Source organism: Butyrivibrio sp. YAB3001 (genome assembly GCF_900112195.1).
Taxonomy (GTDB): Bacteria; Bacillota; Clostridia; order Lachnospirales; family Lachnospiraceae; genus Butyrivibrio.
Genome location: NZ_FOKR01000002.1, coordinates 129,967 through 217,609 on the forward strand (window position 1 = coordinate 129,967; position 87,643 = coordinate 217,609).

The 87,643-nt window shown below is 37.1% G+C and carries 74 protein-coding genes and 1 pseudogene (1 of these 75 cut by a window edge); 12 read left to right on the forward strand and 63 right to left on the reverse strand.

Features of this window, described 5'->3' with window-relative positions; genetic code table 11:
• Positions 1 to 575, forward strand: the 3' portion of a protein-coding gene (gene lexA / locus BM086_RS00580; protein WP_092321850.1) for a transcriptional repressor LexA. It extends 43 nt beyond the left edge of the window; the window shows 575 of its 618 coding nt (coding positions 44-618); the start codon falls outside the window, past its left edge; its stop codon occupies positions 573 to 575.
• Positions 576 to 678: 103 nt separating this feature from the next.
• On the opposite strand, the gene rsfS is transcribed toward lexA, so the two are convergent.
• The 30 genes from rsfS to BM086_RS00730 form a co-directional block, all read right to left on the reverse strand.
• The gene (gene rsfS / locus BM086_RS00585; RefSeq protein WP_175560044.1) at positions 679 to 1,038 is read right to left on the reverse strand and encodes a ribosome silencing factor; all 360 of its coding nucleotides are present in this window, start codon (positions 1,036 to 1,038) and stop codon (positions 679 to 681) included.
• A gap of 70 nt (positions 1,039 to 1,108) precedes the next feature.
• Positions 1,109 to 1,696, reverse strand: a complete 588-nt coding sequence (gene yqeK / locus BM086_RS00590; RefSeq protein ID WP_092321853.1) for a bis(5'-nucleosyl)-tetraphosphatase (symmetrical) YqeK — start codon at positions 1,694 to 1,696, stop codon at positions 1,109 to 1,111.
• On the reverse strand, positions 1,693 to 2,301 hold the full coding sequence (nadD, locus tag BM086_RS00595) for a nicotinate-nucleotide adenylyltransferase (RefSeq protein ID WP_092321856.1): 609 nt from the start codon (positions 2,299 to 2,301) through the stop codon (positions 1,693 to 1,695). The genes yqeK and nadD overlap by 4 nt, the downstream gene beginning before the upstream one ends.
• 40 nt (positions 2,302 to 2,341) lie before the next feature.
• The gene (gene yhbY / locus BM086_RS00600; RefSeq protein ID WP_092321859.1) at positions 2,342 to 2,653 is read right to left on the reverse strand and encodes a ribosome assembly RNA-binding protein YhbY; all 312 of its coding nucleotides are present in this window, start codon (positions 2,651 to 2,653) and stop codon (positions 2,342 to 2,344) included.
• Entirely contained in the window at positions 2,650 to 3,993 is a 1,344-nt protein-coding gene (gene obgE / locus BM086_RS00605; RefSeq protein WP_092321862.1) for a GTPase ObgE, read from the reverse strand. Before obgE ends, yhbY begins: the two co-directional genes overlap by 4 nt.
• Before the next feature lie 85 nt (positions 3,994 to 4,078).
• A complete protein-coding gene (gene rpmA / locus BM086_RS00610) occupies positions 4,079 to 4,366 on the reverse strand; it encodes a 50S ribosomal protein L27 (RefSeq protein ID WP_022774002.1) in 288 nt (95 codons plus the stop codon).
• 3 nt (positions 4,367 to 4,369) lie between these two features.
• Positions 4,370 to 4,699, reverse strand: coding sequence for a ribosomal-processing cysteine protease Prp (locus BM086_RS00615; RefSeq protein ID WP_092321865.1), 330 nt, complete (start codon positions 4,697 to 4,699; stop codon positions 4,370 to 4,372).
• A gap of 17 nt (positions 4,700 to 4,716) precedes the next feature.
• Entirely contained in the window at positions 4,717 to 5,025 is a 309-nt protein-coding gene (gene rplU / locus BM086_RS00620) for a 50S ribosomal protein L21 (protein WP_092321868.1), read from the reverse strand.
• Positions 5,026 to 5,116: 91 nt separating this feature from the next.
• Entirely contained in the window at positions 5,117 to 6,277 is a 1,161-nt protein-coding gene (locus BM086_RS00625) for a ribonuclease E/G (protein ID WP_092321870.1), read from the reverse strand.
• Positions 6,270 to 6,998 (reverse strand): TIGR03936 family radical SAM-associated protein, encoded by a 729-nt coding sequence (locus tag BM086_RS00630; protein WP_092321873.1) that lies wholly within the window; start codon positions 6,996 to 6,998, stop codon positions 6,270 to 6,272. Before BM086_RS00630 ends, BM086_RS00625 begins: the two co-directional genes overlap by 8 nt.
• Positions 6,999 to 7,006: 8 nt before the next feature.
• Positions 7,007 to 8,878, reverse strand: coding sequence for a TIGR03960 family B12-binding radical SAM protein (locus tag BM086_RS00635; protein WP_092321876.1), 1,872 nt, complete (start codon positions 8,876 to 8,878; stop codon positions 7,007 to 7,009).
• 9 nt (positions 8,879 to 8,887) lie between these two features.
• Entirely contained in the window at positions 8,888 to 10,186 is a 1,299-nt protein-coding gene (gene hisIE / locus BM086_RS00640; RefSeq protein WP_092321879.1) for a bifunctional phosphoribosyl-AMP cyclohydrolase/phosphoribosyl-ATP diphosphatase HisIE, read from the reverse strand.
• Between the two features lies 1 nt (position 10,187).
• On the reverse strand, positions 10,188 to 10,778 hold the full coding sequence (hisB, locus tag BM086_RS00645) for an imidazoleglycerol-phosphate dehydratase HisB (protein WP_092321882.1): 591 nt from the start codon (positions 10,776 to 10,778) through the stop codon (positions 10,188 to 10,190).
• Positions 10,779 to 10,935: 157 nt separating this feature from the next.
• Positions 10,936 to 12,228 carry a histidinol dehydrogenase gene (hisD, locus tag BM086_RS00650; protein ID WP_092321884.1) on the reverse strand — a complete coding sequence of 431 codons (1,293 nt, stop codon included), beginning with the start codon at positions 12,226 to 12,228 and terminating at the stop codon, positions 10,936 to 10,938.
• A 3-nt stretch (positions 12,229 to 12,231) separates the two neighbouring features.
• Positions 12,232 to 12,867 (reverse strand): ATP phosphoribosyltransferase, encoded by a 636-nt coding sequence (gene hisG, locus BM086_RS00655; protein ID WP_092321886.1) that lies wholly within the window; start codon positions 12,865 to 12,867, stop codon positions 12,232 to 12,234.
• A gap of 10 nt (positions 12,868 to 12,877) precedes the next feature.
• On the reverse strand, positions 12,878 to 13,987 hold the full coding sequence (hisZ, locus tag BM086_RS00660; RefSeq protein ID WP_092321888.1) for an ATP phosphoribosyltransferase regulatory subunit: 1,110 nt from the start codon (positions 13,985 to 13,987) through the stop codon (positions 12,878 to 12,880).
• 92 nt (positions 13,988 to 14,079) lie between these two features.
• On the reverse strand, positions 14,080 to 14,619 hold the full coding sequence (locus BM086_RS00665) for a Holliday junction resolvase RecU (RefSeq protein ID WP_092321890.1): 540 nt from the start codon (positions 14,617 to 14,619) through the stop codon (positions 14,080 to 14,082).
• Positions 14,620 to 14,621: 2 nt separating this feature from the next.
• Positions 14,622 to 15,605, reverse strand: coding sequence for an RluA family pseudouridine synthase (locus tag BM086_RS00670; RefSeq protein WP_092321892.1), 984 nt, complete (start codon positions 15,603 to 15,605; stop codon positions 14,622 to 14,624).
• A gap of 9 nt (positions 15,606 to 15,614) precedes the next feature.
• Entirely contained in the window at positions 15,615 to 16,217 is a 603-nt protein-coding gene (locus tag BM086_RS00675) for a hypothetical protein (protein WP_092321894.1), read from the reverse strand.
• A gap of 15 nt (positions 16,218 to 16,232) precedes the next feature.
• Positions 16,233 to 16,961, reverse strand: coding sequence for a pseudouridine synthase (locus tag BM086_RS00680; RefSeq protein WP_092321896.1), 729 nt, complete (start codon positions 16,959 to 16,961; stop codon positions 16,233 to 16,235).
• Positions 16,948 to 17,994, reverse strand: a complete 1,047-nt coding sequence (locus BM086_RS00685; RefSeq protein WP_092321898.1) for an N-acetylmuramoyl-L-alanine amidase family protein — start codon at positions 17,992 to 17,994, stop codon at positions 16,948 to 16,950. The genes BM086_RS00680 and BM086_RS00685 overlap by 14 nt, the downstream gene beginning before the upstream one ends.
• Positions 17,995 to 18,303: 309 nt before the next feature.
• The gene (locus BM086_RS00690; RefSeq protein ID WP_092321900.1) at positions 18,304 to 18,999 is read right to left on the reverse strand and encodes an ATPase; all 696 of its coding nucleotides are present in this window, start codon (positions 18,997 to 18,999) and stop codon (positions 18,304 to 18,306) included.
• A gap of 24 nt (positions 19,000 to 19,023) precedes the next feature.
• Positions 19,024 to 19,515, reverse strand: a complete 492-nt coding sequence (coaD, locus tag BM086_RS00695; protein ID WP_092321902.1) for a pantetheine-phosphate adenylyltransferase — start codon at positions 19,513 to 19,515, stop codon at positions 19,024 to 19,026.
• Positions 19,512 to 20,069 carry a 16S rRNA (guanine(966)-N(2))-methyltransferase RsmD gene (gene rsmD, locus BM086_RS00700; protein WP_092321904.1) on the reverse strand — a complete coding sequence of 186 codons (558 nt, stop codon included), beginning with the start codon at positions 20,067 to 20,069 and terminating at the stop codon, positions 19,512 to 19,514. The genes coaD and rsmD overlap by 4 nt, the downstream gene beginning before the upstream one ends.
• Complete coding sequence (locus BM086_RS00705) at positions 20,066 to 22,303, reverse strand: DNA gyrase/topoisomerase IV subunit A (protein WP_092321906.1); 2,238 nt, start codon at positions 22,301 to 22,303, stop codon at positions 20,066 to 20,068. The genes rsmD and BM086_RS00705 overlap by 4 nt, the downstream gene beginning before the upstream one ends.
• A 33-nt stretch (positions 22,304 to 22,336) precedes the next feature.
• Entirely contained in the window at positions 22,337 to 24,259 is a 1,923-nt protein-coding gene (locus BM086_RS00710; protein WP_092321908.1) for a DNA gyrase/topoisomerase IV subunit B, read from the reverse strand.
• Between the two features lie 36 nt (positions 24,260 to 24,295).
• Entirely contained in the window at positions 24,296 to 25,165 is an 870-nt protein-coding gene (locus BM086_RS00715) for a DegV family protein (protein WP_092321910.1), read from the reverse strand.
• Between the two features lie 69 nt (positions 25,166 to 25,234).
• Positions 25,235 to 27,304 (reverse strand): ATP-dependent DNA helicase RecG, encoded by a 2,070-nt coding sequence (gene recG, locus BM086_RS00720; protein ID WP_092321912.1) that lies wholly within the window; start codon positions 27,302 to 27,304, stop codon positions 25,235 to 25,237.
• Between the two features lie 126 nt (positions 27,305 to 27,430).
• Entirely contained in the window at positions 27,431 to 29,206 is a 1,776-nt protein-coding gene (locus tag BM086_RS00725; protein WP_092321914.1) for a DAK2 domain-containing protein, read from the reverse strand.
• A gap of 35 nt (positions 29,207 to 29,241) precedes the next feature.
• A complete protein-coding gene (locus BM086_RS00730) occupies positions 29,242 to 29,604 on the reverse strand; it encodes an Asp23/Gls24 family envelope stress response protein (RefSeq protein ID WP_092321916.1) in 363 nt (120 codons plus the stop codon).
• Positions 29,605 to 29,817: 213 nt separating this feature from the next.
• Between BM086_RS00730 and rpmB the strand changes: the two genes are divergently transcribed.
• Positions 29,818 to 30,003 (forward strand): 50S ribosomal protein L28, encoded by a 186-nt coding sequence (rpmB, locus tag BM086_RS00735; protein WP_092321918.1) that lies wholly within the window; start codon positions 29,818 to 29,820, stop codon positions 30,001 to 30,003.
• Between the two features lie 125 nt (positions 30,004 to 30,128).
• Here rpmB and BM086_RS00740 read toward each other — a convergent pair whose 3' ends face one another.
• Genes BM086_RS00740 through BM086_RS00750 form a run of 3 tightly spaced genes read right to left on the reverse strand, consistent with a single transcriptional unit; the run spans position 30,129 to position 32,192 of the window.
• Positions 30,129 to 30,587 carry a hypothetical protein gene (locus tag BM086_RS00740; protein ID WP_141107679.1) on the reverse strand — a complete coding sequence of 153 codons (459 nt, stop codon included), beginning with the start codon at positions 30,585 to 30,587 and terminating at the stop codon, positions 30,129 to 30,131.
• Positions 30,538 to 31,314 carry a hypothetical protein gene (locus BM086_RS00745; RefSeq protein ID WP_092321924.1) on the reverse strand — a complete coding sequence of 259 codons (777 nt, stop codon included), beginning with the start codon at positions 31,312 to 31,314 and terminating at the stop codon, positions 30,538 to 30,540. Before BM086_RS00745 ends, BM086_RS00740 begins: the two co-directional genes overlap by 50 nt.
• Positions 31,315 to 31,322: 8 nt before the next feature.
• Positions 31,323 to 32,192, reverse strand: coding sequence for a hypothetical protein (locus tag BM086_RS00750; protein ID WP_092321927.1), 870 nt, complete (start codon positions 32,190 to 32,192; stop codon positions 31,323 to 31,325).
• Between the two features lie 239 nt (positions 32,193 to 32,431).
• Here BM086_RS00750 and BM086_RS00755 point away from each other — a divergent pair, with 239 nt between their 5' ends.
• On the forward strand, positions 32,432 to 36,682 hold the full coding sequence (locus BM086_RS00755) for a 2-hydroxyacyl-CoA dehydratase (protein WP_092321930.1): 4,251 nt from the start codon (positions 32,432 to 32,434) through the stop codon (positions 36,680 to 36,682).
• 71 nt (positions 36,683 to 36,753) lie between these two features.
• Here BM086_RS00755 and BM086_RS00760 read toward each other — a convergent pair whose 3' ends face one another.
• The 24 genes from BM086_RS00760 to BM086_RS00875 form a co-directional block, all read right to left on the reverse strand.
• The gene (locus tag BM086_RS00760; RefSeq protein WP_092321933.1) at positions 36,754 to 37,341 is read right to left on the reverse strand and encodes a DUF6033 family protein; all 588 of its coding nucleotides are present in this window, start codon (positions 37,339 to 37,341) and stop codon (positions 36,754 to 36,756) included.
• A 211-nt stretch (positions 37,342 to 37,552) separates the two neighbouring features.
• Entirely contained in the window at positions 37,553 to 38,188 is a 636-nt protein-coding gene (locus BM086_RS00765) for a cytidylate kinase-like family protein (protein WP_092321936.1), read from the reverse strand.
• Positions 38,189 to 38,237: 49 nt separating this feature from the next.
• Positions 38,238 to 39,164: an RluA family pseudouridine synthase gene (locus BM086_RS00770; protein ID WP_092321940.1), complete on the reverse strand. Its 927-nt coding sequence runs from the start codon at positions 39,162 to 39,164 to the stop codon at positions 38,238 to 38,240.
• Entirely contained in the window at positions 39,164 to 39,700 is a 537-nt protein-coding gene (gene lspA / locus BM086_RS00775; RefSeq protein ID WP_092321943.1) for a signal peptidase II, read from the reverse strand. The genes BM086_RS00770 and lspA overlap by 1 nt, the downstream gene beginning before the upstream one ends.
• 15 nt (positions 39,701 to 39,715) lie before the next feature.
• Positions 39,716 to 40,819, reverse strand: a complete 1,104-nt coding sequence (gene aroB / locus BM086_RS00780) for a 3-dehydroquinate synthase (protein WP_092321946.1) — start codon at positions 40,817 to 40,819, stop codon at positions 39,716 to 39,718.
• Positions 40,820 to 40,891: 72 nt separating this feature from the next.
• The gene (locus BM086_RS00785) at positions 40,892 to 41,425 is read right to left on the reverse strand and encodes a cell division protein SepF (protein WP_092321949.1); all 534 of its coding nucleotides are present in this window, start codon (positions 41,423 to 41,425) and stop codon (positions 40,892 to 40,894) included.
• A gap of 96 nt (positions 41,426 to 41,521) precedes the next feature.
• Entirely contained in the window at positions 41,522 to 42,919 is a 1,398-nt protein-coding gene (locus tag BM086_RS00790; RefSeq protein WP_092321952.1) for an HlyD family efflux transporter periplasmic adaptor subunit, read from the reverse strand.
• Between the two features lie 144 nt (positions 42,920 to 43,063).
• Positions 43,064 to 43,483, reverse strand: coding sequence for a twitching motility protein PilT (locus BM086_RS00795; protein ID WP_092321958.1), 420 nt, complete (start codon positions 43,481 to 43,483; stop codon positions 43,064 to 43,066).
• 71 nt (positions 43,484 to 43,554) lie between these two features.
• Complete coding sequence (locus BM086_RS00800) at positions 43,555 to 44,517, reverse strand: D-alanyl-D-alanine carboxypeptidase family protein (protein ID WP_242952100.1); 963 nt, start codon at positions 44,515 to 44,517, stop codon at positions 43,555 to 43,557.
• The gene (gene mgsA / locus BM086_RS00805) at positions 44,501 to 44,896 is read right to left on the reverse strand and encodes a methylglyoxal synthase (RefSeq protein WP_092321964.1); all 396 of its coding nucleotides are present in this window, start codon (positions 44,894 to 44,896) and stop codon (positions 44,501 to 44,503) included. The genes BM086_RS00800 and mgsA overlap by 17 nt, the downstream gene beginning before the upstream one ends.
• A 4-nt stretch (positions 44,897 to 44,900) precedes the next feature.
• Positions 44,901 to 46,025 carry an FtsW/RodA/SpoVE family cell cycle protein gene (locus tag BM086_RS00810; protein ID WP_092321967.1) on the reverse strand — a complete coding sequence of 375 codons (1,125 nt, stop codon included), beginning with the start codon at positions 46,023 to 46,025 and terminating at the stop codon, positions 44,901 to 44,903.
• 15 nt (positions 46,026 to 46,040) lie between these two features.
• Positions 46,041 to 48,899, reverse strand: a complete 2,859-nt coding sequence (locus tag BM086_RS00815; protein ID WP_092321970.1) for a penicillin-binding transpeptidase domain-containing protein — start codon at positions 48,897 to 48,899, stop codon at positions 46,041 to 46,043.
• On the reverse strand, positions 48,892 to 49,416 hold the full coding sequence (mreD, locus tag BM086_RS00820) for a rod shape-determining protein MreD (protein WP_092321973.1): 525 nt from the start codon (positions 49,414 to 49,416) through the stop codon (positions 48,892 to 48,894). The genes BM086_RS00815 and mreD overlap by 8 nt, the downstream gene beginning before the upstream one ends.
• 11 nt (positions 49,417 to 49,427) lie before the next feature.
• Positions 49,428 to 50,297, reverse strand: coding sequence for a rod shape-determining protein MreC (mreC, locus tag BM086_RS00825; RefSeq protein ID WP_092321976.1), 870 nt, complete (start codon positions 50,295 to 50,297; stop codon positions 49,428 to 49,430).
• On the reverse strand, positions 50,297 to 51,301 hold the full coding sequence (gene mreB, locus BM086_RS00830; RefSeq protein ID WP_092321979.1) for a rod shape-determining protein: 1,005 nt from the start codon (positions 51,299 to 51,301) through the stop codon (positions 50,297 to 50,299). The genes mreC and mreB overlap by 1 nt, the downstream gene beginning before the upstream one ends.
• Before the next feature lie 10 nt (positions 51,302 to 51,311).
• Positions 51,312 to 52,025 carry a RadC family protein gene (radC, locus tag BM086_RS00835; RefSeq protein WP_092321982.1) on the reverse strand — a complete coding sequence of 238 codons (714 nt, stop codon included), beginning with the start codon at positions 52,023 to 52,025 and terminating at the stop codon, positions 51,312 to 51,314.
• Between the two features lie 83 nt (positions 52,026 to 52,108).
• Entirely contained in the window at positions 52,109 to 53,401 is a 1,293-nt protein-coding gene (locus tag BM086_RS00840; protein WP_092321985.1) for a methionine gamma-lyase family protein, read from the reverse strand.
• Entirely contained in the window at positions 53,382 to 54,320 is a 939-nt protein-coding gene (gene miaA / locus BM086_RS00845) for a tRNA (adenosine(37)-N6)-dimethylallyltransferase MiaA (RefSeq protein WP_092321988.1), read from the reverse strand. The genes BM086_RS00840 and miaA overlap by 20 nt, the downstream gene beginning before the upstream one ends.
• Position 54,321: 1 nt before the next feature.
• A complete protein-coding gene (gene mutL / locus BM086_RS00850; protein WP_092321991.1) occupies positions 54,322 to 56,421 on the reverse strand; it encodes a DNA mismatch repair endonuclease MutL in 2,100 nt (699 codons plus the stop codon).
• Positions 56,422 to 59,064, reverse strand: coding sequence for a DNA mismatch repair protein MutS (gene mutS / locus BM086_RS00855; RefSeq protein WP_092323478.1), 2,643 nt, complete (start codon positions 59,062 to 59,064; stop codon positions 56,422 to 56,424).
• Positions 59,065 to 59,166: 102 nt separating this feature from the next.
• Positions 59,167 to 60,621 carry a tRNA (N6-isopentenyl adenosine(37)-C2)-methylthiotransferase MiaB gene (gene miaB / locus BM086_RS00860; RefSeq protein WP_092321994.1) on the reverse strand — a complete coding sequence of 485 codons (1,455 nt, stop codon included), beginning with the start codon at positions 60,619 to 60,621 and terminating at the stop codon, positions 59,167 to 59,169.
• A gap of 33 nt (positions 60,622 to 60,654) precedes the next feature.
• Positions 60,655 to 61,893: a peptidase T gene (pepT, locus tag BM086_RS00865; RefSeq protein WP_092323481.1), complete on the reverse strand. Its 1,239-nt coding sequence runs from the start codon at positions 61,891 to 61,893 to the stop codon at positions 60,655 to 60,657.
• On the reverse strand, positions 61,880 to 63,850 hold the full coding sequence (locus tag BM086_RS00870; protein ID WP_092321997.1) for an alpha-amylase family glycosyl hydrolase: 1,971 nt from the start codon (positions 63,848 to 63,850) through the stop codon (positions 61,880 to 61,882). The genes pepT and BM086_RS00870 overlap by 14 nt, the downstream gene beginning before the upstream one ends.
• A gap of 209 nt (positions 63,851 to 64,059) precedes the next feature.
• Positions 64,060 to 65,367 carry a GGDEF domain-containing response regulator gene (locus BM086_RS00875; RefSeq protein ID WP_092322000.1) on the reverse strand — a complete coding sequence of 436 codons (1,308 nt, stop codon included), beginning with the start codon at positions 65,365 to 65,367 and terminating at the stop codon, positions 64,060 to 64,062.
• Positions 65,368 to 65,750: 383 nt separating this feature from the next.
• Here BM086_RS00875 and BM086_RS00880 point away from each other — a divergent pair, with 383 nt between their 5' ends.
• Positions 65,751 to 66,116 (forward strand): DUF1292 domain-containing protein, encoded by a 366-nt coding sequence (locus BM086_RS00880; protein WP_092322004.1) that lies wholly within the window; start codon positions 65,751 to 65,753, stop codon positions 66,114 to 66,116.
• Here the strand turns inward: BM086_RS00880 and BM086_RS00885 are convergent.
• From BM086_RS00885 to BM086_RS00900, 4 genes are all read right to left on the reverse strand, one after another.
• Complete coding sequence (locus BM086_RS00885; protein ID WP_092322007.1) at positions 66,044 to 67,978, reverse strand: ATP-dependent helicase; 1,935 nt, start codon at positions 67,976 to 67,978, stop codon at positions 66,044 to 66,046. The genes BM086_RS00880 and BM086_RS00885 overlap by 73 nt on opposite strands.
• Positions 67,968 to 69,452, reverse strand: coding sequence for a glutamate--tRNA ligase (gene gltX / locus BM086_RS00890; protein ID WP_092322010.1), 1,485 nt, complete (start codon positions 69,450 to 69,452; stop codon positions 67,968 to 67,970). The genes BM086_RS00885 and gltX overlap by 11 nt, the downstream gene beginning before the upstream one ends.
• A 249-nt stretch (positions 69,453 to 69,701) precedes the next feature.
• Entirely contained in the window at positions 69,702 to 70,139 is a 438-nt protein-coding gene (locus BM086_RS00895; RefSeq protein WP_092322013.1) for a dUTP diphosphatase, read from the reverse strand.
• A gap of 140 nt (positions 70,140 to 70,279) precedes the next feature.
• Positions 70,280 to 71,914: a class I adenylate-forming enzyme family protein gene (locus BM086_RS00900; protein WP_092322016.1), complete on the reverse strand. Its 1,635-nt coding sequence runs from the start codon at positions 71,912 to 71,914 to the stop codon at positions 70,280 to 70,282.
• Between the two features lie 184 nt (positions 71,915 to 72,098).
• Here BM086_RS00900 and iorA point away from each other — a divergent pair, with 184 nt between their 5' ends.
• From iorA to BM086_RS00935, 7 genes are all read left to right on the forward strand, one after another.
• Entirely contained in the window at positions 72,099 to 73,853 is a 1,755-nt protein-coding gene (gene iorA, locus BM086_RS00905) for an indolepyruvate ferredoxin oxidoreductase subunit alpha (protein ID WP_092322019.1), read from the forward strand.
• Positions 73,854 to 73,858: 5 nt separating this feature from the next.
• Positions 73,859 to 74,434, forward strand: a complete 576-nt coding sequence (locus BM086_RS00910) for an indolepyruvate oxidoreductase subunit beta (protein ID WP_092322022.1) — start codon at positions 73,859 to 73,861, stop codon at positions 74,432 to 74,434.
• Positions 74,435 to 74,518: 84 nt separating this feature from the next.
• Positions 74,519 to 75,820, forward strand: coding sequence for a phenylacetate--CoA ligase family protein (locus BM086_RS00915; protein ID WP_092322026.1), 1,302 nt, complete (start codon positions 74,519 to 74,521; stop codon positions 75,818 to 75,820).
• Positions 75,821 to 75,908: 88 nt separating this feature from the next.
• Entirely contained in the window at positions 75,909 to 76,343 is a 435-nt protein-coding gene (locus BM086_RS00920; protein ID WP_092322029.1) for an acetolactate synthase, read from the forward strand.
• A gap of 331 nt (positions 76,344 to 76,674) precedes the next feature.
• Entirely contained in the window at positions 76,675 to 77,442 is a 768-nt protein-coding gene (locus tag BM086_RS00925) for a basic amino acid ABC transporter substrate-binding protein (RefSeq protein WP_092322032.1), read from the forward strand.
• Between the two features lie 9 nt (positions 77,443 to 77,451).
• A complete protein-coding gene (locus BM086_RS00930; RefSeq protein WP_092322035.1) occupies positions 77,452 to 78,138 on the forward strand; it encodes an amino acid ABC transporter permease in 687 nt (228 codons plus the stop codon).
• Entirely contained in the window at positions 78,125 to 78,862 is a 738-nt protein-coding gene (locus BM086_RS00935; protein WP_092322043.1) for an amino acid ABC transporter ATP-binding protein, read from the forward strand. Before BM086_RS00930 ends, BM086_RS00935 begins: the two co-directional genes overlap by 14 nt.
• 369 nt (positions 78,863 to 79,231) lie before the next feature.
• Here the strand turns inward: BM086_RS00935 and BM086_RS00940 are convergent, their stop codons facing one another.
• A complete protein-coding gene (locus BM086_RS00940; RefSeq protein WP_092322045.1) occupies positions 79,232 to 81,100 on the reverse strand; it encodes a glycoside hydrolase family 3 protein in 1,869 nt (622 codons plus the stop codon).
• A 304-nt stretch (positions 81,101 to 81,404) separates the two neighbouring features.
• Between BM086_RS00940 and BM086_RS00945 the strand changes: the two genes are divergently transcribed.
• On the forward strand, positions 81,405 to 82,220 hold the full coding sequence (locus BM086_RS00945; RefSeq protein ID WP_175560045.1) for an MBL fold metallo-hydrolase: 816 nt from the start codon (positions 81,405 to 81,407) through the stop codon (positions 82,218 to 82,220).
• Positions 82,221 to 82,747: 527 nt separating this feature from the next.
• Here the strand turns inward: BM086_RS00945 and BM086_RS20705 are convergent.
• Positions 82,748 to 87,643: pseudogene (locus BM086_RS20705) on the reverse strand (hypothetical protein); the annotation flags it as partial.

Consider the following 87,643-nt stretch of genomic DNA (forward strand, 5'->3'; position numbering starts at 1 on the left):
ACTACATCAAGCAGCAGACTCTTCAGAGAGGATTTCCGCCTTCAGTAAGGGATATATGTCAGGCTGTAAATCTCAAATCAACTTCATCCGTTCATTCTCACTTGGAGACACTGGAGAAGAACGGTTATATTAGACGTGATCCTACCAAGCCACGTGCTATAGAGGTATGCGACGATGGTTTTAATATGGTTAGAACAGAAATCGTAAGCATTCCTGTAATCGGTCAGGTTGCAGCAGGTGTTCCTATTCTGGCTGAGGAGAATATTGATTCTTATATTCCTATTCCTGCCAGTATGTGTCCTAAGGGAACTGATGCTTTTATCCTTAAAGTTAAGGGAGATTCCATGATCAATGCCGGAATCTTTAATGGAGATCAGATTTTTGTTCAGCAGTGTGATTCTGCCAAGAATGGGGACCAGGTAGTTGCTCTTATTGACGATTCTGCAACTGTTAAGACTTTCTACAAAGAAAAAGGACATATCAGACTTCAGCCCGAGAATGATACAATGGACCCTATCATTGTTGATGATTGCAAGATTCTTGGTAAAGTATTTGGAGTAATGAGATTTTATTGATTCTAATAAAAAAAGACGTTCCGATTTGCTAAAAGCATTATCAGAACGTCTTTTTTTATTCTAAACAAGTTGCAATAATTATTTATTTAATAATGTATAGCAATCACAGGTCTTCTTTACTGATAGATTTTCCGTCTCTCCAGATTCTCTCAAGATCATAGAATAATCTGTTTTCTTTATCGAAAACATGAACAATGATATCTTCAAAATCAAGTAAAATCCAGTTTCCTGACTCGTAGCCTTCGCTGCTCTTCATATGATATCCGGCTCTTCCAAAAGTTTCTTCTACATTATCAGCAAGTGCCTGAACCTGATTGATGTTAGTACCTGCAGCAATGATAAAATAATCAGCAAGTGTAGAGATTTCACTGATATCAATGATTCTAATATCTTCGCCTTTACGATCTTCCAGTGCATCTACAGCTAATGCAGCCATTTTCTTTGAAATACTAATATCTGCCATATTTACCTCGTCAATTTACAAAAACTAATAGGCAAACAATTGATGTTTGACCTAAATCTTAAATGTTACATCATTTCTTTATATAGAACTTTTTATAATATTCATATGCATCCATTGTAGCATCATCGCATTCTTTACCGATGGTTTTAAGATAGACCACAGAATTATGAAGAATATGCGCAAGACATAAATCTATATCTGTGAATGCTTCTTTTCTGATCAAATCCATGTCTTCAAGCTGTCTTCTGTTAGGCTCTATAAAATCGGCAATATACACTATTTTTTCAAGCAGCGACATATCTTCTCTGCCTGTAGTGTGCCATCTTATTGCATCAAGAATTTCTGTATCGTAGATATCATATTTTGTTCTGGCTATATAGACACCTACTTTTGCATGAAGCAAAGAATGATTTCTGCGTTCAACATCAGTCATATCTATTTTATTTTTTTCGCAAATCTTAACATGTTCTTCATGAGTCATGCATTTAGCACAGTCATGAAGCATTCCTGCAATTAGTGCCTTCTGAACATCTGCACCATGTACAAACGCCATACTTGCTGCAGTATATGCAACTCCTAAAGTATGATCGAATCTATCGGGCTTTAATTCTTTTTGTAATTCCTTACGTAGCTTTTGCGAAATTTCAATAGTTCTCATTTATATAACCCCTTGATACAAATGTATTCAATGCATTCGTCAGGAAGCATATATCTGACTGATCTGCCTATTCTAATCTTTTGTCTGATGTCTGTTGATGAAATATCAATTCTGTTAAAATTCAGTAATCTAACATCTGCATCATACATCATTTTAAGCTCGCGTCTCTTCTTATCCAGAGCTGCAACATCATCCTCATGTCGGATTGCTGCAAGTATGACACATGACTTTATCAGGTCTTTTGCTCTATACCAGGTATCAATTCCTATTACAGAATCTGCTCCAAGAATCAGATATAATTCATCTCCGGGATACATTCTCTTTAAATCTTCAATAGTATCGATAGTGTATGACCCTTGAGGTTTATCTATTTCCAGTCTGGAGCAGGTAAAAAATGGATTTTCGGAAATAGCCATTTTTACCATCTGATATCTCTCTTCACAACCTGATATTTCCGTACGATTCTTAAAATGAGCAAGATTATTAGGAATATAGATTACTCTGTCTAAGCCAAACTGTTCTCTTGCAGCTTCACCAAGCATTAAATGCGCATTATGAATAGGGTCAAATGTTCCTCCAAGTATACCAATCTTTCTGCATTCCATAATTAAGCCTCCTAATGGTATAAATAGGTTTATGAATCATTTAAGCTTTCTTGTTTGCTTTAGGTAAAATAATCTTCGGTTCATCTTTAAAAGGTTTATATAAAACAAATCTTCTTCCGATAACCTGAACAAGTTCTGAACGAGTACGCTCTGAAATTGTTATAGCTACTTCTTTTACGTCTTCTTCGCAGTTCTTAAGCACTGTGATCTTCACAAGTTCATGTGTATTGAAAGTCTCAGCAATAGCAGCTGTTATCTCTGGACTTACACATGATTTACCAATCTGAAAAACAGGTTCAAGATCAGCTGCAAGGCTCTTTAAATAAGCACGTTGTTTACTAGTTAATGTCATTCTTCTTCATCCTCTTCAAATGTTCCGGGTACTGTATCAGCATTTCTGTAATATTCAAAACTAAAGCCATACATTCTGACTGTATCACCTTCCTGAATATGAAGCTTTTCAAGGTCATCAAGAATACCATTGTCAGCCATAAATTTCTGGAAGAATACAAATCCTTTTTCAGATTCAAGATTGGTGTACCCAAGCATTTTTTCAATCTTAGGTCCTTCAACGACATATTCGTGCTTATCTGAATCATATGTTACAGTAAATGCATCATCTTCAACTCTAGCCATAGTCTCAGGGAAGTATTCCTGCTCAAATACTATTGGCTTATCCTGCATTTCAGAAATAGTTCTACTTACATAGTATAACAGTTCCTGTATGCCTTTTCCAGTTAGGGTAGATGTTGCAAACACCTTAACTCCTAATGGTTCATATTTTTCTTTTAATTTAAGAATAATTTCAGATTCTTCTCCATCAGGCAGCATGTCTATCTTGTTGGCAGCTATTACCTGTGGCTTATTTGTTATATCAGCGTTATAGTTCTTAAGCTCGTTGTTGATAGCTTCAATATCCTCAAAAGGATCACGACCTTCAGTTGAAGCAGCATCAACGATATGGATCATCATTCTTGTACGCTCTATGTGACGCAAAAATTCATGTCCAAGTCCTGCTCCTTCAGATGCTCCTTCAATAAGTCCGGGAATATCTGCCACAACAAAGCCCTTTGCATCCTGAAGATCTACAACACCGAGCATTGGTGAAAGTGTTGTGAAATGGTAGTTTGCAATCTTAGGCTTGGCATTAGATACTTTTGATAAAAATGTTGATTTACCAACATTTGGAAATCCAACTAAGCCAACATCAGCTATTACTTTAAGCTCCAACAAAACTTCAAGCTCAATAGCAGGCTGACCAGGCTGAGCATATTTAGGAGCCTGCATGGTAGATGTAGCATAATGCATGTTTCCATTTCCACCTCTACCGCCTTTTAAAACGACAACTTCTCTGTTGTCGCGGCTCATATCTGCAATAACCTTTCCGGTTTGAGCTTCTTTTACAACAGTTCCTTCCGGAACTCTGATTATAAGGTCAGAACCATTTTTTCCATGGCAACGTCTTTTGTTTCCATCCTGGCCATTTTCCGCTTTGTATTTACCGCCATAATGGAAATCAGATAGTGTATTGATTCCTTCATCAATTTTAAATATTATATCGCCACCTTTACCGCCGTCACCTCCATCGGGACCGCCGTTAGGTACGTATTTCTCTCTTCTGAATGAAACGTGACCGTCGCCACCTTTTCCACTTTGGATAAATATTCTTGCTTTATCTACAAATACAGGCATATTTACTCCTTTATAAATAACAACCTTGTGGTTGTAAAAAGGGCTTCAAACAATCTTGTTTGAAGCCCGATTAAACATAAAAAAATTACTTATTCTCTACAGGATGAACGCTGGCCTGTTTCTTATCTCTGCCCTTACGCTCAAATCTAAGAACACCATCAACAAGTGCATATAATGTATCATCGCTACCAATGCCTACATTTACACCAGGATGAATGTGTGTGCCACGCTGTCTGTATAAAATATTACCGGCCTTTACGAATTGTCCGTCAGCTCTTTTTGCTCCGAGTCTCTTGGATTCAGAATCTCTACCGTTCTTTGTAGATCCAACACCCTTCTTATGAGCAAAAAATTGAAGGTTCATATTCATCATGACTTATTCCCTCCTAAATTTAATGTTCAAATACTTCTTACCATATTGTTGGAATATACTCTCTACGCCTAGTTCATAAGATTTAATTAAAAGATCCGCATCATGTGATGGTTCTTCCAAAAATCGAATTACTATCAAACCTTTTTTCTCATCCTGTTCTGTAGCATACTTATCAGTTGTAAAAGAATCAATTGAATTGATCAAATTGATAGTAAGAACAGAGATTGCTGAACACACTATATCATTGCCATATTCAGCATAACCCGCATGCCCCTTGCATTCTATACTCGAATAAGAGTCATTGGAATTCTTGGTTATCGTGATTGTAGTCATATTATTCCACTGCAAAATTACATTGTGATCTTGTTAATCTTAACAAGTGTGAAAGGCTGTCTGTGACCATTCTTCTTGTGATAGCCAGTCTTTCTCTTGTACTTGTAAACGATAACCTTCTTAGCACGGCCCTGCTCAACAACTGTAGCATCAACCTTAGCTGAGCTAACATCGCCAGCAACCTTGAGTGAAGATCCGTCATTTACAGCTATAACATTGTCAAATGTTACATCTTTTCCAGGCTCAACTTCGAGCTTCTCTACTCTGATTTCGTCGCCTTCGGAAACTTTGTACTGCTTTCCACCAGTTACAATAATTGCGTACATAAGTTACCTCCTTCTTCAAAAAACTCGCTAACTTTGGCGGAGCATAAGCTCTCTTCTGCCTAGTTAAGCGGCATACTATGAAATAATAACACTAAGAGTTCAGACTGTCAACAACTTTTTCAACTTCTGACAAAATTTCTTTTAATGATTTATCGTTTTTATTCCTGGTAAGTTCCATTATACCAAGTCCGGTTATATCAATAAAATTAGTATGTACCGGATCTTTTCTGCATAAATTCTTCATATGAGCAATCAGTTTTTCATTCTTATCATCACTCATATTGATAAAATCTATCAATATCATTCCGGTAAGATTTCGAAGCCTTACCTGTCTCATTATTTCATCGGCAGCTTCAAAATTTACTTTTTCGGTTATATCATCTTTTCCCTTAATTGCTTTTCCTGTATTAACATCGATCGCATTAAAGCTTTCAAGCTGTTCGATAATAAGAAATGCTCCACTTTTTAACCAGATCTTATTTTGCCTAAGGCTGTCAATCCTGGAAATTATACCATGTATCCCGGAATCTTCTATAACCTTTGGATCATGAATATCTCTCGAGTTTAAGAAAGCTTTTGCCTTATCAAGAGTTTGAGTTTCAGATGAATGTAAAAGAGAATAAATAGTTCTCATTCTTCCTTCATCAAGTATCTTAATCAGTTTATTTATACAGCTTTCTATATCAAGTAATAATTCGCTGACAATAGCTTCCTTTGGTATTGATGAAGCATTTGTTCGTATTATAACGCCAATGCTGTCGCCGTATAGTTTATCCGAATAACTATCTGATAATCTGTTGAACTCATCTCTGATTGATTCAATAAGAAAATGTCTGATATCATCATTTAATTTAACTGACGCGCCAACACCTTTTCTTCCAAGGGTTACAACAGAATACTTACCGGATATCGATAATGACGTTGTTAATTTGGCTTTTTTTAGCTTGATTGCTTCTGCCTCTACCTGAACTATTACTTCGTCGCCATTTTTAATTGTATTTCCTTGCGTATAATTTTTATTACATACACAAGCTGGTACAATCTTTCCAAGGGGAAGATATCCAATCTCATCCTTATCATATTTGATAAATGCAGCATTTAAATTCTTTACAATATGGTCTACTTTGCCAAGGTAAATATTCTGGAGATCGCTTTTTCTTTCAAAAGCAAGAAATTCCATCTTATTATCAATAAACGCAGTTACAACAGGAACATTTTTGTAACTTGATAAAATTATTTCTCCATCAGACATTTAAATAAAACCTTTCATTAGTACCATTTGTTATAAATGGCTCAATATACTCTTTGCCATCATCTGAACAAAGTCTGTAAATGTCTATTCTATGGATATCAAGCGCATTGGCAGGAATTTCTTTATCCATACTCTTAAAAAAGTAATCAAACAGTAAAGCTGGCTTTAATGTGCTTGCGCTGCTCATACTTAAAAGCAGTGTCACAGACTCATCTTCTTCAGAAAAAGAATAGTCATAGATCATGGGCTTCATATCTATTTCTTTTTCACCACTCTTTGTCTTTTTCATTGCAGGAAGAGTTTCTTTTAAAAGATAAGCTTTGAATTCAGAAATCCAGTCAAAATCAGGCTTAAGGCTCTCTCTGAATCTGATTTTATACTTCGCAGCATATGCAGCGGTCATTGCCTTCTCAGATGAATCTGAAAGTTCCTCAATCGCGAGAATTTCTATACCTTCATTCATTACACTGTTAAGCCTGTCCATTACATCGTTTGCGCTCGTCATTGAATTTACGGTTATATCCATATATTCGCCATCACTCGTAGCGCCGACACTAAGAGGCTGAGCAAAAGAAATAACCTGATGAGGGCTAAAACCTTCGGAATACTTTATATCTATTTCAGCTCGTCTGATAGCTTTTTGAAAATATCTCATTACATCAAGATGACCGATAAATTTGATCGGGCCATTCTTTGAAAATTTAAGTCGCAATTTATTCATTCTCTAATTCACTTTCCTTCAAAGCATACACCTACGCCGTAAGTTCCGGCTCCACAGCCAAGACATCCACTTCTACAGTTGGAGGATGGTTTTCCGGCAAGAGCATTTTTCCATTCTCTTAAAAGAAACTTCTTGGATACTCCACAATTCAAAATATCCCATGGGAATATCTCATCATCTTTTCTTTCTCTTGTTGTGTAGAAGAATGGATCAACACCACATTCTTTAAAGCATTCCATCCATACATCAAACTTGAAGTATTCGCCCCATGCGTCAAAAATGCATCCTTTTTCATATGCCTTTAAAATAACCTGGTTAAGACGTCTGTCGCCTCTTGCAAGAACACCTTCCATCATGCTTGCGTCAGCCTCATGCCAGTTATATTTGATATGTTTCTGGTTCAGCTGAGACATGATTCCCTTTCGGGTCTTATTTGCCTTATCAAGAAACTCCTCTTTGGTGTTCATTGGAGCCCACTGGAATGGTGTAAATGGTTTAGGAACAAAGAAAGAAGTGCTTGCAACTATGTCTATCGTTCTTCCGTTTCTTTTTTCCTTAGGTACAGTCTCAAAATATTCAACAGCTACTTTATTTGCTATATCTCCGATTCCTAAAATATCTTCATCTGTCTCTGTAGGAAGTCCAAGCATGAAATAAAGCTTAACTTTATTCCAGCCACCAAGGAAAGCCTCATGAGAGCCGTGTAAAATATCTTCTTCGGTAAGACCTTTATTTATTACATCTCTCATCCTCTGAGTTCCTGCTTCAGGTGCAAAGGTAAGGGAACTCTTTTTTACATCCTGGACCTTACTCATTACATCAAGTGAGAATGCATCAATTCTAAGTGAAGGAAGTGAAATATTTACCTTCTTGCTGTTGCAGCTCTCAATCAAAAAGTCCAGAAGCTCAGGTAGCTGAGTATAATCACTGGAACTTAAAGAACTAAGTGATATTTCTTCGTAGCCTGTGTTCTTAAGAGATTCAATTGCAAGTTTCTTGAGATGCTCAACATCTTTTTCTCTTAATGGTTTATAAAGCTGACCTGCCTGACAGAATCTGCAGCCTCTGATGCATCCTCGCATTACTTCAAGAACAACTCTGTCCTGAGTAACTTTAATGTATGGCACAACAGGTTTGGTCGGATAAAAAGCATCTGAAAGCTCTGTGCAAAGTTCTTTATCAATCTGTCTTGGAACATCGTCAAAAACAGGCTCCATAGCTTTTATTGTTCCGTCTTCTTTATATGTAACCTCATAAAGTGATGGAACATATATACCGGGAACCTTAGCTAAAATATGTAAAAATTCCTGCCTTGATATACCATCTTTTTTGGCCTGCTTATAAAGATCAAAAATATGTCTGTACTGCGTTTCTCCCTCACCAATATAAAAAACATCAAAGAAATCGGTGATTGGTTCCGGATTGTAGGTGCAAGGGCCACCGCCTATAACAATAGGATCATCCCATGTTCTGTCTTTGGAAAAAAGAGGAATGCCTGAAAGGTCAAGAACCTGCAAAATATTCGTATAGCACATCTCATACTGGATCGTAAATCCAAGAAAATCAAAGTTCTTGACAGGGTCCTGAGATTCAAGCGCAAAAAGAGGAATGTTCTTCTCTCTAAGGACTTTATCCATATCAAGCCAGGGCGAGTAGACTCTCTCGCACCATACATCCTCATAAGAGTTAAACATTCCGTAAAGAATTTGTATTCCCAGATGAGACATTCCTATTTCGTATACATCAGGAAAACAAAAAGCAAATCTGATATCAATTTTGGATTTATCCTTGACCACAGAATTTACTTCGTTTCCTATGTATCTCTCAGGCTTTTCAATACTAAGTAATGTCTCATCATTTAAAGCTAAATTGTAATTCATATCATTTCCTTATCGTCTGGATAGTTCGTCGGTTACATCTTCCCAACTGACATTTTTTTCTGCCATCAGGACCATCATATGATACAGGAAATCAGACATTTCGTAAACTATTTCATTAGAATCCGGATTTTTGGCGGCTATAACCATTTCTGTCGCTTCTTCACCAACTTTTTTCAGAATCTTATCAAGTCCTTTATCAAAAAGATAATTAGTATATGAGCCTTGCCTTGGATTAACCTTTCTGTCTTTTATGACTTCAAATACACTGTCAAGCACTTTCTGCGGATTTTTTTCATTGAAGTCTTTTGCGGCAATTTCATTGAAAAAGCAGGAATAGCTTCCTGTGTGACAGGCGGCACCAATCTGTTTGACTCTTGCTAAAATAGTATCAAGATCGCAGTCACAAGTTAATGACATCACATATTGATAATGCGAACTTGTTTCTCCCTTGATCCAAAGCTCATTTCTGCTACGGCTGAAGTACGTCATCTTCCCTGTTCTCAATGTAATATTATATGACTCTTCATTCATGTATGCCAGCATTAAAACTTTATCAGTCCGGTAATCCTGGACAATAACAGGTACCATTCCATCAGAGTTTTTCTTGAGGTCAGCCCATGAAAAAGCAGGTTCCAACTGGTATATTTTGATATCATGCGATATACATTCTTCTTTATATTCACTAATATTTGATATTTGTGAATTTATTATGTCGCCGGTAACACCTGACACAAATTCGTATTTTTCAAAAATACTGCAGGGGGAAATATCAGTATCATTTACCAGAAGAACAATATTTAAATCCGTTTGGGTTTTATTATAGGAATTAATATTTTCAGTATTGATAAAAATAAGTTCTGATGCATATTTATTAACTAAATCCTTATTTTCGTCAACACTACTGTAATCATCAAAACAAATAGATATCTTTTCTTTTCCAAACTTTTCAGATACTTCTTCAAGAATTTCAATATTTCCGGACTTTGAAAAATTAAGACAAGCCTTCTTGCAACCTGCATAAAGAAGCTTTTTGATATCCTCCATACGTTTTATATTGCCGGCTCCGACCACAGGAACATCAACTTCCTTACATATATTCTTTATTACATTTAAAGAGAGTTCATGTGCCTTATCATCTCCTGAAGGAGAAAGGTCAAAAGTAATAATCTCATCAACATTTGCATCAGAATATTTTACTGCAAGTTCCACAGGATTATCTGAAATGACTTCTTTTTTATCAAAACTACTAAATGCTTTTCCATCGAATAAATAAATTGATGCAACAAATTTTCTTTTTAAACTTGACATGTTATAGCGCTCCCTTTGTACTTAATACGTCGGTAATCCTATTATCTATCATGGTTGCCTCATCCAAAGCCTTAGCAAATGCTTTAAAAAGAGCCTCGATCTTGTGATGGTCATTTATACCGGTAATGATTCTGAGATGAAGGTTCATGGATGCTGAATACGAAACTGCATAGAAGAATTCTCTGACCATCTGGGTATCAAAATCACCAACCATTGGCGCTGTAAAATCTCCGTCAAAAACAAAATATGGTCTGCCACATAGGTCAACCGCACTCATTACCAATGTCTCATCCATTGGCAGGATCATACTTCCATAACGCTTTATTCCTTTTTTATCACCACATGCTTTAGCTATGGCCTGCCCGATGACAATTCCTGTATCTTCAACCGTGTGGTGACAATCAACCTCAAGGTCTCCTTTAACATCAACAGTCAGGTCAAACAGTCCGTGGCGGGCAAAACCTGTAAGCATATGATCAAAAAAGCCGATACCTGTGTTTATATTGCTCTTGCCACTTCCATCCAGATTGAACGAAACATGAATATCTGTCTCATTTGTCTTTCTTGCAACTTCAGAAGTTCTTGCCTCCATAAATAGTAGCTCCTTACTATCATACAACCAAATATTGTTGCTTTATCTTATAAAAAAAATATAACTTGCAATTTATAATCAGTTTAGAAAGTTAACTTGCAATTTTGACAATATTTCATAAAATTGCGTTCGTAATTCTATTCTTTTACCAAATTGGTCATTGCTCAAATCTTACAGCGATTGAATTGGCGTGTGCAGTCAATCCTTCTTCTTTTGCAAAAAGTTCAATATCATTGTGGACTTTTTCAAGCGCATCATAGGAATATGAAATAATGCTTGATTTTTTTAAGAAATCATCCACGTTAAGAGGTGAGAAGAATCTTGCAGTTCTGTTTGTAGGAAGAATGTGGTTAGGACCTGCAAAATAATCGCCAAGTGGTTCAGATGAATACTGTCCAAGGAAAATAGCGCCTGCATTTTTAATCTTGGTCATTGTTTCAAACGGATTTGCTGTTATGATTTCCAAGTGTTCAGATGCCACAGCATTTGTAGCATCGATTGCATCCTTCATGGAATCTGCAACGAATATATATCCATAATTATCCAAAGATTTTTTAATAATATCTGCTCTTTCAAGTAGCTGAAGGAATCCATAAATTTCAGTCGTTACTTTTTCTGCAAGTTCCTGTGATGTTGTTATCAAAATTGCGCTTGCAAGTTCATCATGCTCAGCTTGGGATAAAAGATCCGCTGCAACATATCTTGCATTTGCAGTCTCATCTGCAAGTACCAAAATCTCACTTGGTCCTGCGATAGAATCAATAGATACATACCCAAAGCATGCTTTTTTTGCAAGTGCAACAAAAATATTTCCGGGGCCTGTGATTTTATCTACTTTAGGAACGCAAGCTGTTCCAAATGCCATTGCTGCTATAGCCTGAGCTCCGCCTACTTTGTAGATTTCATCAACTCCTGCGATATCTGCAGCTACTAAAGTTCCGGGATTTACACTTCCATCTTTCTGAGGTGGGGTGCACATGATTATTCTTTCTACTCCTGCAACTTTTGCCGGAACTACATTCATAAGTACGCTTGATGGATAAGCTGCTTTTCCTCCGGGAACATAGACACCTGAGATTTCAATAGGAAGGATTCTCTGACCGAGGATGCTTCCATCTTCCTTTGTTTCAATCCAGCTGTTACGCTTTTGTTTCTCGTGGAAAATTCGGATATTTTCACAGCTTTTTTTCATGACTTCAATAAATTCAGGGCTTAGCTGTGAATACGCACTCTTTATCTCTTCTTTAGTAACTTTTATTGTATCAGCGGTGATTTTGCAGCCATCGAATTTCATCGTGTATTCAAATAAAGCATCATCACCATTTTTCTTGACGTTTTCTATGATTTCATTAACAGTATTTTCATAATTGGTATAACTTCCGGGATTTCTGTTAAGAAGATTCCCAAGAAGGTCATTCATTGTTTCTTCATTAAGCTTATATGTTCTCATTTATTACAAATTCTCCTTCATATCACTGATAAGTTTCCTGATTCTTTCTGTCTCCATCTGCATGCTTACCTGATTGACGATCATTCTTGCAGATAAAGGACAAATCTCTTCCAATACTTCAAGTCCGTTTTCTCTTAGAGTTGAACCGGTCTCTACAATATCTACAATTACATCTGAAAGGTTGACAATAGGCCCAAGTTCAACAGATCCATTTAATTTAATAATATCTACGGTCTGATGTTTCTGGTTAAAAAAATAGTCTTTGGCTATATTAGGATATTTACTGGCAACGCGGATCATTTCACGATGCTCTAACAGCTTTTTTGCTTCTTTTGGTCCGCATACACACATTCTGCATTTTCCAAAGCCAAGATCTAAAACTTCATAGACGCGTCTTTTTTCTTCTAATATTGTATCAGCACCAACAATTCCTATGTCTGCTGCTCCATACTCAACATATGTAGGAACATCAGGTCCCTTAGCCAAGAAGAATTTTAATTTTAATTCTTCATTTGTAAAAATGAGCTTTCTGGTCTTCTTATCTAATATCTCATTACATTCAATTCCACATTTATTTAAAAGCTCCATTGTGGAATCCACAAGTCTTCCTTTTCCAAGTGCAAAGGTTAAATATCTCATATATCCTCCATCAAATTGCTTTTAAAGTTACATTTATGCCCTGAGAGCGAAGTTCTTTAGCTTTTTCTAAAGATTCTTTAAAATTGTCAGGGGTATATTCAATAGTCTCATTTGACTGTTCATATGTAATTTCCAGATTCTGTCTGTATAATGCCGACATCAGTCCATCGAGAACAATTGAAAAGCCGATTGAGGGAGCATCCTTGCCATATTTGCCAAGAAGATTGTCATATCGTCCGCCTTTGGCAATAGCATCACCAACGCCATAGGTATATGCGCTGAATATGACTCCGGTATAATAATTGAATTTGCTCAGAATTCCCAGGTCAAAGGATACATATTTTTCTACGCCATACATAGAAAGAACTTCATAAAGGCTCTTTAACCTTTTTATCGCTTCTATAGATCTTTCGTTTTTAACTTCGCCAATGGCCTTATCGAGGGCATCAGATGAACCTATAAATTCGGATACCTTAACAATTAAATTACGGTATTTTTCTGAGATTCCCTTTTCAACCATTATTGCTTCAGCAGCGAAATAGTTTTTACCTGTTATCTGCTCTCGTATCTGCTCTTCGGTATCAGGAGAAATGCCTGCTTCTTCACAAATTCCTTTATAATAGTCTGCATCTCCTACACTGATCTGGAAATTCTCAAGTCCTGTAGTTCTTAATGATTCTATCAAAAGAGCTATTGCCTCAGCATCAGCATATACTGAAGGATCATTCATAAGTTCTATTCCGATGTTGTAATTTTCCTTGAGTTTTCCCTGAAGTTCGGTTGTGTTAAGGAAAGTATTGCCTTCATAGACAACTCTTACAGGATTGCCATTCTCAAGCATGACCTTAGAAGCGCACCTGGCAATTGAAGGAGTAAAGTCTGGTCTAAGCACCAGTGTATTTCCTTCTTTATCAAAAAATTTGTACAGTTCCTTGGCATCGGAAGCATTTATCTCTTCTGAAAAGACATCAAAGAATTCAAATGTTGGAGTATCAATATCTTCATAGCCAAAACTTTTCATCTTTGAATGTATCTTCTCGCAGATAATCTTTCTGTCACAGCATTCATTTCCATAGATATCTCTTACACCATCAGGTGTATGAACAAGAACTTTACTCATATAAACCTCACAAATAATACTTTATTACTTCACAGTGCTACCATAGTAAATTGATATCATAGTAAAAAGTTTATATTAAAAAACAGACTATGTCAAACTCTTTCGTCCAAATCTTTTTGAATAAGATCCAGATAGGGAATCAGAACTCCCTGTTCTCCCGGTGAAAAGATAACATAATCATCAGATAGTTCGTCTCTTCTAAAGCTCTTTCTTCCGCCACTTTCTGCTCTTTCCCAAAACTTTTTGAGCACTCTGAATGGCAGATAATAATATTCATTTCTTGTTGTATAGTAGATAAGGAAAAAGGCTATTCCATCCTGCTTCTCAAAGTCTTCCATAAATCTGACCTGATGTGGATGTATATTTTCGAGAGCAAATGTATTCACAGCGCATTCTTTAGCGTCAAAACAGATTGGAATACCCTGCACAGCGCCAATATAGTCAACAGTACTTTTTTGGTCAAAATATGCAAGGGTAATATGTCTTGTTTTTTTATCAATATTTATTGGGGTAATTGGAGTTGGGATTTTTTGAATTAAAGCAAGGCCTAACTCAAGATACCTCTCGTTAGACCTGTTTATCAGTTCTTCTAAGGTTGACCCCCTTAGGCCTCTTGATTTCCAAGTAGGCATGTTTATCCCCTCCTGAAGATTTTATCAAATATTTCCGGACACTCAGCGATATACTCTTTTCCTGCAATATCGCTAAATTCTATAGACATTTCTTTTGGAAATCTTACTCTGTAACAATGAAGCAGCTGAAAATTCTGGCCTGCAATTACTTTTCCGCCATATTTAACGTCACCGATTATAGGCGTTTTTTGATCAGCTAAATGAGCTCTTATCTGATGAGGCTTACCTGTTATCAGCTTCACTTCCAATAAAGTAAGATTATTTTTGCTTGAATATTCAAGTGGAACAAATTCGGTTTCAATATATGAATATCTTGTATCGTGAGGATCTTCCTGGCTTATAAAGACTTTGTTTTTCTTTTCATCCTTAAAAAGAAATCCTGAAAGTTTCGATGATTTCCCAATCTTGCCGGATACTATAGTCCTATAATATTTATCAACTGTTCTATCCTTGAGAAGCTCACTCATTGTACGGGCGCCCAAAAGAGATTTGGCGCAGATTACAATTCCACTTGTATTCCTGTCAAGTCGATTACAGATTGATGGCTTGAAAGTTCCAAGCTCATCAGTTGAAATATCACCTTTTTTTACAAGATAATCAATAAGCCAGTCATTAAGACTGATATCAGAAGGCTTAGATTTTTGTGACAGGACACCTGCAGGCTTATTTACAAGCAGGATATTGCTATCTTCATAGATTATTTCTAAAGGTCCTAACGCTTTAAGTGCCTTGAAATTTCCTTCTTCTACAGAATGTGAACTCTGTTTGCCATGAAATTTATCAAATGTTTCATCTGAAAAGAAAATCTTTATGCTGTCGCCTTTACTTAGTTTCTCTTTTCCATCAGCCTTTTTGTCATTTAAGGTAATGCTTTTTTTTCGGAGCATTTTGTATAAAAAGCCGGAAGATGCATTAGGCAAATATGATTTTAAGAAACTATCAAGTCGTTTGTTTTCTTCATTTTTTCCTATAACTATTTCTTTCATATTGCATCCTTATAATGAGATTGAAAGAAGAATTGATGCAGGAGTCTGTACTGTCCCCGGAACCCATGAATCTTCAATCCGGAAAGGATCTATACCCTTTTCTGATCTTAGATTTTCCAATTGTTCTAGCCTGTTGCAGAATTTATCCAGATCATTAAAAACTTTTATGCTATAACTTGAATATCCATTTTGGACAAGCATCTTTTTTATGTGCTTCTCACAATCGATTGCATCAAGGTCTTTATCTGCTGAATAACATGCTACATTTTTATCAAGAACAGTTGAAGCGTTTATATAAAAGTTTTTATCATAGGATGTAATGATGTGGTCATAATGTATTAAAAGACCGCCTTTTACAGCTTCAATCCTGTTATGATCAGAAGTTTTGCATGCTTTTGCTTTTATGAACATTATCATATTTACTGCACTCCAGCCGGTAGGAAGGCATCCAAGCGCTGCTACGATACTAAATATACTCTTTTGGCTTTTATATATGAGTAGACCTGTGACAAAAAGTCCAATTGTTATTGCAAGGCATATAGCAGTTCTTATTATTGTTCTTTTTTTGGTGTGCTCAATATATCCAAAATCACCTTTATAAATTTTTGCCATTAAAAAAGTCTCCCATCATGCCTTTAATTCTTTTATCTCGTCCTCAGAAAGCGGTCTATACTCACCGGGGGTTAGTGTTTCATCAAGAACAAGACTTCCCATAGAAAGCCTTTTTAGAAATAAAACATTATTATCAACTGCTTCCATCATTCGTTTTACCTGATGAAAACGCCCTTCATGAATAACAAGATGAATTACAGGTCTTCCAGATTCATCAATGCCTTTTTCCAATACTATTGCAGGCATTGTATAAAAAGGCGTGCCGTCATCGTTCTTATCCCCGATATCTACACCTTTCTCAAGATTTTGTATATCTTTATCAGAAAGTTCATGTTCCAAATGAACCTCGTAAACTTTATCTACATGCTTTTTGGGAGAAAGAAGCTTATGAATAAGCTGGCCGTCATCTGTCAGCAGAAGAAGTCCTTCAGTATCAATATCAAGTCTGCCACAGGGACTTAAGTCTTTTACATTCTCAGCTTTTAAAATATCTATTACAGTTTTATTCCTGCCATCAGTAACAGCTGAAACAACACCTTGCGGTTTATATAGCATGAAGTAATGATATTTACTGTAATTAAGAACGTTTCCGTCAAAAGAAATCTCATCACTATTTTCATTTATGTGAGCATCAGCTTTCGTTGCAACAACGCCGTTTACTGAGCATCTCCCGTTTTTAATATATTCTTTTATCTGTTTTCTTGTACCAATATTCTGGTCGCCTAAAAATTTATCTAGTCTCAATGTTTACCTCATTACTTTGTTTATACAATTCGAAATTGTTGTAAGCTCTGCAAACTATATTTGCATTACTTACTCCGTTAGGAATTTTAATATTAAAGGATTGCGTCTTTTCTTCCCTGTTCCACATTTGAAGAGGGCTGAATGTTGCACCACCATCATAGCTGTAGGAAAAGTAAATAATTGGGCTTCCGGAATCTTTGGCTGTCATCTCAACAAGTACATTTCTGCTTTCCGGATCGTATGCAAGGGTTTTGATATCACATATTTCAGGTTCGGATGAATCCTGATGCACTTTGCCTGAAGGCTTCTTTACTGAAACATAAGAAAAAGTGCTATAATCTGTTCCTGTTTTTGAAGATTTCAATTTAAAATACTTTGCAACAGCTGTTGCGTCACAAACACCAAGTTTCTGTAAAAAATCAGTCTCATTTATTTTCTGAACATCTACTATATGATCAAGATAACAATGTTCTATTATGTCACATGGAATGCTTCTCGCTACGCAATGGCGAATGATGCCATAATAATCATCACCTGTTTTGCCTACTTTTGATTTAACACCTTTTTGATAAAGCCCAAGCGATGCAAGTTCGTCGCTTTCTATAATTCCAAAATCATAGCCCTGCTGATAATATTTGCCTGTGCATGAAGTCCATACTTCAGAGCCATAAAAGTCATGTTCTGCAGAAGCGTTGAAATGTATGCTGTAACAAAAATCAGCATTTACACTCTTGGCAAATTTTGCTCTGTCTTCCAATGATAAAAATGTGTCTGCTGACCTTGTAAGATATACCGTTACATTATCATATTTTTCAAGTTCATCCTTCATTGCTACTGCAACTTTATAAGTAAGATCTTTTTCAGTAAATCCGTTGTAAACTGCGCCAAGATTTCTATCGCCGGTGCCGCCATGTCCCGGATCTATAACAATAACAACATTATCCTTCGCAGCATAGCTTGTAACATTATATGAAAACAAACTACAGAAAATAATAGCAATTAGTATGCAAACAGAAAATAATTTTTTTCTCATTTTGATAAATCCCCCCAAAAAACAATATACTTATAATCCCATACATTCTTGAATCAGAGATTCAAGAATGCCGCAAATAGGCCATTAAAAGTCGACTTCGTCGAAGGACCTATTTGCCTCTCGTATCATGTTCTCACGAAATCCGCAGCTAGTGCGGATTTCTGTAATTTCATCTAAGAAGTCATACATACTTGTGAAAAAACAGCAGTAAATGCGCTTTTCTGATATTTTATTTTATAATATACAATAAAAATCAATAACCTCATAAAGAATATAAAGCTGCCGCTAGATAACGACAGCTTTATGTGATCAACTAATTATATCAAGATTAATAGGCTCAGGACTATCTGATGAATCTGTTGTGTCTGAAAATACACCTGCGGACACATTTTTTTCAACTTCCGGTGGTCTAAGGTCGGATCTGTTTGAGCGAATTATCTCACTGTACTGTGTAAGCGCAGAAAGAATATTATCGTTGTTTTTGGAAACTGAATTAATAACCTTCTCACTGTTTTGCTTTACAGAAGCGATTATCTCATCGCTATTTTTGCTTGTTGCATCGATGGACTGTGAAATGATATCTTCCACACCTGCAAGAAGCTGATCCGTATATTGAACTGCAGCTGCCTTCATTGCATTTGCTTCATTAACCGCCTTATCAAGAATTTCCTTAGCCTGATTAGCAGCCTGAGATATTACCTCGTTAGCCTGAGCATAAGCCTGCTGCATAATTTCATGCTCGTTTATAAGCTCATTGGTGTGCTCTGTTGCCTCGTCAATAAGCTGCTGAGCTTTTTGTCTTGCATCATTTAATATAGCTTCTTTGTTGCTGATAATTTTCTGGTATCTCTTAATCTCTTCAGGTGTCTTACTTCTAAGTTCTCTTAAAAGGTCATCAATTTCTTCTTTATTGACAATAATCTTTGTTTGAGAGAGTGGTTGTGGTTTACAGTTGTCAATGTATGTCTCAATCTCATCAATCAACTGCTCAATCCTGCTTGACATCAATTGTATCCCCCTAACTTTTCATCATGTTCTGGTATATCCGAATTTTTTGTACAGCTTGTCTGCTATAGAAGGAGGAACGCAAGGTGTAATATCCCCATTATAACTTGCAATCTCTTTTACAACAGAACTGCTAAGGTATGAATATTTCAAATTCGTAGTTAGAAAAACAGTATCAACTTCGTTATGTGATAATTCTTTATTGGTCTGAGCTATCTGAAGTTCATACTCAAAATCCGTAATCGCTCTAAGTCCTCTTATAACGATATGGATATTTTTTTCTTTACAATAATTGATCAAAAGTCCATCAAAAGACTCAATGATAACATTATCAAGGTCTTTCACAGACTCCTCTAACATTTTAACACGTTCATCCAGTGTAAACAATGGAGTTTTAGCGGAATTACACATTACAGCGACGATAACCTTATCAAACATCAGGGATGCACGCTTTATTATATCCAAATGCCCGTAAGTTACTGGGTCAAAGCTTCCGGGATAAAGAGCTGTCTTCATTTTTCCGCCTTCCTATAAATAAAAACATGTTTATTTGTCTTGTAATCTTTTACCCTTCTGACTTCCAAACCGAGTTCATCTGTAAAAGAAAAATCCATTTCCTTAGGGCTTTCAACGATTATCATCGTATTCTCTGTCACATAATCCATTGCAGCAAGCTGAGACAGAGTTCTTTCATATAGTTCACCGTGATAAGGAGGATCGATGAAAATAATATCAGCTTCTTTTTCATGGATATTTCTAAGCCCTATAACAACATCCTGCTTAATTACAGTTGAAACCTCTTCAAAATGAGTGGTCTTAATATTCTCCATTATGCACTTAAATGCATTTGAAGCATTTTCGATAAAATAAGCCTTTTTAGCACCTCTTGATAATGCTTCTATTCCAATTCCGCCACTGCCTGCAAAAAGGTCGATGAACACAGCTCCGGGTACCTGGAGCTGTATCATATTAAATAAGGTTTCCTTAATTCTGTCCTGAGTAGGTCTTGTATCATTGCCCTCAGGTGTTACAAGATGCAGTCTGCGAGCACTGCCAGCTATTACTCTCATAATCTCACCTTTGTTCCCTTTGTATCTCTGCTTGTTACCTTTAAGTGTCCAAGCTCTAACTTCTTGTCGTTGTGTTCTATTGCTTTATCTTCCATATCATTAAGATAAAAAACATCTCTGATAAAGTCATTTTTTGTAAGTCTCATACCTCTTACGCCAACTGCAGCTTTTTTCTTCTCAGGAATAGTATCTACATAGAAGCGTAAAAAGAATCCATCGTTTGAACGCAAAATAACAGTTTTCTGTTCATGAAGAACTTCTACATTTACAACTTCATCATCATCCATTAGCTTAGTAGCAGCTACGGTTCTCTTTGAAACATCAAATTCACCGCCATCTACAACCTTCATCATCGCCATCTTTGTAGTAAACACAAGTCTGTAGAGATTTAAATCTGACTGACTTGCTGCAAGAATAATGGTTTCTTTTGAAGTATCAAAATTACTTACATTATCAATAGGGACACCCTTATCTCTCATTTTTCCCTGAGGAAGATCCATAGCTTTTACAGTATGAAGATTACCTGTATTTGTAAAGAAACATACGCGTCCTGTATTCTTCATGATAAATGAGAATTTGAACTCATTTTCAATTGTTTCCTTGTTCTTTTCATAGGTATTGGCATCAATGGTCTTGGCATATCCAAATTTATCCATTATGAACGCAACATCTATCTCTTCAACAGGCTTTTCTTCATAGACTGCTGTTTCTCTGTTTTCAATCAATGTCTTTCTGGGACTTTGAAACTCTTTTTTAATCTTCTTGAGATCATTCTGGATTACTAAAGACATAGATGCATGACTTTCAAGTATGTCTTCATATTTGAAAATGTTTGCAACAGTTTCCTCATGGTCTTTAATGAGTGCTTCAAGCTCCAATCCAATTAACTTGTATAATCTCATTTCAAGGATTGCATCAGCCTGTGCCTCAGTAAACATAAGCTGAGAAGCCATTGCCTTGGATTCGCGTGACTTAAAGTTTATTCCATCCGTAACTCCATTAACAAGACATTCCTTTGCCATTGCTCTGTCTTTGGAACCACGTAAGATTTCAATAACAAGATCAATCACATTGCAAGCCTTTATGAGCCCTTCCTGAATCTCTTTCTTATCCTGTTCCTTTTTAAGAAGAGTTGTATATTTTCTTGTGGCAGTCTCAAACTGGAAATCTGCGCAGGCACGCATTATTTCTTTTAGAGACATTGTCTCCGGTCTGCCATTATCAATAGCAAGCATGTTGACACCAAATGTGTCCTCAAGCTTTGTCTTTTTGTAAAGGAGATTTGTAAAGTTTTCTACATCAGTATCTTTTTTTAACTCAATTACGATTCTGATGCCTTCCTTTGAAGACTGATTGGAAATATCAATAATATCATTTGTAACCTTCTTTTCAGCAAGTTCAGCAACATCTGACATAAACTTGCCAATTCCCATACCGATCATGGTATAAGGGATTTCAGTGATTACAAGATTGATATGTCCGTTTTTACCCTTTTCTGTTTCAACCTTACCACGAAGTCTGATCTTGCCAACACCTGTCTCATAAATACTTAATAGTTCATCTTTATTGATAACAACGCCGCCTGTTGGAAAATCGGGACCTTTAATGTATTTCATAAGGTCTTTTGTTGTAAGTGTATCATCCTGAATATAGGCAATTTCCGCATCAATTACTTCTGCAAGATTGTGAGGCGGAGTGCTTGTTGCCATACCTACAGCGATACCTTCAGAACCATTTATAAGAAAATTGGGTATCTTTACAGGTAAAACGGATGGTTCACGTTCATTCTCATCAAAGTTAGGGACAAAATCAACTACATTTTTATCTAAGTCTTCAAGAAAACTTTCCTGTGTGATCTTGGCAAGCCTTGCCTCTGTATAACGCATGGCAGCCTGAGTATCACCCTCGATGTTTCCAAAATTTCCATGACCATCAACAAGTGGTATAGTTTTCTTAAAATCCTGTGTCATTACAACAAGACAATCATAAATTGAACTGTCGCCGTGAGGATGATATTTACCCATCGTATCACCGACAATTCTCGCACTTTTTCTATAGGGCCTGTCATATCTTATTCCCAGCTCATACATATCATATAATGTTCTTCGCTGAACAGGCTTAAGACCGTCTCTGATATCAGGAAGCGCACGAGCAACAATAACACTCATGGCATAATCTATAAAAGACTTCTGCATGATATCAGAATATTCGGTTTTTATAATTCTATCTTCCATGTCAAATCCTTTGTTTACAAGCTTTTAAAATAATTAGATATCAAGTGCTGCATCCGTAGCATGCTGATGAATAAACTCTCTTCTTGGCGGTACATCAACGCCCATAAGAAGTTCAGTCATCTGAGAAGCCATTTTGGCATCCTCAATCTCAACCGCTTTTAAAAGACGACGTTCAGGATCAAGAGTTGTCTCCCAAAGCTGCTGAGGATCCATTTCACCCAAACCTTTGTATCTCTGAAGAGTGAAATTACCTTTGTGACTTGCTCTGTACTTGGCAAGCGCAGAATCATCATATAGATATTCTTCTTTTCCCCTTGCAGGCATAGCCTTATAAAGAGGCGGCATAGCAACATATACATGCCCCTGGAAAATCAGTTCCGGCATAAATCTGTAAAACAATGTCAACAAAAGTGTTGAAATATGTTCACCATCAACGTCGGCATCGGCCATAATAATTATCTTGTCATATCGCAGTTTGCTAATATCAAAATCATTGCCATATCCTTCAGAAAAACCACATCCAAAGGCATTTATCATAGTCTTGATCTCAGCATTTGCAAGCACTTTGTCAATGCTGGCTTTCTCTACGTTAAGAATTTTACCTCGAATCGGAAGAATAGCCTGATAATTTCTATCTCTGGCCATCTTTGCACTACCGCCGGCAGAATCACCCTCAACGATGAATATTTCACATTTGGATGCATCCTTACTGATGCAGTTAGCAAGCTTGCCATTGGAGTCAAATGAATACTTAGGCTTGGCAAGCATGTTTGTCTTTGCTTTTTCTTCAGTTTTTCTTATCTTGGCTGCCTTCTCAGCGCATCCGATGATAGATTTCAAAACTTCAAGATTTCTATCAAAAAATCTTGTCATTTCATCGTTTGTAACTTTTGAAACAACCTTCGATGCATCCTGATTGTCAAGTTTGGTCTTGGTCTGACCTTCAAATCTTGGATCAGGGTGCTTGATTGATATAACGGCAGTCATACCGTTTCTGACATCAGTACCGGTAAAATTAGCATCTTTTTCTTTGAGAATATTAAGTTCCCTTGCGTACTGATTGATTATATTCGTAAACATTGTCTTAAAGCCGGTAAGATGGGTACCACCTTCAGCATTGTAGATATTATTACAAAAACCAAGCACTTCTTCGTGGAATTCATTTACGTACTGGAAAGCAACCTCTACTTCTACGCCTTCGCTCTCACCGCTAAAAGATACGACATCATGAACAGCTTCTTTTGACTTGTTCATGTCTTTTATAAAGCCGGTTATACCATCAGGCTCATGAAACTCAATGTATTCTTCAACACCCGGTCTTTTATCCTGGTAAACAATTGTGAGTTCAGGATTAAGATAAGCTGTCTCATGGAGTCTGGATTTAATATCATCCTCTTTGAATCTTGTTTTTTCAAAGATGGTATCATCCGGTAAAAAGTTAATTGTAGTACCGGTTTCTTTTGTCGGTCCCAAAGGAACCAAGAGACCATCTACAAGTTTTGTTGTTGGAATGCCACGCTCATAAGTATCCTGATAAATAAAACCATCCTTTTTTATGCGAACGGTCATATGTGTGGAAAGCGCGTTAACAACTGATGAACCTACACCATGAAGTCCACCACTTGTCTTATAAGCATTATTATCAAATTTACCACCTGCATGAAGCGTTGTAAGTACTACTCGCTCAGCAGTCATTCCCTTGGCATGCATACCAACGGGAATACCTCTTCCGTTATCCTCTACAGTTGCAGAACCATCTGCCTCTAAAGTAACCAAAATGCGTGAACAAAAGCCCGCAAGATGTTCATCAACAGCATTGTCCACAATTTCATAAACCAGATGATTTAGTCCTCTGGTAGTGACACTTCCTATGTACATACCGGGACGTTTTCTTACAGCCTCAAGTCCCTCTAAAACGGTAATACTGGAAGCATCATATTGATCAAATGAAGACATTTAATAACCCCTTTAAAACTTTTTCTAAATAATATCTTAAAAATGAAATTTTTTTGTGACTGTAACAGCCAATGCACCTGGACCGATGTGGCAGGCTACAGACAATGAAAGTGGATCCATGTTTATATCTATTCCCGGAAAAGCAGCTTCAACTTCTTTCTTCCACTCTTCAGCAGTTTCTTTATCCTTGGTATATGCACATGAAATCCAGAAATCTTTGGCATCAAAACCACCAAAACGATTTTCAATGTCAGCCTTAATGGCATTTATCATTATATTTTTACCCTGAGATGAGGTTCTTGCCTTAGCAAAGGCATCAAGTTTCTCACCCTGAATCTGTAAAACAGGCTTAAGTCTCAAAAGAGTTCCAAGCGCTGCAGCAGCAGGTGTGATTCTTCCACCCTTTTTAAGATAATAAAGAGTATCAAGCATAATGTAGATGCTTGATTCAAACTTATTTTCCATAAGCTTTTTGACAATTTCTTCTGCAGCTAATCCTGCATCAGCCATTTCTTTTGCGTCAAGAGCTGATTGTCTCTGAGTTACAGAGATTCGCTGATTATCAACTACGAATACTTTTCCTTCATATTCCTCAGAAGCTATCATCATTGCGCTTTGACATGAACCTGAAAGTCCACTACTCATAGGAATATATATAATCTGGTCATATTCTTTTAAAACCTTATCCCATAAAGTCATGAGAGAATCCGGAGATGGCTGGCTGGTAGATACATTAGCATCCTCAGCAAGCTTATCGTAGAATTGTTCCTGAGAAAGATTTATATCTTCAAAAAAATCTTCGTTATTGATGGTAAATGGCATAGGAACAACAAAAATTCCCAATTCCTTTGATTGTGACTGCGTTATTCCACTATTACTATCTGTTATTACTGCTATATTAGACATAATTTCCCCTGACTCGGCAATTTTGCCGATAATATACCTATTTTCATAATCACTAAAGATATCTTACTTTTATAAAGATGCAAAGTCAACTAAATTTGCCGATTTGGTGTCCATGATACCCTTTAATACACGATGTTGTGGAAGTGATAGATCAGGATCCTCAAACAGGATTTTATCAGCATCAACAGCGGATTCTCTTACCAGATCCGAATCATGATAAATGTCACCTATTCTGAAATTAAGATCACCGCTTTGTCTTATTCCGAATAAATCTCCGGGACCACGCTGCTGCAGATCCTCTTCCGCAATCTTAAATCCATCATTAGTTTTATTCATTATATCGAGTCTTTTCTTTGCATCCTCGCCCTCGGAAGTATTTATAAAAATGCAGTAGGATTGATATTTACCTCTTCCAACGCGGCCTCTTAGCTGATGCAATTGTGAAAGCCCAAATCTTTCTGAATTCTCTATCATCATTACCGTTGCGTTCGGAACATTTATACCAACTTCAATAACGGTTGTCGACACAAGTACATCTATCTCTTTTCTTGCAAAGGCTTCCATTATTTCATCCTTTTGGGCAGGCTTCATCTTGCCATGGAGCATCTCTATGCGAATATCATGAGAAAGATTCTCTCTAAGTATTTCAACATAATCCGTTACATTTGTGAGGCCATCTACTTCGCCTTCTTCTATCATTGGGCATATCACATAAGCCTGTCTTCCTGCATTGACTTGATCCTGAATAAATTTGTAAGCCTTAGGCCTGTACTCAGTTCCAACAACGCAGTTTTTTATAGGAAGCCTTCCTCCGGGAAGTTCATTTATAATTGAAATATGCAGATCGCCATATAGAATTATTGCAAGTGTCCTGGGAATAGGTGTTGCACTCATAGCAAGAATGTGTGTATTTACACCCTTTCCTGCAAGAGCTTCTCTCTGCCTGACTCCAAATCTGTGTTGTTCATCTGTGACAACCAGTGCAAGATTTTTATAATTCACTTTGGCCTGAATAAGCGCATTTGTTCCAATTATGCAGTTAACTTCACCTTCGCTTATCTGTCTCTGCGCTTCTTTCTTTTCCTTCGCAGAAAGAGATCCTGTCAAAAGCACAGGCTTTAATGTATTTAGATCATACTTTTCTATGAACTCTTTAAAACTTTCATAATGCTGCGCTGCCAGGACTTCTGTTGGGGCCATAAGTGCTCCCTGGAATCCATTTCCTGCAACTGTAAGAAGTGAAAGTAAAGCCAGAATGGTTTTGCCTGAACCAACATCACCCTGAATAAGTCTGTTCATAACATGCGTGCCAATGAGATCATTTTTTATATCTTCAAAAGCCTGCATCTGCGCATTAGTCAATCTATAAGGGAGATTTTCAAGTAGCCTTTTTACTTCTTTTTCTTCTTTCATAGGAAAAGAATTCAGGATTTCTTCTGAGTTTTGCTTTAATAACCTAAGTCTTATCACAAAAATAAGAAATTCGTTATATGCAAGTCTTCTCCTTGCTTTTTCAAGCATGTCGGCATTCTTTGGAAAATGAATATTTCTTAAAGCTTCTGCATAACCAATAAGATTTAATCTGTTTAAAATATCTTCCGGTACAAATTCTTCGATTTTCCCAACATTTATAAAAGCCTGTTCCATGGTCTTAATAACAATGTTATTTGAAAGACCTTTTATTAGAGGATACCTTGGCTGGAGCTTTCCTGTAATAGCTGCATATTCCTCGATTTTATACATCTTAGGCTGATCCATATTCAAAAAAGATCCTTTTCTTTGGACCATTCCCCTAAAAATATGTGTTGTTCCACTTTTTAAAGAATTTGCGAGGTAAGGAGCATTAAAATATGTGATCTTGATCTTACCCGTCTGATCAGCAGCTTCAAATGAAACGATAGAAAGATTTCTCACTCGTTTACGTGCGATATTTCCAATAATAGTAAGCTTTAGAGCATTTACCTGTCCGGGAATTACATCACTTACGTTAACAAATTTGTCGTAGCTGTCATAACACCTGGGATAATATATCAGGAGATTCCCAATATTTTTCACACCACATTTTTCAAATAATTTAGATGTTTTTTCGCCTATTCCTTTTAGATTGATTACAAGTTCATCAAAATTATTGTTACTCAACGTCTACCTCACTTGAATTTTCGAATGGGTAAAAAGACGGTTCTTCCCGTCTCATTATTTAAAATGAGTCAGAAAGAACCGTCCCTAATTACTCATTTTTACAGTTCCTTAAGTAAATTCATAATATTATTCAGCAGAAACAATATAATAATAAATTGGCTGACCACCAAATTGAAGCTCTACATCACAACTAGGGAATTTCTCAGAAACTCTTGCTCTGAATGCATCTGCATCTTTCTCGTCAACGTCACTACCATAGTAAATACTGATAAGTTCAAGGCCATCATTCATCATCTTATCAAGCATTTCAACTGTGACATCATCGATTTCACTACCGACAGAAAGAATTCCAGAATCTCCGATTCCCATGTAATCACCCTGTTTGATCTGAACATCATCAATAGTGGTATCACGCACAGCATAAGTTACCTCTCCGGTACTAACTGTTGAGAGTGACTCTGTCATTGCTGCCACAACATCATCAACAGGTGTCTCAGGAACGTAGTTGATGATTGCTGTAATACCCTGAGGTATAGTCTTGGATGGAACTACAACGATTCTCTTTCCGTCTTCATTATCTTCAGACATAATAGCTGCCTGATTTGCAGCAAGAATTATATTCTTATTGTTTGGTAAAACAATGACTGTATCAGCATTTACCTTATCAACTGCATCAAGGATATCTGCTGTGCTTGGATTCATTGTCTGACCGCCTTCTATAACATAATCAACGCCAAGACCTCTGAAAATTTCAGCAAGACCTGAACCCGCACAGACAGTAACAAAACCGATTTCTTTTTTAGGTTCATTAGTTACCGCTTCTGTCTTATTGCCAGCATCAACCTTATCTCCGAGAGGAATATCATCGCCAGGCAGATAAGTAGGAGTAAGCTCTGCTGCTCCGTTTATTTCAGTCTTAATCTCAGCCCATGTACCATCATTGTTTTCATGGAAAAGCTTCTCACGATGTTCCATTCTCATGTTATCTATTTTCATATTAGATAACTGTCCGTACATCAAAGCTCTCTGAATTGCAAGACCCGGATCATTTGAGTGAACATGAACCTTGCAGATCTCATCATCTGCAACCATAACAATGCTGTCACCAATTGATTCAAGGAATCCCTTGAAGTCGATTTCCTGTTTTACATTTAAAGGCTTGTTAAGAAGAACTATAAATTCTGTACAATATCCAAATTTAATGTCTTCTTCCTTAGCTTCCACACCTGCTCTTGCCCCTGGAGTAACATGCTCTTCTTTAATGGAAAGATCTATTTCTTTTCCAAGGAAACCATCAAATGCGCCCTTGAGAACTTGTACAAGTCCCTGTCCGCCTGAATCTACAACGCCTGCCTGCTTAAGAACAGGAAGCATATCCGGAGTCTTGGCAAGAACTTCTTCAGCATATTTAATAACTTCTGCGCCAAATATTTCAATATCATCAATTCCCTGAAGTGCAATCTCACGTGCTTTGTCACTTGCTCCCTTGGCAACAGTAAGGATTGTTCCTTCCTTGGGCTTCATAACAGCCTTATATGCAGTCTCGACAGCCTTTTCAAACGCATCAGCCAAAACTTTAACATTTACCTCTTCTGAAGCTTTTACAACCTTTGTGAATCCTCTTAAAAGCTGTGAAAGAATAACGCCTGAATTACCTCTTGCTCCACGTAATGAACCGGATGAAATGGCTTTACAGATATCTTCCATGGAAGCTTTGTCGCCCAATTTGCTCACTTCCTTGGCAGCAGACATAATAGTCATTGTCATGTTGGTTCCTGTGTCTCCATCAGGTACAGGGAAAACATTAAGTTCATTTATCCACTCTTTTTTTGCTTCAAGATTTTTGGCACCAGTTAAAAACATTTTAGCCAATAACTTGGCGTCAATTACATTGTTACTCAAAATTAAATCCTCCTAGACTTGCGTTTCCTGTATATTTAGTCTATAACACGGACGCCTTCAATATAGATATTGATCTTTTCGATTTCAAGCCCCGTAAACTCTTCAACCTTATATTTAACAGTATCTATAAGGTTATCTGATACTGCAGAAATACTAACACCATAAGCTACTATAACATGGAAGTCAAGTTTAAGCTTATTATCATCATCTAAAGTAACATTGATTCCTCTAGTCATGGAATCAAGTTTAAGCAGGCTTACCAGACCATCCTTGACATTAACATTTGCCATTCCCACGATACCAAAACATTCCATGGCAACAGCTCCAGCATACTGGGCAATTACTTCATTATCAATTGAAATACTTCCCATGTGCGTATTCACTACAGAAGCCTTCATATAATTCCTCCTTAATGCGTGAAATTACGATTGTAAAACAACCTACTTTATCGCATACATATAGTATTATAATAGCAGTTTAATAAAAAATAAACCATATTTTTTGAAAGAATTACTTGCATTTCTATTTTGTATCTGCTAAGATATCAATGTTGCGGAAATTTTTGCCGTTAAATTTATTGTAAATTATATGGCTTATAAGGAGGTGTCAAAATGGCTAAATGTGATATTTGTGGCAAGGGCGTTCATTTCGGAAACAACGTAAGCCATTCTCATAGAAGATCTAACAGAGTTTGGAAGTCAAATGTTCAGCACGTTGCTTGCAAGATTAATGGCGCTACAAAGAGATTGCATGTATGTGCAAGCTGCCTTAGATCTAACAAAGTAGAAAGAGCATAATGATGCTACAAAAAGCCACCTGTTTATCAGGTGGTTTTTTATTACCTATAAAGAATGCTCAGCAATAACGACTACACAATAAATACTTCGCTAAGGATTCATACTCGAAAACTCTTTTTCATCAATTATATCGAGAATCCAAACAGAGCAAGTTTAGATATTATCACTTCTCTTATTATCATGCCTTTCTGTGTCTTCTCTTCTACACTTAGCTTCACCAATTGATCTACGGTATATACTTTTTCTTTAAATCCCTTTTGAATATTTGACGGATCTTTGTACTGCGATACCCTGATTCTTGTTTTTAATTGTCTGAAAATCCTGTAATCGAAAGATTCATCTGTCAAATAATAAAAATGACTCTCTAATGTAGTGTCAAGATCAATATCATCTTTTAAATATTTTGAAATAATTGTCTTGTATTTAAATGGAACCATTTCATTATTTAAGAGCTCATTATAATTATAACGAGCTCCAAAATAATATCTTTCTATATCCTGCATATAATACTTAAAATCATTTTCATTTACAATATTATTCATCATCTGATCTGTTATTATTCTCTCCGCTGTCAATGTCTTCAATGTTGTCGCCACTAAATTTAATGGCATCTCTTATCTTATCTTCATCCCAGCCTGTTTCAAAGGCAAGTTCTTTTACAGTAACTTTTCTCCTTAGATCATCAGAAAGTTCTTTTGCCTTATCAGCAACTTCCTGAACAAGTTTTAATACCTTCTGATTGCCTGCATCCTCAGCCAGATTTTCTTCAATGATAGCTTCCATTGCATCAAGCATCATTTTATAAAGAAATGCTTCTACTTCTTTTGGCTCGCCGACTGCATCAAGCATTGTAACTCCCTTAGCTAGAGCAAAATTTCCCTCACCAATCAGATCTTCAAGGTATACGCCCTGCTCAGTGTACATTTTAGCGACATCTACAACCAATGAAAGATAACATTCGATGAGCTTGCTCTGAGCATCCTTATCACCTGAAATGGCAGCCATTGATAAAGCCATTTTCTCTCCTTCTGAATAAACAGGCAGAGATTTTAGACTCTCAAGGTAGTCATTTAAATAGTTTGTTTCTTCGTCAGTAAGATCAAAACTTGTGTCAATGGCTTCATCTACACCAATCTTATGATTACGAAGATAATCGTATACCATTTCCAACTGTTTTTCATCAAGTTCAAGCTCTTCAAAGGCTTCTTTCACCTGATCTTTACTGATAAAATTTTTGTTTTCTCTTGCAGTTCTGGTTACAATTTTAAGTGTTTCCGCAAATTCTTTTTCTTTATTATCAATATTTCCCATTTTTAGCCTCATTTAACATGTTGATGTGTAAAAAGATGATCCTGGCAGTATTCATAATTGCCATTACATTTTGAGCAAAATCTAAATTCAAGTTCCGGATGATCAACTTCTGTCCTGCCACAAACTGCGCATTTATGCCTTGTTACGCCCTTAGGAGTCATTTTGGTACCACGCTGAAAATCATTTCTGCGTTTAACTTCTTTTGGTCTGAAATGTGATAATTTGCCAGTCTGGAGCCAGAAAAGTATCAGGTTAAGAAGCTGAGATCCTATAGCAAAGAATATGCAATAATTTTGTGATATAAATCCAACAAAGCATTCATATACCATTATCGCGCCATATAATATTCCAAGATATTTCACTTTTATCGGAATAATAAACATAAGAAGAACCTGCATTTGAGGATAAAGAATCGCAAACGCAAGAAAAACTGTCTGCTGCAAATAATAAGTACTAAAATAGGATGAATAATAGAACATAATTGCATAGGCAGTATCAGGAGCAATGACATTATAAATCGCATAAGCAAGAAAAGCTCCTATTATCATAAAAATCATTCCGCCAAAAATAAAAAGATTGTATCGGAATGTTCCCAAGGTTCGTTCCATTGTATTTCCTATAAAATAATAGAAAATCAAAGTTATAAAAATCAAAAGACTAAATCCTGATGGGGGAATTAAAATCCAAGAGAAAATTCGCCATATCTGTCCCTGAAGTATCAGTGCCGGATTTAATGTGAGAAAAGCTGTAATATTAACGCTTGATGGTGCAAGTTGAAGAACATAGCCCACCACATAAAGACCTATTATATAGATCGTAAGATTTGGAATAGCAAATTTTCCAATTTTTCTTTCAAGTTCATTTATAAAATTGTTCATTTTATCAACTCCGTTTTTCTGATTATTCTAAATATCTTCCATCTTTTTATACTGATATATCAACCATGATACCACAAATAAGCTAAAGATATCTTTAATTTTTGGACACAATTTAAATTTTATACAATTCATTCCGGTTGATTTTTAATTACCCCTGCATTATAATCATAGGGATTGTCTTCTGCAACATGTATTTTGCAGAAAACATCTTTATTTATTAGAAATTATGAGGTATTGAAATGATTTCCAAAGATTACACATTAGGTATTGATATCGGTTCCACGACTGTTAAGATTGCACTCTTAGATAATAAACATAACATTATCTTTTCTGATTATAAGAGGCATTTTGCAAACATACAGGAAACTCTCGCTTCACTTTTGCAGGAAGCAAGCAAGGTAAGTGGCAACGTTGTGCTTCACCCTGTAATTACAGGTTCCGGCGGTCTTACTCTTGCCAAGCATCTTGATGTGCCTTTTGTGCAGGAAGTTATTGCAGTTTCTACTTCATTAAAAGAACTTGCACCTAAAACTGATGTAGCTATAGAACTTGGCGGCGAAGATGCCAAGATTATATATTTTGAAGGTGGCAATGTTGAACAGCGTATGAATGGTATCTGTGCCGGTGGTACAGGTTCTTTCATAGACCAGATGGCATCTTTGTTACAGACAGATGCATCAGGTCTTAATGAATATGCCAAAAATTATAATTCACTATATACTATTGCCGCCCGTTGCGGAGTTTTTGCAAAGTCCGATATTCAGCCTCTTATCAATGAGGGCGCTACAAAAGAAGATCTTGCAGCCTCTATATTCCAGGCGGTGGTAAATCAGACTATTTCTGGTCTTGCCTGTGGTAAGCCAATAAGAGGTCATGTTGCTTTCCTTGGCGGGCCACTGCACTTCTTAGATCAGCTTAAAGCTGCTTTTATCCGTACTCTTAAACTTGATGAGGAACACACAATAGATACAGCAAATTCGCATCTTTTTGCTGCTATAGGTTCTGCCTTGAATGCAAAAGAAGAAAACCATTATTCTATGGATGAAATGGTTGGAAAACTTTCCCATAAAATAGTAATGGATGCAGAAGTATCCAGATTGGACCCTCTTTTCAAAAATGAGAGTGATTACAAAGAATTCAGAAACAGACAGGATCAATACAGAGTCAAGACAAGAAAGCTTGATGATTATAAAGGTAATGCTTTCCTTGGAATTGATGCCGGTTCTACAACAACTAAGTGCGCTCTTATAAGTGAAGGCGGCGATCTTCTTTATTCATTTTATTCAAGCAACAACGGAAGCCCTTTAAAGACTGCTATATCTTCCATTCAGGAAATATATAAGCTTATGCCAAAGGGTGTGAGAATTGCGCGTGCATGCTCAACCGGTTATGGTGAAGCTTTGCTTAAGTCTGCACTTCTTCTTGACGACGGTGAAGTTGAAACAATTGCCCATTACAATGCTGCTGCATTTTTTGACCCCGAAGTTGACTGCATCCTTGATATAGGCGGTCAGGATATGAAATGTATTCATATCAAGAATCAGTCTGTTGATTCTGTGCAGTTAAATGAAGCATGCTCTTCAGGTTGCGGCTCATTTATTGAGACATTTGCTAAATCTCTAGATTACAGTGTTCAGGATTTTGCTCATGTAGCTCTTTTTGCAAAGTCACCGGTAGATCTTGGCACTAGATGTACTGTATTCATGAATTCAAGAGTTAAGCAGGCTCAAAAAGAAGGAGCTGATGTTGCAGATATATCTTCAGGACTTGCTTATTCTGTTATCAAAAATGCTTTATTTAAAGTTATTAAAGTGTCAGATGCCAAAGATTTAGGAAATCATATAGTTGTTCAGGGCGGAACTTTCTATAACGATGCTGTTCTTAGAGCATTTGAGATCATCTCCGGTGCGGAGGCAATTCGTCCTGATATTGCCGGAATCATGGGTGCTTTTGGTGCTGCTCTTATTGCAAGAGACAGATATTCAGAGACCTGTGACTACAAAACTACTATGCTTTCAATCGAACAGATAAATAACCTGGAATATTCTACAAGCATGACAACCTGCCAGGGATGCACCAACCATTGCAGACTTACAATCAACAAGTTTACCGGTGGCCGTCAACATATTTCGGGAAACAGATGTGAAAGAGGTATCGGTAAAGTTAAAAATGCTGATAATATTCCTAATCTTTTTGACTATAAATATAAGAGACTATTTAAATATGAACCACTCTCACCGGATAAAGCAACTCGTGGAACTGTTGGTATTCCAAGAGTACTAAACTTCTACGAAAACTATCCTTTCTGGTTCACATTTTTTACAAAACTTGGATATAGAGTTGTACTGTCCCCTCGCTCCACACATCAGATCTACGAGCTTGGTATCGAATCAATCCCAAGTGAATCTGAATGTTATCCTGCCAAGATAAGTCACGGACATATCGAATGGCTTATCAAACAAAAGGTTGATTTTATATTCTATCCCGGATTATTTTATGAACGTGAGGAAGTTGAAGGTGCAACCAACCACTACAACTGCCCTATTGTTACGTCTTACTCAGAAAACATTAAAAATAACGTTGAGTCAATAACAAGCGGACAGGTTAAATTAAGAAATCCTTTCATGGCATTTACTTCATTAGAGACTGCAACCAGTTCTCTTGTAAAAGAGTTCAGTGAAATTCCTGCTGATGAAATCGTTAAGGCAGCAAAGGCTGGCTGGGATGAAATGAATGTTGCCCGAAAAGATGTCCAGCAAAAGGGTGAAGAAACACTTAAATGGATGGAAGAAAACGGCAGACACGGAATTGTTCTCGCAGGTCGTCCATATCATATTGATCCCGAGATCAACCATGGTATTCCTGATATGATCTGTTCCTATGGTGTTGCTGTTCTTACTGAAGACAGTGTTTCACATCTGGGGCACCCTGAAAGACCTCTTATCGTATCAGACCAATGGATGTACCACTCAAGATTGTATGCTGCAGCAAGTTTTGTAAGAACAAGAGATGACCTGGATCTTATACAGTTAAACTCTTTCGGATGCGGACTTGATGCTGTTACAACAGATCAGGTAAATGATATTCTTTCCGGGTCAGATAAGATTTATACATGCCTTAAGATTGATGAAGTAAACAATCTCGGAAGTGCAAGAATCAGAGTAAGATCGCTTCTTGCTGCCATAAGAGTAAGAAAGCAAAAGCACAAAGAAAGAACAATTAGGGAATGCTCAAACCACAGAGTTATTTTCACAGAGGAAATGCGCAAGAATTACACATTGCTCTGTCCTCAGATGTCACCTATACATTTTGACATCCTGGAACCTGCTTTTGCTGCATGCGGTTACAATTTTGTAGTAATGCAGAATGATAACAGACATGCTATCGATATGGGACTTAAATATGTTAATAATGACGCCTGCTACCCTTCTCTTTGGGTTGTTGGTCAGATTATGGACGAGCTTCATTCCGGCAAATATGACTTAAACAGAACTGCTGTCGTAATGTCTCAGACAGGTGGCGGATGCAGAGCAACAAATTATGTAGGTTTCATCAGGAGAGCCTTGAAGAAAGCAGGTATGGAACAGATTCCTGTTGTATCCCTTAATCTTTCTAAATTAGAAGCTAATCCAGGTTTCCATATTAACTTTGAAATGCTTCAGCGCGCTGCATACGGTACTGTATTTGGAGATATTTTCATGAGATGTGTTTATCGTATGCGTCCTTATGAAAAAGTTAAAGGTTCCGTAGATGCCTGCCACGAAAAATGGCTTCCTGTTGTTAAAGAATTTGTTACTGCAAAGCATATGAGTCTCTTTAAATTCGAAAAGCTTTGCCGTGAAATTATAGAAGATTTTGACAAGATAGAGATTACAGATGAGGTTAAACCAAGAGTTGGTGTTGTTGGAGAAATACTTGTAAAGTTTGCTCCTGCTGCAAACAATCATCTGGTTGAGCTTCTTGAAGCAGAAGGTGCTGAGGCTGTTGTTCCGGATCTTATAGATTTCATGCTATATTGCTTCTACAATCAGATTTACAAAGCTGAAGAATTGGGAACAAGTAAAAAGACTGCTGCATTAATGAAAGCATCCATCTGGGCTATAGAAAAATTAAGAAGCGGTGCTTCAAAAGCATTTGAGCGCAGTGTGCATTTTGAGCCACCAACAAGTATTTATAAACTTGTAGATTATGCAAAGCCTATTGTTTCAATTGGTAATCAGACCGGTGAAGGATGGTTCTTGACCGGAGAAATGGTTGAGCTTATTAAAGAAGGCGCTACTAATATCGTATGTACACAGCCTTTTGGTTGTCTTCCTAATCACGTTGTAGGAAAAGGCGTTATAAAACAGATGCGTCATTTGTATCCTGGTTGTAACATTGTAGCAATTGATTACGATCCGGGTGCTTCAGAAGTAAATCAGCTTAACAGAATCAAACTGATGCTTTCTACTGCACAGCGTAAAGTTGACGAAAATAAAAAAGCAATTTGATCAAGTAAAAAAGACTCAAAGCCTTCAAAAGCTTTGAGTCTTTTTCGTTTAATCATTTGCAATCGTAAAAATCAAGCCTCAGTTGTCTTATCTGCTAAAAGACTTTTAACAAGATTATCCATAGATTCATGAGTGTATGATTTGCCATTTATGTCTGCAAAGAAATTGAATTTGCCCGATTTATCCATACGAAGACCAAAGTTTGCAATTTCATCTTTCTCATCGGTATTCTGAGAAATTTTCTCACTCATTTCCTTGATTTTACCCATAGCATCGTCAATCTGACCTAAAAGTTTATCTTTTGCATCTTTATCCTTAGGATCTTCTGATGCCAATAGTTTCATTTCATCCTCAGAAAGAATTATGCTATACTCAAGTTCTCCACCAATCTGTGAGAGATCATCATTAGGCCCAGCCACGAACACATCGGCATTATCGTATTTCTTTTGTAAAAGATCTACAACTTTGCCGTACATTTCAACTTCAGGTGAAAATTCAACCTTAGCGCTCTCTCCAAATTTATCCAGAGCTTTAACGTTTTTCTTATCACCTGCATTCTTGCCTGCCGGTCCACGAATTTTGCTATTTTGTGCACCATTCTTGGACTGATCAACACCACGAAACAGCTGATTAATGTTTCCACTAATGTTATTAGCCATATCTTTTCCTCCTTGAAATAATTGTTGCAGAGTCCGTTCTGCAATTAAAAAAACAAATTTTGTAATGGGCCAAACTACCCCATTAGAACGATTCTATCTTGATTTCAGCGTATCATCACAGTATATTAAAAACAATTAAATATATATTAAATGTACTTATAATTGAAAAAAACTTCCAAAAATATAAAATTTTCGGAAGTTTTATTTCATATTATTTATTTCTTGATTGTTCAAAATCTTCAATATACTGAAGAATAAATTTAACAGTTCCTTCGATACCTAAAATTCCTGAATTGATGGAAAGATCATAGCTGTCAGCTCGTCCCCACTTCTTTGATGAATAATAATTATAGTAGCTTTGTCTCTGCTTATCCTTTTTATTCATCATCTCGCGAGCCTGTTCATCGGTTTTGACATCAGCAAAACGTTCCTTGATACGTTTTATCTTAGTCTGCTCGTCTGCATGAATAAAGATATCCAATACATTGTCATATTCACTAAGTGCATAATCCGCACATCTTCCAACTATAACGCAAGGGCCTTCTTCTGCAATTTTCTTAATAGTATCAAATTGAGCAAGAAATACTTTATGACTAATTGGCATATCAACAAAACTGGATGCATTATAACCAAATGAATATGTATCCATTACAAGATTATATAAAAATGAATTGGTCGGCCTCTCATCATGATTTTGAATCATCTCTTCACAGAAACCGCTTTCTTTAGCTGCTCTGCTAAGAAGTTCCTTATCATAACATTTAATCCCGAAATGTTCAGCTACTTTTTCACCGATTTCTCTTCCGCCAGAACCAAATTGTCTGCCTATAGTAATAATTGTGTTCATACCCTCACCCCTTTTACATATATATGTATGTATGTAACTATATTTTAACCTATTTCATAACATCAAGCAAATGTGAAAAATACTCAGGAAGTGGAGCATCAGTCTCAACATACTCTTTTGTTACAGGATGAATGAAACCAAGAGTTTTGGCATGAAGGCACTGGCCTTCTGTTTTATACTTGGATTTTCGTCCCGGTGCATATACCTCGTCACCAAGAAGCGGATGTCCAATGTGGCTCATATGAACACGAATCTGATGTGTACGCCCCGTTTTAAGTTTGCACTCAATATATGTAAAACCATCTTCTTCAAAACGCTTCAATACCTTATAATGCGTGAATGCATATTTCCCATTTTCAACCACTGCCATCTTTTTTCTATCAGCAGTGCTTCTGCCTATAGGACCTTCAACATCGCCTTCATCTTCACGAATCACACCATAACAGATTGCATGATAAACACGATTTATACTATGGTCTTTTAACTGCTGCGCGATATCTTTATGAGCATTATCATTTTTGCATATAATAATTGAACCGGTTGTATCCTTGTCAATACGATGAACGATACCCGGTCTCATAACACCGTTTATTCCTGATAGGTTATCTCTACAATGATACATTACTGCATTTACAAGGGTATTTTCATAATGCCCTGCCGCAGGATGCACAACCATTCCCTTAGGTTTATTGATAACAGCAACATCATTATCTTCATAAAGAATATCAAGAGGAATATCCTGAGGAACAATTTGAGGAATCTCAATTGGAGGGATTTCCATTACAATATGGTCGCCTTCAGATACCTTAAATGAAGCTTTCACATTTTTATCATTGCAAAAAACTTTTTTATCATCAATTATCTTTTGAATATATGTACGTGAAAAAGAATCGATAAGTTCACTTATAAGCTTATCGATTCTCATGCCATCATATTCATCTGTAACTGCAAATTCAAATACTTCGTTATTATTCATTAGAATTCCCTGAATTTTTTCTGTTGCCTGAAGCTTAAGAAATTGAAATCATTTTCTTTATAATAGAATAAAAATAGTATTATAAATACAAATGTTGAAACAGTAACATAAATATCCGCTACATTAAAGATTGGGAAATTAATTATAACAAAATAAATAAAATCCACAACATAATCATTCTTTATTCTGTCTATCATATTTCCGGCAGCGCCGCTGGCGACAAATATCAGTAAAACATGCATTATGTCATATTTTTTGTCATCAGGTAATCTAAACAACACATACGCTATTACAATCAGAATCATTATTGCTACCAGTACAAAAAATACTTTCTGATTTTGAAGCATCCCAAAAGCAGCACCTGAATTCTTCAAAAAATTTAGCTCCAATACTCCGCTTATAATCTTAAATGATGGCTTATCCTGCAAATATTTTACAGCAAGATGTTTTGTAAATTGATCAAAAAAAACAAGAACAAGTATTGATAAAAGATCTACCGCTAGAAATATTTTCTTTTTCTTTGTTATATTATTCATTTATAAAAAAGTCTCCTAGTCATTTGTTTCGATATACAAAATTTCTTCAAGAGCTGCCTTCATCTCACTATCTGAAACATCCGTTGAAATAAAGGATTTGCCTATTCCCTTTAATAGAATAAACTTAATGCTTCCTTGGTCAGCCTTTTTATCAGATTTAGTAAGTGCAATAACTTCATCCGGATTTATCTCTTCAACAGATATAGGCAGATTAAATGGCACAAACATATCTCTGATTTCATAATATTCTTCCATTGAAATCAGCTCTTTTTTCCAGGAAATAAAAGCTGCAGCCACGCACCCAAGAGCAACACATTCTCCATGATATAATTCAAAGTTTTTAGCCTTTTCAATAGCATGTCCCAATGTATGTCCGAAATTAAGAAGCGCTCTGTCGCCTTTTTCTGTAGGATCCTTCTCAACAACAGCTTTTTTGATTTCACAGCTGCGCATGATCATTTCAATCAATACATCCTGATCCTTATCACCTATTTCATACATATTCTCTAAAAGCCATGTATAAAAATCCTGATCTTTTATAAGACCATGTTTCATTACTTCTGCAAAGCCTGATGCAAACTGTCTTTCAGGCAAAGTCTTTAATGTAGATACGTTTGTGTAAACAAGCCTTGGCATATGAAAAGCACCGACCATATTTTTATAGCCGTCAAAATCAACGCCTGTCTTACCACCGATACTGCTATCAGTTTGAGCAAGAAGTGTTGTAGGTACCTGAACAAAAGAAATGCCTCTTAAATAAGTTGCAGCAGTAAAACCTGCCATATCTCCAACAACTCCTCCGCCAAGAGCAACAATCAGATCATGTCTGTCAAAATGATTCTCTATGAGAACCTGGTATATCTTCTTAACTTCGTTTAGATTCTTATTATCCTCACCTGCCGGGATTGCATATACGATCACATTAGAAGCTATTTGTGATAAAACCTTTTTTACTTCATCAGCATAGAGCCCTGAAACATTAGAATCTGTTATAATAGCAATTTTTCTACCTTTAAATCCTAATTCATCAATTTTGCAAGAAAGCTCACTAAAATCAGTAGTGAATATAATATCATAGCATGGCTTTTTTTCATAATTTATAGTCAATGTACTACTCATTCCAATACCTCATATCAAAAATAAGGCTGTTGACTATTAAGCTACTGTCAACAGCCTTGTATTAATTATCGTTTAATCAATCTGCTGTGGGCCATCAGCGAATCCACCGCCAAAAGCACCATTAATCATTGTCTGGAAGTCTCCTGAGATATCTACAGATGCAGGTGTAATTATGAAAATATATCTTGATATTTTTTGTAAATTACCGGAAATAGCAAATGTAGAACCGGAAGTAAAGTCTATAATTCTCTGAGCAATATCAACATCAAGTCCTTCAAGATTCAAAACAACTGTGCGATTTGCTAAAAGAGTCTCTGTTATCTCTCTAGCATCTTCTACGGATGTAGGTTTGATAACACAAACTTCCATTCCTGCAGCGCTAAGTGATTTCTTACTTCTGGCCGGAACAACCTTAGGCGCTGTCTTCTTAGCACGCTCCTCAGCTAAATCTATGCTAGAGTTATCCTTCACAGCAGGAGCAGAACTTATTGATTCTATCTTAGAACTGCTACCCTTGTAATCGTCATCATAATCGTCGTCGTAATATCCGCTATCATCTTCCCCATTAAGCTGAATTGCCTTTAAAAATCTATCCATTACGCTCATAGTATTTTAACTCCTCGAATCTTTATTCCCAAACAAAACCTCTTTATATATTACGTAAAAATAAAGAATATGTCAAATTTTCTTTAATAATTTATGTTATTTATTATCGTTATTATCTATGACACTTGCATCTAAAACAATATAATCGTAAACGTTCAGCCCATACATAGTGTTTGATTTTACGATTGAATACTCTTCATTTTCATAAAGAACTCGTATTTGCCTGAAATCAGCATAACCTTTATTGATATTATAAACTCCCACCAATGTATCCTGTTTACCAACATTAAATCTATCAGTTGAATCCGGTTTGATTAGCAGATCACCGGAACGAAGCTCAGATGTATCAATATAGTATTCTGAATCCGTCTCACTATAAATTGAAATCTTTACAAATTCTGATGTTTCATTCCCTTGCTCATCGTATTTATCCCTAAGTACGCCGGTTGAATTATCATTATTTTTAATAATGTAATCCTTAGGAATCAGGTAAAAACTTTTATTCACAACAGAAGAATTTGGTATTTTAAGCCCCTTCTCATCCTCTGCAATAAGTTCAATATCAAGATATCTGTCCTTACAAAAAGTAATAAGCGAATTTGTAAACGTCAATACCACAAATGTATCGCCTTCACTATTGGTAACACTTGAGACCTTTCCCCAGGACTCATTCTGGTTCTTGATAAATCTTACCTTGATGTAGCCCATCTCTAAAAGATCATTTACTTTATCCGGATCCTTCTCATAAATTACAACTGACCAGTCCTCATTTGTACAAAGCTTATATATAGGATCTCCAATCTTAACCAGAGTGTTATTTATAAGCTGATTCTTAGTATAATTGGAATTATCAAAATCCTGCAAAGTCAGCTGTGAAGGTGTAATTTCCTCATAGCCATCTGTAGAATAAACAACAATACCGGTATTGGCAGAATACTTATAACTAATTGATTTTAATGTAGAACTGCTTGCATTAAGTGATTGTATATTCTGTAGTACGCTATTATTGGACAACTTCTGAACAGTACCATCTATTCCCACTTTAAAATCATAAACAGTATAAAAAGTGTGCTCATCAAAAGATGACTTAAAATCAATCATCTGTGATCTTAGCTCAGACAGGTCATCATCACTTAAAGTAACCTCATCCGAGCCTTGAGATTTAAGATAATCCAATAGCTGCCCTGATTCATCAACAGTATATACAAGATTCCCTACAGCAACTCTGCCGCCTTCTGCAGCAAAATAGTTTACATAGCCTGCTGTATCGCTTGTAACAATTTCTTCCTGTCTTATGGCTATAGCATCATAAATATTGTTTGTTGAAAGTGAACCTTCTTTTACTTCATATCCAACTATATGATCCCTTTTCAAGTAGGTGATAACACTGATTATGACATATATAGCGATTACACCAAAGATAACAACACCAATGTTAATGTTGTTAAGATTTTTGGGATATTTTGTGATTTTACGGCCAGATCTTGAAGCCATTTTCCCCCAACCTTTAAAAATTTCCTTTTATCTAAAATATAAGCCGCGGAATTCCGCGGCCTATGTCCGTATAATTTTTAATTATTGCCTCTATTCTCATGCAAGATGCATTTCTAAAGCGTTATATATCGTTTGTGCACTTAATCAAAGTGATATAACTATCTTTGATTTAACTGATTCAGGTAAATCAGATTCATCCATTGATACACTTAAAATGAAATCAACATTGAACTTCTCTGAAATCTTTTCAAGCTTATCAATAGTCTCAGTAATATCCTTACCTTCGAGACATGAAATATTCAGAAAACTATCAAAATACATTTGCTGAAGATCGTGGTCCTGAGAAATAATACCACTGACAAATCCGATAAACTCATCAGAATTAGAGATCATGAAATCAGACACTACAATTAAACGAATCTTATTATTTAGCTCATACATATGCTTAGTGTTTTTATCAAGAAAAGCAATACTTCCGAGAACATTCTTAACCTCGGTATTTACCTTGTCCAATAAGCATTTGGTTTTACCCTTTCCCTTTTTCCCCACAATTAACTGAACCATCGGCATACCCTCCTGAAGTAAGATTTAATTCATTGTATTAATTATAAGTTATCAATAACTAAAAGACAACCTTAATTAACGATTTCATTTAACAATTCCGTCATATCATCATATAGTTTTCCGTTGTCCAGATCCTTCATGATTACAGCTATATAAGGATTACCACTTGTATCTCTTGCAAGTAAGATAAGACAATGACCTGCAGCATTAGTTGTGCCTGTCTTACCACCGATAACAGTAATTCCGGATGGCTGAGATTTATTCCCATTAAGGAAACCATTAGTGGTATTAATCTCAACCTCTTTTGCAGTTCCTGTTGAATCAAGATAAGATGTGGTATATGAGTTCATATTTATAATTTCATTAAATGTATCAAATTGCATTGCTGCATTAAAAATAAGATACATATCATAGGCAGTAACGTAATGCTCATCACTTGTCAGGCCATGAGGATTAACAAAATGAGAATTTGTTGCGCCTATATTTTGAGCTTCTGTATTCATAAGGTCAATAAATTCGCTCAAAGAGCCACATATATTGGATGCTATAAGATTTGCAACGTCATTGGCAGAATATATAAGAAGGATATGAAGCGCCTGATCAAGAGTCATTCTGTCGCCTTCTTTTAAGTTGATCTTCTGCGCGCCGCTTTCATTCACATATACATCTTTTCCTGCAACCAACATCTGGTCAAGACTACCATACTTAAGGGCCACATAAGCAGTCATGACTTTGGTAAGGCTTGCAGGCATAACGCGTTCATTGACATTTTGTGCAAATAAAGTTTCCTTTTTGGTAAGATCAAAAAGACCGGCGCTGACATTCTCAGATAATGACAATTCAGAAGTATTTATATCAGTATTTGCAACACACAAATCTGATGCATATGTCGGATAAGTGCCAACAGAATTTTCTTTTGAAAAAGAACCAACAGAATACTTTGCGTCAAATGTAAGAGACGCACAACCGGTGACATTAACTGAACATATCAATAATACAGCTATTGTAACAAAAGCCTTATTTATACATTTCACGCCACTCAAGATCTCCCCTGTCAAGTGATTTGATCAATAGCTCAGCAGAAGCTAAATTTGTTGCAACCGGAATATTATGCATATCGCAAAGAGTCATGACATTGTTAATATCAGGTTCATGCGATTTAACAGTTAAAGGATCTCTTAAGAAGATAACAAGATCTATCTCGTTATGCTCAATAGCTGCTCCAAGCTGCTGAGCGCCTCCAAGATGACCGGCAAGATACTTATGAACACTTAAATTTGTCACCTCTTCAATAAGTCTTCCAGTCGTACCTGTTGCATATAGATCGTTTTTACTCAAAATACCTCTGTATGCTATGCAGAAATTCTGCATTAATTTTTTCTTCGCATCGTGAGCTATAAGTGCTATATTCATTCAGTTAAACCCTCCCAGAGTTATACTTGTTGCTTTGTAGTCTTACATTTAATACAAAACCAATCCCCATAAAAGAACTTAGCAGTGAAGTCAGACCATAACTTACAAAAGGAAGCGGGATTCCGGTGTTAGGGATTACACCTGTAGCAACTCCAATATTTATAAATCCCTGAAATCCTATCCATGCTCCAACACCTGCCGCTATTATCTCACCTGCTCTGTTAAGAGCTCTAAGTGAAATCATGAAACATCTCACTGAAATAGCAAGTATCAGCATAATAACAAGACATGCTCCAACAAATCCAAACTCCTCACCGATAACGGTAAAGATAAGATCGGTTGATGACTCAGAAATGAAACCACCATTTAAAACAGAACTGATTTCGTTGGTATTATAGCCTTTTCCATATAGTTGTCCGGATCCAATAGCCATCATAGAATTAAGCGTCTGATAAGCATCAGAATTTGCATAATCCTCGGGATGAAGCCATGCCAAAATACGTCTTTGCTGATACTCATGTAAAAGACTGCTCTCACCTTGAACTGCGTTATAGATTACAAATAACACCGAAGGAATTGAAACAGAAAGAACAGCTATGACGATTTTCCAACTAATACCTGAAATGAACATGATCGATGCAAAAATCGTCATAATCATAATACAAGTAGACAAATCAGGCTGCATAGCAATAAGGCCTAATGGCAAAGCTAAAAGAAGCAGACAAACCATTATAAATCCAAAGGATTTTATACGGTCTTTATATTTCATAATAAACTGAGCATAAAATAAAATCAATAATATTTTAGCAGCTTCAGAAGGCTGGAAAGTAATGCCAAAAAGATTTATCCATCTCTGCGCTCCATTTGTATTACTTCCAAGAGGTGATAAAACAAGTGCCAGTAAGATTACATTTATGATATAAAAAAGTACATAAAACTTAATCAGGAACAAATAATCAAATAATGAGATAAATATCATAAGGACTATTCCCATTACAAGACCGGCAACCTGTTTATTTTTTGAAGCGGGCTCAGCAGAATTGATAGCCATAATTCCTATTATTGTCAGCCCTATGACCATGATCACAAGAAAAAAATCATAATCAATTATCCTATATTTCTTTAACATAAAAAACCTCAGTAATTAATCCGCATTTGTGGCACCATCTTGTAAAGTCTGAGCTGTGCCGGAAATAATATCATCCTCATCTCTCAGGTTAAAGTAATAAGAAAGCGCTTCTTTTGTAATCTGTGCAGCATAACTTGATGTATATCCGTTAGCTATTCGTGTAGCAATAGCAATTTCAGGCTTTTCATAAGGCGCATAGCAGACAAAAAGTGAGTGGTTAGGCTTACTCTTTGACTCCTGGGCAGTACCTGTTTTACCTGCAACGGCAACGCCTAGATTTGAATAATATGCCTTATCCTGTACAACCTGTCTCATACCGGTATGTATTGAATTCCAGTAGGACTGTGGCATATCAATAGTATTCCTTATAGTAGCAGAATAATCTTCAAGAAGATTGCCATTTGAATCAGTAGTCCTGTCGATGAGAGTCAGATTATAGCAAGTTCCGCTATTTGCCACAGTAGTAACATATCTTGCAAGGCCAACAGTTGTAAATGAGTTCGTACCCTGTCCAATAGCTGAACGAACAGAGTCCATTGTTGAAGTCTGCGGCTCTGATTCAGCAATCTCAATGCCTGATTTTTCTGTAAGTCCGTACATATCAGCATATTTGGCAAGTTTCTCAAGACCTACATCAGACTGATATTTGTCATTTTCTATACCAAGTCTATATCCCACTTCGTAAAAGAAACAGTTACAGGAGTTTCTTATTCCTCCGGCAACATTTAATCCTCCGTGGCCTCTTGGATATATCCAACATCTTGGCGGATTATCAAGTTTATCAAAAATACCGCCGCAGTATATAACAGAATCGGTATTTATAATTCCTTCCATCAACCCCGCTGTAGATGAAACCATCTTAAAGGTTGATCCGGGCGCTGTCTTCTGCTGTGTTGCATAATTATATAATGGATTTGAATTGTCTTTTCGAAGTTTGGCATAATATGCAGCATCAACACCGTTTGCCATCATATTATTGTCATACCCCGGATAAGAAACTAATGCCAGTACATCTCCGGTATTCACATCGGTTATTACCATTGATCCCGTACATGGATCAAGCGCAAGCTGAGCAGGTGTAATATCAAGATTGGCAATCCTGTTCACCATGAAAGTGTATGATGACTCTCCGCCTCTTTGCCAGATATTATACTCTTCTTCATCAACCTTGATCGCATCCTGTTCCAGAAGAATATCGCAAACCTGAGAACCGGAAATCTGTCCATCGAGCAAAAGATATTTATAAAGTCTTGTCCTAAAATCAGAATCTGTTTCAAGCCTTTCGACTATATATTTAACGACCTGTTTAAAAATCTCATCAGAATCAGCATACTGATTATCAATGCTAAGCTTTGATACATCTACCCAGTTCATTGCGATAGCATACTTTAAATATTCAGCAAGTGATATTGTCTCATCAGTAGTCCATGCTATGTAAGTAGCATCTTCTTTATCAACTTTTGAAGAGTCCAATATTCCGTTTGAATATAATTCAGAGGCAATATGGCTCATATACCACTGATATTCCTTTGAAAGATGATCATAACTGGTCTTTTTTTCATTAAGCTCAGTTTTTATCTCTTCAATTACAGTAGCATTCTTATTTAAAAAAGCATCATATACAGCCTTCTCATTCTCACCTGCATCAGACTTCAAAAAATGCTCAACATCAATAACATTATTGTCAAACATAGCATAATAAACATCATAAATTGGTATGACAATATTGCTTGAGCTTGATGCCTCCGTATATGTATAAGTCTTTATATTCTGAATTTTTGAAACAAGGATTCCGGCAAGTGACTGCTCAATAATGTTATAACAAGCCTCAGTGAGGTCTTTATCTATTGTGAGGTACACATCATTTCCAGCAACAGAGTCCACATAATTACTTGTTTCAATGACCTGTCCCGTATTATCAACATAAACAGTTTCAGAACCCTTTGTTCCCTGAAGAACACTTTCCATTGCCTGTTCTATGCCGGATTTACCAACAGTATCATTCATATTGTAATTGTTGTTTTTTTGCTGAAGTTCATATAATTCATCTTCAGAGACCTTGCCTGTATAGCCTAAGATCTGTGAAAAATAATAGGAATCAACGTATTTTCTCGCTGTGCTTTCTTCAATGGATACGCCCTCTAACGTATCAAGGTTTTCCATAACATCTGCAACAGTCTGTTCACTTACATCAGAAGCAACAGTAGTATCAATGTACTTCTGAAAGCTGTTTGCATTCATGTTATATCTTATATTCAATACCTTGAGCGCTCTGTCATTTGTATACCCTTTCCTTACGACAAACGACGAAGAATTGTTTTCCTCTTCATAATCGCCCACACCGTATTTCTTACATAGATCATCAACAACTTCTGCTGCAGTTTTGGTCTTTTCCTCGTATTTAAGATTGCTTATCGAAGTTTTTCCATAAACATCAGCAAGAAACCTGTAAAGAGTATTTCCTTCTACAGTGAACTCAAAAGCGTTATCTTCATTAACAACAATCTTAAAATCCTGGTCAACGCTATCACCATTATTCTCAATAATATCGATCAGTCTGTTCAAAGTATTATTAATTGACTGGTTCTTGCCTTTGCCGGATTTATAAACGTCCTCTATCGTTACTGAATTAGCAAGTTCATTGTATGCTAGAAGTTTCCCGTTTCTGTCATAAATATTGCCCCTTGTTGCAGCAATACTTTTTTCTTTTTTTATCCTTAGTTTAAAAGAATCAAGGTAGTATTCACCATTAATGATCTGCAGAGAAAAGAGTCTGTATATCATGATGCTTGCAAGACAGATGAGAACTGCAGAAACAATGACCGCCCTGGATGTTATGAACTTAAATACAGCTTCTTTAATATCGTTAAACAAATTTCTTTGCGCTCCTTTGTTCACGCTCATCTATCTTGTTATTAAGATACAAAATAACAGGATAATAAAAAATTGCGATAAGTGCTGTGTACACCATTTCCGGAACAATAACACTCATCATATAGTAGCCAATATTAAATCTGGTTCTGAAAAGAAACATCAAAACATAACATATAAAGCCATATACAAAATCAGTAATTGTTATAAAAAAGATTGGAATGGCAATATTTTGCGAAAAGAATACTTCATGAAACTTACCTACTATAAATCCAAGATACATATAGATAAGCGCAAAAAAGCCCAGATAAGAACCAAAAAAGATATCTACAAGTATTCCACTGAAAAAACCAACTAAAAGTCCTGTCTTATCACCTTTTATAAAAGCAGAAGAAACAACTACGATCAATAAAAGATTTGGCGTGATGCCACCAAAATCAATTCTTCTAAAAACGGTTGTCTGCAATATAAAAGAGACAAGAAGAAGTATGAAATTAGTAATAGCCCGTCTTATATTCATTAAAAAATCCCTTAATCAGTAACGTTTTTCTTTAAATCCAACAGAACAAGCACAATATTCATATGTTCAAAATCAACTGCCGGTGTTAAAGTGCCGGATTTAGTAAGATTATTGGAATCATCATCAAGTGTGGCAATATAACCGATAAGGATACCCGGAAGATACTTATCGCTAATATTAGAAGTTACAATCTTATCTCCAATGCTTACCCTGTCAATATCATCAACCAGCTTGGAAAAACTGATATATCCCTGCTTGTATAATTCCAGATTTCCCTGAACAATAAGATTATCAGAAGATGACAATACCATTCCGCTGACCGCAGCATTATCAGCAATGATTGACTGAACTTTTGCCCAGTCGGGACCAACATCGATGATTCTGCCAACCAGCGCGCCATTAGCAATAACGTTCATATCAATAGCAAGTCCGTCATCAGAGCCTTTATCAATTACGAATGCATGATACCAGTTTCCGGCATCTTTGGCGATGATCCTTGCGCCAACCTTATCATATTTTTCATATGGATCATCAAGCTGATAGAGATTACGAAGCTCAATAAGCTCATATTTTTCCTGCTCAAGTTCGGTGTTTGCAATAGTAAGCTCATCAATCTTATTTTTAAGTTCTTCGTTTTCATCAAGGAGCTTTGTTATGGATGAGAGCTTTTCTGCTGAATCCATAAGGTATGTGGAAACCGTAGTTATGCCTTTTTGAAATGGCACGATAAATACACCTGCAAAAGAATTAAGCGGGCCGGTAAAAATATTTGTATTAAATGTGACCACAATTAAAAGTGTACACAGTACTGTTAAAATAAAGAGGAGATATTTACTGGGTAAAGTAAAATCCTCTCCTCTTCTCTTGATAATGGGACTCATTATTTATCCTCTTCAATTCCATATGCAAGAGCCTTATATTGATCTTCTCTTATGATTTTGGCAAGACCAAGAGCACCGGAACCAACTGGATTCTCGGCAATATTAACATTCAGACCAACACCATTGCTAAGTCTCTGTGCCAGATGGCAAACCTGAGATGCACCACCTGTTAGATATAGACCATGCTTAAAGATATCTGCAGCAAGTTCCGGAGGTGTTTTCTCAAGAGCTGCTTTAATGTTATCCAAAATTGTATCAAAGTTTTCTATAAGAGATTGATTAAGAAGTTCAATCGGAATCTTTCTCTCAACAGGAAGACCGGTTACAATATCTCTGCCGTAAACAACCGCATCTTTATTTTCCTTTTCAAGATCTTTAAGTGCAATCTTAACAGCCTCAGATGTCTTCTCACCGATCAGAAGACCAAATTCTTTTCTGATAACATTTCTGATAGCTTCATCAAACTTCTTGCCACCAACCTTAATAAGTTTGCTGACAACTATTCCTCTAAGCGAAAGGATTGAAATCTCAGTAGTATCATAACCAACGTTGACAACAAGAACACCCTGAGAATTCATGACATCAACGTTCATGCCAAGACCATCAGCAAGAGGCTTTTTAACCATCATGATCTTCTTAGCCTTGATTCCCGCATCATTAATAAGATCATGGAAAGCTCTTCTTTCAACTTCTGTTACATCCTTGGGAACAGCTATATAAACTTCACAAGGCTTAACAGAACCCTTCATCTGATCTGTCAAAAACAGTTTTACCAAAGTTTCCATATGCTCAATATCTGCAATAACACCACTGTTTAGAGGATAAGAAATTCTGATCTTATCAGGTGCCTTTTCATACATTTCATAAGCAGAATTACCATAAGCAAAAACATTAACTTTGTTTTCTATGGCAATCATATTTTTTTCTACTGTGAGAGAATCCTCATCTCTGTTATAAATCTTGATATTGCTTGTTCCAAGATCGATTCCGAATATATTACCCAATGTTTCCTCCTTATTGCCACAGCAGTCCTTTTTCTGCAAGACTGCAATATGCTCTGTCTCCGATAATAATGTGATCGCGTAAAATTATATCAAGCATAGATCCTGATTCACGTATCTTGCTTGTAATTGCTACATCCGCCTTACTTGGTGTTGGATCACCGGTAGGATGATTATGCAATAAAATAATATTTGCAGCACTGCATTTTAATGCATTCATAAAAACATCCCTGGGCGAAAGGCTTGCTGAATTTACAGTACCAATTGATAAAAGACACTCTTCTATAAGTCCCATTTTGTTATTAAGACACAAAAGAATTGTTTTTTCCTGTTCTTCATGCCTTAATTTTTCCATGTAATAATCCGCAACTACCGCAGGATTATTACAATCCAGGCTATCTTTGGTCTGCTTTTTGGCCATCCTCTTTGCAAGTTCTGCGACACACTTTAATTTAACAGCCTTGACCTGACCGATTCCATGAATCTTCTGAAGTTCATCCATAGAAAGACTAAATAAAGAATTTAATCCCTTCTCTTTACCCTTTCCAAGCTGCATGACCTGCCTTGCAATATCAACCGGAGAATTCTGATTACTCCCGGTTCTGATTATTACAGCAAGAAGTTCTGCATCAGTAAGGCTCTCAGCACCAAAGGATAAAAACCTCTCATATGGCAGGCAATCCTTATATAAAATGTTCTCAGACAATTGCGTATTAAATGATTTCATATGTCTCCTTCTGAAAAAACACTCCAGACAATCAGAAAAAGACCACTTTGTATTTTAACACAAATACAAATAAGTTTAAACCATTACATTTTATCAGCTGTCACTATTCCGGCATCAACAAGGCTTTGCAGTGTCTTAAGAATTCCAAGCTTTGCATGTGGCCAGGTAAGACCGCCCTGGAAAAATACGGAATAAGGCTCTTTTATAGGACCGTCAGCTGAAAGTTCAATTGAAGAACCTGATACAAATGCACCTGCAGCCATTATAACCTTTGCATCATACCCCGGCATATCCCATGGTTCAGGGGTTACAAAAGAATCAACAGGTGCAGCAGCCTGTACTCCCTGGCAGAATGCAATTACTCCTTCAGGCTTACCAAAAGTAACTGCCTGTATTATGTCATGTCTGTCTTCCGTTGCGTTTGGACAAACATCGAAGCCTAGCTTCTCATAGATGTTTGCTGCAAAGATCGCACCCTTTAAAGCTGATGCTGTAACTATTGGAGCAAGGAAAAAGCCCTGATAGAACTGAGGTAATATTCCAAGGGAAGCTCCTACTTCTTTTCCAAGTCCTGGAGAAGTAAGTCTGAATGCTGCATTTTCTACACAAGCTCTTTTTCCAGCTATATATCCGCCAATTGGCGCAAGTCCTCCACCTGGATTCTTGATAAGAGAACCAACGACCATATCAGCTCCAACATCAGATGGTTCCTTTTTGTCAACAAATTCGCCATAACAGTTATCAACCATACAGATAACATCAGGCTTAACTGATTTGATAAAGGCGATAAGCTCACCAATTCTGTCAACAGAAAGTGTAGGTCTTGTCTGATATCCCTTTGATCTTTGAATGGTTGCAAGTTTAATATTATCATGTTCAAGAAGAGCTTTCCTAATATTATCAAAATCAAAAGAACCATCTTTTTTAAGGTCAACCTGACAATAATCTATGCCATATTCCTTTAATGATCCCTTAGAAGGTCTTATTCCTATTACTTCTTCAAGGGTATCATAGGGCTTTCCAACAGGAGAAAAAAGCATATCTCCTGGTCTGAGATTACTCATAAGAGCAAGTGCAAGCGCATGAGTTCCGCAGGTAATCTGAGGACGAACAAGAGCATCTTCTGTATGAAAAACAGATGCATAGACAGCTTCAAGCTTTTCTCTGCCGATATCGTTATAACCGTAACCTGTTGTTCCTAAAAGGCAAGCTTCACTGACCTTATTATCCTGCATTGCCTTAATAACTTTAAGCTGATTATACTCAGCATTTTTATCAATATTTGAAAATCTTTCTTCAAGACTTTTTAATACTTTCTCACCAAAATCATATACTTCTTCTGAAATTCCAAGTGCTTTATAAATCTCTTTGTTCATATAATCTAATCATCTCTTTCAAAATTAATTCATCATCATGATCAAAATCATTTTTATCGATCCAGATCACATCTCTTTCTCGTCTAAACCAGGTAAGCTGCCGCTTTGCAAAATGCCTTGTATTTTGTTTGATAAGGTAGACAGCCCTTTCAAGGTCGTATTCCCCATCCAGAAATCCCAGTACTTCTCTATATCCAAGTCCCTGCATGGATGTCGCTGTTCGAGGAATGTTCATTGCGTTAAGCCTTGTCACTTCATCCACAAGACCTTCCTCAATCATCATATCAACTCTTTTATCTATGCGGGAATAAAGAGTCTTTCTTTCATCTGTAAGAACAAAATACCTGAAATCATAAGGCGATTTCTTAACGCGCTGCTCTTTATTGTGTTCTGAAATTGGACGCCCTGTTTTCCTATAATACTCTAAAGCTCTAATAACTCTTTTTGAATTGTTCTCATGAATTATCAGAGCTGACTCAGGGTCAACTCTTTTTAATTCTTCATGAAGAACATGAACGCCTTCAGTTTTTGCTCTCTTTTCAAGTTCAAGTCTGATGCTGTCATCTTCATCAGTTTCGGTAAAATCTATGTCATACAATACAGCCTGAATATAAAAACCTGTTCCACCAACAATAATGGGAACTTTTCCGCGTGATGCAATATCCAATATTGCATCTTTAACAAGCTTTTGGAACATAAATACATTAAAATCCACATCAGGTTCCAAAAAATCTATAAGATGATGCGGAACGCCATCCATTTTTTCAGGGCTTATTTTATCTGTCCCGATATTCATATACTTATATACCTGCATAGAATCAGCGGAGATTATCTCTCCGCCTATTCTCTTAGCAAGTTCTATTGATAATTTGGATTTTCCAACAGCAGTTGGTCCTGTAAGCACAATAATTTTCTGCATACTATTCCACAACTCTCTTAAACTTTTTGTCAATCTCATATTTGCTCATGGAAATAATAGTAGGTCTACCATGAGGACAATTATAAGGATTATCCAAAGTTAACAGTTCATCAAGAAGGGCTTCCATTTCTGTTCGAGTCATTTTTGTATTGCCTTTTACAGAAGCCTTGCAAGCCATACTTGCTATCTTATAGTTTATTACATCTGGTGTTCTGTCCTGGCTCGTCTCATGCGATAATTCATCAAGAATTTCAAGGAACATTTCCTTTTCATTGCTGCAGCCAAATAAATCTATAGGGATTGCTCGCATTGCATATTCATGTCCACCAAAGTTTTCAATGTTAAAGCCAAGTTTCTCAAAATACTGTCTATATGATAAAAACATTTCTTCTTCACTGGCTGACAATGTAAGAATAACAGGCGGATTTACCATCTGAGAAAGAAGTTCTCCTGCTTTGTACCTCTTCATCATACGCTCATAGTTGACTTTTTCATGAGCTGCATGCTGGTCAACAAGAAACATCTTATCCTTAAAACCAATAATCCAATAGGTGCCAAAAATCTGCCCCAATATATCATATTCCTTCACATTTTCTTTGGAAAGAACTTTCTCATCAAAGAGATTAAGCTGAACCGGCTTTTTTTCAACAACTATTGCATCCTGCTGTTTGATTATAGGCGATGGATGCTCATTTTTGTCAGCCCTTGACCCGTCAGAATCTCCAAAGATTCTTGTCCATACCGCAGATTTATTTGAATCCTCAATCTTTATTGGTTCAGCCTTTACACCGGTAGCATATACAGGCTGACTTTCAGCAACTTTATTTTCTTCAAATCTAAGCTTTTCAAAAGGCTCCGGCGCAAGCTTTTTGTCCTGACTCTTAGGCTGTTCATTAACCGGATTTAATTCTTTTGTCTTTTCCTGATCTTTATCTTCGGTATCATCAAAAAAAGATTCCTGCTCTGGCAGCTTTGTAGTATCTTTCACCACTATATCAGCCTTTTTTGGTTCTCTTACAGCCTCATTTACTGTGGCCACTTGTTTAGGTTGTTCTTTGCTCTTAATCTCTTTTTCATCTTCTTTGCTGTTTAAAAGAGCATCAGGTATCATTTCCTGCCTTTTAAGTACTTCTTCAACGCTTCTTCTGATAAAATCATAAAGAGCAATCTGATTATTAAATCTCACTTCGAGCTTTGCAGGATGTACATTGACGTCAACCATTGACGGATCCATACGAATGTGCAAAACAACGAATGGAAATTTATGCATCATCAGATATTGCTTATAGCCTTCCTCAATAGCTTTGGAGATAACCTTGTCCTTAACATATCTTCCATTAACAAAAAACACTTCAAAGTTTCTGTTTGATCTGTTAAGTGAAGGTTCTCCAAGATAGCCTTCAAGGGTAATACCATTCTCACTGACATTGATTGGTCTTATGCTCACTGAAACATCTCTTCCATAAATACGATAAATGAGTTCTTTTAAATCACCATTTCCAGAAGTTGAGAATTTATCGTCCTTATTATTTATGTAATGAAAAGAAATTGTTGGATTATCAAGAGCCAGATGCTCCATGACATCGCCAATATAACTTCCTTCTGTTTGAGGAGTTTTTAAAAACTTCTTTCTTGCAGGTGTATTGTAAAAAAGGTTTTTGATAAGAAAAGTGGTTCCATCTGGAGCTCCGATTTCCTCCATTCCCTCCTCTTCACCACCATTTATGGTATATCTTATGCCGGTCAGATCTTCAGGAACTTTAGTTATCATCTCGACCTGCGAAACAGAAGAAATACTTGATAAAGCCTCACCTCTAAAACCGAGGGAATGAATTGAAAACAGATCATCGATGTTTTTAAGTTTACTTGTAGCATGGCGCTTAAATGCTTTTCTTATCTGGCTCTTTTCAATGCCGCACCCATTATCCGTAACACGGATAAGATCAATGCCACCGCCCTTAATTTCGACAGTCACAGCTGTAGCGCCTGAATCGATAGCATTTTCCACCAGTTCTTTAACAACACTGGCAGGTCTTTCTACAACTTCTCCTGCCGCAATCTGATCAATTGTGTTTTTATCAAGCTCGTTTATAAAGGCCATTTAGTTTTTCCACCTGTTCTTTAAGTCACTCTGCAATTTGTATAAAGTATTTAAGGCATCCATAGGAGTCAGCGTTGTTATATCAATTTCCTTTAATCTCCTAAGAACTTCCTCATCTGTAACAGTGTCAAAAAGCGACATCTGGTCGATATCTACATCATCGTAATGCTTAACTTTAACCTTTTTATCATTTCTGTTGTCTTTAGCAATGCTCTGAACCTTTTCAGTTATATCATTATCAGAAAGCTCAGCTACAATCTCTTTAGCCCTGTCAATTACCATGTCAGGAACGCCGGCAAGTTTTGCAACCTGTATTCCATAGCTCTTGTCTGCGCCGCCCTTAACAATTTTTCGTAAAAAGACAATGTCATCACCATTTTCCTTAACAGCTATGCAATAGTTATTCACATTATCCATCTTACCTTCAAGCTCTGTAAGCTCATGATAATGAGTAGCAAAAAGTGTCTTTGCTCCAAGAATCTTTCTATTACTGATATGCTCGGTAACTGCCCACGCAATCGCAAGACCATCATAGGTGGATGTTCCTCGTCCTATTTCATCAAGGATAAGAAGCGAATTAGGAGTGGCATTTCTTAGGATATTTGCAACCTCATTCATTTCCACCATAAATGTTGACTGACCGCTTCCTAAGTCATCCGAAGCTCCTACCCTGGTAAAGATTCTGTCAACAACACAGATATCTGCCTTCTTTGCAGGAACAAAGCTGCCAATCTGTGCCATTAACACTATCAGGGCCGTCTGTCTCATATAAGTGGATTTACCAGCCATATTAGGGCCTGTAATAATTGAAATACAGTGTTTTTTATTATCAAGATATGTATCATTGGAAATAAACATATCCGATGTATCGAGCATAATCTCTACAACAGGATGTCTGCCATCTTTGATATTGATTATTCCCTTATCATTCATATCAGGCTTGATGTAATGATTTTTCTCAGCAACATAAGCCAAAGAGGCATATACGTCAAGAAGAGCGATTGCCTTTGCTGTCGACTGTATTCTGTCTATCTCAAGAGCAATTGAATCACGTATCTTGCAGAACATTTCATACTCAAGATTATTAAGCTTATCCTGAGCATTCAAAATTGTGTCTTCAAGTTCTTTTAACTTAGGAGTTGTATATCTCTCACAATTGGTAAGAGTTTGTTTTCTGATAAAGTAATCAGGAACACTATCCTTGTATGAGTTTGTAACCTCAAAGGAATATCCAAAAACATTACTGTACTTAATTCTGAGATTTTTGATACCGGTCTTTTCTTTTTCTTCCTCTTCCATCTGAGCAAGCCAGGTTTTACCATTAGTTCCTGCTTCTCTGAAATGGTCGATATCACTGTCAAAGCCCTCTTTAATGATGCCGCTCTCTTTTATCGCAAGCGGTGGTTCTTCAACAATTGCTTTATCTATAAGTTCATAAATATCCTGCAGACTATCCAATTTTTCAAAAATAGATGCAAGTTCCGTATCATCATGAACATCAAGAAGCGAAGTTTTTATTGCAGGTATCATCTTGATTGAATTTCTAAATGCCAAAAGATCTCGTGGATTTGCTGTCTTAAAAACAATCTTTGACATAAGTCTCTCAAGATCGTATACAGGACCAAGGTATTCTCTTATTTCTTCTCTTGTAACAACATTCTTTAAAAGGCTGTTAACTGCGCCCTGCCTTCTTAAAATTTCATTTTTATCAATCAAAGGCTGTTCGATAAAACCTCTTAAAGTTCTTGCTCCCATAGCTGTCTTGGTCTTATCGAGCACCCATAAAAGAGTTCCTTTTTTCTGTTTATCTCTCATAGTTTCAACAAGCTCAAGATTACGCCTTGTTGAACTGTCAAGAAGCATATATTTACTTGCAAGGTAAGGATACAGGTGTGTAAAATTGGAAATATCTGACTTTTGCATATCTGTCAGATATTGTAAAAGCGCTCCTGCTGCAACTACGCCGTTTGGAAAATCGTCTACGCCAAGTCCAATAAGTGATGACACCTTAAAATGCTTCATCAAAAGCTTTTTGCAGGAATCTTCATCAAAATATCTTGCTTCAAGAGGATTTACAAAAATCTGAAGTCTTCCCTTTAATTCCTCAATATTAACTCCGCTCACACTAAAAGATTCATTACATATGAGCTCGGAAGGCATATATTTACCGATTTCATCCATCGCCTCACGCACGGAAGAAACCTCTGTAAGAAAATAATCTCCGGTTGTAACATCAGCTACGGAAATTCCAATCACATCAGGAGTATAAAGAATACTCATGATATAGTTGTTCTTTGTTTCCTCAAGTGATTGCATATTAAGGTTTGTTCCGGGAGTCACTATCCTTGTAACTTCCCTTTTTACAATTCCTTTAGCAAGCTTTGGATCTTCCATCTGCTCGCAAATCGCAACTTTATATCCTCTTGAGACCAGTTTGGTAAGATATGAATCTACAGCATGAAAAGGCACTCCGCACATAGGTGCTCTTTCCTCAAGTCCACATGCCTTACCTGTAAGTGTAAGTTCAAGTTCTTTTGAAGCTATCTTTGCATCATCAAAAAATAATTCGTAAAAATCTCCAAGTCTGTAAAAGAGAATACAGTCCTTATTTTCTAACTTTGTATTAAGATAATGTTGCATCATAGGTGATACTTTTTCTATGTCAACAGTATCAAAAGTAGCGGTGCTCTCCACAACAAAAAATCCCCTTAAATATCAAGAATAAAAATACATTACAAATCAAATTCAGCATTTATGGCCTGTAAAATAAAAGCCGTGACACTCGTCAAGCGAAACTTCAACGATTTCACCTATAAGCTCCTCATTTCCTGGAAAATGTACAAGTGAATTGTTGGACATTCTTCCTGTCAAAAGAGAACTGTCATGATCGTTTACTTCTTCAACAAGAACCTTTGCAACACTTCCCGTATACTTTTCTGACTGCTTTCTTGCAGTTTCCTGTACAACTTTAAGAAGTCTGTCAAAATTCTCTTTTACAACATCTTCAGGAACCTGATCTTCAAAAGAGGCAGCAGGTGTTCCTGTTCTTTTGGAATAGATAAATGTAAACGCATTGTCAAACTCTGCTTTTTTTACAACATCTATTGTCTCATCCACATCTTCTCTGCTTTCGCCCGGGAATCCAACAATAATATCTGTTGTTATAGCAACCTCAGGAAGCTTTGTCCTAATCTTATTTACAAGTTCAAGATAAGCATCTTTAGTGTACTTTCTGTTCATACGGCGAAGTATCTCTGTACTTCCTGACTGAAGTGGCAGATGGATATGTCTTGCAATCTTAGGATTTCTCTCAATTACATCCAAAAGCTCATCTGAAAAATCCTTGGGATGAGGTGTCATGAAACGAACTCTCTCAAGTCCTTCAACCTTGCACACTTCTTCAATAAGCTCAGGGAAAGAAATCTTATCAGGGTTGTCATCCTTAAAATCAAGGCCATAAGAATTAACATTCTGTCCAAGGAGCATTACTTCCTTAACACCATCAGCAGCAAGCTTCTCACATTCTCTAATGATATCTTTTGGAGAACGGCTTCTCTCCCTGCCTCTTACATACGGAACGATGCAATATGTACAGAAATTGTTGCAGCCATACATAATGTTGACACCGGATTTAAAAGGATATTTTCTAAGAACAGGAAGATCCTCCACAATCTTATCTGTCTCTTTCCAAATATCTATTATCATTCTGTCAGATTCAAAACATGTGCAAAGAAGTTCTGCAAATTTGTAAATATTATGTGTTCCAAAAATAAGATCAACAAATCTGTAGCTTTTTTGAATTTTCTCAACCGCTGACTGTTCCTGCATCATGCAGCCGCAAATAGCAATCTTCATATGTGGATTTTTCTTTTTATGATTGCTGCATGCGCCAAGTCTTCCAAGAACTCTCTGGTCTGCGTTATCTCTTACTGTGCAGGTATTGTAAATTACAAAATCAGAATTCTCGGATTCAGATTCTTCATATCCAACAAGCTTTAAAATAGCAACAAGTTTCTCAGAATCTCTGGCGTTCATCTGGCAGCCAAATGTAACAACACATGCTGTAGGCTTTCTTCCAAGATTCTTTTCAAGCTCGGACACATATTCTTTTGCCTTATTGATAAATTCAAGCTGCTTAAGGCTTTCTGCATCGGTTACTTCGTTTTTGCTGCCATTTAAAATATTTATTTCTTTAATCATTACAAATCACTTTCTAACTATAAAACTAAATAATTATTTTCCATATTCGCTTACAATTCCAAGAAGGATTTCAACCACCTTCTTCATTTCCTGAACTGAAGCATACTCGTATTTACCATGATAATTGTAGCCACCTGTACAAAGGTTAGGGCATGGAAGTCCCTTATAAGAAAGAGCTGCTCCATCTGTGCCTCCTCTGATAGGTGAATCAATAGGAGTAATCCCAAGATTCTCCATAATCTTTTTGGCATTATCTACAAGATGCATGTGAGGACGTATCTTACTGATCATGTTATAGTACTGATCGTGCATTTCAACAACAACAGTTCCTTCACCATATTTCTTATTAAGGAAATCTGCTGCGTCCATAAATAGCTTCTTTTTCTTCTCGAAAAGGACCTCATCATGGTCTCGTATGATATAAGAAGCGCTTGCTTTCTCTGTTCCGCCTTTCACTTCTGTAAGATGAAAGAAACCTTCTCTTTTCTCGGTATACATTGGATTCATAAATGCAGGCAAAAGAGAATGGAATTCATAGCAGATAAGCGCAGCATTTATCATTTTGTTTTTGGCATCACCCGGATGAACACTTCTTCCATTTACGAAAATATTTCCCTCTGCGGCATTAAAATTTTCATATTCAAGTTCGCCGAGTTTACCACCATCAACTGTATAAGCGTACTTGGCACCGAATTTTTCAAGATCAAAATATGCTGTGCCGGCGCCGATTTCCTCATCAGGAGTAAATGCAATCTTAATATCTCCATGGCGAATGTCAGAATTTTTTAACAAAGTCTCTGCCATTGTCATGATCTCGGCAACTCCAGCCTTGTCATCAGCACCAAGAAGTGTTGTGCCATCTGTTACTATAAGATCTTCTCCTACATGATTTGAAAGCTCAGGGAAATCAACAGGTGATAATGCCACATTCTCTTTTTCATTTAAAATAATATCTTTACCGTCATATTTCTCGACGATTCTTGGCTTAACATCTTTGCCGCTTACTTCATCAGAAGTATCCATATGAGCAACAAAACCAATTGCTGGCAGCTCACTTCCATTTTCTGCATTTGACGGAATTGTAGCATATACATAGCAGTGCTCTTCATCATAAAAGACATCGCTTGCACCAATCTCTTTAAGTTCGTTAAAAAGAATTTTTGCAAGGTCATGCTGCTTCATTGTTGAAGGAGATGTGCCTGTTGTATCATCCGACTGTGTATCAACCTTTACATATCTTAAAAATTTTTCAATAACGTCATTTCTTTCCATTTTTCTTTTTCTTAGCTTCTTTCTTCTTATATTCTGTATCAACAATGCTCTTGTATATGCGAACTGATCTGTCACTTTGAAGTTGGAGTTCTTTGTTATCTCTTTCCTTGGAATCACCATTGTTTATAGGATTAACCTCAGTATCAGAAACTATCTTCCACTTTAATCCATCAGGAAGCTTTGGAAGAGCAAATTCCATTTTTAACCAGTGCATATTGTAGCAAACATATATAAATGTTTTATCAGTATTGTCTTTATCATAAAGACCACAATATAACATGCCCAGCACATGACTATATCCTGAAAGATCAGGTCTCCACGCTTCTTTCCCATGGCAGGAAAGGTCCGGATACCCACAGGAAATGTAATCCATTAGTTTAAATGGCTTTGCATTATGTAAAAATCCATTCTCTGATTTAAGATTAACCAGGAACTTAACATATTCTAATATATCCTGATTTCTGTCAAGAGCTTTCCAGTCTACCCATCCAGTCTCATTGTCCTGACAATAAGGATTATTGTTTCCTGCCTGAGAATTACCGAACTCATCACCGCTGTATATCATGGGAATTCCCTGTGATAGGAACAGCATTGTCAGAACATTCTTAATCTGTTTCTTTCGAAGTTCAAGAATATTATGTCTTCGTGTTCTTCCCTCAATACCGCAGTTCCAGCTTAAATTGTTATCAGTGCCGTCCTTATTGTTCTCGCCGTTTTCTTCGTTATGCTTGTGTTCATAGGAAACAAGATCGGCGAGCCTGAACCCTTCATAATCACAAACATAATTGATAACGCCATAATGTTCATCATTAGCGATCATCACTTTAAAAAAGTCAGACACAGTATTGTCATCGCTTTTTAAGAATCTGCGCGAAGCATTCAAAAAGCTGTTATTATAGATTGCAATCGTTTTGTTCTTTGGAAAATTGCCACCATATATGTATCCGGTGTCAAACCACTCATACCAGATCTTTACATCAGTAAATAGCGGTTCATTCACAATCTGTCTTACAGGAATTCTTTTCCCTTTAAGATGGAATCCGTCAACATGGTACGTGCATCTCCAAAATCTAAGAGCATCTATTATCAGACTCTCATTTTCGTTATCTTCAAAAAAGAACTGTAAAACGACCTCAATATTATTTTCATGTAGTGTTTTTACAAAATTTTTAAACTCATTCTCTGCATCGTAAGGATTTTCGCAATAAGCAGATCTTGGAGCAAAATAATAGCCTTTTTTATAGCCCCAGAAATTCACCTTCTTAGTCACTGAATTCTCATTTACGATACTTCCATCCTTGGAAAAGACAACATTTTCCCTTGGAATCTTATTTCTCTTTAAAGAATTCTCAACCTCATTCATTTCAACAATAGGCATAAGCTCAATTGTTGTAACACCTAAATCCTTAAGATAGGGCAATTTTTCAAGAATTCCGGCAAATGTTCCCCTTTTCGCAGATGGAACACCACTGCTTGAACTCTTCGTAAAACCTCTTACATTAAGTAAATAGATAAAGCTCTTTTCATAAGGGATATTGGGAGATTTCTCATTGCCCCAGTCAAATACCTGAGTATTGTCAAGTCTTTGAGACTTATTATCAAGTTTTGCCCTTATTTCGCTGTCTTCCACATCCTTGCCAAAGCCTTCAAGCCCTATGATCTGTTTGGCATATATATCGCAAAAATAATTACCGTCAGCAAAATAATTATAGGAATCATATTTATCGATATTATCTATTCCTTTAATTCTTGCTGAATAAATAGCGCCGTGTTTTAATTCTTTAGGAAAAGTGATAGTAAGTTTATCTGCATCTCTGCATTTAGTTGCAGGATATAGTGTAATGCCACAATTCTTATTATCAGAAAAAACAGCCCTCACAACAAGACTCTTATCATAATCAATATAGCATCCAAGCGGATATGGCTTTTCATTTAGAACCTGATATTTTACCTGCATTAAATCACTTCCCTTTTCCTAGTGTTTTATCTGCCTTTAGTTAATCTAAGCACACATATCACAATATTTTATCACATATTTTCTTTATATGCACATAAACAATTTTTTATCTGCTAACTGTACCTACTGAACAATTATAAAAAGCCCCAATCCCGGATAATCTCCGTAATTGAGACTTTTTTACATTAACTCTTGATAAAAAATATCATTTAAATAAACAGCTTTTCAGCATCCAGCTTTACTATTGATTCTTTTGATATTTGGAGTTCATTCCACTTTCCCATAATTCTGTCTACCGGAATCTGATAATCTTCAGTAGAAGCCTTCATAAGCAATGTTAGCGCCTTATCACTTCCGTATTTTGTAATAACATCACTTCCTCTAAGACAGGAGGACATAGTTTCAACAAACTCATCAACGCACTCATTTACAGGCTTTTGGCTACTTTCAAAAGTAAAAATAAGAAAATGCACTCCAAACGCATAGTTTCTCTCAAACCTGATAAGAAAGCGGAATACATTTTTAAACATATCTATAGGTATTACATAGGCACCCTTTTGCCCTTCTCTTTCTCCCAGAATCTTCCTGATCTCAAAGCTACTTGCTATTTCTTTTTCAGAAGAGTTCTCAGCCGTCTGCTTATAAATGGAAAAACCATGCTTTCCATTTTGTTTAACTTCATAAAGAGCCAGATCTGCCTTTTTAAAAAGAGTCGCATAATCATTTCCTTCATCAGGACATATGCATGCGCCGATAGAGCAGCCAAGAGGTATATTCATATCTTCAGAAAGACACTCTTTTGCATAGCTTAATATTTTCCTGTTAAGAAATTCGCATCTTTCTTTAAGCATTCTCTCATCTTTTGTATTCTGACAAAATGCTATGAATTCATCACCGCCGATTCTTCCAACGATATCTGTGGATCGCATCACACTCTTTAAAATCTCAGAAAATTTTAGAAGAATCAGATCGCCCTTTTCATGTCCGTAAATATCATTTACCAGCTTAAAGCTGTCAAGATCGATCATCATAAGGATTCCATTGCCGTTTTTGACAAGTTCATCAATCTTGGATGCGCTGGTCGTCTTATTATAAAGCCCGGTCATTGGATCATTTTCAGCCGCTTTCCTAAGTCCCTGAATTTGTCCAAGGTTATCCATGATATTGTCGACACGTCTAAGAAGCACATCTGACTTAAAAGGCTTTCTGATATAGTCTACAGCTCCGGTGGTAAGGCTCTTTTCCTCACTGTCATCTCCAGACACTCCGGTCATAAACATAACCGGAATTACAAAATTATACATTTGACGTAAAGCATCCATCATCTCAAAACCGTCCATCCCCGGCATCATAAGATCGGATAGGATCATATCAGGCTTTGTTTTTTCATATAATTCAATAGCTGCTTTTCCTGAATCAGCAGTTATTACGTCATATTTATCTGACAATATTCTTTGTGTCTGTTTGCAAAATATTGATTCATCATCAACGACAAGAATTCTTCTTTTATCCATCATCCACCTCAGATATCAATGTATGAATTATCAAATGATATTTCAGAAATGCGCACTACGCTGCGCATTTCGTGAGAATATGATACAAGTGCAAATAGGCCCTGCGACGTAGTCGCGCTGGAATGGCCTATTTATCATATATTCCCGAGCTTTATTCGGGAATGAATACATTTTTAAAAAATCTGTATAGTGAAATAATTGATTAATGTTCAGATTTTCTAGTACTATATTACGCCTCAGGAACCTTCTTTTACCCGTATTTATGATAAATTTAGTTTCTTTTTATGATTATTTATATATGAGTGCTTACATTTGCTTTATATGCGCTAAAACTATGATATAATCTACATGTTAAGTTATTTTTTTATATTCAGGAGGCTTATTTGATGGAATTTTCCAAAGTTGCTACAGATATGAACACCAAAATTGAAAATGGCGACCAGACAACCGTTGACATTGAGCTTGATAACAATGAAACTGTTACCTGTGCCATTATCATCGTTCTTACAGTTAATAGTAAAGATTACATTGTACTTCTGCCACTTGATAAGAATGGTCAGAACGAAGATGGAAATGTATGGTTCTATGAATTCATTTATAATGGTGAGGATGCTGACCCGGATCTTGGCTACATCAGTGATGATGATGAATATGAGGCTGTTTCTGAGGCCTTCAACCTCTATCTCGATGATGTTGAATTTGATGAGATTGTAGAACTGCCCGAAGAAGGACTTGATGGCGAAGAAGAATAAGCTTTTTCCCATAAATCCCTTAAAGGTCTAAGGAAACGAGACGGAAGCATTTTATTTTCTTCGCTTCCCGTAATATAAGACATTATGAGCGCCCTTTTTGCCCTTGTCATACCAACATAGAGCATTCGGCGCTCTTCTTCTATTTCGCTCTGTGTTACGCTGCTTCTGCTAGGAATTATACCTTCATTTAAGTTTGGAAGCCATACGGTATCAAATTCAAGACCTTTTGAACCATGCATAGTCATAAGATTCACTTTTGATCTGCTTTTTACTATTTTATTTAAACATGTTTTATTTTGTTCCTGTTCTCTAAGTTCACTTAATTGTTTCAATAATATTTTATTATCAGTCATCTTTAATGAAAGTTCACTAAGTTCATTTAGCGCATCTATCTCACCTGGATAAAGCTTATCAATTCCAATTTCATTTCTGATAAATCTTATGGAAAGCGATGGTCTCATATGTGAGATCATATTTAGTTGTCGAAACAGCTTTTCTATCTCTTTCGTTTTTTGAGTATTTCCATAATAAAAATGTTTCAGATCATTCTCATTAACTGTTCCAGAGCAAAGAGCTTCTCTGCTGATATATCTCTTTGGATTATTCATTATCCTGATAAAATCTTCTCTTTTATGACCGCAGCATGTAAAAGACAAATATGCTTCGCAGAGCTTAACAGCTGGAGAATCATAAAAACTCTTCGCCTGATTATCAAGATTAGTCGGAATTCCAGCCTCTTTTAAAACAGCTGCAAGAGATAATGCTTCAGAATTAGTTCTGAAAATAAAAGCTATATCATCGAGATTGTCTTTTCTATTTTGTAAAAAAGTAATTATTGCCTTTGTCTGATTTGCTTTACTTGTGTATTTTCTAGGTGCAAGTATTCCGACACCATTAGTATCATTTGCAATAAGTTCTTTTTTGAATCTTATCTTATTAACCTCAATAAGACGATTTGCATTTTCCAATATTGTTCTTCCGCATCTGTAATTCACATTAAGATTTATGATTTCTGGTCTTTCATTTACAAAATCTTCAGCAAATCTCTGCATTATCCCCGGATCTGAACCTCTAAAACCATAAATTGACTGATCATCGTCTCCTACAACAAATAGATTATTCGAAGAACATAAAAGACGTATGACCTTATACTGAATCATGTTTATATCCTGATATTCATCAATAAGGATATACTTAAATCGGCTGCTCCAATTTGCCAAAAGTGCCTTATCCTCTTCAAGTAAGCACAAACATCTCTTTACCATATCATCAAAATCAATAAAGCCAAATTCCAAAAGGCATTTGTTATATTCTTCATAGACTTTATCAAACTGCGCACATACAGTTTTTTTCTCAGATTTAGAAGATACATTATCTCCGGTATTCTTTACTCTTGAAATCTCAGACACTATATCTTTAAGAACTTCAAGTGCATCATCACATTCTTCCTTGGTCATTACAGAATTTGCCTTTAACCTGTATATAATATCTTTTAAGAGCTTATATTTTGTTGTTTCATTTATTATCTCAAATTTATTATTGGGATTAGCCTGACGAATTATCTGATAAAAAACAGAATGAAATGTGCCAAAACACACTTCCGGATAAGAATTATCCGTTATTTTCATGAAACGTTGCTGCATCTCGATAGCAGCAGCTTTTGTAAAAGTAATAACAAGAATTGACTGTGGACTTACATCATACTTCTCAATCAAGGATCTAAGCCTTTGAACAATCACAAAGGTCTTGCCGCTTCCCGGACCTGCCAAAACCATAGCAGGTCCATCTTTATGAAGAATAGCCTTCATCTGAGCGGCATTGCCACAAACATCGTTATTACCTGTCTGTGGATTATTTTTCAAGTAACTCAATTCCTTTTTTAATTCTATTTATTGTCTCTTCCTTACCAATAACTTCCATAAGCTCAGTTGCTCCGCATGGAGTCATTTCTTTGCCGGAAACAGCAATTCTTACTGGCCAGAGAACATATCCGTTCTTGTATTCATGTGACTTAATGTAATCAGTTAATACTGCATAAAGTGCATCATTTGTATAGTCATCATGCGCTTCAAGAACAGGAAGCACTTCTTTAAGAACTGCAAGTGAAGTCTCTTCATTAGTCTTCATCTTCTTGTGAGTATAAATAGCTGTGTCATAAGAAGGAAGCTCATTAAAGAAATCAACCATTCCCTCAATATCAGGGAAAATCTCGATTCTTGTCTTAACCATTGCAGCAATCTGGCGCATCTTCTTATCATCTGATCTGATTGCTTCATTGGTAATAGCTTTATCAAGATAAGGTTTAGCCATTTCAAAGAACTTGTCCTCATCCATAGCCTTCATATACTCACCATTCATCCACTTAAGCTTAGTGTAATCAAACACAGCAGGTGATTTATTGATACGTGTATAATCAAACTTCTCAACAAGATCCTTGAGACTCATGATCTCGTTGTTATCATCAGGAGACCATCCAAGAAGAGCTACAAAATTGACAACTGCTTCTGCAAGGAAGCCCTGCTCAATAAGATCCTCGAAGGATGAATGTCCGCTTCTCTTAGAAAGCTTATGATGATCTTCATCTGTGATAAGTGGGCAGTGAATGTACTTAGGCACTTCCCATCCGAAAGCATCATAAAGTCTGTTATATTTAGGTGATGAAGAAATATACTCATTACCACGGACAACATGAGTGATTCCCATCAAATGGTCATCTACTACATTAGCAAAATTGTAGGTTGGATAACCATCAGACTTAATAAGGATCATGTCATCAAGTTCTTTATTCTCAACGGTAACATCTCCGTAAAGTTCATCATGAAAAGTTGTTGTTCCTTCAGTAGGATTGTTCTGTCTGATAACAAATGGCTTTCCTTCTGCAAGATTCTTCTCAACTTCTTCCTTGGAAAGGTGAAGACAATGCTTGTCATAAACACTGATTTCCTTCTTGCCGCCGTTACCATCATCTATTTCCTGCACAAGAGTTGCAAGACGAGCCTCATCACAGAAGCAATAATAAGCTTCACCCTTGTCGATAAGCTCTTTTGCATATTTCATATATATTCCATCTTTTTGTCTTTCGCTCTGAACATAAGGACCAACAGGGCCACCGATGTCCGGACCTTCATCATGTACAAGACCGGTATCCTTAAGTGTCTGATATATAATTTCAGTAGCACCCTCAACAAAACGTTCCTGGTCTGTATCTTCTATTCTAAGAATATAATCTCCGCCTTCATGTTTTGAAATAAGATAAGCATAAAGAGCTGTTCTTAAATTACCAACGTGCATACGTCCTGTAGGGCTTGGTGCATATCTTGTACGAATTTTAACCATAATACTCCATTTCATGTTCATGTAGCAGCATATTTATTGTAACTATCAGGTAATTGACAAAAATACGCGGAACCAGCTCTTTCCACATTTACATAATGCCATAAAACCTAAAATAGTTACAAAATGCCACATGATATATTTAAAAGTACAACAAACAACAACAGAAAATTTTAACACAAAATAAATAAATTTCAACCCACAATTAATAATTTGAATTTTTAATACAAAATAGAATTGCATGAAATATATTTATCTTTTTCCGGTAGAACCAAAGCCGCCTCTGTCCTGACCTTCAAGATGATCACATTCTTCAAAATCAATATGAGGCTGATTTTCCATTATTCTGAACTGGCAGATTCTGTCATTAAAGCCAATATGCGTATCTCTCATGGCAATAACAGGCATGAACCACTGATCATTATCACCGCAGTATGAATGATCTATTATCCCCATGCTGTTAGCCTGTATCACTCCAAAATTCTTAAAAGTTGAGCTTCTTGGAACAACATGAGCCTCATACCCTTCAGGAATTTCCATAGCAACTCCAAGGGGCACAAGATGAAACTCTCCCTGCTTAAGATCAACATCCTCAGCACTTCTAAGATCGATCCAGTCTGATTTGCCATCAATATACTCAAGCTTTTGAAGATTTTCATTAAAATACTTTATCTTTACAATTTTACCCATTTAATAAATCTTTCCTTTTCTTTTTTATTTATTTTAATAGGAAAGTATATTTTTGCCAATTACTTCTTCTGCTAAAAAATCCCTGCAAAAGATATGCATTATCAGCATAAAATCTTTTACAGGGAGTTTTTAAAATAAACTCAGCCTTTATTCTGTTTTTCTACCAGGTGATCTCCGCAATATTTTTCGCGGAGCTTAGGTTTATCGATTTTGCCGGTAGGATTTCTTAAAACAGTGTCAAATATAATCTTACGAGGTCTCTTGTACCTGGGAAGATCAATACAGAAAGCATTGACATCATCTTCTGTAAGTTCCATACCTTCTTTTACCTGAATTATAGCTGCTGCAATCTCACCAAGTCTTGGATCTGGAAGTCCGATAACTGCAGCGTCATGGATCTTATCATTTTTCATAAGGAAGTTTTCTATCTGTACAGGATACAAATTTTCACCACCTGAAATAATAACATCCTTCTTGCGGTCAACAAGGAAAATAAAACCGTCTTCATCCTGGCGAGCCATATCACCTGTAAAAAGCCATCCATCCTTTAAAATCTCGGCTGTAGCTTCAGGATTTTTGTAGTAGCAGACCATAACTCCCGGTCCCTTTACACAGAGTTCGCCAATCTCACCCTTTTCAACTGTCTTTCCTTCTTCGTCAACAATCTTTGTCTTCCAGCCATATCCCGGAATTCCAATTGCACCAACCTTGTGGGGATTTTCCATTCCAAGGTGAACGCATCCTGGGCCTGTTGATTCTGAAAGACCGTAATTGGTATCGTATTTATGCTCAGGAAAATACTCAAACCAATGCCTCACGAGTGACGGTGGAATCGGCTGTGCTCCGATATGCATAAGTCTCCACTGACTTAGCTTATAATCCTCAATCTTAAGTTTTCCTGCATCAAGCGCAGCAAGTATATCCTGTGCCCACGGAACAAGAAGCCATACAATTGTACAATGTTCTTCTGAAACTGCCCTGAAAACTGATTCAGGAGAATTTCCTTTTAAAAGAACTGCCTTACTTCCTGTAAATAATGAGCCAAACCAATGCATTTTAGCGCCTGTATGATACAAAGGCGGTATACATAAGAAACAGTCTTTGTGAGTTGTTTCATGGTGCATTGCTTCCATTTTTGCGCTCTGCATAAGAGCTGTATGAATATGCAAAATAGCCTTAGGAAATCCTGTAGTTCCTGAAGAAAAATAGATTGCAGCATCATCACTGTCTTCAACAAGTACCCTTGGCGCAACAGATGAAGCATTAGATGCCTGTCTGAAATAATCTTCAGCGTAAGATGGGCACTGGTCTCCAACATAGTAAAGAAGCATTTCCTTTTTTAACTTCTGGGCAATATCTTCAATACGTCCGATAAATTCCGGGCCATAAAATAAAACATCCGAATCAGAAGCCTTAAGACAGTAATCTATTTCTTCTGAAGTAAATCTGAAATTTAGCGGAACTGCAACAGCTCCTGATTTTAAGATACCAAAATAAATAGGCAGCCACTCAAGGCAATTCATAAGAAGGATTGCACATTTCTGGCCCTTTTTGATACCTCTTTCCATCAGCATATTTGCTACACGATTTGCCTTCTCATCAAATACAGACCATGTTATCTGACGTCTGTAATAAGATGTTGATGTAGGCTGAATAAGTTCATATTCTTTCCAGGTTACTCTTTGTTCCTCCCTTATTTCAGGATTAATCTCTACAAGAGCAACTTCTTCCCCATACAATTTGCTGTTTCGCTCCAAAAGATCTGTGATTGGCATAAATTACCCCCAAAAATGTTTGTTGTGCTTTAAAGCATTAAAGTAAGTATAATACATTTTATAAAAAAAGGTCAAATAATCAACTTGATTTTACCCGACAATTTTATTATTCTTGTAATATGCACTTTATCACGTTAAATTGCAAAGTTGATAAAGTTAAATTTTTCTTTTGGGAGGTTTTTTAATGACTACAAACGCTAATAAGCAGCTAATGCTGGGCAATAAGGCTGTTGCCCGTGGTCTCTACGAAGCCGGTGTATGCTTTATTTCAAGTTATCCCGGAACACCAAGTACTGAGATCACAGAAGAAGCTGCTAAATATGATGAAATATACTGTGAATGGGCACCTAATGAAAAAGTTGCCATGGAATCAGCTTTTGGAGCATCGCTTGCAGGTCGCAGAGCTTTTTGTGCCCAAAAACATGTAGGCCTTAATGTGGCGGCTGATCCTCTTTATACAATGTCCTATACAGGCGTAAACGCCGGACTTGTAATCGCTGTTGCCGACGATGCAGGCATGCATTCTTCTCAGAACGAGCAGGATTCAAGACATCATGCCATTGCATCAAAAGTTCCAATGATAGAGCCCTCTGATTCAAAAGAAGCCCTTGAATTTACAAAAATTTCTTTTGAATTATCTGAAAAATTCGATACTCCTGTTCTCTTAAAAATGTGTACAAGAGTTGCACATTCTCAGTCAATCGTCGAGACCGGCAATCGTTCTGTACCTGATAAAATATATGAAAAAAACATCGCAAAATACGTTATGATGCCGGGAAATGCCAAAAAGCGCCATCCTATCGTTGAACAGCGTACACTTGACCTAATTAAGTACGCCGAAGATTGTCCTTTTAACAAAGTAGAAATGGGCGATACAAAGATAGGAATCATCACATGTTCAACTTCTTATCAGTATGTTAAGGAAGTATTTGGCGACTCAGTAAGCGTACTTAAGCTTGGCATGACAAATCCTCTTCCTGAAAAGCTCATCAAAGATTTTGCAGATAAAGTAGATGACCTTTATGTAGTTGAAGAGCTTGACCCTATCATCGAAAATCATGTAAAAGCTCTTGGCATCAATGTTAAGGGAAAAGAACTCCTTCCTGTAATTGACGAATTTTCTCAGAATCTGATTGCCAAAGCCTTTAATAAAAATGTTCCTGATTCACTTTCGGTTTCTGACGAAATCCCAAACAGACCTCCGGTTATGTGCGCAGGCTGCCCTCACAGAGGACTCTTTTACACATTAAAGAAAAATAACTGCACCGTACTTGGCGATATTGGCTGCTACACACTCGGTGCTGTTCCACCTCTTGGTGCAATTGAGATGACTCTTTGCATGGGTGCTTCTATCGGAGCACTTCATGGCTTTAATAAAGTTCGTGGTTCAGAATCAGAAAACAAAACAGTTGCCGTTATCGGAGACTCAACATTTATGCATTCAGGAATGACAGGTCTTGCAAACGTAGCTTATAACCAGTCTAATTCCACAATTATAATCGTTGACAACTCAATAACCGGAATGACAGGTCATCAGCAGAACCCTACCACCGGCTATAATATCAAGGGCGACCCTGCAGGCAAGATTGATCTTGAAGCATTGTGCAAAGCAATGGGCTTTGAAAGAGTAAGAGTCGTAGATCCTTATAACCTTGATGAATGTGACAAGGTATTAAAAGAAGAACTTTCAGTAGCTGCACCTTCAGTTATTATTTCACGTCGTCCATGTGCTCTTTTAAAATATGTAAAACATAATGCTCCGCTTGTTGTAAATCATGACAAATGCGTAGGCTGTAAATCCTGTATGAGGATTGGCTGCCCTGCAATCTCAATGAAAGAAGGAAAAGCCTGCATAGATACAACATTATGTGTTGGCTGCAACGTATGTAGTCAGCTATGCAAGGTTGGAGCTTTAAATGCTCCGGATAAGGAGGCTTAAGACACATGGAAACTAAGAATATTATGATTGTTGGCGTTGGAGGACAGGGTTCTCTTTTGGCCAGTAAAACATTGGGACACCTTCTTTTATCACAGGGATATGACGTAAAAGTATCAGAAGTTCATGGTATGTCACAGCGCGGAGGAAGTGTTGTAACTTATGTGCGTTTTGGCGATAAAGTTTACTCTCCTGTCATTGACAAGGGAGAAGCTGATTTTATAGTTTCTTTTGAACTTCTTGAAGCTGCAAGATGGCTTCCATACCTGAAAAAAGATGGTCAGATTGTAACAAACACTCAGCAGATTGATCCTATGCCTGTTATCATCGGCGCATCAGAATATCCTAAGGACCTTGTTTCAAAAATGAAAGAAACCGGTGCAAAAGTTGATGCGCTTGACTGCTTATCTCTTGCTGAAGAAGCAGGTTCTTCCAAGGCTGTAAATATCGTACTTCTTGGAAGACTTTCACATTATTTTGACCTTCCAAAGGAAGCATGGCTTGAATCAATAGAGGCTAATGTTCCTTCCAAATTCCTGGAAATGAACAAAAAAGCTTTTGAACTTGGGGAAAAAATATCTTAAATAAATTGCAGCAGATGAAATGTACTGCATAAATAAACAACTGATAATCAGATGTTAAAAGTTACATATTAACGGGAGGAAAGTATGCCAAACTACTATCAACAGGAAATTGAATGTGCGCCCATAGAAGACCTGAAAAAACTTCAGTCTGAAAAGCTTATAGAGCAGGTAAAGCATGTATGGGAAAACGTTCCTTATTATCGCCAAAAAATGGAAGAAAAAAATGTCACTCCGGATGATATCAAATCAATAGATGACCTTCATAAACTTCCTTTTTTATCAAAAAAAGACTTACGCGATGCCTACCCTACGGGGCTTTTAGGTGTACCTATGAAAGACTGTGTTCGTATCCATTCCACATCAGGAACAACCGGAAAAAGAGTAATCGCCTTTTACACACAGCATGATATTGATCTGTGGGATGACTGTTGCGCCAGAGCAATCTGCGCTGCAGGCGGAACAAATGAAGATATCTGCCAGATTGCATACGGCTTTGGTCTTTTCACCGGTGGCGCAGGATTAAACGGAGGTTCTCATAAAGTTGGATGTCTCACTGTACCAATCAGTTCCGGAAATACCGAACGTCAGATAATGTTCATCAATGACCTGAAGGCAACTATCCTCTGCTGCACTCCAAGTTATGCGGCTTACCTTGCTGAAAGCTTTAAAGAAGCCGGCTACGGACCTGATGATATCCCGTTAAAGGCAGGTATCTTTGGTGCTGAAGCCTGGAGTGAAGAAATGAGAAAAGATATCGAGCAGGCTCTCGGAATCAAAGCTTTTGACATCTATGGTCTCACAGAGCTATCCGGCCCCGGTGTTGCATTTGAATGTTCAGAGCAAAACGGAATGCATATTAATGAAGATCACTTCATAGCAGAAATCATTGACCCAGAGACTGAAGAAGTTTTACCTGAAGGTTCTGTCGGAGAACTTGTATTTACAGCCATTGATAAAGAGGCTTTCCCAATGCTCCGCTATCGTACAAGGGATATCTGTAAACTGAGCAGAGAAAAATGTTCCTGTGGCCGTACTTTTGTCCGTATGGCTAAACCTATGGGACGCTCTGATGATATGCTCATCGTACGCGGTGTAAATGTATTCCCGAGCCAGATTGAAACAGTTCTTTTAAACAATGGTTATGCTGCAAATTACCAGATTGTTGTAGACAGACAGAATAACACAGACAGTCTTGATGTTCAGGTTGAAATGACTCCTGAAATGTTCACCGACAATGTGGGTGAAATTGAAGAACGTCAGAAGAAGCTTGTTGAAGACATGAAGTCCATGCTTGGAATCAAAGTCCACATCTCTCTTCTTGCACCTAAATCAATTGTAAGAAGTGAAGGCAAAGCTGTTCGTGTTATCGATAAAAGAAAAATCTGATTACACTTTTTAAGCTGGAAACAACATAAAAAAAGGAATAATATATTATTATACCGATTAATAATTATCTAAATACAAGGAGCCAACCATGAGCATAAAACAGATTTCAGTCTTTCTCGAAAATAAACCCGGAACCTTAAAAAAGCTCACCAGCGTCATGGCTAAAAATAATATCGATATGCGTGCCACTTCCCTTGCAGAGACCAAGGACTTTGGTATAGCAAGAATTATTGTTGATGATGCTTTAGAAGCTGTTAATACTTTAAAGGAAAATGATTTTGTTGCAAGCCTTACTTCTGTACTTGCAGTTGAAATTCCTGATGAAGCAGGCGGACTTGATAAACTTCTGGAAGTTTTTGCAAATAATGATGTAAACATTGAATATATGTATGCTTTCCCTGGACGTGGAACAAACAATCATGCATATATGATTTTCCGTGTTGCTGATACAAAGGCCGCAGAAGCAAAACTTACAGGCAAGGGACTTAAGATTTTAAGTCAGGAAGATATCGCAAATATCTGATAGAAAATTTGTTTGCGATATTTAACACATTTTTTTCATAATTACTACCATTACCAGTTCGGGACAGTTATTTCTTACCTATATCGCTGATTATGTAAGATTAAGCTGTCCCTTTCATTTGAGTAGAGCACTTAGTGAGGTTTCCCACGAACTTAGTGCGAACCACACAAGTCAACTTGGCGTGGTTTTATCGAGTCTAGTTGAGCTTGTAAAGAAATTTGATTTTTTTATAACAAAAATTAATTTTTTACTTGATATATTTTATTATCATTGATATATTATACATAAATATTGAATATTTATACATTTTATGCATAAAAAGGAGAACATTATGAAAAAGAAAATTTTTGCTTTACTTTTAACAACTATGCTCACTGTATCTTCTCTCGCCGGATGCGGCAGCAGCTCTTCTGATGGAACAAAGGGCGCAAACGGTACTCTCAAAGTTGGTACAAACGCTGCTTTCCCACCGTTTGAATATGTTGGTGACGATGGCAATCCTGATGGTTTCGATATTGCCCTCATCAATGCAATTGGCGAAAAGTTAAACATGGATGTTCAGGTTCAGGATATGGAATTTGAATCTCTTTGCACTTCAATAGGCAATAAGATTGATGTTGCCATTGCCGGAATGACTATCACAGAAGAAAGATTAAATACAGTTGATTTCTCAGATTCCTACTATGAAGCTGTTCAGGCAGTTTTAGTTCCTAAGGGTTCAACAATCGCAACTGCTGATGACCTTAAGAATCTCAAGATTGGTGCTCAGCTCGGAACAACAGGTGAATTCATTGCAAGCGATATTGAAGGCGCTACTGTTTCTGCATACAACAAAGCTGTTGATGCTGTAAACGATCTTAATAACGGAAGACTTGACTGCGTAATTGTAGACAAGAACCCTGCTGAAGTTTTTGGAAGCCAGTTTTCTGATAAGCTTGATGTAATCGATGGTACAGCTTTTGACTTCGAACCTGAATTCTATGCAATCGCTCTTCCTAAAGGAAACACAGATCTTGCAACAAAAATCAATGATGCGTTAAAAGAATTAAAAAATGATGGCACTTACGATAGTCTCGTTAAGAAATACATTGAGGAGTAAGAAGAATAAATGACACTGTATGAACGTTTTGTTGCTGCATTTATAGCAAGCGACCGTTGGAAACTTTATATCTCCGGAGTTGGTATTACACTGGAAATCGCTCTATTTGCCGGAATACTGGGTATGCTGATTGGAAATGTCGTTGCACTCATGAAGCTGTCCCAAACTGAAGATGGCAAGCCTACAATACTAAACTACATCGCAACCTTTTATGTTGATATCATAAGAGGAACCCCCAGTGTTCTTCAGCTCCTTATCATGTGGTTTATCATCATGGCATCCTCTAATAATGGAATCCTGGTTGCATCTCTTTCTTTTGGCATAAATTCAGGTGCATATGTTTCAGAAATTGTCCGCGCAGGTATACTTGCAGTAGACAAAGGCCAGATGGAAGCCGGCCGAAGCCTTGGTCTTTCAAAGGCTGCAACCATGTACCACATTATTCTTCCTCAGGCGATAAAAAATATAATCCCGCCCCTTGGAAATGAATTTATAACCCTTATTAAAGAGACCGCTATTGTTGGATATGTAAGCCTTTCAGACCTTACCCGTGTAGCAAACCAGGTCGCATCAAGAACCTATGATGCTTTTATGCCGCTCATTGGTGCAGCCGTCATTTATTTCATAATAATCAAAATATTAACCATCCTCCTTGGTGTTATAGAAAGGAGACTTCGTAAAGTTGATAACCGTTAAAGATTTATGTAAAGAATTCAAAAATCCCGACAAATCTGTAAACAAGGTTTTAAAGGGAATTAACTACGAAATAAATAAAGGTGAAAAAATTGTTGTCGTTGGTCCTTCAGGCTCAGGAAAAAGTACCTTTTTAAGATGCCTCAATCTATTGGAAAGACCAACTTCAGGCCATATTATATTTGATGGCCTGGATATAACTGACCGCAAAACAGACATTAACAAAGTCAGAGAACGTATGGGAATGGTGTTCCAGAATTTTAATCTGTTTAATAATCTAACAGTAATGGATAACCTGACTCTCGCTCCTGTAAAGCTTAAGATCATGAATGAAACTGAGGCAAAAGAAAAAGCGACTGAGCTTTTAAAAAGGGTTAATCTTCTTGATAAAGCTGATGTATATCCTGCTTCGTTATCCGGTGGTCAGAAACAGAGAATTGCTATTGTGCGCTCACTCTGCATGAATCCGGAAGTTATGCTTTTTGATGAGCCCACTTCTGCTCTTGATCCAGAGATGGTTGGTGAAGTTCTTGATGTTATGAAGCAGCTTGCAGATGATGGAATGACGATGGTTGTAGTCACTCATGAAATGGGTTTTGCAAGGGAGGTTGCGACCAAGGTTCTTTTCATGGATTACGGAAACATTCTTGAAGAGAACACGCCTCAGGAGTTCTTTTCAAATCCTCAAAGCGACAGACTTAAGGAGTTCCTGTCAAAGGTGCTGTAAACAATCAACAATCGCAAACAGCCAAGGCATCGGTTAGAAATGTTTGTGTTTGAGCAGAGTACTTGGCGAGGTCTTCTCGAGCCTAGTACGAGCCATGGGTATCCACTAAACGAGGTCATTTCGAGTGTAGTGGATTATCCCTCGTCTGCGTTGTGATTTACTAAAACTCAAAAACAAAGGAAGGTCTCCTTTCATCGCTGTTCAAAGCAGTCGACCTTCCTTTGTTTTTTCTTTTTGTAAATCATCTCCTCGTCCGAGAACAGCACATTTCCAAACCGATGCCCTGTGCTGTTTAGACTGATGATATGCAACGTACCATCTAGAATTGCAGATTATTGATTAGTTTACTGATAATTTAGATTTAAAAAATTAGTATGTCAGTCCATATCCCTGCTCAAGCCATGGTGTCTGAGTATCAATGCCAGTGTTATCGGCGTACCAGGAACTTGGTAGTTTACCTGTGAATTTGGCATCTCCGCATAGGACTTTTGCTATACCTTGGCCTTCGGAGCCTGGGAGATAACTCATAACAACACTATCCCACTGGTCTATATAGTCTTTGATAAATACATGTCTTCCGGCTATGATGAGGCATACTATTGGCTTTCCAAGTTCTTTTGCTTTTTTGATAGCACTCTTATTATCTGTGAGACCATGTTCTCCGCAGATATCCATATTTACAGCATCACCATACCATTCTGCATAGGCTTCTTCGCCAATGACAAGAAGTACAACATCTGCATTTGATGCTTCATTAGTCTTTGTTGTAATGGTTATGTTATGTTCCGATGCAATCAGCTCAAGTCCTTCCTTTATGGAAGTGACACCCGGAATGTCTTTCATGGGGCTTTCATTCCAGTCTATAGTCCATCCGCCGCATTGAGCTACATCGTTGTCCATTGCTGGTCCCATGAGGAATACTGTAAATCCATCCTTAAAAGGAAGTGTGTTATTATCGTTTTTTATAAGCACCTGACTTTCTTCTACAAGTTTTTCAGCAACTTCTCTATATTCATCTGAACCTGTTTCTGATTTAACAGTTTCCATATTCTGAAGGAAAGGATCTTCGAACAATCCGGCATCTTTTTTCACCTGAAGAATACGACGAACTGCATCGTTTATTCTATCTTCTGAGATTTCTCCGTCTTTAACTGCCTGAACAATGATCTGTCTGGCTTCTTCATAAGTCTCAACTTCCATAAGCATATCTATTCCTGCGTTTACGGAAGTAATTACCTGTTCTTTATAGGTATTAGGCGAAGTATTTTTTACCGAATCCCAGTCGCTTACTATGAAGCCATTAAATCCCATATCATTTTTTAAGATATCGATATACTTTTTATTCTCATGCATTTTCAGGCCATTAAGAGAAGAATGGCTTATCATGATGGTCTTAACACCTGCATCAATCTGTGCCTGATATACCGAAAGAAGCTCTTTTATCTCATCATCAGATAGTTGCGCATCGCCTCTGTCAATCAAGCTATCAATGCCTTCTTCTCCTGTCCCATATTTGACATTGCCGTCTGCTAAAAAATGCTTAGCACAGGCAATAAGACCTGCATCCTGCTGTCCCTTGGTATAAGCTGCTGAAAGACGCTTTATGATATCTAAATCAGAACCATAGCTTTCGTAGGTTCTACCCCAGCGTGGATCCACAGACTGGGCAACGCATGGTGAGAAATTCCAAAGCATATGGCAAAGCTTTGCCTCATCAGCTGTAATCTGACCAACAAGATACATAAGTTCTTCGTCGTTTGCAGCTCCCAAGCCAATATTATGAGGGAAAATAACTGAATTAAGGGCATAATTCACCCCATGGACATCATCCTGCCCATATAGATAAGGAATACCCGCATCAGATTCCACTGCTGCATTCTGAAAATTCTCAACATAGGTCTGCCAGTCCCTGTAGTCAAGTGCTTCTTCCTTAGAAAGAATACTGCCATAATCATAGAGTCCCATGGAATTAGTATCAATATTGTAACAGGCGGGCTGTACCATCTGAGCAGCCTTCTGATCAAGGGTGAGTGCTGATAATATCTCATCGACAGTCTTACCTGCATATTTTGTTTTTCCTTGAAAATTGTCCGAGATCAATGATTCTGTATCTGACAGCTTACTAGTATTATTATCTGCGCCCAAAGCCCCATTACTATTTGTAGCCAGCTTACCACACGCTGTTATTGATATTGTAATAAAAACAATCGTAATTATTCCAAATATTCGTTTTTGCATCACAGGACCATCCTTTGTATAATATAATCAAAATTTCGTGACATGTATGTTGCTTACTTTTAAACTAAAAATCTAAAAATACAAGCAACTTGATAATTTTTTTGCCAATCAATACTATTTTTTTCTACAAGAAAAGCCATTTCCAGGAAACATATATTATATAAAATTATAACGTTATAACGATATGTTATGAAGCAAAAAAATATACAAAAAAACATCTATCTATACAGCTATTTGTTCTAGAATATAGTTACAAACAAATACACATATTCATGCTTCAATAACTATGATAAAGGGGATAGCAATGAATAAATACACAGAAGAAATCATAAGCACAAATACGCCCTATGGTTCAGCTGCTTTATGGTGGCTTGGTCAAATGGGACTTATTGTAAAAATGGGCGCAACTACAGTATGCATAGACTATTATGCAACTCCAGGTTATGACAGACAGATTCAGCCTCCGATTCCTACGGATGAAGTGATTGGAATAGACGCTTTTCTCGGCACCCATGATCATTTGGATCACATAGACCATGAAGCTTGGAAAATATGGGTCAAAAACTGTCCTGAGGCTAAATTTGTTTTTCCTAAACCATTTAAAGATGCAATTATTGAAGACGGAGTAAATCCCAAAAATGCTCTGGGAATAAATGAAGGAGAATCTATCCATATTGGAGATGTAACAATCCATGCTATTGCTGCATCCCATGAATTTCTTGACAAAGATGAAACGACAGGTCTTTTCCCATATTTGCAATATATTGTTGAAGGAAACGGCGTCCGTATACATCACGCAGGTGACACTGTCCGCTATGAAGGTATGCTTCCAAAGCTTCGGGGCTTTGGGCATATTGATGTTGAACTACTTCCGATAAATGGCCGAGATGCTGACCGATATCGCAGATGCTGCATCGGAAATATGACATATCAGGAAGCTGCTGACCTTGCAGGTGACGTTCAGCCCGGTCTTGTTATTCCCGGACACTATGATATGTTCAAGGATAACAGCGAAGATCCTATAAAATTCAAAGAATATATTGATGTGAAATACCAGGAAAAGCTCAAATGCATTATTCCTAGAATCATGGATACTATTATTGTTTGTTCAGAACAATGAAATTCTTATCATCACTTATTGGAGTTTTGAAAAGAAATACTATCGCTATAACCGCTATGAATTTGAATTTCACTAAAAAAGCCTTTCACATTTTTTCAAAATTATATAAAGTCCCGACATAAAGCAGCAATCATGCTTTACATCGGGATCAGATTATCCAAGTTATTCAATATAGCAACTACTGTTTATTGCAGCATTCAACCACATCAATTATTTTTTCAAGCTTATCACATAATCGATAGACAAACCTGTATTTTGTGCAACATATTCTGGAGTACTTCTATTATCTGTTCAACCTTAGTCAACATTAGCATCCTCCTTATCTTTTCGGCATCATCCTTTAAGATTACTTTGTCACAAAAAACCAATAATCCTTTCAGAATAAATACTCTAAGTCTTTCGTCTTCAATATCATCAGAGATTTCGATCATCCTCTGTATTGCGTGATAAGTGCTCCTATAACATTGATATTTGGCTGTTATAGGAGCACTATCTATTTGTTTTATTTCATTTTTCTAAATATCTTTTTACTTCTTTTTCTTATCCATTTCTTCCTGATACTTCTGATAAAGATTCTCTCCGTATGCTCCGAAGAATCCGATTATAACTACCCACCACCAACTCATTCTCTTTGCATTGTTTCCAGGTGTATTGATCTTACTAAATGTTGAGGAAAGAGCTACATTGTCATCTTTAATATCTACCATTGGTCCATTATTATTGTTGTCTGTACCTGTTATTTCCTCTGTAGCGGTTAATGTAAGATTAGTTGCATCGTCCATATCGTCATTCATTGTGCTACTATCAGATGAACCTTTATTGTTATTTGTTTCGTCCATGAGGATGTTATTTGTTGGTACATCTCCTAAAGGAGTCTTATTCTCTTCAATGTTTGTAATATCACCTGTATTTTGAATTGATCCTTGATTTTGATCAAAAGTGGTATTAGTGCCTCCTTGATCATTAAGTGCATTAACATTGAAGTTAAATTCAGGAAGATTTGAAATTGTTTCTTTTGGAATTGTATTTATTAATCCTGTTGCTATTATGTCATCCAAATCTTCAATCGGAGTTGAGGTTGTTGATGTAAGTCCAGGAAGATTAGTTGCAGGTGAAGAAGTATCAGTTGTTGGAGTCGGTGTTGAATCTGTTCCAGTCTCTGTGTCACCTGTTGTATCTCCTCTTGTTCCGCCATCTGAATCTGTACCAGTAGTACCGGTAGTTCCAGTGCCGCTTGTGCTTTCGTCGTCAGATTCTGTCTCACTGGTTGTTCCGGTTGTTCCTGTTCCTCCAGTTGTGCCGGTTCCACTTCCGCTTTCGTCGTCGGATTCTGTCTCACTGGTTGAGCCAGTTCCACCAGTTGTTCCTGTGCTACTTCCACTTTCATCGTCAGATTCTGTCTCACTGGTTGTTCCGGTTGTTCCTGTTCCTCCAGTTGTGCCGGTTCCACTTCCGCTTTCGTCGTCGGATTCTGTCTCACTGGTTGAGCCAGTTCCACCAGTTGTTCCTGTGCTACTTCCACTTTCATCGTCAGATTCTGTCTCACTGGTTGTTCCGGTTGTTCCTGTTCCTCCGGTTGTGCCGGTTCCATCGGTTTTTCCCGTGTCACTTCCATTTTCATCGTCGGATTCGGTCTCGCTGGTTGTTCCGCTTGAGCCTGTTCCTCCGGTTGTACCTGTTCCATCGGTTGTTCCAGTGCCACTTCCACTTTCATCGTCGGATTCTGTCTCACTGGTTGTTCCGCTTGAGCCTGTTCCTCCGGTTGTGTCGGTTCCATCGGTTGTTCCAGTCGTTCCTGTTTCTCCGGTTGTTCCAGTGCCGCTTCCACTTTCATCGTCGGATTCTGTCTCACTGGTTGTTCCACTTGTTCCTGTTCCTCCGGTTGTGCCGGTTCCATCGTTTGTTCCCGTGTCACTTCCATTTTCATCGTCTGATTCGGTCTCGCTGGTTGTTCCGCTTGAGCCTGTTCCTCCGGTTGTACCTGTTCCATCGGTTGTTCCAGTGTAACTTCCATTTTCATCGTCTGATTCGGTCTCGCTGGTTGTTCCGCTTGAACCTGTACCTCCGGTTGTACCTGTGTCGCTTCCGCTTTCGTCGTCGGATTCTGTCTCACTGGTTGAGCCCGTTCCACCAGTTGTTCCTGTGCTACTTCCACTTTCATCTTCTGATTCTGTCTCACTGGTTGTTCCACTTGAGCCTGTTCCTCCGGTTGTACCGGTTCCATCGGTTGTTCCAGTGCCGCTTCCGCTTTCATCGTCGGATTCGGTCTCACTGGTTGTTCCACTTGTTCCTGTTCCTCCGGTTGTGCCAGTTCCATCGGTTGTTCCCGTGTCACTTCCATTTTCATCGTCTGATTCTGTCTCTTCTGTTGTTCCGCTTGAACCTGTACCTCCGGTTGTACCTGTGTCGCTTCCGCTTTCGTCGTCGGATTCTGTCTCACTGCTTGAGCCAGTTCCACCAGTTGTTCCTGTGCTACTTCCACTTTCATCGTCAGATTCTGTCTCACTGGTTGTTCCACTTGTTCCTGTTCCTCCGGTTGTGCCGGTTCCATCGGTTGTTCCAGTGTCACTTCCACTTTCATCGTCAGATTCTGTCTCGCTGGTTGTTCCGCTTGAGCCTGTTCCTCCGGTTGTACCGGTTCCATCGGTTGTTCCAGTGCCGCTTCCGCTTTCATCGTCGGATTCGGTCTCGCTGGTTGTCCCGCTTGAGCCTGTTCCATCGGTTGTTCCAGTGTCACTTCCACTTTCATCGTCTGATTCTGTCTCACTGGTTGTTCCGCTTGAACCTGTACCTCCGGTTGTTCCAGTCGTTCCTGTTTCTCCGGTTGTGCCAGTGCCGCTTCCACTTTCATCGTCTGATTCGGTCTCACTGGTTGTTCCGCTTGATCCTGTTCCTCCAGTTGTTCCTGCACCGCTTCCGGTTTCATCATCGCTTCCTGTACCTGTTTCTGTCTCTACTGTTGTACCTGATTCTCCGGTTGTTCCACTTGAGCCAGCTCCGCTTCCTTCGTCGCTTCCTGCACCGGTATCTGCGTCTACTATTGTTCCTGAACCTGTACCACTTCCTTCCCCATTCTCTGTCTCAGGAGTTGTTCCTGTTCCTTCACCTACATCAGTTCCTGCACCTGTTCCGGATCCTGTTTCTTCTTGAACAGGAGTCAATCTTTCAATTGTATTTCTAAGATCATTAGAAGCTGATGAAAGTTTGCTTTCCAAAGTATTTACTTTTGTCTGAGCATCAGCCATCTTTGTATTAGCATCTGATTTAAGTTTATTTAATTCTGTAATAAGCTCATTTATTGTAAGTGTATTAAATCTTGCCGCATCTTCTTCTGATACTTTTAGTCCATAATGAGTGGCAATATCTTCAACACCAAGCACTTTCACTGCTAGTCTGGATTTTCTTGAATTCTGTGTCTGAGTCTTTATAGAATCTATAGCATCAGCCAGGTTCTCAACCTGCTGTTTTGCATTAGCTGCAGCAACTTTTGCTTCTAGAGTTTCTTCTTTATATGCCGCATACTTGGATATAAGTGCTGTAGTATTCCCTTTAAGATTCTTATTTGACTCAATAAATGTATCAAGTGCTTTACTGTTTGCCTTAATAGTATCTATAGTATCTTGAGTAATAATCCCATCTTGAACATTTTGAGCCAAAATTGAAGGAACATCACCTGGCTTGGTACTTGTAGTCTTTAGATATGTCTCATAATTATTTCCAAGTGCAATACAATTTCCACTATGAAGGAGATTATTCTGATTCTGAATGATCTGAGTAAGTTCGTAACCATTATAAGAGGTAAAGATACCGTTATCTAACGCTTCTTCGCCTGCATTAACCAGCTCATCCTGAACGATATAGTGTTTATTACCATTTTTATCAAGGTAGTAATACATATCAAACTTATGATCCTTAAATGCCTGATCTTTTTTATTATCTTTTAAAAGATTTGGATTATTCTGTGTATAATACTCATAAGCATACTCAGCTGCCTTGATTTCATCTTCCGTTTTCTCGAAGATAACCATTCCATCTGTATTGGAAGTTCTGGTATCACTTGGTCCTCTTTTTGCTATTGAATCCCAGTTAAAATAGCTTACTCCTTCCTGTAAATTTCCGTTTTCATCCTTATATTTATAAGTGAATTGATGATAAGAATATTCCGATTTATCAACTTTCTTAACTACGGTATATTCAAAACCTTCTTCAGGAACTATATTTATTCCCAGAATTTCAGGAATATAATAATAGATTACAACATCCTGCATATTTGCTCGATTAGTGTCGAGACCGCCAACTGACCATTTATTTCCTTTTCTTTCTTTTAATTTATTGGCTTCCTTCTCATCTTCAAGCTTGCCCTGAACAATGTCGAGCGCCTTATCAAGATCATCTACTTTCTTTTGTGCTGCAGCAACTTCACTTAGTGCTGACTGAGTGATGTTGTAGGCGCCATGGATTTTTTGATCCATAGTGTTCTCTGATGTAACAAGTGCTGCCTGCGCCTTTTCAAGTTCATTAAGTGCTGTTTCATATTCATTATTTAATCTGTCTATATATGCCTTTCTTGTGGCAAGATCTGTTTTTGTATCTGTAACCAGTTTTTCCAGATCATCATAAGCTTTTTGTGCGTCCTGTGTATTTTCTGCATTCTGGATTTTGTCAACAAATTCGGACAGTTTGTCATTTGCTTCTTTTACCTCAGCTTCCATGTTATTAGCTGTGGTAATAGACTCTGAAACATTTTCTACAGCTTGATTTGCTTCTTCGTTCATATTCGAATAAGCTTTTTCAATATCTTTATTGGCATTTTCTACCTCAACAAGGTTTTGCTTTACTTCGCCAATTTTTGCAGCGGCATCATTTAAGTTAGAAGATGCTGACTTATCAATTGTACCATCCGGTACCTCTTTATCCTCTATAACATCCTCTGCAGCTTCTACAAGGTTTTTAATTGCTTTATTTGTTTCATCAGAAGCTTCCCCAACATTTGCAGCTTCGATGCCTTTTTCTTCGTCTCCATGAAGGATCAGTTCTGCTGCTTCTTTTGCTTCTTTATCCGCATTTGTTTTATTCTGAGCTGTTGAATTATTTTCGCCCTGATTCTGGGTCTCCTGCGAATTATTCTCACTCTGTTCCTGGTTTGATTCGCCTTGATTCTGCTCACCCTGGTTTGCTTCGCCCTGGTTCTCTTCGCCTTGGTTTTGTTCTCCTTGGTTCTGCTCCCCCTGGTTTTCTTCGCCTTGGTTTTGCTCACCTTGGTTTTCTTCACCCTGATTCTGCTCACCTTGATTTGCTTCACCTTGGTTCTCTTCGCCTTGGTTTTCTCCACCTTGATTTTCTTCGCCCTGGTTTGCTTCGCCCTGGTTTGCTTCTCCCTGGTTTTGTTCTCCTTGGTTTTCTTCACCTTGGTTCTGCTCGCC

Excerpts from the sequence above, each read along its gene's own strand:
- rsfS (WP_175560044.1), bottom strand. The coding sequence starts at position 1,038 with ATGGCAGATATTAGTATTTCAAAGAAAATGGCTGCATTAGCTGTAGAT.
- yqeK (WP_092321853.1), bottom strand. The coding sequence starts at position 1,696 with ATGAGAACTATTGAAATTTCGCAAAAGCTACGTAAGGAATTACAAAAA.
- nadD (WP_092321856.1), bottom strand. The coding sequence starts at position 2,301 with ATGGAATGCAGAAAGATTGGTATACTTGGAGGAACATTTGACCCTATT.
- yhbY (WP_092321859.1), bottom strand. The coding sequence starts at position 2,653 with ATGACATTAACTAGTAAACAACGTGCTTATTTAAAGAGCCTTGCAGCT.
- obgE (WP_092321862.1), bottom strand. The coding sequence starts at position 3,993 with ATGCCTGTATTTGTAGATAAAGCAAGAATATTTATCCAAAGTGGAAAA.
- rpmA (WP_022774002.1), bottom strand. The coding sequence starts at position 4,366 with ATGATGAATATGAACCTTCAATTTTTTGCTCATAAGAAGGGTGTTGGA.
- BM086_RS00615 (WP_092321865.1), bottom strand. The coding sequence starts at position 4,699 with ATGACTACAATCACGATAACCAAGAATTCCAATGACTCTTATTCGAGT.
- rplU (WP_092321868.1), bottom strand. The coding sequence starts at position 5,025 with ATGTACGCAATTATTGTAACTGGTGGAAAGCAGTACAAAGTTTCCGAA.
- BM086_RS00625 (WP_092321870.1), bottom strand. The coding sequence starts at position 6,277 with ATGTCTGATGGAGAAATAATTTTATCAAGTTACAAAAATGTTCCTGTT.
- BM086_RS00630 (WP_092321873.1), bottom strand. The coding sequence starts at position 6,998 with ATGAATAAATTGCGACTTAAATTTTCAAAGAATGGCCCGATCAAATTT.
- BM086_RS00635 (WP_092321876.1), bottom strand. The coding sequence starts at position 8,878 with ATGAATTACAATTTAGCTTTAAATGATGAGACATTACTTAGTATTGAA.
- hisIE (WP_092321879.1), bottom strand. The coding sequence starts at position 10,186 with ATGTCAAGTTTAAAAAGAAAATTTGTTGCATCAATTTATTTATTCGAT.
- hisB (WP_092321882.1), bottom strand. The coding sequence starts at position 10,778 with ATGGAGGCAAGAACTTCTGAAGTTGCAAGAAAGACAAATGAGACAGAT.
- hisD (WP_092321884.1), bottom strand. The coding sequence starts at position 12,228 with ATGAGAACATATAAGCTTAATGAAGAAACAATGAATGACCTTCTTGGG.
- hisG (WP_092321886.1), bottom strand. The coding sequence starts at position 12,867 with ATGAGATATTTAACCTTTGCACTTGGAAAAGGAAGACTTGTGGATTCC.
- hisZ (WP_092321888.1), bottom strand. The coding sequence starts at position 13,987 with ATGAGTAAAGTTCTTGTTCATACACCTGATGGTGTAAGAGATATCTAT.
- BM086_RS00665 (WP_092321890.1), bottom strand. The coding sequence starts at position 14,619 with ATGCCTACTTGGAAATCAAGAGGCCTAAGGGGGTCAACCTTAGAAGAA.
- BM086_RS00670 (WP_092321892.1), bottom strand. The coding sequence starts at position 15,605 with ATGAAAGAAATAGTTATAGGAAAAAATGAAGAAAACAAACGACTTGAT.
- BM086_RS00675 (WP_092321894.1), bottom strand. The coding sequence starts at position 16,217 with ATGGCAAAAATTTATAAAGGTGATTTTGGATATATTGAGCACACCAAA.
- BM086_RS00685 (WP_092321898.1), bottom strand. The coding sequence starts at position 17,994 with ATGAGAAAAAAATTATTTTCTGTTTGCATACTAATTGCTATTATTTTC.
- BM086_RS00690 (WP_092321900.1), bottom strand. The coding sequence starts at position 18,999 with ATGTCAAGCAGGATTGAGCAGTTGATTGATGAGATTGAGACATACATT.
- coaD (WP_092321902.1), bottom strand. The coding sequence starts at position 19,515 with ATGAAGACAGCTCTTTATCCCGGAAGCTTTGACCCAGTAACTTACGGG.
- rsmD (WP_092321904.1), bottom strand. The coding sequence starts at position 20,069 with ATGAGAGTAATAGCTGGCAGTGCTCGCAGACTGCATCTTGTAACACCT.
- BM086_RS00705 (WP_092321906.1), bottom strand. The coding sequence starts at position 22,303 with ATGGAAGATAGAATTATAAAAACCGAATATTCTGATATCATGCAGAAG.
- BM086_RS00710 (WP_092321908.1), bottom strand. The coding sequence starts at position 24,259 with ATGTCTTCATTTGATCAATATGATGCTTCCAGTATTACCGTTTTAGAG.
- BM086_RS00715 (WP_092321910.1), bottom strand. The coding sequence starts at position 25,165 with ATGTCTAATATAGCAGTAATAACAGATAGTAATAGTGGAATAACGCAG.
- BM086_RS00730 (WP_092321916.1), bottom strand. The coding sequence starts at position 29,604 with ATGAAGGCTTCTGTAGTGAATACGCACATGGGAAGTATTTCAATTGAT.
- rpmB (WP_092321918.1), top strand. The coding sequence starts at position 29,818 with ATGGCTAAATGTGATATTTGTGGCAAGGGCGTTCATTTCGGAAACAAC.
- BM086_RS00745 (WP_092321924.1), bottom strand. The coding sequence starts at position 31,314 with ATGGGAAATATTGATAATAAAGAAAAAGAATTTGCGGAAACACTTAAA.
- BM086_RS00750 (WP_092321927.1), bottom strand. The coding sequence starts at position 32,192 with ATGAACAATTTTATAAATGAACTTGAAAGAAAAATTGGAAAATTTGCT.
- BM086_RS00755 (WP_092321930.1), top strand. The coding sequence starts at position 32,432 with ATGATTTCCAAAGATTACACATTAGGTATTGATATCGGTTCCACGACT.
- BM086_RS00760 (WP_092321933.1), bottom strand. The coding sequence starts at position 37,341 with ATGGCTAATAACATTAGTGGAAACATTAATCAGCTGTTTCGTGGTGTT.
- BM086_RS00765 (WP_092321936.1), bottom strand. The coding sequence starts at position 38,188 with ATGAACACAATTATTACTATAGGCAGACAATTTGGTTCTGGCGGAAGA.
- BM086_RS00770 (WP_092321940.1), bottom strand. The coding sequence starts at position 39,164 with ATGAATAATAACGAAGTATTTGAATTTGCAGTTACAGATGAATATGAT.
- lspA (WP_092321943.1), bottom strand. The coding sequence starts at position 39,700 with ATGAATAATATAACAAAGAAAAAGAAAATATTTCTAGCGGTAGATCTT.
- aroB (WP_092321946.1), bottom strand. The coding sequence starts at position 40,819 with ATGAGTAGTACATTGACTATAAATTATGAAAAAAAGCCATGCTATGAT.
- BM086_RS00785 (WP_092321949.1), bottom strand. The coding sequence starts at position 41,425 with ATGAGCGTAATGGATAGATTTTTAAAGGCAATTCAGCTTAATGGGGAA.
- BM086_RS00790 (WP_092321952.1), bottom strand. The coding sequence starts at position 42,919 with ATGGCTTCAAGATCTGGCCGTAAAATCACAAAATATCCCAAAAATCTT.
- BM086_RS00795 (WP_092321958.1), bottom strand. The coding sequence starts at position 43,483 with ATGGTTCAGTTAATTGTGGGGAAAAAGGGAAAGGGTAAAACCAAATGC.
- mgsA (WP_092321964.1), bottom strand. The coding sequence starts at position 44,896 with ATGAATATAGCACTTATAGCTCACGATGCGAAGAAAAAATTAATGCAG.
- BM086_RS00810 (WP_092321967.1), bottom strand. The coding sequence starts at position 46,025 with ATGTTAAAGAAATATAGGATAATTGATTATGATTTTTTTCTTGTGATC.
- mreD (WP_092321973.1), bottom strand. The coding sequence starts at position 49,416 with ATGAATATAAGACGGGCTATTACTAATTTCATACTTCTTCTTGTCTCT.
- mreC (WP_092321976.1), bottom strand. The coding sequence starts at position 50,297 with ATGAGTCCCATTATCAAGAGAAGAGGAGAGGATTTTACTTTACCCAGT.
- radC (WP_092321982.1), bottom strand. The coding sequence starts at position 52,025 with ATGAAATCATTTAATACGCAATTGTCTGAGAACATTTTATATAAGGAT.
- BM086_RS00840 (WP_092321985.1), bottom strand. The coding sequence starts at position 53,401 with ATGAACAAAGAGATTTATAAAGCACTTGGAATTTCAGAAGAAGTATAT.
- miaA (WP_092321988.1), bottom strand. The coding sequence starts at position 54,320 with ATGCAGAAAATTATTGTGCTTACAGGACCAACTGCTGTTGGAAAATCC.
- mutL (WP_092321991.1), bottom strand. The coding sequence starts at position 56,421 with ATGGCCTTTATAAACGAGCTTGATAAAAACACAATTGATCAGATTGCG.
- mutS (WP_092323478.1), bottom strand. The coding sequence starts at position 59,064 with ATGATGCAACATTATCTTAATACAAAGTTAGAAAATAAGGACTGTATT.
- miaB (WP_092321994.1), bottom strand. The coding sequence starts at position 60,621 with ATGATTAAAGAAATAAATATTTTAAATGGCAGCAAAAACGAAGTAACC.
- pepT (WP_092323481.1), bottom strand. The coding sequence starts at position 61,893 with ATGGAAAGAAATGACGTTATTGAAAAATTTTTAAGATATGTAAAGGTT.
- BM086_RS00870 (WP_092321997.1), bottom strand. The coding sequence starts at position 63,850 with ATGCAGGTAAAATATCAGGTTCTAAATGAAAAGCCATATCCGCTTGGA.
- BM086_RS00875 (WP_092322000.1), bottom strand. The coding sequence starts at position 65,367 with ATGATGGATAAAAGAAGAATTCTTGTCGTTGATGATGAATCAATATTT.
- BM086_RS00880 (WP_092322004.1), top strand. The coding sequence starts at position 65,751 with ATGGAATTTTCCAAAGTTGCTACAGATATGAACACCAAAATTGAAAAT.
- gltX (WP_092322010.1), bottom strand. The coding sequence starts at position 69,452 with ATGGTTAAAATTCGTACAAGATATGCACCAAGCCCTACAGGACGTATG.
- BM086_RS00895 (WP_092322013.1), bottom strand. The coding sequence starts at position 70,139 with ATGGGTAAAATTGTAAAGATAAAGTATTTTAATGAAAATCTTCAAAAG.
- BM086_RS00900 (WP_092322016.1), bottom strand. The coding sequence starts at position 71,914 with ATGCCAATCACAGATCTTTTGGAGCGAAACAGCAAATTGTATGGGGAA.
- iorA (WP_092322019.1), top strand. The coding sequence starts at position 72,099 with ATGACTACAAACGCTAATAAGCAGCTAATGCTGGGCAATAAGGCTGTT.
- BM086_RS00910 (WP_092322022.1), top strand. The coding sequence starts at position 73,859 with ATGGAAACTAAGAATATTATGATTGTTGGCGTTGGAGGACAGGGTTCT.
- BM086_RS00915 (WP_092322026.1), top strand. The coding sequence starts at position 74,519 with ATGCCAAACTACTATCAACAGGAAATTGAATGTGCGCCCATAGAAGAC.
- BM086_RS00920 (WP_092322029.1), top strand. The coding sequence starts at position 75,909 with ATGAGCATAAAACAGATTTCAGTCTTTCTCGAAAATAAACCCGGAACC.
- BM086_RS00925 (WP_092322032.1), top strand. The coding sequence starts at position 76,675 with ATGAAAAAGAAAATTTTTGCTTTACTTTTAACAACTATGCTCACTGTA.
- BM086_RS00930 (WP_092322035.1), top strand. The coding sequence starts at position 77,452 with ATGACACTGTATGAACGTTTTGTTGCTGCATTTATAGCAAGCGACCGT.
- BM086_RS00940 (WP_092322045.1), bottom strand. The coding sequence starts at position 81,100 with ATGCAAAAACGAATATTTGGAATAATTACGATTGTTTTTATTACAATA.
- BM086_RS00945 (WP_175560045.1), top strand. The coding sequence starts at position 81,405 with ATGAATAAATACACAGAAGAAATCATAAGCACAAATACGCCCTATGGT.